This is a genomic window from Aquincola sp. J276 (assembly GCF_024700035.1).
Classification (GTDB): Bacteria; Pseudomonadota; Gammaproteobacteria; order Burkholderiales; family Burkholderiaceae_C; genus Aquincola; species Aquincola tertiaricarbonis.
The window spans coordinates 2991509-3103256 of record NZ_JAJONC010000001.1 but is presented as its reverse complement, the minus strand read 5'-3'; the positions used below and the strand labels follow the sequence as shown (position 1 = coordinate 3103256).

101 protein-coding genes, 5 pseudogenes and 1 riboswitch (1 of these 107 only partly in view) are annotated in these 111748 nt (G+C 70.3%); of the genes and pseudogenes, 33 read left to right on the top strand and 73 right to left on the bottom strand.

Annotated features, from left to right (window positions below; genetic code table 11):
- From LRS14_RS14285 to LRS14_RS14270, 4 genes and pseudogenes are all read right to left on the bottom strand, one after another.
- Positions 1 to 872 carry the 5' portion of an MmgE/PrpD family protein gene (locus LRS14_RS14285; protein WP_046113354.1) on the bottom strand. Its footprint begins 487 nt before the window's first position, so 872 of the gene's 1359 nt are visible here — the first part of the coding sequence; its start codon is at positions 870 to 872; its stop codon lies off the left edge, out of view.
- A 13-nt stretch (positions 873 to 885) separates the two neighbouring features.
- On the bottom strand, positions 886 to 2088 hold the full coding sequence (locus tag LRS14_RS14280; RefSeq protein WP_257799960.1) for a CaiB/BaiF CoA-transferase family protein: 1203 nt from the start codon (positions 2086 to 2088) through the stop codon (positions 886 to 888).
- Positions 2088 to 3253 (bottom strand): annotated as a pseudogene (locus LRS14_RS14275) (acyl-CoA dehydrogenase family protein). The gene LRS14_RS14280 and the pseudogene LRS14_RS14275 overlap by 1 nt, the downstream one beginning before the upstream one ends.
- Positions 3254 to 3264: 11 nt before the next feature.
- Positions 3265 to 4113 carry a MaoC family dehydratase N-terminal domain-containing protein gene (locus LRS14_RS14270; protein WP_257799959.1) on the bottom strand — a complete coding sequence of 283 codons (849 nt, stop codon included), beginning with the start codon at positions 4111 to 4113 and terminating at the stop codon, positions 3265 to 3267.
- A 153-nt stretch (positions 4114 to 4266) separates the two neighbouring features.
- On the opposite strand from LRS14_RS14270, the gene LRS14_RS14265 reads away from it, so the two are divergent.
- Both LRS14_RS14265 and LRS14_RS14260 read left to right on the top strand, forming a co-directional pair.
- On the top strand, positions 4267 to 5226 hold the full coding sequence (locus LRS14_RS14265) for an AEC family transporter (RefSeq protein WP_046113351.1): 960 nt from the start codon (positions 4267 to 4269) through the stop codon (positions 5224 to 5226).
- A gap of 84 nt (positions 5227 to 5310) precedes the next feature.
- On the top strand, positions 5311 to 6570 hold the full coding sequence (locus LRS14_RS14260) for a glycerophosphodiester phosphodiesterase (protein WP_257799958.1): 1260 nt from the start codon (positions 5311 to 5313) through the stop codon (positions 6568 to 6570).
- A 36-nt stretch (positions 6571 to 6606) separates the two neighbouring features.
- Here the strand turns inward: LRS14_RS14260 and LRS14_RS14255 are convergent, their stop codons facing one another.
- From LRS14_RS14255 to LRS14_RS14195, 13 genes and pseudogenes are all read right to left on the bottom strand, one after another.
- A complete protein-coding gene (locus LRS14_RS14255) occupies positions 6607 to 7083 on the bottom strand; it encodes an Ldh family oxidoreductase (protein ID WP_257799957.1) in 477 nt (158 codons plus the stop codon).
- The gene (locus LRS14_RS14250; RefSeq protein WP_257799956.1) at positions 7083 to 7658 is read right to left on the bottom strand and encodes an Ldh family oxidoreductase; all 576 of its coding nucleotides are present in this window, start codon (positions 7656 to 7658) and stop codon (positions 7083 to 7085) included. The genes LRS14_RS14255 and LRS14_RS14250 overlap by 1 nt, the downstream gene beginning before the upstream one ends.
- A complete protein-coding gene (locus LRS14_RS14245) occupies positions 7655 to 9148 on the bottom strand; it encodes a mannitol dehydrogenase family protein (protein WP_257800484.1) in 1494 nt (497 codons plus the stop codon). The genes LRS14_RS14250 and LRS14_RS14245 overlap by 4 nt, the downstream gene beginning before the upstream one ends.
- Before the next feature lie 5 nt (positions 9149 to 9153).
- A complete protein-coding gene (gene manD, locus LRS14_RS14240; RefSeq protein WP_257799955.1) occupies positions 9154 to 10365 on the bottom strand; it encodes a D-mannonate dehydratase ManD in 1212 nt (403 codons plus the stop codon).
- Between the two features lie 7 nt (positions 10366 to 10372).
- A complete protein-coding gene (locus tag LRS14_RS14235) occupies positions 10373 to 11905 on the bottom strand; it encodes a UxaA family hydrolase (protein ID WP_257799954.1) in 1533 nt (510 codons plus the stop codon).
- A gap of 18 nt (positions 11906 to 11923) precedes the next feature.
- Positions 11924 to 12788: pseudogene (locus LRS14_RS14230) on the bottom strand (fumarylacetoacetate hydrolase family protein).
- Between the two features lie 19 nt (positions 12789 to 12807).
- Positions 12808 to 13563: an SDR family oxidoreductase gene (locus tag LRS14_RS14225; RefSeq protein ID WP_257799953.1), complete on the bottom strand. Its 756-nt coding sequence runs from the start codon at positions 13561 to 13563 to the stop codon at positions 12808 to 12810.
- A gap of 19 nt (positions 13564 to 13582) precedes the next feature.
- Positions 13583 to 14686: a mandelate racemase/muconate lactonizing enzyme family protein gene (locus tag LRS14_RS14220; RefSeq protein ID WP_257799952.1), complete on the bottom strand. Its 1104-nt coding sequence runs from the start codon at positions 14684 to 14686 to the stop codon at positions 13583 to 13585.
- Positions 14683 to 16089 carry a TRAP transporter large permease gene (locus LRS14_RS14215; RefSeq protein ID WP_257799951.1) on the bottom strand — a complete coding sequence of 469 codons (1407 nt, stop codon included), beginning with the start codon at positions 16087 to 16089 and terminating at the stop codon, positions 14683 to 14685. Before LRS14_RS14215 ends, LRS14_RS14220 begins: the two co-directional genes overlap by 4 nt.
- Before the next feature lie 16 nt (positions 16090 to 16105).
- Positions 16106 to 16729, bottom strand: coding sequence for a TRAP transporter small permease (locus LRS14_RS14210; protein WP_083440565.1), 624 nt, complete (start codon positions 16727 to 16729; stop codon positions 16106 to 16108).
- Entirely contained in the window at positions 16729 to 17721 is a 993-nt protein-coding gene (locus LRS14_RS14205; protein ID WP_046113343.1) for a sialic acid TRAP transporter substrate-binding protein SiaP, read from the bottom strand. Before LRS14_RS14205 ends, LRS14_RS14210 begins: the two co-directional genes overlap by 1 nt.
- A gap of 49 nt (positions 17722 to 17770) precedes the next feature.
- Positions 17771 to 18853 carry an L-idonate 5-dehydrogenase gene (locus tag LRS14_RS14200; RefSeq protein ID WP_257799950.1) on the bottom strand — a complete coding sequence of 361 codons (1083 nt, stop codon included), beginning with the start codon at positions 18851 to 18853 and terminating at the stop codon, positions 17771 to 17773.
- 37 nt (positions 18854 to 18890) lie between these two features.
- Positions 18891 to 19637 carry a FadR/GntR family transcriptional regulator gene (locus LRS14_RS14195; protein WP_257799949.1) on the bottom strand — a complete coding sequence of 249 codons (747 nt, stop codon included), beginning with the start codon at positions 19635 to 19637 and terminating at the stop codon, positions 18891 to 18893.
- Between the two features lie 184 nt (positions 19638 to 19821).
- On the opposite strand from LRS14_RS14195, the gene LRS14_RS14190 reads away from it, so the two are divergent.
- From LRS14_RS14190 to LRS14_RS14180, 3 genes are read left to right on the top strand one after another with little or no spacing between them, the layout of a single operon-like run.
- Positions 19822 to 20295: a GFA family protein gene (locus LRS14_RS14190; RefSeq protein WP_257799948.1), complete on the top strand. Its 474-nt coding sequence runs from the start codon at positions 19822 to 19824 to the stop codon at positions 20293 to 20295.
- Between the two features lie 58 nt (positions 20296 to 20353).
- On the top strand, positions 20354 to 21154 hold the full coding sequence (locus LRS14_RS14185) for a transporter substrate-binding domain-containing protein (protein ID WP_046113340.1): 801 nt from the start codon (positions 20354 to 20356) through the stop codon (positions 21152 to 21154).
- 10 nt (positions 21155 to 21164) lie between these two features.
- Positions 21165 to 22076, top strand: coding sequence for a ketopantoate reductase family protein (locus LRS14_RS14180; protein WP_046113339.1), 912 nt, complete (start codon positions 21165 to 21167; stop codon positions 22074 to 22076).
- A 4-nt stretch (positions 22077 to 22080) separates the two neighbouring features.
- Here the strand turns inward: LRS14_RS14180 and aspA are convergent, their stop codons facing one another.
- Positions 22081 to 23499 carry an aspartate ammonia-lyase gene (gene aspA, locus LRS14_RS14175; protein WP_257799947.1) on the bottom strand — a complete coding sequence of 473 codons (1419 nt, stop codon included), beginning with the start codon at positions 23497 to 23499 and terminating at the stop codon, positions 22081 to 22083.
- 160 nt (positions 23500 to 23659) lie between these two features.
- On the opposite strand from aspA, the gene LRS14_RS14170 reads away from it, so the two are divergent.
- The 4 genes from LRS14_RS14170 to LRS14_RS14155 all read left to right on the top strand — a co-directional run bounded on the left by LRS14_RS14170 (position 23660) and on the right by LRS14_RS14155 (position 26759).
- The gene (locus LRS14_RS14170; RefSeq protein WP_257799946.1) at positions 23660 to 24568 is read left to right on the top strand and encodes a LysR substrate-binding domain-containing protein; all 909 of its coding nucleotides are present in this window, start codon (positions 23660 to 23662) and stop codon (positions 24566 to 24568) included.
- A 94-nt stretch (positions 24569 to 24662) separates the two neighbouring features.
- On the top strand, positions 24663 to 25319 hold the full coding sequence (locus LRS14_RS14165) for an amino acid ABC transporter permease (protein ID WP_198156936.1): 657 nt from the start codon (positions 24663 to 24665) through the stop codon (positions 25317 to 25319).
- Between the two features lie 23 nt (positions 25320 to 25342).
- Positions 25343 to 25993, top strand: a complete 651-nt coding sequence (locus LRS14_RS14160) for an amino acid ABC transporter permease (RefSeq protein WP_046113335.1) — start codon at positions 25343 to 25345, stop codon at positions 25991 to 25993.
- A 16-nt stretch (positions 25994 to 26009) separates the two neighbouring features.
- The gene (locus tag LRS14_RS14155) at positions 26010 to 26759 is read left to right on the top strand and encodes an amino acid ABC transporter ATP-binding protein (RefSeq protein ID WP_310740832.1); all 750 of its coding nucleotides are present in this window, start codon (positions 26010 to 26012) and stop codon (positions 26757 to 26759) included.
- Positions 26760 to 26767: 8 nt separating this feature from the next.
- Here LRS14_RS14155 and LRS14_RS14150 read toward each other — a convergent pair whose 3' ends face one another.
- A complete protein-coding gene (locus LRS14_RS14150) occupies positions 26768 to 27946 on the bottom strand; it encodes an FAD-binding oxidoreductase (RefSeq protein ID WP_257799945.1) in 1179 nt (392 codons plus the stop codon).
- A gap of 48 nt (positions 27947 to 27994) precedes the next feature.
- On the opposite strand from LRS14_RS14150, the gene LRS14_RS14145 reads away from it, so the two are divergent.
- Positions 27995 to 28330: a hypothetical protein gene (locus LRS14_RS14145; protein WP_198156935.1), complete on the top strand. Its 336-nt coding sequence runs from the start codon at positions 27995 to 27997 to the stop codon at positions 28328 to 28330.
- A gap of 11 nt (positions 28331 to 28341) precedes the next feature.
- Here the strand turns inward: LRS14_RS14145 and LRS14_RS14140 are convergent, their stop codons facing one another.
- The 4 genes from LRS14_RS14140 to LRS14_RS14125 form a co-directional block, all read right to left on the bottom strand.
- Positions 28342 to 28620: a cupin domain-containing protein gene (locus tag LRS14_RS14140; protein WP_046113332.1), complete on the bottom strand. Its 279-nt coding sequence runs from the start codon at positions 28618 to 28620 to the stop codon at positions 28342 to 28344.
- 215 nt (positions 28621 to 28835) lie between these two features.
- Positions 28836 to 30893: a primosomal protein N' gene (locus LRS14_RS14135; RefSeq protein ID WP_404977583.1), complete on the bottom strand. Its 2058-nt coding sequence runs from the start codon at positions 30891 to 30893 to the stop codon at positions 28836 to 28838.
- A 1000-nt stretch (positions 30894 to 31893) separates the two neighbouring features.
- Positions 31894 to 32973 (bottom strand): uroporphyrinogen decarboxylase, encoded by a 1080-nt coding sequence (hemE, locus tag LRS14_RS14130; protein WP_257799943.1) that lies wholly within the window; start codon positions 32971 to 32973, stop codon positions 31894 to 31896.
- 42 nt (positions 32974 to 33015) lie between these two features.
- Positions 33016 to 33813: a hypothetical protein gene (locus LRS14_RS14125; RefSeq protein WP_046113330.1), complete on the bottom strand. Its 798-nt coding sequence runs from the start codon at positions 33811 to 33813 to the stop codon at positions 33016 to 33018.
- Between the two features lie 95 nt (positions 33814 to 33908).
- Here LRS14_RS14125 and LRS14_RS14120 point away from each other — a divergent pair, with 95 nt between their 5' ends.
- From LRS14_RS14120 to LRS14_RS14105, 4 genes are all read left to right on the top strand, one after another.
- Positions 33909 to 34544, top strand: coding sequence for a LemA family protein (locus LRS14_RS14120; protein WP_046113329.1), 636 nt, complete (start codon positions 33909 to 33911; stop codon positions 34542 to 34544).
- Positions 34545 to 34548: 4 nt separating this feature from the next.
- Positions 34549 to 35538, top strand: coding sequence for a TPM domain-containing protein (locus LRS14_RS14115; RefSeq protein WP_310740831.1), 990 nt, complete (start codon positions 34549 to 34551; stop codon positions 35536 to 35538).
- Positions 35538 to 36059 (top strand): TPM domain-containing protein, encoded by a 522-nt coding sequence (locus LRS14_RS14110; RefSeq protein ID WP_257799942.1) that lies wholly within the window; start codon positions 35538 to 35540, stop codon positions 36057 to 36059. Before LRS14_RS14115 ends, LRS14_RS14110 begins: the two co-directional genes overlap by 1 nt.
- A 156-nt stretch (positions 36060 to 36215) precedes the next feature.
- Entirely contained in the window at positions 36216 to 36698 is a 483-nt protein-coding gene (locus tag LRS14_RS14105; RefSeq protein ID WP_083440563.1) for an FxDxF family PEP-CTERM protein, read from the top strand.
- A gap of 107 nt (positions 36699 to 36805) precedes the next feature.
- Here LRS14_RS14105 and LRS14_RS14100 read toward each other — a convergent pair whose 3' ends face one another.
- From LRS14_RS14100 to LRS14_RS14060, 9 genes and pseudogenes are all read right to left on the bottom strand, one after another.
- A complete protein-coding gene (locus LRS14_RS14100) occupies positions 36806 to 37225 on the bottom strand; it encodes a F0F1 ATP synthase subunit epsilon (protein WP_046113327.1) in 420 nt (139 codons plus the stop codon).
- A 19-nt stretch (positions 37226 to 37244) separates the two neighbouring features.
- A pseudogene (gene atpD / locus LRS14_RS14095) lies at positions 37245 to 38648 on the bottom strand (F0F1 ATP synthase subunit beta); the annotation flags it as partial.
- A gap of 23 nt (positions 38649 to 38671) precedes the next feature.
- Positions 38672 to 39550 carry a F0F1 ATP synthase subunit gamma gene (gene atpG / locus LRS14_RS14090; protein ID WP_257799941.1) on the bottom strand — a complete coding sequence of 293 codons (879 nt, stop codon included), beginning with the start codon at positions 39548 to 39550 and terminating at the stop codon, positions 38672 to 38674.
- A 12-nt stretch (positions 39551 to 39562) separates the two neighbouring features.
- The gene (atpA, locus tag LRS14_RS14085; protein ID WP_257799940.1) at positions 39563 to 41116 is read right to left on the bottom strand and encodes a F0F1 ATP synthase subunit alpha; all 1554 of its coding nucleotides are present in this window, start codon (positions 41114 to 41116) and stop codon (positions 39563 to 39565) included.
- Between the two features lie 34 nt (positions 41117 to 41150).
- Positions 41151 to 41675 carry a F0F1 ATP synthase subunit delta gene (locus LRS14_RS14080; RefSeq protein ID WP_046113323.1) on the bottom strand — a complete coding sequence of 175 codons (525 nt, stop codon included), beginning with the start codon at positions 41673 to 41675 and terminating at the stop codon, positions 41151 to 41153.
- A 4-nt stretch (positions 41676 to 41679) separates the two neighbouring features.
- Positions 41680 to 42150, bottom strand: coding sequence for a F0F1 ATP synthase subunit B (locus LRS14_RS14075; protein ID WP_046113322.1), 471 nt, complete (start codon positions 42148 to 42150; stop codon positions 41680 to 41682).
- 40 nt (positions 42151 to 42190) lie between these two features.
- A complete protein-coding gene (gene atpE, locus LRS14_RS14070) occupies positions 42191 to 42442 on the bottom strand; it encodes a F0F1 ATP synthase subunit C (RefSeq protein ID WP_046113321.1) in 252 nt (83 codons plus the stop codon).
- A gap of 58 nt (positions 42443 to 42500) precedes the next feature.
- On the bottom strand, positions 42501 to 43385 hold the full coding sequence (atpB, locus tag LRS14_RS14065; protein ID WP_046113320.1) for a F0F1 ATP synthase subunit A: 885 nt from the start codon (positions 43383 to 43385) through the stop codon (positions 42501 to 42503).
- 28 nt (positions 43386 to 43413) lie between these two features.
- Positions 43414 to 43893 (bottom strand): ATP synthase subunit I, encoded by a 480-nt coding sequence (locus tag LRS14_RS14060; RefSeq protein ID WP_046113319.1) that lies wholly within the window; start codon positions 43891 to 43893, stop codon positions 43414 to 43416.
- Between the two features lie 200 nt (positions 43894 to 44093).
- On the opposite strand from LRS14_RS14060, the gene LRS14_RS14055 reads away from it, so the two are divergent.
- Both LRS14_RS14055 and LRS14_RS14050 read left to right on the top strand, forming a co-directional pair.
- Positions 44094 to 46235: a protein-disulfide reductase DsbD gene (locus tag LRS14_RS14055; protein ID WP_257799939.1), complete on the top strand. Its 2142-nt coding sequence runs from the start codon at positions 44094 to 44096 to the stop codon at positions 46233 to 46235.
- 46 nt (positions 46236 to 46281) lie between these two features.
- Positions 46282 to 46899 (top strand): redoxin domain-containing protein, encoded by a 618-nt coding sequence (locus LRS14_RS14050; RefSeq protein WP_257799938.1) that lies wholly within the window; start codon positions 46282 to 46284, stop codon positions 46897 to 46899.
- Between the two features lie 9 nt (positions 46900 to 46908).
- Here the strand turns inward: LRS14_RS14050 and LRS14_RS14045 are convergent, their stop codons facing one another.
- Genes LRS14_RS14045 through LRS14_RS14030 form a run of 4 tightly spaced genes read right to left on the bottom strand, consistent with a single transcriptional unit; the run spans position 46909 to position 49914 of the window.
- Positions 46909 to 47826 (bottom strand): SMP-30/gluconolactonase/LRE family protein, encoded by a 918-nt coding sequence (locus LRS14_RS14045; protein WP_257799937.1) that lies wholly within the window; start codon positions 47824 to 47826, stop codon positions 46909 to 46911.
- A complete protein-coding gene (locus LRS14_RS14040; protein WP_046113406.1) occupies positions 47823 to 48695 on the bottom strand; it encodes an aldose 1-epimerase in 873 nt (290 codons plus the stop codon). The genes LRS14_RS14045 and LRS14_RS14040 overlap by 4 nt, the downstream gene beginning before the upstream one ends.
- A 33-nt stretch (positions 48696 to 48728) precedes the next feature.
- The gene (locus LRS14_RS14035; RefSeq protein ID WP_257799936.1) at positions 48729 to 49223 is read right to left on the bottom strand and encodes a GNAT family N-acetyltransferase; all 495 of its coding nucleotides are present in this window, start codon (positions 49221 to 49223) and stop codon (positions 48729 to 48731) included.
- A gap of 4 nt (positions 49224 to 49227) precedes the next feature.
- Positions 49228 to 49914, bottom strand: coding sequence for a cytochrome b/b6 domain-containing protein (locus LRS14_RS14030; RefSeq protein ID WP_257799935.1), 687 nt, complete (start codon positions 49912 to 49914; stop codon positions 49228 to 49230).
- 165 nt (positions 49915 to 50079) lie between these two features.
- On the opposite strand from LRS14_RS14030, the gene LRS14_RS14025 reads away from it, so the two are divergent.
- The gene (locus LRS14_RS14025; RefSeq protein WP_046113314.1) at positions 50080 to 50535 is read left to right on the top strand and encodes a cytochrome c; all 456 of its coding nucleotides are present in this window, start codon (positions 50080 to 50082) and stop codon (positions 50533 to 50535) included.
- 24 nt (positions 50536 to 50559) lie between these two features.
- On the top strand, positions 50560 to 51477 hold the full coding sequence (locus LRS14_RS14020; RefSeq protein WP_257799934.1) for a phosphotransferase: 918 nt from the start codon (positions 50560 to 50562) through the stop codon (positions 51475 to 51477).
- A 15-nt stretch (positions 51478 to 51492) separates the two neighbouring features.
- On the opposite strand, the gene LRS14_RS14015 is transcribed toward LRS14_RS14020, so the two are convergent.
- The 6 genes from LRS14_RS14015 to LRS14_RS13990 are packed head-to-tail and all read right to left on the bottom strand — an operon-like array spanning position 51493 to position 56627.
- Positions 51493 to 52209, bottom strand: a complete 717-nt coding sequence (locus tag LRS14_RS14015) for an alanyl-tRNA editing protein (RefSeq protein WP_257799933.1) — start codon at positions 52207 to 52209, stop codon at positions 51493 to 51495.
- A gap of 5 nt (positions 52210 to 52214) precedes the next feature.
- Positions 52215 to 52886 (bottom strand): VOC family protein, encoded by a 672-nt coding sequence (locus LRS14_RS14010; protein WP_046113312.1) that lies wholly within the window; start codon positions 52884 to 52886, stop codon positions 52215 to 52217.
- 18 nt (positions 52887 to 52904) lie between these two features.
- Positions 52905 to 53756, bottom strand: a complete 852-nt coding sequence (locus LRS14_RS14005; RefSeq protein WP_257799932.1) for a PhzF family phenazine biosynthesis protein — start codon at positions 53754 to 53756, stop codon at positions 52905 to 52907.
- Positions 53753 to 54931 (bottom strand): PLP-dependent aminotransferase family protein, encoded by a 1179-nt coding sequence (locus LRS14_RS14000; RefSeq protein ID WP_257799931.1) that lies wholly within the window; start codon positions 54929 to 54931, stop codon positions 53753 to 53755. Before LRS14_RS14000 ends, LRS14_RS14005 begins: the two co-directional genes overlap by 4 nt.
- The gene (locus LRS14_RS13995; RefSeq protein WP_257799930.1) at positions 54928 to 55653 is read right to left on the bottom strand and encodes an aspartate/glutamate racemase family protein; all 726 of its coding nucleotides are present in this window, start codon (positions 55651 to 55653) and stop codon (positions 54928 to 54930) included. Before LRS14_RS13995 ends, LRS14_RS14000 begins: the two co-directional genes overlap by 4 nt.
- Complete coding sequence (locus LRS14_RS13990; RefSeq protein WP_257799929.1) at positions 55650 to 56627, bottom strand: DMT family transporter; 978 nt, start codon at positions 56625 to 56627, stop codon at positions 55650 to 55652. Before LRS14_RS13990 ends, LRS14_RS13995 begins: the two co-directional genes overlap by 4 nt.
- A gap of 133 nt (positions 56628 to 56760) precedes the next feature.
- Between LRS14_RS13990 and LRS14_RS13985 the strand changes: the two genes are divergently transcribed.
- On the top strand, positions 56761 to 58188 hold the full coding sequence (locus tag LRS14_RS13985) for a PLP-dependent aminotransferase family protein (RefSeq protein WP_257799928.1): 1428 nt from the start codon (positions 56761 to 56763) through the stop codon (positions 58186 to 58188).
- Between the two features lie 90 nt (positions 58189 to 58278).
- Positions 58279 to 59010, top strand: a complete 732-nt coding sequence (locus LRS14_RS13980; RefSeq protein WP_232315353.1) for a hypothetical protein — start codon at positions 58279 to 58281, stop codon at positions 59008 to 59010.
- 33 nt (positions 59011 to 59043) lie between these two features.
- Here LRS14_RS13980 and LRS14_RS13975 read toward each other — a convergent pair whose 3' ends face one another.
- The 4 genes and pseudogenes from LRS14_RS13975 to LRS14_RS30695 all read right to left on the bottom strand — a co-directional run.
- Complete coding sequence (locus LRS14_RS13975; protein ID WP_310740851.1) at positions 59044 to 59412, bottom strand: PaaI family thioesterase; 369 nt, start codon at positions 59410 to 59412, stop codon at positions 59044 to 59046.
- 53 nt (positions 59413 to 59465) lie between these two features.
- Positions 59466 to 61361 (bottom strand): ATP-binding cassette domain-containing protein, encoded by a 1896-nt coding sequence (locus LRS14_RS13970; RefSeq protein WP_046113304.1) that lies wholly within the window; start codon positions 61359 to 61361, stop codon positions 59466 to 59468.
- A gap of 76 nt (positions 61362 to 61437) precedes the next feature.
- Positions 61438 to 62067 (bottom strand): 5'-nucleotidase C-terminal domain-containing protein, encoded by a 630-nt coding sequence (locus LRS14_RS13965; protein ID WP_257799927.1) that lies wholly within the window; start codon positions 62065 to 62067, stop codon positions 61438 to 61440.
- A 478-nt stretch (positions 62068 to 62545) separates the two neighbouring features.
- A pseudogene (locus LRS14_RS30695) lies at positions 62546 to 63283 on the bottom strand (metallophosphoesterase); the annotation flags it as partial.
- 156 nt (positions 63284 to 63439) lie between these two features.
- Here LRS14_RS30695 and LRS14_RS13955 point away from each other — a divergent pair.
- Positions 63440 to 64546 (top strand): porin, encoded by a 1107-nt coding sequence (locus LRS14_RS13955; RefSeq protein WP_310740830.1) that lies wholly within the window; start codon positions 63440 to 63442, stop codon positions 64544 to 64546.
- 16 nt (positions 64547 to 64562) lie between these two features.
- On the opposite strand, the gene LRS14_RS13950 is transcribed toward LRS14_RS13955, so the two are convergent.
- On the bottom strand, positions 64563 to 65465 hold the full coding sequence (locus LRS14_RS13950; RefSeq protein WP_046113302.1) for a recombination-associated protein RdgC: 903 nt from the start codon (positions 65463 to 65465) through the stop codon (positions 64563 to 64565).
- 143 nt (positions 65466 to 65608) lie between these two features.
- On the opposite strand from LRS14_RS13950, the gene LRS14_RS13945 reads away from it, so the two are divergent.
- From LRS14_RS13945 to LRS14_RS13930, 3 genes and pseudogenes are all read left to right on the top strand, one after another.
- Positions 65609 to 66625 (top strand): 5'-methylthioadenosine/S-adenosylhomocysteine nucleosidase, encoded by a 1017-nt coding sequence (locus tag LRS14_RS13945; protein ID WP_052736304.1) that lies wholly within the window; start codon positions 65609 to 65611, stop codon positions 66623 to 66625.
- A gap of 17 nt (positions 66626 to 66642) precedes the next feature.
- Positions 66643 to 67679, top strand: a pseudogene (locus LRS14_RS30690) (purine-nucleoside phosphorylase).
- A gap of 94 nt (positions 67680 to 67773) precedes the next feature.
- The gene (locus LRS14_RS13930) at positions 67774 to 69990 is read left to right on the top strand and encodes a TonB-dependent receptor (RefSeq protein WP_257799924.1); all 2217 of its coding nucleotides are present in this window, start codon (positions 67774 to 67776) and stop codon (positions 69988 to 69990) included.
- Here the strand turns inward: LRS14_RS13930 and LRS14_RS13925 are convergent.
- The 9 genes from LRS14_RS13925 to LRS14_RS13885 all read right to left on the bottom strand — a co-directional run bounded on the left by LRS14_RS13925 (position 69987) and on the right by LRS14_RS13885 (position 80127).
- Entirely contained in the window at positions 69987 to 70601 is a 615-nt protein-coding gene (locus tag LRS14_RS13925) for a YigZ family protein (protein ID WP_257799923.1), read from the bottom strand. The genes LRS14_RS13930 and LRS14_RS13925 overlap by 4 nt on opposite strands.
- A gap of 5 nt (positions 70602 to 70606) precedes the next feature.
- Positions 70607 to 71464: an S-formylglutathione hydrolase gene (gene fghA / locus LRS14_RS13920; RefSeq protein WP_257799922.1), complete on the bottom strand. Its 858-nt coding sequence runs from the start codon at positions 71462 to 71464 to the stop codon at positions 70607 to 70609.
- 13 nt (positions 71465 to 71477) lie between these two features.
- Complete coding sequence (locus LRS14_RS13915; RefSeq protein ID WP_046113298.1) at positions 71478 to 72584, bottom strand: S-(hydroxymethyl)glutathione dehydrogenase/class III alcohol dehydrogenase; 1107 nt, start codon at positions 72582 to 72584, stop codon at positions 71478 to 71480.
- 79 nt (positions 72585 to 72663) lie between these two features.
- Positions 72664 to 73623, bottom strand: coding sequence for a glutathione synthase (gene gshB / locus LRS14_RS13910; protein ID WP_257799921.1), 960 nt, complete (start codon positions 73621 to 73623; stop codon positions 72664 to 72666).
- Positions 73624 to 73637: 14 nt separating this feature from the next.
- Positions 73638 to 74807 carry a benzoate/H(+) symporter BenE family transporter gene (locus tag LRS14_RS13905; RefSeq protein WP_257799920.1) on the bottom strand — a complete coding sequence of 390 codons (1170 nt, stop codon included), beginning with the start codon at positions 74805 to 74807 and terminating at the stop codon, positions 73638 to 73640.
- Positions 74808 to 74809: 2 nt separating this feature from the next.
- Positions 74810 to 76648 (bottom strand): potassium transporter Kup, encoded by a 1839-nt coding sequence (locus LRS14_RS13900; protein WP_259376497.1) that lies wholly within the window; start codon positions 76646 to 76648, stop codon positions 74810 to 74812.
- Positions 76649 to 76775: 127 nt separating this feature from the next.
- Positions 76776 to 78068, bottom strand: coding sequence for a glutamate--cysteine ligase (gene gshA, locus LRS14_RS13895; protein WP_046113295.1), 1293 nt, complete (start codon positions 78066 to 78068; stop codon positions 76776 to 76778).
- A gap of 154 nt (positions 78069 to 78222) precedes the next feature.
- Positions 78223 to 79761, bottom strand: a complete 1539-nt coding sequence (gene amt, locus LRS14_RS13890) for an ammonium transporter (RefSeq protein WP_046113294.1) — start codon at positions 79759 to 79761, stop codon at positions 78223 to 78225.
- A gap of 27 nt (positions 79762 to 79788) precedes the next feature.
- Entirely contained in the window at positions 79789 to 80127 is a 339-nt protein-coding gene (locus LRS14_RS13885; RefSeq protein WP_046113293.1) for a P-II family nitrogen regulator, read from the bottom strand.
- A gap of 357 nt (positions 80128 to 80484) precedes the next feature.
- Between LRS14_RS13885 and LRS14_RS13880 the strand changes: the two genes are divergently transcribed.
- On the top strand, positions 80485 to 82011 hold the full coding sequence (locus LRS14_RS13880; RefSeq protein WP_257799919.1) for a YifB family Mg chelatase-like AAA ATPase: 1527 nt from the start codon (positions 80485 to 80487) through the stop codon (positions 82009 to 82011).
- Between the two features lie 11 nt (positions 82012 to 82022).
- Here the strand turns inward: LRS14_RS13880 and LRS14_RS13875 are convergent, their stop codons facing one another.
- The 3 genes from LRS14_RS13875 to metH form a co-directional block, all read right to left on the bottom strand.
- Positions 82023 to 83540, bottom strand: a complete 1518-nt coding sequence (locus LRS14_RS13875) for a DUF1501 domain-containing protein (RefSeq protein ID WP_310740828.1) — start codon at positions 83538 to 83540, stop codon at positions 82023 to 82025.
- A gap of 14 nt (positions 83541 to 83554) precedes the next feature.
- Complete coding sequence (locus LRS14_RS13870) at positions 83555 to 85399, bottom strand: DUF1800 family protein (RefSeq protein ID WP_257799918.1); 1845 nt, start codon at positions 85397 to 85399, stop codon at positions 83555 to 83557.
- A gap of 197 nt (positions 85400 to 85596) precedes the next feature.
- A complete protein-coding gene (gene metH / locus LRS14_RS13865) occupies positions 85597 to 88338 on the bottom strand; it encodes a methionine synthase (RefSeq protein ID WP_257799917.1) in 2742 nt (913 codons plus the stop codon).
- 60 nt (positions 88339 to 88398) lie between these two features.
- Positions 88399 to 88483: riboswitch (S-adenosyl-L-homocysteine riboswitch) on the bottom strand.
- Positions 88484 to 88733: 250 nt separating this feature from the next.
- Between metH and LRS14_RS13860 the strand changes: the two genes are divergently transcribed.
- Positions 88734 to 89234 (top strand): hypothetical protein, encoded by a 501-nt coding sequence (locus LRS14_RS13860; RefSeq protein ID WP_083440558.1) that lies wholly within the window; start codon positions 88734 to 88736, stop codon positions 89232 to 89234.
- A gap of 110 nt (positions 89235 to 89344) precedes the next feature.
- Positions 89345 to 89746, top strand: coding sequence for a hypothetical protein (locus LRS14_RS13855; protein ID WP_257799916.1), 402 nt, complete (start codon positions 89345 to 89347; stop codon positions 89744 to 89746).
- A gap of 134 nt (positions 89747 to 89880) precedes the next feature.
- Here LRS14_RS13855 and LRS14_RS13850 read toward each other — a convergent pair whose 3' ends face one another.
- From LRS14_RS13850 to LRS14_RS13830, 5 genes are all read right to left on the bottom strand, one after another.
- Positions 89881 to 90939 carry a homocysteine S-methyltransferase family protein gene (locus LRS14_RS13850; RefSeq protein WP_046113288.1) on the bottom strand — a complete coding sequence of 353 codons (1059 nt, stop codon included), beginning with the start codon at positions 90937 to 90939 and terminating at the stop codon, positions 89881 to 89883.
- Positions 90936 to 93086 carry a bifunctional diguanylate cyclase/phosphodiesterase gene (locus tag LRS14_RS13845; protein ID WP_257799915.1) on the bottom strand — a complete coding sequence of 717 codons (2151 nt, stop codon included), beginning with the start codon at positions 93084 to 93086 and terminating at the stop codon, positions 90936 to 90938. The genes LRS14_RS13850 and LRS14_RS13845 overlap by 4 nt, the downstream gene beginning before the upstream one ends.
- A gap of 87 nt (positions 93087 to 93173) precedes the next feature.
- On the bottom strand, positions 93174 to 95504 hold the full coding sequence (locus tag LRS14_RS13840) for an ATP-binding protein (RefSeq protein WP_046113286.1): 2331 nt from the start codon (positions 95502 to 95504) through the stop codon (positions 93174 to 93176).
- A 60-nt stretch (positions 95505 to 95564) separates the two neighbouring features.
- Positions 95565 to 95852 (bottom strand): DUF3567 domain-containing protein, encoded by a 288-nt coding sequence (locus tag LRS14_RS13835; RefSeq protein WP_257799914.1) that lies wholly within the window; start codon positions 95850 to 95852, stop codon positions 95565 to 95567.
- 111 nt (positions 95853 to 95963) lie between these two features.
- Positions 95964 to 97067, bottom strand: coding sequence for a DUF3108 domain-containing protein (locus LRS14_RS13830; RefSeq protein ID WP_257799913.1), 1104 nt, complete (start codon positions 97065 to 97067; stop codon positions 95964 to 95966).
- Between the two features lie 92 nt (positions 97068 to 97159).
- On the opposite strand from LRS14_RS13830, the gene LRS14_RS13825 reads away from it, so the two are divergent.
- From LRS14_RS13825 to LRS14_RS13805, 5 genes are read left to right on the top strand one after another with little or no spacing between them, the layout of a single operon-like run.
- The gene (locus LRS14_RS13825; protein ID WP_046113397.1) at positions 97160 to 98149 is read left to right on the top strand and encodes a fumarylacetoacetate hydrolase family protein; all 990 of its coding nucleotides are present in this window, start codon (positions 97160 to 97162) and stop codon (positions 98147 to 98149) included.
- A 14-nt stretch (positions 98150 to 98163) separates the two neighbouring features.
- Complete coding sequence (locus LRS14_RS13820; RefSeq protein WP_046113284.1) at positions 98164 to 98646, top strand: TIGR02281 family clan AA aspartic protease; 483 nt, start codon at positions 98164 to 98166, stop codon at positions 98644 to 98646.
- A gap of 26 nt (positions 98647 to 98672) precedes the next feature.
- Positions 98673 to 99683: a TraB/GumN family protein gene (locus LRS14_RS13815; protein ID WP_257799912.1), complete on the top strand. Its 1011-nt coding sequence runs from the start codon at positions 98673 to 98675 to the stop codon at positions 99681 to 99683.
- Positions 99684 to 99732: 49 nt separating this feature from the next.
- Complete coding sequence (locus LRS14_RS13810) at positions 99733 to 100371, top strand: PhaM family polyhydroxyalkanoate granule multifunctional regulatory protein (protein ID WP_257799911.1); 639 nt, start codon at positions 99733 to 99735, stop codon at positions 100369 to 100371.
- A 46-nt stretch (positions 100372 to 100417) separates the two neighbouring features.
- Positions 100418 to 101620, top strand: a complete 1203-nt coding sequence (locus tag LRS14_RS13805) for an FIST N-terminal domain-containing protein (RefSeq protein WP_257799910.1) — start codon at positions 100418 to 100420, stop codon at positions 101618 to 101620.
- Here the strand turns inward: LRS14_RS13805 and LRS14_RS13800 are convergent.
- Positions 101617 to 102588 carry a DMT family transporter gene (locus LRS14_RS13800; RefSeq protein WP_046113280.1) on the bottom strand — a complete coding sequence of 324 codons (972 nt, stop codon included), beginning with the start codon at positions 102586 to 102588 and terminating at the stop codon, positions 101617 to 101619. The two genes, LRS14_RS13805 and LRS14_RS13800, sit on opposite strands and share 4 nt — an antisense overlap.
- A gap of 67 nt (positions 102589 to 102655) precedes the next feature.
- Positions 102656 to 103501, bottom strand: a complete 846-nt coding sequence (locus LRS14_RS13795) for an AraC family transcriptional regulator (RefSeq protein WP_257799909.1) — start codon at positions 103499 to 103501, stop codon at positions 102656 to 102658.
- 127 nt (positions 103502 to 103628) lie between these two features.
- Here LRS14_RS13795 and LRS14_RS13790 point away from each other — a divergent pair, with 127 nt between their 5' ends.
- The gene (locus tag LRS14_RS13790) at positions 103629 to 103814 is read left to right on the top strand and encodes a CsbD family protein (RefSeq protein WP_046113278.1); all 186 of its coding nucleotides are present in this window, start codon (positions 103629 to 103631) and stop codon (positions 103812 to 103814) included.
- A gap of 131 nt (positions 103815 to 103945) precedes the next feature.
- Here the strand turns inward: LRS14_RS13790 and LRS14_RS13785 are convergent, their stop codons facing one another.
- The 7 genes from LRS14_RS13785 to glpD all read right to left on the bottom strand — a co-directional run bounded on the left by LRS14_RS13785 (position 103946) and on the right by glpD (position 111641).
- Complete coding sequence (locus LRS14_RS13785) at positions 103946 to 105679, bottom strand: ABC transporter substrate-binding protein (protein ID WP_046113277.1); 1734 nt, start codon at positions 105677 to 105679, stop codon at positions 103946 to 103948.
- A 94-nt stretch (positions 105680 to 105773) separates the two neighbouring features.
- Positions 105774 to 106082, bottom strand: a complete 309-nt coding sequence (locus LRS14_RS13780; RefSeq protein WP_046113276.1) for a DUF2160 domain-containing protein — start codon at positions 106080 to 106082, stop codon at positions 105774 to 105776.
- Position 106083: 1 nt separating this feature from the next.
- Positions 106084 to 106896 (bottom strand): carbohydrate ABC transporter permease, encoded by an 813-nt coding sequence (locus tag LRS14_RS13775; RefSeq protein ID WP_046113275.1) that lies wholly within the window; start codon positions 106894 to 106896, stop codon positions 106084 to 106086.
- On the bottom strand, positions 106889 to 107779 hold the full coding sequence (locus tag LRS14_RS13770) for a carbohydrate ABC transporter permease (RefSeq protein WP_046113274.1): 891 nt from the start codon (positions 107777 to 107779) through the stop codon (positions 106889 to 106891). The genes LRS14_RS13775 and LRS14_RS13770 overlap by 8 nt, the downstream gene beginning before the upstream one ends.
- Positions 107776 to 108858: an ABC transporter ATP-binding protein gene (locus LRS14_RS13765; protein ID WP_257799908.1), complete on the bottom strand. Its 1083-nt coding sequence runs from the start codon at positions 108856 to 108858 to the stop codon at positions 107776 to 107778. The genes LRS14_RS13770 and LRS14_RS13765 overlap by 4 nt, the downstream gene beginning before the upstream one ends.
- A 1-nt stretch (position 108859) precedes the next feature.
- Positions 108860 to 109939, bottom strand: a complete 1080-nt coding sequence (locus LRS14_RS13760; RefSeq protein ID WP_257799907.1) for an ABC transporter ATP-binding protein — start codon at positions 109937 to 109939, stop codon at positions 108860 to 108862.
- Positions 109940 to 109952: 13 nt separating this feature from the next.
- Positions 109953 to 111641 (bottom strand): glycerol-3-phosphate dehydrogenase, encoded by a 1689-nt coding sequence (glpD, locus tag LRS14_RS13755; RefSeq protein WP_404977556.1) that lies wholly within the window; start codon positions 111639 to 111641, stop codon positions 109953 to 109955.
- Positions 111642 to 111748: the final 107 nt, after the last annotated feature.

Genomic DNA, 111748 nt, shown 5'->3' with positions numbered 1-111748 from the left:
CGGTGGTCCCGCATCAGCCGCTGCAGCGCGTCCGCCGCCGGGTGGGTGTGGCGGCACGAGGCGTGGAACTTGAAGGAGGTCTCGGCCAGCGCCCAGCGGGTGCCCAGGCCATCGGTGAGCTTGCGTGGATCGGCATCGGTGGACATGCCGGCGGCCATGCCCTGCGCGCCGTCCAGGATGCGCCGCGCGCCGGTGAAGCCGTCGGCCGCCAGGTAGGCCGCGGTGAGCCCGGTGCCGGCGGCATGCGCGGTGTGCAGCTGCTTGCTGTCGGCCGCGTCGCGCAGGAACTCCCACAGGCCCGCGGCCTGGGTGCCGGCCGAACCAAAGGCATGCAGCATCTGCGCGGCATCCAGCCGCAGCAGGTGGCCCACGGTGGCCGCCGCGGCGATCGAGCCCACCGTGCCGGTGGTGTGGAAGATGCGGTAGTGCGAGCGGCCCATGAACTCGCCGATGCGGATGCCCACCTCGTAGCCGGCCACGGCCGCGGTCAGCAGCTCGGCACCGCTGCGGCCCAGCGCCTGGGCCACCGCCAGCGCCGGCGGAAACACCACCGCGGCCGGATGGAAGACGGAGCCGTTGTGCACGTCGTCCTGCTCGGCGAAGTGCGAGGCCGCGGCATTGGCCATCGCCGCGGCCAGCGGGCTGCTGCCGCTGCGGTGCACCAGCACCTCGCTGGGGCCATCGGCCGGACCCATCATCGTGTGGAAGCGCACCAGGCTTTCCACCGGGCGTGCGCCCTTGCCGGCCAGGGTGGAGCCCAGCCAGTCGAGCATCAGGTCCTCCGCCCGGCGCAGCACCGGCGCGGGAATCCGGTCGAAGCGCAGGCCGGCGGCGAAGGCGGCCAGGGCTTGTGTGGGATGGTCGTCGTGCATCAGGAGCTCCGGTTCACACCGCGCGCTCGGCGCGCAGGCGTTGGATGTCGTCGGCGGCGAAGCCCAGCTCGGCCAGCACCGCCTCGGTGTGGGCGCCCAGCGCGGGCACCGGGCCGATGCCGGCGTCCTGCGCATCGCGCACGCCGGGCGGCAGCAGCGTGGGCACCGGGCCGGCCGGCGTGGCCACCTCGGTCCAGCGCTGCCGGGCCTGCAGCTGCGGATGGACCCACACGTCGGACATCGTGTTGACGTTGGCATTCGCGATCTGCGCGTCCTCCAGCCGCTGCACCACCTGCTCGGCGGTGAGGGTCGCGAAGGCCTCGACGATCAGGGCCCGCAGCGCATCGCGCGCGGCCGAGCGCTTGCCATTGCTGGCAAAGCGCTCGTCGTCGGCCAACGCCGGCTGCTGCAGCACCTTGGCGCAGAAGGCCTGCCATTCGCGCTCGTTCTGCAGGCCCAGCATCACGCTCTTGCCGTCGCCGGTCGGGAACGGACCATAGGGGTAGATGGTGGCGTGCGCGGCGCCGGCGCGCGGCGGCGGCGGCGCGCCATCGAAGGCGTAGTACAGCGGGTAGCCCATCCACTCGACCATGCATTCCAGCATCGACACGTCGATGCGCTTGCCCACACCGGTGATGCCGCGCTCGATCAGCGCCGCCAGCACGTTGGAGTAGGCATACATGCCGGCGGCGATGTCGGCGATGGAGCAGCCCGCCTTGGCCGGCTCGTCCGGCGAGCCGGTGATCGACACGAAGCCCGACTCGCTCTGGATCAGCAGGTCGTAGGCCTTCTTGTCGCGGTAGGGGCCGGGGCGCTCCATATCGTCGCCATAACCCGAGATGTCGCACACGATGAGCCTGGGATGCTGCGCATGCAGCGCCTCGAACGACAGGCCCAGCCGCGCCGCGGCGCCGGGCGCCAAGTTCTGCACCAGCACGTCGGCCTGGGCCAGCAGCTTGCCGAGCACCTGCGCCGCCTCCGGGTGCTTGAGATCCAGCGTCACGCTCTCCTTCGAGCGGTTGGTCCACACGAAGTGCGAGGCCAGGCCCTGCACCCGTTCGTCGTAGCCGCGGGCGAAATCACCCACGCCGGGCCGCTCGACCTTGATGACGCGGGCCCCCAGCTCGGCCAGCTGGCGGGTGCAGAAGGGCGCGGCGATGGCATGTTCGAGCGCCACCACGGTGACGCCGGCGAGGGGAAGGCGGGCAGCAGCCATCAGAACGACCTCGGCAGCCCGAGCAGGTGCTCGGCCACGTAGCTCAGGATCAGGTTGGTGGAGATGGGTGCCACCTGGTACAGGCGCGTCTCCCGGAACTTGCGTTCCACGTCGTATTCGTTGGCGAAGCCGAAGCCGCCATGGAACTGGATGCAGGCGTTGGCCGCCTCCCAGCTGGCCTTGGCCGCCAGGTACTTGGCCATGTTGGCCTGCGCGCCGCAGGGCTGCTGCGCATCGAACAGCTCGCAGGCCTTCCAGCGCATCAGGTTGGCGGCTTCCACCTCGATGTAGCTCTCCGCGATGGGGAACTGCACGCCCTGGTTCTGGCCGATGGGGCGGCCGAACACCACGCGGTCCTTCACGTAGGCGCTCACCCGGTCGATGAACCAGTAGCCGTCGCCGATGCATTCGGCCGCGATCAGCGTGCGCTCGGCGTTCAGCCCGTCGAGGATGTACTTGAAGCCCTGGCCTTCCTCGCCGATCAGGTTCTCGGCCGGGATCTCCAGGTTCTCGAAGAACAGCTCGTTGGTCTCGTGGTTGACCATGTTGGGGATCGGCCGCACCACCATGCCAGGCCGATGGCGCTCTTCAGGTCGACCAGGAAGATCGACATGCCCTCGCTCTTCTTCTTCACCTCGGCCAGCGGCGTGGTGCGGGCCAGCAGGATCATCAGGTCGGAGTGCTGGATGCGCGAGATCCACACCTTCTGGCCGTTGACCACGTAGCGGTCGCCGCGGCGTACCGCGGTGGTCTTGATCTTGGTGGTGTCGGTGCCGGTGGTGGGCTCGGTCACGCCCATGCTCTGCAGGCGCAGCTCGCCGGTGGCGATGCGCGGCAGGTAGCGCTGCTTCTGCTCGGCGCTGCCATGGCGCAGCAGCGTGCCCATGTTGTACATCTGGCCGTGGCAGGCGCCGGAGTTGCCGCCCGAGCGGTTGATCTCCTCCATGATCACCGAGGCTTCGGTCAGGCCCAGGCCCGAGCCGCCGTACTCCTGCGGGATCAGCGCGGCCATCCAGCCGGCCTTGGTCAGCGCATCCACGAAGGCCTCGGGGTAGCCGCGCTGCTCGTCGACCTTGCGGTGGTACTCGTCCGGAAACTCCGCGCACAGCGCGCGCACCGCATCGCGGATGTCCTGGTAGGCGTCGGGGGTGTGGTGGTTTTGCATGACAGGGTTCCTCAGGCCAGCTCGGCGGTGGCCTGCATCGCCAGGTGGCCCTGGTGGTCGCGGGCCCACAGCGTGAAGCGTCCACCCTCGTCGGGCCGGCCGCAGACGTGGAAGCGGTGGATGTCGAAGATCGGCCGCACCGCCTTGAAGGCGAAGCGGCGCACGGTGGCCTCGGGATGCTGGCGGCGCAGGTTGTCCAGCAGCAGCGTGGCAATCAACGGGCCGTGCACGATCAGGCCCGGATAGCCCTCGACGCCGGTGACATAGGGCTGGTCGTAGTGGATGCGGTGGCCGTTGAAGGTGAGCGCCGAGTAGCGGAACAGCAGCACCGGGTCGGGCACGATCTCGCGCTCGAAAGTCGCGTCCGCCGGCGCGGGCTGCGGCGGCACTTCCGGCGCGCCGGGCTGCGGCGGGTCGCGGTAGACGATGTCGTGCTCCTCGGTCAGCGCCAGGCCGTTGGCGCCGGACAGCTCATGCCGCACGGTGACGAAGACCAGCGCGCCGCTGCGGCCCGACTTGGTCGACACGCTGCGGATGGTGGAAGTGCGCACGCCCTCCTCGCCCACGCGCAGCGGCTGCAGGAACTCGAGCCGGCCGCCGGCCCACATGCGGCGCGGCAGCGCCACCGGGGGCAGGAAGCCGCCGCGCTTCGGATGGCCGTCGGGCCCGATCTCGCGCGCCGGCACCTGCGGATTGAAGTAGATCCAGTGCCACAGCGGCGGCACCGGCGTGCCGGCGGTGGGCGGCGGGTCGTCGCGGTCCAGCGTGGCGGCCAGGCCGGCCAGGGGCGCGGCGGCGATCAGGTCGTGGCGGGTCTCGCTGCGCCCGACCCAGGCGCTGTAGTCATGGTGCTCTGTCATGGGCGCAGCATCGCGCGGCCGGCGGCCGGCCGCCATTCGCATTTGCCGAAGCGAGGGTTTTGCGCCGCGAAAGCCCGTCGGGCCGGCGCCTGCCGCACCGCTGGCACACTCGGGCTCCAGCCCGCACGGGCCGCCCGGCGCCCCGCCCGTGCCATGCAGCAGATCTTTGCAGTAACGATCCCCTTCTTCGCCTTGGTGTTGTCCGGTTGGCTGGCGGCCCGCCAGCGCGTGCTGCCGGACACCGCCATCCCCGGCCTCAACGCCTTCGTCCTGTACTTCGCGCTGCCGGCGATGCTGTTCCGCTTCGGCCGCACCACGCCGCTGGGCGAGCTGCTGAACCCGGTGGTGCTGGGCGTGTATGCGCTGGCGGCGCTGGTCATCGTGTTCGGCACCGTGTGGTTCACCCGCTCGGCACGGGTGCACCTGAAGGATGCTGCGTTCGGCGCGCTGGTGGCGGCGTTCCCCAATTCGGGCTTCATGGGCGTGCCGCTGCTGGCCACCCTGCTGGGCCAGGCGGCGGCCGGGCCGGTGATCAGCACCATGCTGACCGACATGGTGCTGACCTCGTCGCTGTGCATCGCGCTGGCGCAGGCGCACGAGGCCAGCGGCCAGGGCTCGCGGGCGGCGGCGCTGAAGGCGCTGCGCGGCGCCGCTTCCAATCCGCTGCCGTGGTCGATCGCGGCCGGCGCGGCGGTGGGCGGCATCGGCCTCGAGTTCCCGCGGCCGGTGGACGTCATCATCCGCATGCTGGCCGACGCGGCCACGCCGGTGGCGCTGTTCACCATCGGCGCGGTGCTGTGGCGGGCCGGCCAGCATGCGCACACCCGCACGCCGGTGGCGCTGTACCTGCCGGTGGCACTGATCAAGCTGCTGCTGCATCCGGCGCTGGTCTACGGCCTGGGCCGCGCGGCGCAGGCCGCCGGCCTGCCGCTGAGCGGCGGCCAGCTCACGGCGCTCACCCTGGCCGCCGCGCTGCCCAGCGCCAGCAACGTCTCGATGCTGGCCGAGCGCTACGGCGCCGACGACGGCCGCGTGGCCCGCATCATCATGAGCAGCACGCTGCTGGCGTTCGGCACCTTCAGCCTGGCCGCCTGGTGGATGGGGGCGGGGTAACTCCTGTCATCGCGCTGCCAAACATTCGGCTCATGATGGCTGACCGGCCGCGCACAGGCCGGCATGCCAAGAGGAGTCGAGGACATGAGTACCACTTCGCTGCCGCTTGCGCGGCTGACCCTGGCCGCTGCCTGCGCGGCGGCCTGCCTCCCCGCCGGGGCGGTGACCTGGAACACGCTGAACGGCCAGGCGCCGATCATCATCGGCCACCGCGGCGCCTCGGGCTACGTGCCCGAGCACACGCTGGCCAGCTATGCCAAGGCCATCCAGCAGGGCGCGCACTACATCGAGCCCGACCTGGTGCTCACGCGCGACGGGCACCTCATCGCCCGCCATGAGCCGGTGCTGGACGGCACCACCGACGTGTCGGCCAAGTTCGGCGCCGACCGGCGCAGCACCCGCATGGTGGACGGCGTGAGCACCACCGCCTACTTCGCCGACACCTTCACGCTGGCCGAGATCAAGACGCTGCGCGCCATCCAGCCGACCGCCAGCCGCGACCAGAGTCTGAACGGCCTGTACGAGATCCCGACGCTGGACGAGGTGATCAACCTGGCCAAGACGCAGAGCGCGGCCACCGGACGCACGATCGGCATCTACCCGGAGCTGAAGCACAGCACCTACATGAAGCAGCAGTCGCTGGCGGCCGGCCGCTCGGCCACCTACTTCGAGGACACGCTGGTCAGCAAGCTGCACGCGGCCTACGGCAACACGCAGAACGCGCCGGTGTTCATCCAGTCCTTCGAGTCGGCCAACTTGCAGTACCTGAACGGCCAGACCGACATCAAGCTGGTGCAGCTGGTCGACGCCAACGATGTGCGGGCCGACGGTTCCATGGACCTGACGCCGCCCTACGACCGCCCCTACGATTTCACCGTGGCCGGCGACCCGCGCACCTTTGCCGACCTGCTGACGCCGCAGGGCCTGGCCTTCGTGGCCACCTATGCCGACGGCGTGGGCCCGTGGAAGCCCTACCTGGTGAAGACGGTGGACGACGGCGTGGACCGCGACGGCGACGGCAAGCTGACGGTGAAGGACCGCCGCGTGGACGGCAGCACCGGCATCATCGAAGCCGCCCACGAGGCCGGCCTGCAGGTGCATGCGTACACCTTCCGCAACGACTCCGGCGGCTACGGCTTCGCCGACCCGCAGGCCGAGATGGAGTACTACCTGCGCCTGGGCGTGGACGGCGTGTTCACCGACTTCCCCGACACCGGTGTGGCCGCCCTGGCCGCCGCCGCGGTGCCGGAGCCGGAGACCTATGCGCTGATGTTCGGGGGACTGGCGGTGGTGGGGTGGGTGGCGAGGCGACGCGCAACGACCCCTGCGAACAGCAAGCGCTGACCGTTTCGCCAACGTCGGCGCGGCTACGGCGCCTGTCTAGACAGGCGCCGCCACCCCCAGCCGCTCGCTCCATGCCCTGAACTCCGCCTGCAGCCCCGGCTCCACCGGGATGCCCTGCTGCAGCCGCACCGCCTGCTTCTCCAGCTCCGGGTCGCCGGGCATGCGGGGCGAGCCGGGCTCGGCGGCCAGGGTCTGGGCCATGTGGGCGACGGTGGCGGCCAGCATCGGGCCGCCGGCGAAGCGCATCGGGTCGATGGCGAGGAAGAAGGCGCCCAGTTCGCGCGGCTGGTCGAGCTGCTCGTACATCGGCGTGATGAACGGGCCGTACGGATTGCCGTTGAGCGGGCCGCACAGCAGCTCGATCACCAGCGCCAGGCCGTAGCCCTTGTGGCCGTAGTCGGTGCCGCCCAGCGGCCGTAGCGCGCGGATCTGATGCGGGTCGGTGCTGGGCCGGCCCTGTTCGTCCACCGCCACGTCGGGTGCCACCGGGTGGCCCTCGCGGCGCGCATTCATCACCCGGTTCCAGGGATGGAGGTGGTGGCCATGTCCAGGCACACCGGCTCGCCGCCGGCCCGTGGGAAGGCCACCGAGATCGGGTTGGTGCCGAAGAACGGCTGGTGGCCGCCCTGCGGCGCGGCGATGCGGTCGGCGTGGGTGAAGGCGATGCCGACCAGGCCGGCCTGCGCCGCCTCCCGCGTGTACAGGCCGATGGCGCCGCAGTGCGACGAATCGGCCACGCCCACCGCGCCGATGCCGCTTTCGCGTGCCAGCCGCATCGCCAGCCGGTTGGCATGGTGGGCCACCACGATGCCCAGGCCGCGATCGCCGGCCACCTGGGCGGTGCCCGGGCCGGTGAGGGTGTCGCGCATCGCGGGCCGTGCGCGGATCGATCCGTGGTGCAGCCGGTTGAGGTAGTGCGGCAGCCGCGCGATGCCATGGGAATCGATGCCCCAGAGGCTGGTCTGCACCAGGCTGTCGGCCACGGTGCGGGCGTCGTCGGCCGGCACGCCGGCGGCCTGCAGGCAGCGCCGGCCCCAGTCGCGCAACGCGGTGTGGGGCAGGTGAACGATGGTGGTGTCTCTCGTCATGCGGTGGCTCCCTTCCGCCCGCCCAGCGCCTGCTGCAGCGTGGCGCGCACGCCGGCCTGCTGCAGCGACTGCAGCCAGCGCAGCACCGGGCGGCTGAAGGCCGCTTGCCCGGCCAGGTCGCCGAACACCGGCGCATGGGCCAGTACCGCGGCGGCACCGCCTTGCGCGCGCAGTGCGGCCAGCGTGCCGGCCAGCGGATCGTCGACGGCATGCGCCTCGCCGGCCTCGTCCACGCCGCTCAGGTGGTGCAGCCAGCCGGCCACGGCAAGGGCCAGCAGCTCGATGCCCGCGCCCTGCTGCAGCCGGTGGCGCACCGTGCCCAGCAGCCGCTGCGGCAGCTTCTGGCTGCCGTCCATCGCGATCTGCCGCAGCCGGTGCTGCAGCGCCGGGTTGGCATAGCGGCCGACGATGCGCGCGCTGTAGGCCGCCAGGTCGAAGCCCGGCGTGGCGGGCAGGGTGGGAATGATCTCCGTGGCCATCAGGGTCTCGATCAGTTGCCGGAACAGCGGCTCGCGCACCGCTTGGTCCACGGTGCGCAGGCCGGCCATGGCGCCCAGGTAGGCCAGCGTGGAATGGGTGCCGTTGAGCAGCCGCAGCTTGGCCAGCTCGAAGGGCGCGACGTCTGCCACGAAGCGGGCACCGCCCTGCTCCCAGGCCGGGCGGCCGGCGGCGAAGCGGTCTTCGATCACCCAGTCGAGGAAGGGCTCGCCGATGACCGGCCAGGCGTCTTCCGCCCCCAGCGCCGCACTCACCTGCGCGCGATCGGCCTCGGTGGTGCGCGGCACGATGCGGTCGACCATGCAGGCCGGAAAGCTGCAGGCCGTGCCGATCCAGTCGGCCAGTGCCGCGTCCACCTGCCGCGCCATCGCCAGCACCAGGCCTTGCAGCAGGTGGCCGTTGGCGGGCAGGTTGTCGCAGCTCAGCAGCGTGAGCGGCGGCCACCCCCGTGCGCGCCGCAACGCCAGCCCATGCACGATGAAGCCCAGCGCAGTGCGCGGCGATGCGGGGCGCACCAGGTCGTGCTGCACGTCGGCGTCGTCGATCCGTAGCGCGCCGCTGGCGGGGTCGTGGTGGTAGCCCTTCTCGGTCACCGTCAGGCTCACGATCCGCGTGCGCGGCGCGGCGATGCGCTCCAGCACCGCCTGCGGATCCTCGGGCGCCACCAGCAGCTCGATCAGGCTGCCCACCACCTGCAGCCGCTGCCGCGGCCGGCCCTGTTCATCCGCATCGCGCAGCGCCAGCGTGTACAGGCCCTGCTGCGGCGCCAGCGCATCGCGGGTGTCGGGCTGCCGCAGCGAGACACCGCAAAGGCCCCAACCCCCGTCGCCGGTGGCTTCGATCGCCGCATCGTTCACCACCGCCTGGTGAGCGCGGTGAAAGGCTCCCAGGCCCAGGTGCACGATGCCGACCGACAGCGCGGCACGGTCGAACGCCGGCCGCTGCACGGCGGCCGGCAGCCTGGCCAGCCCGTCAGCCTGCAGCCGCGGCATGCCGCTCACCAGCTCCACAGCGTGCCGTCGTGCTGCTGGCGGTTCACCGGCAGGTAGGCGCGCTGGTAGGGGTAGCGGGCGGCCATCGCCTCGTCGATGTCCACGCCGTGGCCCGGTGCTTCGCCCGGGTGCATGAAGCCGCGGTCGAAGCTGTAGGCATGCGGGAACACCGCGTCCGTCTCGTCGGTGTGGCGCATGTATTCCTGCACGCCGAAGTTGGGCACCCAGAGGTCGAAGTGCAGCGCCGCGCCCATGCACACCGGCGACAGGTCGGTGGCGCCATGGCAGCCGGTGCGCACCTGGTACATCGCGGCGAAGTCGGCGATGCGCCGCAGGTGCGTGATGCCGCCGGCATGCACCACGGTCGCGCGGATGTAGTCGATCAGTTGCTGGCTGATCAGGTCCTTGCAGTCCCAGATCGTGTTGAAGATCTCGCCCACCGCCAGCGGCGTGACGGTGTGCTGGCGGATGAGCCGGAAGGCCTCCTGGTTCTCGGCGGGCGTGGCGTCTTCCATCCAGAACAGGCGGTAAGGCTCCAGCGACTTGCCCAGCCGCGCCGCCTCGATCGGCGTGAGCCGGTGATGCACGTCGTGCAGCAGGTGGTGGTCCCAGCCGATGGCGCTGCGCACCGCGTCGAACAGCTTGGGCGTGTGGTCCAGGTACTTCTCGGTGCTCCAGTCGTGCTCGCTGGGCAGGTCGGCGTCGGCGGGCTCGTAGAACAGCCGGCCGCGGCCCACGCCGTACACCTTGTCCAGCCCCGGCACGCCGCTCTGCGCGCGGATGGCCTTGTAGCCCAGCTCGGCGTAGCGCAGCACCTCGTCGGTGGTCTCGGCGATGTCGCGGCCGTTGGCATGGCCGTACACCATCACGCCGGTGCGGCTGGCACCGCCCAGCAGCTGGTACAGCGGCAGGCCGGCGGCCTTGGCCTTGATGTCCCACAGCGCGATGTCCACCGCGGCGATGGCACTCATCGTCACCGGCCCGCGGCGCCAGTAGGCGCCCTTGTAGAGGAACTGCCAGATGTCCTCGATCTGGTGCGCGTCGCGGCCGATCAGGCAGGGAATGACATGGTCGGTGAGGTAGCTGGCCACCGACAGCTCGCGGCCGTTGAGCGTGGCGTCGCCGATGCCGGTCAGGCCCTCGTCGGTCTCGATCTTCAGGGTGACGAAGTTGCGCCCGGGCGAGCAGACGATGACGCGTGCGTTGGTGATCTTCATGGCGGGGTTACATCACGGCGCCCAGCTGCCAGGGCACGAACTCCTGCTGGCCGTAGCCATGGCGTTCGCTCTTGGTGCGGGTGCCCGAGGCGGTGGCCAGCATCAGCTGGAAGATGCGCTCGCCCAGCTCGTCCACCGTGGCTTCGCCTTCGACGATGGCGCCGCAGTCGATGTCGATGTCGTCCTGCTGGCGCAGCCACAGCGCGGTGTTGGTGGACAGCTTGAGCGAAGGCGATGGCGCGCAGCCATAGGCCGAGCCGCGGCCGGTGGTGAAGCAGATGAGGTTGGCGCCGCCCGCCACCTGGCCGGTGGCCGACACCGGGTCGTAGCCCGGCGTGTCCATGTACAGCAGGCCGCGGCGGCGCACGGGCTCGGCGTATTCCAGCACCGCCTCCAGCCGCGTGGTGCCGCTCTTGGCGATGGCGCCGAGCGACTTCTCCAGGATGGTGGTGAGGCCACCCGCCTTGTTGCCGGCCGAGGGGTTGTTGTCCATCTCGGCGTCGTTGCGCTCGCAGTAGCGCTCCCACCAGCGCAGGCGCTCGATCAGCTTCTGCGCCACCGCAGGCGAGGCGGCACGCCGCGTGAGCAGGTGTTCGCCGCCATAGATCTCCGGCGTTTCCGACAGGATGGCCGCGCCACCGTGGCGCACCAGACGGTCCACCGCCGCGCCCAGCGCCGGGTTGGCGCTGATGCCCGAATAACCGTCGGAGCCGCCGCACTGCAGCCCCACCGTCAGGTGGCTGGCCGGCACCGGCACGCGCTGCACGCGGTTGGCGTCTGGCAGCAGGGCGCGGATCAGCTCGACGCCGCGTTCCACGCTGGCCGCGGTGCCGCCGCTGTCCTGGATGTTGAAGCTGTGCAGCATGGCCGAAGGCGCCAGCCCTTCCTGCTGCATCAGCCCGGCGATCTGGTTGGTTTCGCAGCCCAGGCCCACCACGATGATGGCCGCGAAGTTGGGATGCCTGGCATAGCCGCCCAGCGTGCGGCGCAGCAGCTGCAGCGGCTCGCCGGCGCTGTCGGTGGCGCAGCCGGCGCCGTGCGTCAGCGCCACCACGCCGTCCACGTTCGGGTAGTCGCGCAGCAGGTCGTGCTCGGGCGGCAACCGCGGGTCGGGCCGGAAGCGCTCGGCAATCGCCCGCGCCACCGTGGCCGAGCAGTTCACCGAGGTAAGGATGCCGATGTAGTTGCGCGTGGCCACGCGGCCATCGGACCGCACGATGCCCTGGAAGGTGGCCGGCTGCGCCACGTACTGCGTGGGCTGGGCGTCCTGGCCGACGGCGTAGTCGCGCTCGAAGTGGCTGAAGGCCAGGTTGTGGCTGTGCACATGCTGGCCGGCGGCGATGGGCCGGGTGGCGGTGCCGATGATCTGGTTGTAGCGCCGCACCGGCTGGCCGGCCGCGATGGCACGCACCGCCACCTTGTGGCCGGCGGGGATCAGCCCGCTGACCGTCACGCCCTCGCCTTCCAGCACGGTGCCCGAGATCAGCTGCCGGCGGGCGATGACCACATCGTCGTTGGCATGGATGCGTATGTGGCTCATGGCGTGCTCAACCGTCGCTCAGTTGTCGATCAAGGCGGGGTCCCATGCATGCACCTTCTGGTGCTGCTCGCCCAGGCCCTCGATGCCCAGGCGCATCTCGTCGCCGGGCTTCAGGTAGGTGGGCGGCTTCCGGCCCATGCCCACGCCGGGCGGCGTGCCGGTGCTGATGAGGTCGCCGGGCTGCAGCGTCATGAAGCGGCTGACGTAGCTCACCAGCGTGGCCACGTTGAACACCATCGTGCGGGTGCTGCCGTTCTGCACGCGCTGGCCGTTGACCTCCAGCCACAGGCCCAGCTGCTGCGGGTCGGGCACCTCGTCGGCCGTCACCAGCCACGGGCCCACCGGGCCGAAGGTGTCGCAGCCCTTGCCCTTGTCCCAGGTGCCGCCGCGCTCGATCTGGTATTCCCGCTCCGACAGGTCGTTGACCACGCAGTAGCCGGCCACGTGCTTCAGCGCATCCGCCTCGCTCACGTAGCGCGCGGTGCTGCCGATCACCACGCCCAGCTCCACTTCCCAGTCGCTCTTGACCGAGCCTTGCGGCAGCATCCACCGCGTCGTTGGGGCCCATCAGCGCGGTGATGGCCTTCATGAAGATCACCGGCTCCGCCGGCACCGGCAGGTTGCTCTCGGCCGCATGGTCGGCGTAGTTCAGGCCGATGCAGATGAACTTGCGCATGCCCGACCACGGCGTGCCGATGCGGCCGGGCTTGTCCAGCACCGGCAGCGTGGCGGTGTTCAGCTCGCGCAGCCGGGCCAGGCCGGCCGGCGTCAGCGTGTGGGCGGTGATGTCGGACAGCTCGCCCGACAGGTCGCGCAGCACGCCCTGGGCGTCGATCAGGGCGGGGCGTTCATGGCCCTTGGGGCCGACTCTCAGCAGTTTCATGCGTTGCTTCTTTCGTGTGTCAGTTGGACCAGCCGCCATCGATGACCTGGGCGGTGCCGGTGGTGAAGGCGGATTCATCGCTGGCCAGGTAGACGGCCAGCGCGGCGATCTCCTCGGTGCGGCCCAGCCGGCCCATCGGCTGGCGGGCCACGAAGGCGGCTTCCACCTCGGCAATCGACTTGCCGCTGGCGCGGGCCTGCGCATCGATGCGCTGGCGCAGCGAGGGTGATTCCACCGTGCCCGGGCAGATGGCATTGCAGCGGATGCCTTCGGCCACGAAGTCGGCCGCGACCGACTTGGTCAGGCCGATCACCGCCGCCTTGGTGGTGCCGTAGACGAAGCGCCCCGGCGCGCCCTTGATGCTGCCGGCCACCGAGGCCATGTTGACGATGGCGCCGCCGCGCTGCGCCCGCATGCCCGGCAGCACCGCGCGGATCAGCCTGTACATCGAGCGCACGTTCAGCTCGAAGGAGAAGTCCCAGGCCGCGTCGTCGCACTCCAGGATGCTGCCCGCGTGCACATAGCCCGCACCGTTGAACAGCACGTCGATGCGTCCGGCCTCGGCCACCGTGGCGGCGATGGCGGCGGCGTCGGTCACGTCCAGCCGGCGGGTGGTGATGCCGGGCGTGCCGCCCAGCTCGGCCAGCAGCCGGTCGTCGATGTCGGTGGCGATCACCGTGGCGCCTTCGCGGGCGAAGGCCAGCGCGGTGGCGCGGCCGATGCCCTGCCCCGCGGCGGTGACGAGGCAGCGCTTGCCTTGCAGTCGGTCGGTCATGCGTTGAGCTTTCAGCGGATCAGGAAACGGTGTGGAAGGCCACGCGCCGGCGCTCGATCTCCGGCCAGTGCCAGGCGATGCCCAGTCCCGGCACATCGGGCGCCACCGCCTGGCCATCGGCAATCAGCAGCCGGCTGGTGGTCACCGCATCCAGCTGCGGGATGTATTCCACCCACTGCGCGGCCGGCACCGCGGCGCACAGCGACACCTGCAGCTCCATCAGGAAGTGCGGCGCCACCATCAGGTTGTGCGCCTCGGCCAGGTGCGCCGTCTTCAGCCACGGCGTGATGCCGCCGATGCGGGCCACGTCGGCCTGCACGATGTGGCACGCGCCCTGCTGCACATAGGCCGCGAACTGCCCCGGCGAGTACAGCGATTCGCCCACCGCGATGGGCAGCGTGGCGGCGGCCGCCAGGCGTGCATGGCCGGCGATGTCCTCGCTGGGCAGCGGCTCCTCGAACCAGGCGATGCCCAGCTCCGCATACCGCGGCGCGCGGCGCAGCGCCTCGCCCAGGTTGAACACCTGGTTGGCGTCCACCATCAGCTCGAAGCCCGGGCCCACCGCCTCGCGCACCGCGCGCAGGCGGTCCAGGTCCTCGCTCAGGTGCGGCTTGCCCACCTTGACCTTCGCGCCGCGGAAGCCCTGCTCCTTTGCCAGCACCGCCTCGCGCACCAGGGTGTCGGTGGCCAGGTGCAGCCAGCCGCCTTCGGTTGTATAGACAGGTATGCGCTGGCGGGCACCGCCGGCCGCCAGCCACAGCGGCTGGCCGTCGCGCAGGCAGCGCCAGTCCCACAGCGCGGTGTCGATGGCCGCCAGCGCCAGGCTGGTGATGGCGCCCACCGAAGTGGCATGCGTGGCGAACAGCAGGTCGCGCCAGATGCTTTCGATGCGCGCTGGGTCGCGGCCCAGCAGCCGCGGCGCCAGGTGGTCGCGCAGCAGCGCCACCACCGAGGAGCCGCCGCTGCCGATGGTGTAGCTGTAGCCCACGCCCTCGGAGCCGTCGTCGCAGCGGATGCGCACCAGCGGCGTCTCCTGCGTCACGAAGGTCTGGATTGCATCGCCGCGCGGCACCGGCGGCGGCAGGTCCACCTGCGAAATCTCGACGCTGCGGATGCGGGTCACTTCAGCAGCCCCAGCTGCTGCGGCAGCCACAGCGTGAGCGCCGGCACGTAGGTGATGGCGATGAGCGCGCCCACCAGCGGCACCAGCCAGGGCAGGATGGCCATGGTGGTGCGCTCGACCGACAGCCGCGAGATGCGCGCCAGCACGAACAGCACCATGCCCAGCGGCGGATGCAGCAGCCCCACCATCAGGTTGAGCACGATGATCAGCCCGAAGTGCACCGGGTCGATGCCCATCTTCAGCACGATGGGCAGCAGGATGGGCACGAGGATGGTGATCGCCGCGATGGTGTCGATGAAGCAGCCGACGAACAGGATCAGCAGGTTCGCCAGCAGCAGGAAGACCCACGGGCTCTGCGTCACGCTGAAGATCCAGTCGGTGAGCATCTGCGCCGCCTGGGTGGTGGTGAGCAGCCAGGCGAAGATGGACGCGGCGGTGACGATGAACAGCACCGAGGCCGTGGTCTCGATGGTGTCCAGCGTGGCCTTGGCCAGCGTGCGCAGCGTCATCGAGCGGTAGCGCACCAGGCCCAGGAACAGCGCCCAGATCACCGCCGCCACCGCCGCCTCGGTGGGCGTGAACCAGCCCATGGTCATGCCGCCGATCAGGATCACCGGCGCCATCAGCGCCATCACCGCGCTGAAGTTGAACTTCCAGTCCAGCAGCAGCAGCGCCACGAAGCCGATGCCCGCCGCCATGTTGGGCGACACGCCGGCCAGCGTCAGCAGCCACACCGCCATCGGGAAGGCCAGCACCACCAGGATCTCGATGCTGGCGCCGCCCAGCTGCTTCCAGCTGAAGGGCGTGTCGCTGCCCCAGCCGTTGCGCCGCGCGAACCAGGCCACCGTCACCATCATCAGCAGCGTCATGAACACGCCGGGCAGGATGCCCGCGACAAACAGCGCGCCGATGGAGACGTTGGCCATCATCCCGTAGATGACGAAGGGCAGGCTGGGCGGAATGATGGGGCCGAGCGTGGCCGAGGCGGCGGTGACGCCCACCGCGAACTCGGTGGAATAGCCGTGGTCCTTCATCGCCTTGATCTCGATGCTGCCCAGGCCGGCCGCGTCGGCGATGGCGGTGCCGCTCATGCCCGAGAAGATCACCGAGCCGATGATGTTCACCTGCCCCAGGCCGCCCTTCATCCAGCCCACCAGGGCCACGGCGAAGTTGTAGATGCGGCCGGTGATGCCGGCGATGTTCATCAGGTTGCCGGCCAGGATGAAGAACGGCACCGCCAGCAGCGGGAAGCTCTCGATGCCCGCGATCATGCGCTGCGCGATCACGATGTCGGGCACGCTGCCCGAGACGGTGATGTACAGCAACGAGGCGCCGGCCATCGCCACCGCCACCGGCATGCCGATCACCATCAGCAGCAGGAAAGAACCGATCAGGATGGCCATGCGGTCGCCCCTTGCGTCACTCGATGTCCTCGAACGCCTCGGGGCGCTCGAGATTGGAATAGCCGCGGCGCCAGTTCTCCCAGCTCACCTGGATGCTGCGCAGGCCCATGGCGGCGAAGCCGGCGAAGGCCAGCCAGTACACATGGCTCTTGTTCCAGTCGATGGTGGTCATCGGCTCGTTGTTGACCGCCAGCGCATAGCGCGCCACCAGCCACGCGGCATAGAGGAAGAAGCCGGTGCGCAGCAGGTCCACCGCGGTGGAAGCCGCGCGGCCCACGGCCGGCGGCAGGTAGCGGTAGAGGAAGTTCACCTGGATGTGCCGGCTGCGCCGCACGCAGGCCGATGCGCCGATGAACACGATCGGCATCAGGCAGTACACCGCCAGCTCCTCCGTCCATGCGAACGAATCGTTCATCACGTAGCGGGTGAAGAACTGCAGGAACACCAGTGCCGCCATCACCCAGAAGAAGCCGACGCAGATCCAGTCCTCCACCGTGTAGCCGGCCAGGCTCACGCGGTGCTGGTCGGCTTCGGCAAAGCTGCCGGCCAGCTCGGCCGCACTGGCCTGCACCGGGGCCGAGGGGTCGGCCTTGGGCGAGTAGCCGCCGCCCTCGGGCAGCGTCGGGTTGGCGGCAGCCATCACTTGATCGCCTGGATGCGGTCCCAGTCGGCCTTCTGGTAGCCGTACTGCTCGAAGGGCACGCCCTTGAGCACCGTGCTGCGGAAGTCCTCGATGTCCACCTGCTGCACGTTGATGCCCTTGCCCTTGAAGATGCCCACCAGCTCCTTCTCGCGCTCGGCCACCTCGGCCGAGGCCTTGGCCGCCGCCTCCTGGGCGACGTCGGTGAACAGCTTCTTGTCGGCGTCGCTGAGCTTCTTCCACAGGCCGCCGGCCACCACGGTGTTGAGGTGGTCGACGATGTGGCCGGTGAGCACGATGTTCTTCTGCACCTCGAAGAACTTCTTCGCCTCGATGGTGGGCAGCGGGTTCTCCTGCGCGTCCACGGTGCCGTTCTGCAGCGCCAGGTACACCTCGGCAAAGGCGATGGGCGTGGTGTTGGCGCCGCAGGCGCGCGGCATGGCCAGGTAGGCCGGCACATCGGGCACGCGCATCTTCAGGCCCTTCATGTCGGCGCACTTGGCGATGGGCTTGTTGCTGGTGGTGTGCCGCACGCCGTAGTACGTGGTGGCGATGATCTGGTTGCCGCTGCTCTTGTCGGCATAGCCCGCGGCCATCTCCTTGTAGAGGTCGCTCTTGGTGTAGGCCAGCAGGTGGTCCACGCCGCGGAAGGTGTAGGGGTAGTAGGTGACGCCGATGCGCGGATAGCTCTTGGCCGCGAAGCTGGAGCCGCTGATGATGATGTCCACCGTGCCCAGGGCCAGGCCCTGGTTGATGTCGTTCTCCTTGCCCAGCTGAGAGGCGGGGTACACGTCCACCGCGTAGCGGCCGTTGGTGCGCTTCTTGATCTCCTCGCCGGCCCAGACGGACCACTTGTGGAAGGGCTCCGAGGTCTCGTACACATGGGCCCACTTGAGCTTGGTCTGGGCCTGGGCCGGGCTCATGGCGCCGGCCGCAGCCAGCAGGGCGGCCAGCGTGACGGCGGCCTTCAGGAAGGAGCGGGTCGTGGTCATCGGTGTCTCCAACGGGTGGTTGTTCTGGGGTCGGCGATCCGCGGGTGGATCACTCCATCACGAGCTGCACCTTGGTGCTGCGGCTGCGGTCGGCGGCCAGTGCGAAGGCTTCGGCCGCACGGGCCAGCGGCAGCTGCGCGCTCAGCAGCGGCCGCACGTCCACGCGCCGCTGCGCGATGGCGTCCACCGCCCACGCGAACTCGTGGTTGGCGCGGAAGGCACCCACCACGTCGATCTCGCGGGCCATGATCTGGTTGGCGTTGAAGCCGACGTCCTGCGCCAGCGTGCCCACCTGCACCACCCGCCCGCCGCGGCGCACCGCCTGCAGGCAGGTGTGCCACGCGGCCGGGCTGCCGGCGGCCTCGATGGCGACGTGGAAGCGGTCGGTCAGCTCGGCCGCATCGGCCTGGTCGCTGCGCAGCACCGCATCGGCACCGACGGTGCGGGCGATCTCCAGCGGCCGGTCGGCCACGTCGGCCACCGTCACGTGGGCCGCGCCGGCCAGCCGGGCCGACATCGCGCACATCAGGCCGATGGTGCCGCCGCCGGTCACCAGCACGCGCTTGCCCATCAGCGGGCCGGCGCGGTGGGCCGCATGCAGGCCGATGGACAACGGCTCGGCGCAGGCGATCTCGCCCAGGCTCACCGACAGGTCGGCCACCGGCGTGAGCTGGCGCTCGTGCATGGTGAAGCGCTCGCGGAAGAGGCCCTGCGCATGCGGCTGCACGCTGGCGCTGCCCAGGAAGAACATGTGCCGGCACAGGTTGAGCCGGCCTTCGCGGCAGTAGTCGCACTGGCCGCAGGCATGCGAGGGATCGATGGCCACGCGGTCGCCGGGCTTCACGCGGCTGACCGAAGCGCCCACCGCCTCCACCACGCCGGAGGCCTCGTGGCCCGGCACCAGCGGCTCGCGGATGACGAAGGCGCCGGCGCGGCCGTGCTGCCAATAGTGCAGGTCGCTGCCGCAGATGCCGCCAGCGCCCAGGCGCAACAGCACCTCGTGCTCGCCCAGCGTGCCGGTGGCTGCGCCGGAAACGCCGCCGCGCACGTCGCCCCGCACGCCGGCCGGTTCGAGCCGCAGGTCCTGCGCACCGTGGATGCGGCAGGCGGCGACGGTTTCTTGCAGGGTCATGGGTACTTCCTCGGAACGGCGGTGAGGGGAGCGGCGGCTAGCGGCGCGGCGCCTCGGCTGGCGGCACCAGGGCCGGCGCGGTGGAGGGCCAGTTGGCGATGAAGCGGTCGTGCGACAGCTGCAGGTGGGCGCGCATCGCCTCGCGGGCGGCCGCGGCGTCGCCGGCGGCAATGGCCTCCACCACGCGGCGGTGCTCCTCCACCGCGGCGCGCCAGTTGGCTTCGTTCTCGAAGTGGCTGCCCAGGCGCTCGAACAGCGGCTTGTTGCGCTCGTCGAACAGCTCGGTCACCACGCGCAGCAGCGGCGAGTTTTCGCTGGCCTCGGCCACCCGCAGGTGGAACAGGCGGTCGCCGCGCAGCGGCATCACGCCGGCGTCGATGTCGGCTTCCATCAGCGCGACGGCCTCGCGCAGGCCGGCCACCAGCGCGGCGTCGCGGCCGGCGGCGACGGCGGCCGCGGCGGCCAGCTCGCCTTCCACCAGCTGCCGGGCGCGGATGGTTTCCAGCGGCCCTTCGCCCTCCACGCCAGCGGCCGGCGCGGCGGCCATCGCCTCCCGCGGCCGCACGTAGATGCCCGAGCCCATGCGCACCTCGATCACGCCCTCGACCTCCAGCGCGATCAGCGCCTCGCGCACCGAAGGCCGCGACACGCCCAGCTGCACCGCCAACTCCCGCTCGGCCGGCAGCCGGCTGCCGGGCGCGAACTCGCCGGCCTCGATCAGGCCGCGCAGCTGGTCGGCAATCTGGCGGTACAGGCGGCGGGGTTCGATGCTTTGCAGCGGCATGGATGGGTTGGCATTGGCAACTGGACAACTGGCCTGACCAGTTGGCCGCGATTCTTGGTCGCCCGCCCCAGCGATGACACCGGAGATTCCCGATCCGGGTCTGCCCTGAGTCGTCTTGCCGCGCGGGCACCGCCCTTGCCGCCCGGTCCGGCCCCTTCCCTCCCCCCGACCAGAAAGGCTGTCCATGCAACTCGAAGGTTCCTGCCACTGCAAGGCGGTGCGCTTCTCGGTGGTGTCCCACGAGCCGGTGCCCTTCATGCGCTGCTACTGCAGCATCTGCCGCAAGACGGCCGGCACCGGCGGCTTCGCCATCAACCTGGGCGCCGACCACACCACGCTGCAGGTGCAGGGCGAGGAGAACCTGAGCGTGTACCGCGCGAAGATGGACGACGGCAGCACCAGCGGCGGCCAGCGCCACTTCTGCAGGCAGTGCGGCAGCGCGCTGTGGCTGTACGACCCCGAGTACCCCGATCTGGTGCATCCGCATGCCGGCGCCATCGACACGCCGCTGCCCGCGCCGCCTTCGGTCACGCACATGATGCTGGGCAGCAAGCCCGAGTGGGTGGCGGTGGTGGTGGACCGCGAGGACCAGATCTTCGATACCTATCCCCAGGAATCCTTGGCAGACTGGCATCGCCGTCACCATCTCACCCGCTAGCGCCGGTCTCCTGCCGCCGCGGCGACCCACCACCGACGACGGCACTGGAGCTTCGAAGATGACCGTTCCGTTCGCCGCCCGCGCCACCGCCGCTGCCGTGATGGCGCTGGGCTGCCTGCTGCCCGCCATGGCCCAGACGGCCGCCGCGGGCGAATCCACGCTCGACCGGGTGATGAAGAGCGGCGTGCTGCGCGCCTGCGCCCCGGGCGACTACAAGCCCTTCGGCTTCCTGAAGCCGGACGGCAGCTTCGAGGGCATGGACATCGACCTCGGCCAATCGCTGGCCGCGGCCATGGGCGCAAAGCTGCAGCCGGTGAAGACCACCTGGGCCAACCTGCTGGCCGACTTCACCGGCGGCCAGTGCGACATCGCGCTGGGCGGCATCTCGGTCACGCTGGAGCGGCAGAAGCGCGTGTTCTTCAGTGCGCCGTACATGGTCAATGGCAAGACGCCGATCGTGCGCTGCGAGGACGTGGCCCGCTACCAGAGCGTGGCCGACATCGACAAGCCGGAGGTGCGCGCCATCGCCAACCCCGGCGGCAGCAACGAGCGCTTTGCCAAGGCCAACTACAAGCAGGCCCGGCTGACGATCCACACCGACAACCTCACCATCTTCGACGAGCTGGCCCAACGCCGCGCCGACGTGTTCGTGACCGAGGCGGCCGAGGCGCTGGTACAGCAGAAGCTGCACCCCGGCGTGCTGTGCGCGGTGAACCCGGACAAGCCGCTGCAGTACGCCGAGAACGCCATCATGCTGCCGCGCGGCGACGTGGCCATGAAGGCCTTCGTCGACCAGTGGCTGCACCTGGCCAAGGCCGGCGGCGAGTACCAGCGCATCGAAGCGAAATGGACACGATGAAAGGCCGGCCATGAACATCGCCGTGATGGGCGCTGGCGCCGTGGGTTGCTACTACGGTGCATTGCTGGCCGCGGCCGGCCATGCGGTGACGATGGTGGGCCGCGTGCAGCATGTGGAAGCGATGCAGCGCGACGGCCTGCGCCTGTCGGCCGCCGACGGCACCGAATTCGTGGTCCCCGTGCAGGCCAGCACCGAGACCGCCGCGGTGCAGGGCGCCGAGCTGGTGCTGGTGTGCGTGAAGTCCACCGACACCGATGCGGCAGCCGCCGCGATGGCGCCGTACCTTTCGCCCGACGCGGTGCTGCTCAGCCTGCAGAACGGCGTGGACAACGCCGAGCGGCTGCAGGCCGCGCTGGGGCGGCCGGTGCTGCCGGCGGTGGTGTACGTGGCCACCTCCATGGCCGGGCCCGGGCATGTGAAGCACCATGGCCGGGGCGAGCTGGTGGTCGGCCCTTCGGCCGACAGCGAGCGCGTGGCCGGGGTGCTGCGCGCGGCCGGCATTCCGGTGGAGGTGTCGGACCATGCGCTGGCCGCGCTGTGGACCAAGCTGATCCTCAACTGCGCCTACAACGCGCTGTCGGCGCTGACCGAGCTGCCCTATGGCCGGCTGGCCCAGGTCACCGGCATGCTGCCGGCGATGCGCGAGGTGGTTGACGAATGCCTGAAGGTGGCGCATGCCGCCGGCGTCACCACGCTGGAGGACGAGGTGGTGTGGCAAGCGGTGCTGCGCATCGCGCAGACCATGCCGGCGCAGCGCTCCTCCACCGCGCAGGACCTGTCGCGCGCCAAGCCCACCGAGATCGACCACCTGAACGGCTTCGTGGTGCGCACCGGCGACCGCCTGGGCGTGCCGGCGCCGGCCAACCGCCTGCTGTGGGTGGCGGTGAAGGGCCGCGAGGCGGCGCTGGCCCCGCCGGCCTGAAGCCTCAGCGCCCCACGTGGATGGGCTGCGGCGTGGTCAGCATCTCCGGCCGCAGCAGCTCGTCCAGCTTGGCCTTGGAGAGCAGGCCGCGCTCCAGCACGATCTGGTACACGCTGCCGCCGGTGGCATGGGCCTCCTGGGCCACCGCGGTGGCATTGGCATAGCCGATGTACGGATTGAGCGCGGTGACGATGCCGATGGAGTTCTCCACCGCCGCGCGGGTGCGCTCCGGGTTGGCGGTGATGCCCTTGACGCACTTGTCGGCCAGCGTGATGCAGCCGTTGCGCAGGTGCTTGACGCTCTTGAACAGGCTGTGCGCGATGATGGGCTCGAAGGCATTGAGCTGCAGCTGCCCGGCCTCGGCCGCGAAGGTGACCGTCAGGTCGTTGCCGATCACCTCGTAGGCGATCTGGTTCACCACCTCCGGGATCACCGGGTTCACCTTGCCGGGCATGATGCTGCTGCCGGCCTGCATCGGCGGCAGGTTGATCTCGCCGAAGCCGGCGCGCGGCCCGCTGGACAGCAGCCGCATGTCGTTGCAGGTCTTGGACAGCTTGACCGCCACCCGCTTGAGCACGCCCGACAGCTGCACGAAGCCGCCGCAGTCCTGCGTGGCCTCCACCAGGTTGGCTGCGGTGACCAGCGGCATGCCGGTGATCTGCACCAGCTTCTTCATCACCAGCGGCGCGTACTGCGGATGCACGGTGATGCCGGTGCCGATGGCGGTGGCGCCCAGGTTCAGCTCGCACAGCAGCGAGACGGCCTCGCGCAGGCGCTGCTCGTCCTCGCCCAGCATCACCGCATAGGTGCTGAATTCCTGGCCCAGCGTCATCGGCACCGCATCCTGCAGCTGGGTGCGGCCCATCTTCAGCACGCCGGCGAACTCATCGGCCTTGGCTTCGAAGGCACGGCGCAGGTAGGCCATGGCGTCGATCAGGCTGAAGATGCCGGTGTACGTGGCCACCTTGAGCGCCGACGGATAGACGTCGTTGGTGCTCTGGCCGATGTTCACGTGCTCGTTCGGGTGCAGGTGCTGGTACTCGCCCTTGCGGTGGCCCATCAGCTCCAGCGCGCGGTTGGCGATCACCTCGTTGGCGTTCATGTTGGTCGAGGTGCCGGCACCGCCCTGGATCACGTCCACCACGAACTGGTCGTGCAGGTTGCCGTCGCGCAGCTCCTGGCAGGCGGCCACGATGGCATCGCAGCGCGGGCCGTCGAGCAGCCCCAGCTCATGGTTGGCCAGGGCTGCGGCCTGCTTGATGCTGGCCAGCGCCTGGATCAGCTCGGGGTAGATCGAGATCGGCATGCCGGTGATCGGGAAGTTCTCGACCGCACGCAGCGTGTGCACGCCGAAATAGGCTTCGATCGGCACCTCGCGGTCGCCGAGCAGGTCGTGTTCGCTGCGGGTGGTTTGGGCAGTCATCGGGTCTCCTCCAGTCGCCTTCGGAATCGGGCGTGCCCGCCAGCGTAGCGAAGCTGCCGCCTTGCCGCGATGGTTATGCGGTTTCGGACTGAGTCTTTGCCGTTTTGCGCAAGCAGCGTGCTATCTTGGCCGGGTCACCCTTGAGACCCGACCCGTTCCGATGGAAGCGAAATGGCTGGAAGACTTCTTGAGTCTGGCCGAATCCCGCAGCTTTTCCCGTGCCGCCCAGCAGCGGCACCTCACCCAGTCGGCGCTCAGCCGCCGCATCAAGGCCCTGGAGGGCTGGCTGGGCGTGACCCTGGTGGACCGCAGCACCAGCCCCGCCAAGCTCACGCCGGTAGGGTGGCTGTTCCACAGCCTGGCGGCCGACATCCTGCATGGCATCTATGCCGCGCGCACGCTGGTCAATGGCCGTGAGCAGCTCTCCGGCGACCCCGGCACCGTGACCTTCGCGGTGGCGCACACGCTGGTGTTCACCTTCTTTCCTGGCTGGCTCAAGCGGCTCAACGAACACTTCGGCGAGGTGGCCGCGCATGTGATGGCGGTCAACGTGCCCGAAGGCGTGCAGCGGCTCATGGAAGGCGAATGCGACATGCTGCTGGGCTACCACCATGCGCAGCTGCCACTGCTGCTGGATGCGTCGCGCTATCCCTCCGTCACGCTGGGCGTGGAGGAGATCCTGCCCTTCTCGGTGGCCGACGAGCGCGGCCGCCCGGTGTTCGCGCTGCCCGGCGTGCCCAAGCGGCCGCTGCCCTTCATGGCGTATTCGTCCGGCGCCTTCCTGGGCAACGTGGTGGAGATGCTGCTGCTCAACGCACCACAGCCCTGCGCGCTGCAGACCCGCTTCGAGACCCACATGGCCGAGGCCCTGAAGGCCATGGTGGTGGCCGGCCATGGCGTGGGCTGGCTGCCCGCCAGCTGCGTGGCCAAGGAGCTGAAGGAAGGCACGCTGGTGGCAGCCGGCCCGCGCCAGTGGGGCACGCCGCTGGAGATCCGGCTGCACTGCGCCGTGGAGCGCCAGCGCCCGGCCACCGCGGCCTTGTGGCGCGCGCTGCAGGCCCGGCGCTAGGAGCCTGACGGTGCCGGGCGGGCCGCCCGGTGGCACACCTCTTGCGAACCACCCGGCTGCTCCTGCCCACCCCGCGCCCGCCGGCGCCGTGCCCATGTCCTTCGACTTCCTCGTCGTGCTCACCGAATGGCCGCTGCTGCTGCGCGGGCTGCTGGTCACCATCGGCCTCACCGTGGCTGCTGCGCTCATCGGCACGGTGGTAGGCATCGGCTGCGCCTGGGCGCGCGCCGAGGGTCCGGGCTGGCTGCAGTGGGTGGTGGGTGCCTATGTGGAGCTGATCCGCAACACGCCTTTCATCATCCAGCTGTTCTTCGTGTTCTTCGGCCTGCCCTCGCTGGGCGTGCGCATGTCGCCGGAGGTGGCCAGCGTGCTGGCCATGGTGCTGAACCTGGGCGGCTATGCCTGCGAGATCATCCGCGCCGGCATCGAGAACACCGGCCGCGGCCAGATCGAGGCCGCGCAAAGCCTGGCCATGGACCGCTGGCAGATCTTCTCGCGCGTGGTGCTGCCGCCCGCGCTGCGGCGCGTGTGGCCGGCGCTGGTCAGCCAGATCATCATCGTGATGCTGGGCTCCGCGGTGTGCAGCCAGATCTCCACCCAGGAGGCCTCCTATGCGGCCAACCTGATCTCCAGCCGCACCTTCCGCAGCTTCGAGGCCTACATCGTCGTCACCGCGATGTACCTCGGCCTGGCGGTGCTGCTGCGCAGCCTGCTCAACTGGGCCGGGCCGCGCTTCATCTTCCACCGCTGAGGCGGGCGCAAAGGCAAGACGACATGGTCGAGTTCTCGACGTGGGACATCGTGCGCCACCTGCTGCTGGCGCTGCGCTGGACGGTGGGGCTGTCGCTCATCGCCTTCGCAGGCGGCATCGCGCTGGGGCTGCTGATGCTGGTCATCCGCATCGCCAGGCTGCCCGGCGCGCAACGCGGGGTCGGCTTGTATGTACAAGTGTTCCAGGGCACGCCGCTGCTGATGCAGATGTTCCTGGCGTACTTCGGGCTGGCGCTGCTGGGCGTGAAGACCTCGGCGCTGATGGCGGCCTCGGTATGCCTCACGCTGTATGCCGGCGCCTACCTCACCGAGATATGGCGCGGCTGCGTGGAAGCCATTCCGCGCGGCCAGTGGGAGGCTTCCTCCAGCCTGGCGATGAACCTGCGCGAGCAGCTGCGCCACGTCATCCTGCCGCAGGCGCTTCGCATCGCCATCGCGCCCACGGTGGGCTTCCTGGTGCAGGTGGTCAAGGGCACGGCGCTGGCCTCGGTCATCGGCTTCATCGAGGTGACCAAGGCCGGCCAGATGATCGCCAACGCCACGTTCCAGCCCTTCATCGCCTACGGTTTCGTCGGCCTCATGTACTTCGCGCTGTGCTTCCCGCTGTCCTGGTGGAGCCGCCGGCTGGAGCGCCGGCTGCGCATCGCCCGCTGACCTCCTGAAAGCCCCCATGAAAGACAACACCGCACCGCTGGTCGACATCCAGGGCCTGCGCAAGCGCTTCGGCACGAACGAGGTGCTCAAGGGCATCGACCTCCAGGTCACCCGCGGCGAGGTGATCGCGCTCATCGGCAAGAGCGGCTCGGGCAAGAGCACGCTGCTTCGCTGCATCAACGGGCTGGAGCAGTTCCAGGAAGGCACGCTGGTGGTGGGCGGCCAGCCGCTCAGGCATGGCGACCCGCAGGCCATGCGCGCGCTGCGGCAGAACGTGGGCATGATCTTCCAGAGCTTCAACCTCTTTCCGCACCTGAACGCCGGGCAGAACGTGATGCTGGCGCCCACGCTGGTCAAGGGCCTGCCCAAGGCCCAGGCACGCGAGCGCGCGGCGCAGCTGCTGCAGCGCGTGGGCCTGGCCGACAAGTTCGGCAGCTACCCCGACCAGCTGTCGGGCGGCCAGCAGCAGCGCGTGGCCATCGCCCGTGCGCTGGCGATGAACCCCGAGGTGCTGCTGTGCGACGAGATCACCTCCGCGCTCGACCCCGAGCTGGTGGGCGAGGTGCTGCAGGTGGTGGAAAGCCTGGCCGAGCAGGGCATGACGCTGATCATGGTCACGCACGAGATGGCCTTCGCCCGCAAGGTGAGCGACCGCCTGGCATTCATGCACCAGGGCCGCATCCACGAGCTGGGCGCGCCCGAGGCGCTGTTCGCCGAGCCGGCCACGCCGGAGCTGCGCAGCTTCCTCGCGTCGTCGCGCCACTAGGCGCGGACTCAGATCACGTTGTGCTCCACCACGCGCCGGCCGTCGAGCAGGCGCTGCGGCGACAGCACTTCCAGTGACGGTGCATCGCTGCGGCCGCCGGCCATCAGCGCGGCCATCGCGCTGCCCACCGCAGGTGCGTGCTGCATGCCATGGCCCGAGAAGCCGCAGGCCGTGAACACGTTGCGCCATCCCGGCAGCGCGCCGGCCAGGCCGTTGTGGTCGAAGGCGTTCATCTCGTAGTAGCCGGCCCAGGCCGATCTCACCCGCAAAGCCTCGAAGGCCGGCACGCGTGCGGCCATCAGCGGCCACAGCTGCTCGTCGAACTGCGCATGGTCGATCTGGTGCAGCGGCAGGAAGTCGGCATCCTCGCCGCGCGGCGGCGCGCCGGCAATGAAGCCGCGGCCCTCCGGCCGGAACCAGAAGCCGCTAGGGTCGATCACCAGCGGGCAGCCGGCCAGCGGCGCAGCCGGGCAGTCCAGCACGAACACGTCACGCTTCTTGCCGCTGACCGGCAGCACCACGCCCAGCTGTGCGGCCAGCGGCGCGGACCAGGCGCCCGCGGAGAGCAGCACGCCGTGCGTGGCGCCGATGCGCAGGCCATCGGCGCACCGCACCGCCTGCACGCGGCCGGCCCCGTCGTGCTCGAAGCCCACTGCTTCGGCCTGCAGGAAGCGCACGCCGCAGGCCATGGCCTTGCGCCGGAAGGCCTGGTGCAGCGCGGGGCCGTCGAACCAGCCTTCACCGCGCAGGCCGAGCGCGCCGAGCGCGATGCCTTCGGTGCTGAGCCACGGAAAGCGCTGCTCCAGCTCATGCGGCTGCAGCAGCTGCACCTGGGCGCCTGCACGCGCCTGCAGCGCCTGGTGGGCCCGCATCGCCGCGGCACCGGCCGGGCTGGCCAGGTACAGGTAGCCGGCTTCGGTCAGCCCGATCTGCGGCGCGGGCTCGCCGGGCACGGCCAGCTCGTCGCCCAGCCGGCGCAGGAAGGCAATGCTCCACTGGGACAGCGCGATGTTCAGCGGCGTGCTGAACTGCTGCCGGATGGAGCTGGCCGACAGCGCGCTGGAGGCCTGCGCATGCAGCGGGTCACGCTCGATGACGATGGCGGACAGACCCTGGTCGCGCGCCAGGAAGCAGGCGGTGGCCGCGCCCATGACGCCACCACCCACGATCACGATCGGTGCTTGCATGCCGCGCAGTCTAGGATGGGCCCGACACCGAAGTACCAGGAGACGGCGATGCGATGGATGCTGTGCAGCGGGCTTGCGATCCTGGCCGGCCTTGCCCTGCCCGCGGCGGCGGCCGACGACACCTCCGCGGCCGGCTACGTGCAGTTCGTGGAGGACTTTGCCGCCACCTGCGTGCAGCGCAACGGCGTGCAGATCCAGGTGCGCAACACCCACCCCAGCCGCACCATCCGCATCTGGCTGGACCGGGTGCAGATGGGCGTGGGCACCGGCGACCGTTCGCGCAGCGAGTTGCCGCCGAAGGCCGAGCCCGAACCGCTGGGCTGCTCACGCACCCTCACCGGCACCCAGGAGTGGAAGCTGGTGCGGGCGCAGTTCGTGGACTGAGCGGCGGCGGCTCACTCCCGCCGTGCTGCCCAGTAGGTGGCACCGGTGGCGCCATAGCGCTCGGCATGCGGCTCGTCGCGGTCCAGCTCGAAGCGATCACCGGCCTGCAGATGTCGGGTGGCGCCGCCCACGGTGAGCCACATCTCGCCCTGCACCACCAGCGCCTGCACCGCGAAGGGATGGCTGTGGTCCTCGACCACGGCATCGGCCGGCCAGCTGCGCTCCAGCACCTGCGGATAGCCGCGGCTGCGGGCTTCGTCGGCGAAGCTGTCGAAGGTGGGCATGGTCATCGGGCGGCTCCTGCGTACGGCATGTCGGCCGCCATTCTGCGCGGGCGCACCGGCCTCGGAACCTGTGAATGAACCAGTCGCGACCGAGCGGCGAGACATGGCGGCCTGGATCAGGCGCAAAGCGCAGCCATGGCTCGGGCCATGGCGAGCATTTGCAACGACGAGCCGGGTCGTGAGGGCGCGTCGAGCGGGCGTGAGTGGTCCGTTCACAGGTTTCAGATGGCCAGCGGATCGACGTCCACCGCCCAGCGCAGCACGCCCTTGTGCACGGTCCGCAGACCATGCAGCTGCGGCAACCAGTCGGCCAGCAGCCGCTGCAGCGCCACCCGGGAGGGCGACTCCACCAGCATCTGCATGCGGTCCACGTCGGCCACCCGCGCCACCGGCGGCGGCACTGGCGGATAGATCGTCACGCCGGCCTCGTCGGCCGCCGCCTGTGCCTGCGCGGCGGCCTCCCGCAGGAAGGCCTGGGCGATGCTGGCCTCGCGCGCCTCGGCCCGCAGCAGCGCCAGGCTGCTGAAGGGCGGCAGGCCGGCGGCTTGGCGTTCCTCCAGTTGCGTGGCGGCAAAGGCTTCGTAATCGTGCTTGCGCAGCGCGGCATACAGGCCATGCTGCGGATGCCAGCTCTGCACCCACATCTCGCTGCGGGCCGCATGCTCGGCATCGCGGCCGGCGCGGCCGGCGGCCTGCATCAGCAGCGAGAAGAGGCGCTCCGGCGCGCGGAAGTCGCTGGCGAACAGCGCGCTGTCCGGGTTCACCGCGGCCACCAGCGTGATGCGGCGGAAATCATGGCCTTTGGCAATCATCTGGGTGCCCACCAGCACGTCCACGTCGCCCGCATGCACCGCGCCCAGCTGCGCTTCCAGCGAGCCCTTGAGCCGCGTGGTGTCGGCGTCGATGCGGGCCACGCGGGCGCCGGGCAGCAGCTCGGCGATCTGCTCCTCCAGCCGCTCGGTGCCGCGGCCCAGCGGCGCGATGTCGAGGTTGCCGCAGTCGGGGCAGGCGCGCGGCACGCGCTCGCTGAAGCCGCAGTGATGGCAGCGCAGGCTGCGATCGCCCTTGTGGAACACGCGCCAGGCGCTGCAATGCGGGCAGCCGCTCTTCCACCCGCAGGCGGTGCAATGCAGCACCGGGGCATAGCCGCGGCGGTTGAGGAACAGCAGGCTCTGCTCGCCGCGCTCGATGCGCTCGGCCACCGCGTCCACGATCATCGGCGCCAGGGCCGGCGCAGCGGCACCACGCTGGCGGGGCAGCGTGTTCATGTCGAACAGCCGCACCCGCGGCAGCACGCCGCCGCCGATGCGCTGCGACAGCGCCAGCCGGGTGTAGCGCCCTTCCTGCACCCGCTGCCAGGTTTCCAGGGAGGGGGTGGCCGAGCCCAGCACCACCGGCACGCCTTCCAGATGGCCGCGGTACACCGCCAGGTCGCGCGCCGAGTAGCGGGCGCCCTCCTGCTGCTTGAAGGAGGGGTCGTGTTCCTCGTCGGCCACGATCAGCCCCAGCCGCGGCAACGAGGCGAACACTGCCAGCCGCGTGCCGAGCACCAGGTCGGCCTCGCCCAGGTGCGCCAGCAGCCAGTGCTTGAGCCGCTGCGCTGGCGTGAGCGCGCTGTGCAGCGACACCAGCCGCCGGCCGGCGAAGCGCTCCGCAAAGCGGGCCTCGAGCTGAGGCGTGAGGTTGATCTCCGGGACCATGACCAGCACCTGGCGGCCGGCCGCCAGTGCCGCCTCCGCCGCATGCAGGTACACCTCGGTCTTGCCGCTGCCGGTGACACCGTGCAGCAGGTAGGTGCCCGCTGCCGCGCCGATGGCCTGCACGGCCATCTGCTGCTCGTCGTTCAGCGGCGGGCGGCTGGGCGGCAGGTCCGCCGGCGGTACTTCGTCAGCCCGCGCGGCACCGATGTCCGCGGCGGCGCGCTCGACGACACGCGGTGCAGCCGGGCCGACGACGGGCGCCGTCGCCTTGCGCAGCCGCGACACCCGCCGGGCCAGCTGCACATCGTCCAGCTTGCGCAGCTCAGGCGGCAGCACGGCCAAGGCCAGCTCCCCCAGCCCACGCTGGTAATACGCCGCCGCGAAGGCCACCAGCTGCCGCCAGTGCGCGCCCAGCGGCGGCAGGGCCGACACCACCTCGCGCACCGGGCGCAAATCGGGCGGCGCCTCGGCCTGGGGCGGCCGCTGCCAGACGATGCCTGGCACGTCGCGACGCCCCAGCGGCACCCGCACCAAGGTACCGGGCGGCAGCGGTTGCGGGCTGGCGTAGTCCAGCGGCATGCCCAGACCGCTGTGCTGCGGCGTTTCCACCGCCACGGACACGGTGACTGCATGCTCAACTTGCACACCGAAGCTCGGTTCTGCCTGAGGGATGACGTCTAAGTGCTTGATGGCAAACGGCTTTCGGAACTTGCTCAGATTTTCTGTGGATAACTTTGTGCAAAACCTGGAGGTAGACGCGCTAACTGCTTGATCCGCCGGGCATCAGCGTTGGTTTGCCCAAGCTTGCAGCATGTGCCTGCGCGAACAAAATCAAGCACTTAGCACGGTTTTGGGTCATTCTGCCGCCCCTGGCCCTACCCGCGATCCCCTGCCAGCGCAAAGCCGTTTTTTGGGGATAAGTCAAGCGGACTCGCACGATGTTGGCAACTCCGCTGGGCGTGTCATTGAAGCGCGAGCCAAAGGCAAGGCAGCCATCCGAATAGCACTCGTTTGCATTCTGTCAATCGAAAACTTGCCCAGTTTTTCTGTGGATAACTTTGTGCAGAAGCTGGAGGCAGATGCGCTAAGCCCTTGATTGGCAAGGCAAGCCGCTTAGGCTGCCTCTTCCTGAGGCAACGAAAGAAATCATAAAAATCAAAGACTTAGCGTATGACAGTTGAAGTGAGGAACCATCCACTCGCCGCCAAGGTTGCCGTCGCCGAAGTTCGTGGAAGTGGGGATAAGTCAAGCCCCCGCGCGATATTTTTGGAAGGCTGTTGCACCGGCTGCGACGGCCTGCGGCATCCCTAGGTTGGCGAGCGTTCCGGGTTTGCCCGAGTTGCCCCGAATTTCTGTGGATATCTTTGTGCAGAAGCTGATGGCAGACGCGCTAAATGCTTGATTCGCCGGGCAGGCATGACAGGTTGCCCACAAAAGCGGCAGAGCCGCATCGCCAAGAAAATCAAGCACTTAGAACAAGGCCCCCAGCGCTGGCAGCCGGCCTGGAAATCTGCAAAAGGCGCCATGCGAGAACGCCGATCTGGGGATAAGTCAAGCTTTCCAGCGCTCGGCCGGTGGCTTACGCGCCCTGCCGCAGGGCGCGTGAATGCCGGTGCACTTCATCTACCAACGCGCTGACGGCGTCCGGCGGCGTGTGCTGCGAGATGCCGTGCCCCAGGTTGAATACATGGCCGCCACCGGCCGGCGGGCCGAAGCGGTCCAGCACCCTGCGCGCTTCGGCCCGCACGGCCTGCTCGCCGGCAAACAGCACCATCGGATCGAGGTTGCCCTGCAGGGCCACGCGGTCGCCCACGCGGGCACGGGCGGCGCGAAGGTCAGTCGTCCAGTCGAGGCCGATCACGTCGGGGCCCAGCGCGGCCACCTGCTCCAGCCACTGGCCGCCGCCCTTGGTGAAGACGATGCACGGCACGGGTTGGCCGTCGGCGTCCTGGCGCTTCAGCGCCGCCAGGACGCGGGCCGTGTAGGCCAGGCTGAATGCCTGGAAGGCGCCATCGGCCAGCACGCCACCCCAGCTGTCGAACAGCATGACCGCCTGGGCGCCGGCGTCGATCTGCGCATTGAGGTACTGCGCCACCGCCTCCGCATTGATGGCCAGGATGCGATGCAGCAGGTCGGGCCTGGCGTACAGCATCGTCTTGATGCGGCGGTAGTCGTCGCTGCCCGCGCCTTCCACCATGTAGCAGGCCAGGGTGAATGGGCTGCCGGAAAAGCCGATCAGCGGCACCCGCCCGTTCAGCGCCTGGCGGATGGAGCGCACCGCATCGAAGACGTAGCGCAGCTTGTCCATGTCGGGCACGGCCAGCGCGTCCACCGCCGCCTCGTCGCGCACTGGAGTGGCGAATCGCGGGCCTTCGCCGATGGCGAAGCTTAGGCCCAGGCCCATGGCGTCGGGCACCGTGAGGATGTCGGAGAACAGGATGGCCGCATCCAGCGGAAAGCGCTCTAGCGGCTGCAGCGTCACCTCGGTGGCATAGGCCGGGCTGGTGGCCAGGCCCATGAAGCTGCCTGCACGCGCGCGGGTGGCGTTGTACTCCGGCAGGTAGCGCCCGGCCTGGCGCATGAGCCAGATGGGCGTGTGGTCTGTGGGCTGGCGCAGGCAGGCGCGCAGGAAGCTGTCGTTTTGCAGAGGGGCTGGCATCGGCGGATTATCGGCGCCGGCCGCCTTGGCGTGGCGCGGCAGCTACATGCGGCGGGCGCGCTCGTGGGCCGGGGGCAGCGCCTCGCCGGCCAGCCAGGCACGTGCGAGTGCGGCCGCATCGGCCTGCTGGGCCGCCTGCCACACCAGTTCCGCCGGCACCACCCGGGTGCCGCCTGGCGCATCGGCCAGACCGCGGGCCAGCTCCGCCGCGAACTCGGCCACCTTGGCCGCGCGCACCGGCAGGTCGCGCTGCGGCACCATGAAACGCAGCTGCGACAGCATCAGCTCGGCCACGCGGGCCAGTGCACCGCCAGCGGCCTGGCGCTGCGGTGCGCGCGCCGGCCGCATGAACACCACGTGCCGGAAGCCCAGGGCCGCCACGGCCTGCTCGTCCAGCGTGGCCAGGCCCGCCTTCAGCGCTTCGGGCGCCCGGGCGGCGTCGTGCGGCAGCACCACCAGCAGGTCCTGGATGCCGGCGTCGTGCATCCATGCAGCCAGCGCCGGCAGGTCTTGCGGCATGGGCCGGTGCATGGCCGCCTCGCGGCCGTTGGCATGCCGGGGAGCGTCCAGCACCACCACGCCCGTGGCGGCACCGAAGGCCGACAGCGTGGCGACGTCCGCCGGCCAGGGCAGCGTGCACATGCCGCGCAACGTGGGTTGCAGCGGCTGCACCGTGGTGATGGCCACCTGGGCAAAGCCACCGCGGCCGAGGAGCTGTTCGAGCACCGCGGCACCCAGCGCGCCGGCGGCGCCGGCCACGACGGCGCGGCGCACGGCGGGGGCGGTACTCGGGGCGGGTTGGCGGGCGCCACGCAGGGCATCGTGCAGGGAGGTGGTCATGTGGGCCCAGTATGTGCCCTGCGCTTGAAAGCGCGCCGTGACGCGCGCACCTAGAGCAGCGGGGTAGCATGCCCCGAAACAGGAGGAAACCCCCGATGCGCACTCCCCGAACCGCCGCCCGCAGCGTCCTGGCGGCCACCGTGCTGAGCACTGCCGCCCTGTTGTCCGGCTGCGGCTACAACGACTTCCAGCGCCTGGACGAAGAGACCAAGGCCAGCTGGAGCGAGGTGCTGAACCAGTACCAGCGCCGCGCCGACCTCATCCCCAACATCGTGAACACGGTGAAGGGCGAGGCGGCCTTTGAACAGGAGACGCTCACCCGCGTCATCGAGGCGCGTTCGCGTGCCACCTCGATCCAGGCCACGCCCGAGCTGATCGAGAACCCCGAGGCATTCCAGAGATTCCAGGCCGCACAGGGCGAGCTAAGCAGCGCCCTGAGCCGGCTGCTGGTGGTGTCCGAGCAGTACCCCAACCTGAAGGCCAACCAGGGCTTCCAGGACCTGCGGGTGCAGCTGGAAGGCACCGAGAACCGCATCACCGTGGCCCGCAACCGCTACATCAAGACGGTGGCCGACTACAACGTGCTGGCTCGCAGCTTCCCCACCAACCTCACGGCCAAGATCTTCAGCTACGAGGTCAAGCCCAGCTTCACCGTGCAGAACGAGGCGCAGATCTCCACGCCGCCGACGGTGGACTTCGGCAAGCCGGCCGCGCCCGCGGCATCGAGGTAAGCGCATGCGCGCCGCGCTGGCGCTCTTCCATCCCTCGCTTGCACCGGCCCGGGCCCGGCTGCGGTGGCTGGCTGGCTGCCTGCCCCTGCTGGCGATGACGCTGGCGCTGCTGTGGCCGGCCGTCGCCCTGCACGCCCAGCCCGCGCTGGTGCCGGTGCCTGCGCTCAGCGGCCGGGTGATCGACCAGACCGGCACCGTCACCCCCGAACAGGCCGCCGCGCTGGACGCCAAGCTGGCCGGCTTCGAGGCCCAGCAGGGGCCCCAGATCGTGGTCGTCATCGTGCCCACGACACAACCGGAGGACATCACCGACTTCACGCAGCGTCTGGGCGACGCCTGGAAGATCGGCCGCCGCGAGGTGGGCGACGGCCTGCTGCTGGTGGTGGCCAAGAACGATCGCAAGGTGCGCATCGCACCGGCCAAGGCGCTGGAGGGCGCAGTGCCGGACCTGGCCGCGCGCCAGATCATCGAGCGCACCATCGTGCCGGCCTTCCGGGCGAACGACTATGCGGGCGGCCTGCAGGCCGCCGTGGACGCACTGATTGCCCGCATCCGCGGCGAGAACCTCCCCGCGCCGGAGGCGGCGCCCGCCAGCAGCGGCGACGCGCAACCCGGCCCGCAGTGGGAAGAGTTGATGTTGTTCTTCTTCGTCGGCGTGCCGGTCGTGGGCGCAGTGCTCACCGGCGTGCTTGGGCGCAAGCTGGGCTCGGTGGTGACGGCGGGCGCCGCCGGTGGCCTGGGATGGCTGCTGTCGGCCAGCCTGCTGATGGGCGGCGCGGTGGCGGTGGTGTCCCTGGTGCTGGTCGGGTTGCTGGGCGTGGGTAGCGCCGGGCGCCGCGCTGGCGGCCTGCGGCGCGGTGGCCGGGCGGGCATTCCACCCATCATCTTCGGCGGCGGCGGCTTTGGCGGGGGTAGCGGCGGCTTTGGCGGCGGCGGGTTCTCTTCCGGCGGTGGCGGCGATTTTGGCGGCGGCGGCGCCTCGGGGGACTGGTGATGGCACGGCAACATCGCTCCCGCTGGCTGAGGCTGCTGCGGCACCGCCTGCTCGACGAATCCGACGTCAGCCGCGCACTGGACGCCGAGGCGATGGCTCGGCTAGAGGCTCGCGTGGAAGCCAGTGAGCGCCGCCATACCGGCGAGATCCGCTTGGCGGTGGAGGCCGGACTGCCCCTGTCCTATCTGTGGAACGACCTCAGCGCGCGTGACCGCGCGGTCACGCTCTTCGGCAAGCTGCGGGTATGGGACACCGAGCAGAACAACGGCGTGCTCATCTACCTGCTGATGGCCGACCACGCCATCGAGATCGTGGCGGACCGGGGACTGTCACGCGCGGTGGACTCGACGCAATGGCAGTCGATCCTGCACGGCATGCGCGAGGCGTTCCGTGCCGGCCGGTTCGAGCAGGGCCTGAACCAGGCCATCGACGCGGTGGACGCGCTGCTCACGGCCCGTTTTCCGGCCGGTGACAGTGACGTTCCGCACAATGAACTGCCGGATACCCCATGGACACCTTGACACAAACTTTCGGGAACCCTGCCCCCGTTCAGGGGGAAACCCGAACATTGGCGCTCTTCTTGCTGCACTGCAACCGGCGTGATGCCGTTGCTGCACCGTATTTCGGCCTGATGGGCAGGCCGGGGGTTCAGTGGCACATCAGGAGGAGCCATCTTCATGAAGCAAGTTCTCAAGCAATCGGCCGTACTGGCTGCAGTCGTTCTGGCCTGCGCACAGGCCAATGCGGCCTCGACGACCGTGTTCACCACCTTCGGTGACTCCATCACCTCGGGCGCTGACCACGCTTTCGCCGTCGTGGCTGGTTCGTTCGTGGACACGTTCTCGTTCACCCTGACGGGCGAGAGCACCATCGAAGCCGGCCTGACCGCCGTGCTGCCCTCGTCGTTCTCGGCGGGTTTCTTCGAACTGTCGAGCTTCACGTCGCCGGGCTCCATCGCCAGCGGCTCGATTGGCTCCACCTTTACGGCAAATCTTGCCGCTGGTGACTATTTCTACACGGTCAAGGGTGTCGGCACCCCGGGCAGCACCTACGCCCTGAAGTCGGTCGTGGCCGCCGTTCCGGAACCCGAAACGTACGCCCTGTTCCTGGCTGGCCTGGGCGCCATCGGCTTCATGGCCGCTCGTCGCCGCTCGAACTGAGCGTAGGCAACTGCCTCGCCTTGCCGCCCTCACCGGCGGCAGGCAAAGAAAAAGCGGGCCTCGGCCCGCTTTTTTGTGCCCGACGGCGCCGTCGCGCCGCGGGTGACTTACTTGTTGCCGCGGAATTTGCGCAGCGCCGCGAGCTGGGCCGCCATGGCGGCGAACTCGCTCTGTGCCGCCGCGAAGTCGATGTCGGTCTTGGCGTTCTTCATCGCCTCCTCGGCCGCCTTCTTGGCCTCGGCCGCCTTGGCCTCGTCCAGGTCATGGCCGCGGATGGCGGTGTCAGCAAGCACCGTCACGGTGCCAGGCTGCACCTCGAGGATGCCACCCGCCACGAACACGAACTCTTCCTCGCCGTTGTCGGCGCGCTCGATGCGCACCGCGCCGGGCTTGATCCGGGTGATCAGCGGCGTGTGGCGGGGCAGGATGCCCAGCTCGCCGTTTTCGCCCGGCAGTGCGACGAACTTCGCCTCGCCCGAGAAGATGAGCTCCTCGGCCGAAACGACATCCACGTGTAGGGTGGCCATGTCGATGCTCCGCGCTTACTGCAGCTTCTTGGCTTTTTTCGACGGCTTCTTCGATCGTGCCGACCATGTAGAAGGCCTGCTCGGGAAGGTGGTCGTATTCGCCGGCCACGATGGCCTTGAAGCCCTTGATCGTGTCCTTCAGCGACACGTACTTGCCAGGCGAGCCGGTGAACACCTCGGCCACGTGGAACGGCTGCGACAGGAAACGCTGGATCTTCCGGGCACGTGCCACGGCCAGCTTGTCTTCCGGCGAGAGCTCGTCCATGCCCAGGATCGCGATGATGTCGCGCAGTTCCTTGTAGCGCTGCAGGATGCCCTGCACGGCGCGGGTGGTGTTGTAGTGCTCTTCACCCACCACGTTCGGGTCGACCTGGCGAGAGGTCGAGTCGAGCGGGTCCACGGCGGGGTAGATGCCCAGCGCGGCGATGTCACGCGACAGCACGACGGTGGCGTCCAGGTGGGCGAAGGTGGTGGCAGGCGACGGGTCGGTCAGGTCGTCCGCAGGCACGTACACGGCCTGGATCGAGGTGATCGAGCCGACCTTGGTCGACGTGATCCGCTCCTGCAGGCGGCCCATTTCCTCGGCCAGCGTCGGCTGGTAGCCCACGGCGGAAGGCATGCGGCCCAGCAGTGCCGACACTTCGGTACCGGCCAGGGTGTAGCGGTAGATGTTGTCCACGAAGAAAAGCACGTCACGGCCTTCGTCGCGGAACGACTCGGCGATGGTCAGGCCGGTCAGGGCCACGCGCAGGCGGTTGCCCGGCGGCTCGTTCATCTGGCCGTAGACCATGGCCACCTTCGAGTCCGGCAGGCTCTCGAGGTTGACGACGCCCGAGTCGGCCATCTCGTGATAGAAGTCGTTGCCCTCGCGGGTACGCTCGCCCACACCGGCAAACACCGACAGGCCGCTGTGCGCCTTGGCGATGTTGTTGATGAGCTCCATCATGTTCACGGTCTTGCCGACGCCGGCGCCACCGAACAGACCCACCTTGCCGCCCTTGGCGAACGGGCAGATCAGGTCGATCACCTTGATGCCGGTTTCCAGCAGCTCGGTCGACGGCGACAGCTCGTCGTACGTCGGGGCCTTGCGGTGGATGGACGCGGTGAGTTCCTGGCTCACGGGGCCGCGCTCGTCGATCGGCGAGCCCAGCACGTCCATGATGCGGCCCAGGGTGGCCTTGCCGACCGGCACCGAGATGGCGGCGCCGGTGTTGTAGACCATGGTGCCGCGGCGCAGGCCGTCGGACGACCCCAGCGCAATGGTGCGCACCACGCCGTCGCCCAGCTGCTGCTGCACTTCCAGCGTCAGCGCCGAGCCTTCCATCTTGAGCGCGTCGTACACGCGCGGCATGTTCTCGCGGGGGAATTCAACGTCCACCACCGCGCCGATGCATTGGACGATCTTGCCTTGGGCTTGCGTCATGTCAGTTCCTTTAATCTTTTCCGTCACACTGCAGCGGCGCCGCTGACGATCTCGGAGAGTTCCTTCGTGATCGCTGCCTGGCGGGTCTTGTTGTAGACCAGCTTCAGCTCACCGATCAGGTTGCCGGCGTTGTCGGTGGCGGCCTTCATGGCAACCATCCGGGCCGACTGCTCCGACGCCATGTTCTCGGCGACAGCCTGGTACACCAGCGCCTCGATGTAGCGGGTGAGCAGGTCGTCGATCACCGTGGCGGCATCGGGCTCGTAGATGTAATCCCAGCCGTAGGCCTGCTTCTCTTCCGCGGTCTGCGCCAGGCGCGAGCTGTCGAGCGGCAGCAGCTGCTCGATCACCGGCTCCTGCCGCATCGTGTTGATGAAGCGGGTGTAGCAGAGGTAGACCTTGTCGACCTTGCCCTCGACGAACGCATCGAGCATCACCTTGACGGGGCCGATCAGCTTGTCGAGCACCGGCGCATCGCCGAGCTGCACCGCGTGGCTCACCACCGGTGCGCCCATGCGGTTCAGGAAGCCGTAGCCCTTGTTGCCAATGGCCACGGCCTGCGCCTTGAAGCCGGCGGCCTGGTCCTCACGCATGCGGGCCGTGACGGCACGCAGCACGTTGGTGTTCAGGCCACCGCACAGGCCCTTGTCGGTCGTGACGACGACATAGCCCGCGACCTTCGACGTGCCGTCGGTCCGCATGTAGGCCGACTGGTACTCGGGGTTCGCGTTCGACAGGTTGGCCGTGATGTTGCGGATCTTGTCGCTGTACGGACGCGCGCCGCGCATCCGCTCCTGCGCCTTGCGCATCTTGGAAGCGGCGACCATTTCCATGGCCTTGGTGATCTTCTTGGTGTTTTCCACCGATTTGATCTTGCCGCGTATTTCCTTGCCGACAGCCATCTCGGGCTCCTGTTAGGCGAACGACTTCTTGAACGAAGCGACCGCGTCCGTCAGCTTGGCCTCGGAATCCTTGCTCAGCGCCTTTTCGGTTTCCAGCGTCTGCAGCAGGGCCGCGTGGCTGGTCTTCAGGTGCTGGTGCAGGCCGTGTTCGAAGGCCAGGATCTTCTTGACCTCGACGTCGTCCATGTAGCCCTTGTTCACCGCGAACAGCGTGGCAGCCATCAGGCTGATGGGCAGCGGCGAGTACTGGGCCTGCTTCAGCAGCTCGGTCACGCGGGCACCGCGGTCCAGCTGCTTGCGGGTGGCGGCGTCCAGGTCGGAGGCGAACTGCGCGAAGGCGGCCAGCTCACGGTACTGCGCCAGGTCGGTACGGATACCGCCGGACAGGCCCTTGATCAGCTTGGTCTGGGCGGCACCACCGACGCGCGACACCGAGATACCGGCGTTGATGGCGGGGCGGATACCGGCGTTGAACAGGCTGGTTTCCAGGAAGATCTGGCCGTCGGTGATCGAGATCACGTTGGTCGGCACGAAGGCGGACACGTCGCCGGCCTGCGTTTCGATGATCGGCAGCGCCGTCAGCGAACCCGTCTTGCCCTTGACTTCACCCTTGGTGAAGGCTTCGACGTAGTCGGCGTTCACGCGGGCGGCACGCTCCAGCAGGCGGCTGTGGAGATAGAACACGTCGCCGGGGAAGGCTTCGCGGCCCGGCGGGCGGCGCAGCAGCAGCGAGACCTGGCGGTAGGCCACGGCCTGCTTGGACAGGTCGTCGTACACGATCAGCGCGTCCTGGCCGCGATCGCGGAAGTACTCGCCCATCGTGCAGCCCGAGTAGGCCGACACGTACTGCATGGCAGCGGATTCAGAAGCCGAGGCGGCCACGACGATGGTGTAGTCCATCGCGCCGGCTTGCTCCAGCGCGCGCACCACGTTCTTGATCGACGAAGCCTTCTGGCCGATCGCAACGTAGATGCAGGTCATGTTCTGACCCTTCTGGCTGATGATCGCGTCGATCGCCACGGCGCTCTTGCCGGTCTGGCGGTCGCCGATGATCAGCTCGCGCTGGCCACGGCCGATGGGCACCATCGAGTCGATCGACTTCAGGCCGGTCTGCACCGGCTGGTCCACCGACTTGCGGGCGATCACGCCCGGGGCGACCTTCTCGATCACGTCGGTCAGCTTGGCGTTGATCGGGCCCTTGCCGTCGATCGGCTGGCCGAGCGCGTTGACCACGCGGCCGATCAGCTCGGGGCCGACCGGCACTTCCAGGATGCGGCCGGTGCACTTGACCGTGTCGCCTTCGGAGATGTGCTCGTACTCGCCCAGGATCACCGAGCCGACCGAGTCGCGCTCGAGGTTCAGTGCCAGGCCGTACGAGGGCTGGCCGTCCTTGCCGGCCGGGAACTCGAGCATCTCGCCCTGCATCACGTCCGACAGGCCGTGCACACGCACGATGCCGTCGGTGACCGACACGACGGTACCCTGGTTGCGGATGTCCGACGAGGCTTGCAGGCCCTCGATGCGGCTCTTGATCAGTTCGGAAATTTCAGCGGGATTCAGTTGCATAGCTTTCTCCGGTCGGCCGCGGGGCCGAGGACACTCAGGCGGTGAGCGCGACCTTCATCTGTTCGAGACGTGCCTTCACCGAGGTGTCGAGCACTTCGTCGCCCACGACGACGCGGACGCCGCCGATCAGCGCCGGATCGATCCAGACGGTGGGATTGAGCTTGCGCCCGAAGCGCCTTTCGAGCGCAGCCACCATCTCGGCCAGAGCGGTGTCGTCGATCGGGAAGGCGCTGTAGATGGCTGCGTCGGAAATGCCCGAACGGGCATTGACCAGCGCATGGAACTGGGCAGCGATCTCGGGCAGCGCGGCGAGCCGGCCGTTGTCGATCACGGTGCGCAGGAAGTTCTGCAGCGCCGGCGACAGCGGCTGGTTGGCCACCGACGTGATCAGGTCATAGACCTGGTCGGGCTGGGCCTTCGGGTTGTCGGCGAACTGCTGCAACCGGGCATCGGCCGCCACGGCGGCCAGTGCGTTCAGTTGCTGTGCGGTCTGCGCGTCGCCGCCGGCCTTGAACAGCGCCTCGGCATAGGGCCTCGCGATGGTTGCAAGCTCGGCCATGGCGTCAGAGTTCCGTCTTCAGGCGCTGCAGCAGATCGGCATGCACGCTGGCATTGACCTCGCGACGCAGGATCTGCTCGGCACCCTTGACGGCCAGCGCAGCCACCTGCTCGCGCAGGGCTTCGCGGGCCTGGACGATGGCCTGGTCGGCCTCGGCCTTGGCGGCGGCGACGATCTTGGCACCTTCGTCGTTGGCGCGTTGCTTGGCTTCCTCGACGATGGACTGGGCCAGGCGCTCGGCGTCGGCCAGGCGCTTGCCGGCGTCGTCGCGCGCAGCGCTCAGCTGCTGCTCGACGCGCTGGTTGGCTTGCGCCAGCTCGGACTTGGCCTTGTCGGCCGCAGCCAGGCCATCGGCGATCTTGCGGGCCCGCTCATCCAGCGCCTTGGTGATCGGCGGCCAGATATAGCGCATCGAGAACCAGACGAGGATCGCAAAGACAACCGCCTGCAGGAACAGGGTCGAATTGATGTTCACGGCACGATCCTTTCGCTCGTGAAAGGGTCAGGGCGGGAAATCAGGCGGCCAGCTGGAACGGATTCGCGAAGGCGAACAGCAGCGCGATGGCGACGCCGATCAGGAACGCAGCGTCGATCAGGCCGGCCAGGATGAACATCTTGGTTTGCAGGTCGTTCATCAGCTCAGGCTGGCGAGCCGACGATTCCAGGAACTTGCCACCCATCAGGGCAATGCCGATCGATGCACCGATGGCGCCGAGACCGACGATCAGACCGCAGGCGAGGGCGACGAGGCCGAGGATGTTTTCCATGTTGTGCTCCTAAGGAGAGTTTTGGTGAGAAAGGAAGGAAACGAGAGAAAGAACGGGATCAGTGCGCGTCGTGCGCCTGACCGACATAGATCAGCGTGAGCATCATGAAAATGAACGCCTGCAGCGTGATCACCAGAATGTGGAACAGGGTCCAGACGGTCCCGGCCACCACATGCCCGACGCCCAGCCAGAAGCCGCCGGACAAGGGGTTGAATTGCCACGCCCACACGCCACCCATCAGCGCGATCAGCATGAACACGAGTTCACCGGCAAACATGTTGCCGAACAGCCGCATGCCGTGCGAGACGGTCTTGGCCAGGAACTCAATCATCTGCATCAGGAAGTTGACCGGGTACAGGAACCACTTGTCGCCGAACGGCGCCGCGATCAGCTCATGCGACCAGCCGCCCAGGCCCTTGATCTTGATGTTGTAGAAGATGCAGACCAGCAGCACGCTGCACGACAGGCCCAGCGTGGTAGACAGGTCGGCGGTGGGCACCACGCGCATGTAGTCGGCCTGGCCCATGGCGGGGCCGACGTTGTGCCAGATGCTGGGCAGCAGGTCGACCGGCAGCATGTCCATGAAGTTCATCAGGAAGATCCAGACGAACACCGTGAGTGCCAGCGGTGACACCAGCTTGCGGCTGTTGGCGTTGTGGATCACGCCCTTGGCCTGGTTGTCCACCATCTCGACCATGATCTCCAGCGCGGCCTGGAAGCGGCCCGGCACGCCCGAGGTGGCAGCGCGCGCGGCACGCCACAGCACGAAGCAGCCCAGGATGCCCAGGAGCACCGAGTAGACCAGCGAATCGAGGTTGAACACGCCGAAGTCCACGATCGAGGTCTGCTTGGCAGGCTCGAACGACAGGGTCTTCTGCAGGTGCTGGAGGTGGTGGACGATGTACTCGCCGGCGGTGGGCGCGTGTCCTTCTGCTGCTGCCATCTCTGTTTGAACCTGTAGTCTTATCGTTTCACCGTCCGCGCCACAACAGCGCGACCCAGTACGTTTTCAAGCACAGCACCAGGGCGACCAGCAAAGCCGGCCAGCTCAGATGCGGCAAAAGCTTTGGTGCCAGCACAAGCAGCGACACCGAAACCAGCAACTTCACCAACTCCCAGATCATGAAGCTCACGGCTCCGGACCCGGGGGCTGTGGCACTCAGCCTGCTGGTGATTCCGCGCGCCATCACGGCACCCGGCAACACCACCACACCGGCACCGTACAACGCCGACCAGAACGCGCTCGACTCCCGTGTCACAGCCCACGTCACGAGGGCGATGACCACGCCCACCAGGGCCTGGAACCTCACCACCCGCCACGGCGAAATCGCCGGGTGCCGCTCGCGCCAAGCCTGGGCCTCTTCGGGCGACAGGCTCTTGGCCTGCTGCTCGTCGACCTCATCTTGTCCGGTATCGGCCCACGTGTCCGAGCGGTGCGTCCGTTCTGACATCGTGCTGCTCTCTCTTACCGGCCAGTGGCAAAGCGGCGGGAGTATACGGTCAAACCCGTGCTTTTCCCGGCATCCCACCCTCTTGCTGCGGATTGACCTCCGAACGTGTCTTCACGTAAGGCAGCGTTGCTCGGCCCAGCGTGCTGAAATGATCGGCCCCGAGATCCGGAACCGCCGCCGCCCGCGGCCTTCCAATGCGCATGCTGCTCCCACGTGTCCTGCTGTCCCTGGCATTCGTCGTGCCGTGTAGCGCGCATGCCGTGCTGTTCGGCGGCTCGCCCGCGGTGGTCAAGACCGACCAGGTGCGTGCGGAGCTGGTGGCGCATGCGCCCGATGGCGTGCAGGCCGGCAAGCCCGTGTGGCTGGGCCTGAAGATCACCCACGAGCCGCACTGGCACACCTACTGGAAGAACCCGGGCGATTCCGGCCTGCCCACCACGCTGCAGTGGACGCTGCCGACCGGCCTGCAGGCCGGCGAGGTGGCCTGGCCGACGCCCAAGAAGCTGCCCGTCGGCCCGCTGGTGAACTACGGCTACGAGGACACGCTGCTGCTGCCGGTGCCGCTGACGGTGCCGGCCGGTTTCGCCGCGCCCACGGTGGAGGTGAAGCTGCATGCGGAGTGGCTGGTGTGCAAGGAGGTGTGCATCCCGCAGTCCGGCGACTTCACGCTGGCGCTGCCAGCGCAGGCCGCCACGGCGGCGAATGCGGCCGACTTCGACGCGGCGCAGCGCCGCATGCCGGCGCCTCTGCCGCAGGCCCGCGCCACCGCCACGCTGAGCGACACCGCGCTGCAGCTGCGCATCGCCGGCCTGCCGGCCGCATGGCAGGGCCGCGCCGTCGAGTTCTTCCCCGAGACCGCGGGCGTGGTCGACAACGCCGCGCGCATCACCGCGCAGTGGCAGGGCGATGCCTGGCAGGCCGCGGTGCCGCTGTCGGCCCAGCGCAGCGAGAGCCCCGCCCGCATGGCCGCGGTGCTGGTGGCCGCGGGGGTGCCGGCCGGTGTGCAGGTGGCCTTCGACGTGCCCGGGCCCTGGCCCGACCCGGCGCTCGCCGCCGCGGCGCCGCCGGCGCCGGCCCACGAGGCAGGCGCTCAGTCCACGCCGTCCGGCACGTCGCTGGGCTGGGCCGGTGCGCTGCTGCTGGCGCTGGGCGGCGGCATGCTGCTCAACCTGATGCCCTGCGTGTTCCCGGTGCTGTCGCTCAAGGTGCTGGGCTTTGCCAGCCATGCGCACGACGGGCGCGCCCGCGTGGGCGGCGGCCTGGCCTACACCGCGGGCGTGGTGCTGTCGTTCCTGGCGCTGGCCGGCGTGCTGCTGGCGCTGCGCGCCGGCGGCGAGCAGCTGGGCTGGGGCTTCCAGCTGCAATCGCCTTCGGTGGTGGCGGCGCTGGCCGCGCTGTTCACCCTGATCGGGCTGAACCTGGCGGGCGTGTTCGAGTTCGGCTCCGTGCTGCCGGGCAACCTGGCCAGCCTGCGCGCACGCCACCCGATGGCCGACTCGTTCCTCACCGGCGTGCTGGCGGTGGCGGTGGCCTCGCCCTGCACCGCGCCCTTCATGGGGGCTTCGCTGGGCCTGGCCGTCACGCTACCGGCGGCGCAGGCGCTGGCCGTCTTCGGCGCGCTGGCCCTGGGCATGGCCCTGCCCTACCTGGCCGCCAGCCTGTGGCCCGCGGCGGCGCGCGCCCTGCCGCGCCCGGGGGTGTGGATGCTGCGCTTCAAGGTGCTGATGGCCTTCCCGATGTTCGCCACGGTGGTGTGGCTGGTCTGGGTGCTGGGCCAGCAGGCCGGCATCGATGCGGTGGCGGCCCTGCTGGGCCTGCTGCTGGCACTGGCCTTCGCGGCCTGGGCCTGGGGCGGCCCGGGCTCCGGCCGCACCGCGCGCCTGAGCTTCGGCGGCGTGAGCGCCCTGCTGCTGGCGGCGGCGCTGGCCTGGGCGCTGCCGGCGCTGCGCGAGCCGCCGGCCGATGCACCGGTGGCCGCCGCCGGCATCGCCACCGGCGCGTGGGAGCCCTGGAGCGCCGCCCGGGTGGCGGAGCTCACCGCGCAGGGCCGGCCGGTGTTCGTGGACTTCACCGCCGCCTGGTGTGTGACCTGCCAGTTCAACAAGCGCGGCACGCTGGCCGATGCGCAGGTGATGGCCGACTTCCAGGCCCGCGACGTGGCGCTGCTGCGGGCCGACTGGACCCGGCGCGACGCCGCCATCGGCGCCGAGCTGACGCGACTGGGCCGCAGCGGCGTGCCGGTGTATGCGCTGTACCGGCCCGGTGCCGGCGGCGGCGCGCCACAGTTGCTGCCCGAGATCCTCACTGCCCAGGCCGTGCGCGAAGCACTCGGCCGGCTGTAGCTCTGCCTGCCCGCGGCGTTGCGGGTGTTGTCTGATGGAGTACCGCATGAACACAGTCACCGCCTGGGCCTGCACCGCACTGCTGGCCATGGCTGCCGGCACCGCAGCGGCCGCCGCATCGGTGGGCGCGCCCGCGCCCGCCTTCACCGCGACGGATGCACAGGGCAGGCCGGTCTCGCTGGCCGACTTCAAGGGCAAGCACGTGGTGCTGGAGTGGGTGAACCCAGGCTGCCCCTTCGTCCAGAAGCACTACAACGCCGGCAACCTGCCCGCCACCCAGAAGGCCGCAGTGGCCAAGGGCGTGGTGTGGCTGGCGGTGAGCTCCACCGCGCGCGAAGCCAGCGACTACAAGGCACCGGCCGAGCTGCAGCAGTGGATGCAATCGAAGCAGGCGGCCGCCACCGCCACGCTGATGGATGACGACGGCCGGATCGGCCGTGCCTACGGCGCCCGCACCACGCCGCACATGTACATCATCGACCCCAAGGGCACGCTGGTGTATGCGGGTGCCATCGACAGCAAGCCCACCGCCAACCCGGCCGACATCGCCACCGCCACCAACCATGTGACCGCCGCCCTGGCCGAATCGCTGGCCGGCAAGCCGGTGTCGCAGCCGCGCACGCAGGCCTACGGCTGCTCCATCAAGTACGCCGCCGGCGCCTGAACGGCGCGGTCAGGGCCGCGCGAAGTTGGCCGGCAGGCCGGGCACGTCCACCTGCAGCGTGAGCACCGCGCCGGCCCAGGGCGTGCGGGCCAGCTCGTCGGCCGGTCGGTTCTCGCGGCCGGTGGTGATGTAGAGCGTCTTCAGGTCGGGGCCGCCGAAGCAGGGCATGGTGGGGCAGCGCACCGGCAGCCTGACCTCGCGCAGCACCTCGCCGCGTGGCGACAGGCGCAGCACGCGCGCACCTTCGAACATCGCCACCCAGTAGCAGCCTTCGGTGTCGACGCTGGCACCGTCGGGGCGGCCGCCGTAGTCGGCCAGGTCCATGCCGGGCTGCTTGACCGGGAACTGCACCCACACGCGCTTGCCCGACAAGGTGCCCTGCGAGGGGTCGAAGTCGAAGGCGTAGATGGTGTGGGCCTTGGTGTCGCTCCAGTAGGCGGTGCGGCCGTCGGGACTCCAGGCCAGGCCGTTGGCGGTGGTCACGCCCTCGGCCTGCCGGGTGAGCTTGCCGGCCGACCAGCGGTACAGCGCGGCGGCCGGCCGGTCCTTGGGCTCATACAGCGTGCCGGCCCACATGCGGCCCTGCGGATCGGCCTTGCCGTCGTTGAAGCGCTCCACCGCCGGGTCATAGGGCGGCTTGGCCAGCGGGCGGCTCTTGCCGGTGCGGGGATCGAAGTTCACCAGCCCGCTGCGCAGCGCCAGCAGCAGCTCGCCGCCCAGCACCGGCGCGCAGCAGGCCACGTCGGTGTCGAAGGCCCATTCGTCGTGCCGGCCGCTGGCGGGGTCGAAGCGGTTGAGCTTGTGGCCGGGGATGTCGCACCAGTAGAGGCACTGCTCGCCGGGATGCCACATCGGCGATTCGCCGAGCAGCGAAGGGGCCACCGGGATCACGCCCACCGCGTCGGCGGCGGCTTGCAGCTCGTTCATCGCACCGCCTCCACGTCCAGCTTCATCCAGCCCTGCAGCGTCTGCCCCGGTGGCAGCGACACCAGCCCATGCGCCAGCGGGTCCGCCATCTGGATGGCATTGCTGAGGTGGCTGACCGGCTCCACGCAGTAGTAGTCCTTGGTCTGCGGCGTGAAGACCACCAGGTAGGGCATGGCCGAGGTGAGGCGCAGCGACAGCAGTTCGTCGCGGATCAGCGCGGTGCCCGTCCAGCCCTGGAAGCAGTTGTCGAAGCGCAGCTCGCGCACCGGCGCGTCGATGGCAGGCTGGGGCACGGCCTGGCGAGGCAGCTCGTCGGCGGGGTCGGAATCCCAGCGCTGCGCCGCCTGGATCTGCAGGTGGCTGCGTTCGCGCTTGGGAAAGTATGGATGCCAGCCCAGGCCCACCGGCTGCGGCTGGTCGGCCTGGTTGGTGACGGCCATGCGCACCTCCAGGCCAGCGGGGTTGAGCACGAAGGTCTGCGTGGCCTCGAAGGCAAAGGGCCAGTGGTCGTCGGCCGCATGCACGTAGCGCAGCACGGCCTCGGTGTCGGTGTGCGAGACCACCGCCCAGGGCCGCTTCCAGCCCACGCCATGGACCGAGTGCGGGCTCTGGTCGAAGTTGGGCTGGGTGGTGTGGGCCTGCCCCAGCCAGTTGAACCGGCGGAAGCCGATGCGGTTGGAATACGGCACCAGCGGGTAGCAACCCGAAGGCCGCGAGGCCTGCAGCTCGGCCGGCTCGGTGCTGCGAAGCACCGCCACGTCGCCCCGCCACAGGCCGGCGATGCAGCCGCCCAGGTCGGGGCGCAGGGCCAGGCGCAGCGGTCCGGCGCGCAGTTCGAGGATGTGCGGGGAAGGCGTTGGATCGTTCATGCGGGCCATCGTACCGTCGGCCCGCGCGCGGCCTCAGCCCAGCTGCACGCGCAGGTAGTGCGATCCCGGCAGGGGATTGAAGTAGTAGGGCGGGATCTCTTCGAAACCCAGCGAGCTGTACAGGCCGCGGGCGGCCTCCATGTCGTCCAGCGTGTCCAGCAGCATCGACGAATAGCCGGCCTGCAACGCGCGGTCCATCAGCGCCTGCGCCAGCAGCCGGCCGAGGCCGAAGCGACGGAAGGCGCGGCGCACGTACAGCCGCTTCATCTCGCAGGCGTTGGGGTAGTCGGACTCGGGCAGCGGGCGGAAGCCGCCGCAGCCGGCCAGTTCGTCGTCGACGAACACCAGCAGCAGCGCGCCGGCCGGCGGCGCATAGTCCCCGGGCAGGCTGGCCAGCTCGGCATCGAAGTTCTGGAAGCACAGGTCCACGCCCAGCTGCTCGGCGTATTCGCGGAAGATGCCGCGGGTGGCTTCCAGCAGGGCCGGCGTCGCGGCGTCCACCAGCTCGATGCGGGGCGATTCGCTCATCGCCTCATCCCCCGAGCGAAGCCACCCAGGCCGCGCCGCCGGCGCACAGCGCCAGCAGCAGCGCGGCCAGCGCGCGGGTGGCCGCACGGTCGGCCGAGGCGGGCGTGCCCGCGGGCAGGGCCTTGTCGCCCGACAGCATCGGGCCCACCAGGTTGCGACGCTTGACCACGCGGTAGAACACGATGGCCAGCACATGCAGCACCACCAGGCCGATGATGAGCCACTGCCCGTAGCCTGAATGCCAGCCGGTGGCGGCGGCCGAGGTGTCGCCCGAGACGAGTGCATACAGCGGGCCCTGGTTGGCGATCTCGTCGTCGGCCACCAGCCCGGTGGCCACCTGCGCCACCAACACGCCCAGCAGCGCGAACACCGACAGTGCGCCCACCGGGCTGTGGCCCACTTCGAAGCGGCCGTCGGGTCCGCGGTGGCCGCGCAGGTAGGCGAAGGTGCTGCCCGGGCCGTAGATGAAGTTGGCAAAGCGCGACCAATGGCCGCCCACCAGGCCCCATAGCAGGCGGAAGGCCAGCAGCGCCATCACCAGGTAGCCCAGGCGGAAGTGCCAGGTCATCGCGTTGCCGCCGACCTTGGCGGTGACCACCACCGCGATCACCGCGGCCGCCAGCAGCCAATGGAACACCCGTGTGGGCAGGTCCCACACACGCACGCGCTGCAGCGGCGCATCCCCGTTCATTCCCAGCTCCGAAAGCCTGTCATGGGCTGGAAGATAACCGCTGCGGGCCGGCGCTTCCAGCCGCTGCGGGCGCCAGGGAATGAAAGCGATGGTGCGTCCGTACACTCATCGGGCCTCGCGCCGCGAGGTCTTGCCAGCCCCAGCTTTCCGCCCGGAGACCCCCGCATGAAGAAAACGTTGCCGACCGTTCTTGCCACGCTGATGACCGCCGTCGCCTTCCCGGCCGCCGCCCAGTTCCAGAAGACCGAAGACACCATCGAGTACCGGCAAGGCGCCTTCTTCGTGATGGGCCAGCACTTCGGCCGCATCGGCGCCATGGCCAACGGCAAGGCGCCCTTCGATGCCAAGGCCGCGGCCGACAATGCCGAGATCGTGAACACCCTGGCCAAGCTGCCCTGGGCCGCCTTCGGCGAGGGCACCGACAAGGGCCACAACACCAAGGCCAAGCCCGAGGTCTGGAAGGAACAGGACAAGTTCAAGTCTGCCGCCGCGAAGATGCAGGACGAGACCGGCAAGCTGCTGGTGGCCGCCAAGACCGGCGACCTGGCGCAGCTGAAGACCGCGTTCGGTTCCACCGCGCAGACCTGCAAGGCCTGCCACGACGACTTCCGCGCCAAGTAGGCCGCGGCCCCGCCCGCTGCGCCCATGACCGCGGCGTTGCAGCTGCCTGCCAACCCGGGTGTCGCCGAGTTCGACGCCCTGCAGGAGGACCCCGCGCGCTGGATCGGCGTGATGGCCGCACTGGGCGCGCGCTACACCGCCGCGCCGGCGGTGCCGGCCGGCGAGGGCACGGTGTTGGTGGCCCTGCTGGGCCACGGCTTGGTGCTCAAGCTGTACCCGCCCTTCCTGCGCGACCACTTCGCCTTCGAACGAGCGATGCTGGCGCAGCTGCACGGCCGGCTGGCGCTGCCCACGCCGCGCCTGGTGGACAGCGCCGAGCATGATGGCTGGCCTTACCTGGTGATGACGCAGCTGCCAGGCACGCCGCTCGACCGCGTCTGGCCCATGCTGCCGCCGCCGCAGCGGCAGGCCGTGCTGCAGCAGATCGGCCGCCTCGCGGCGCAGGTGCATGCATTGCCGGCGGGCGAGCTGCCCGCGCTGGCGCCGCGCTGGGCCGACTTCCTGCAGGGCCAACGGCAACGCTGCCACCCGCGCCAGCAGCGCACCGGCCTGCCGGCGCACCTGCTGGCGCAGCTCGACACCTTCCTGCACGGCCCGGTACCCGAAGGCCCCGAGGTGCTGCTGACGGGCGAGTACACGCCCTTCAACCTGCTGCACCGCGGCCAGGCGCTGAGCGGCATGTTCGATTTCGGCGATGGCCTGGTGGGTCCGCGCGAATACGACTGGCTGGGGCCGATGTGCTTCCTCGCCGCCGGGGATGCGTCGCTGCTGGACGCCTTCTTCGACGGCTATCACGGCCGGCCCTTCGACCGCCGCCAGCGCGAGGCGCTGCTGCGCCTGCTGCTGCTGCACCGCTACAGCCACCTGCCGGCGCAGATCGCGCTGGCGGGCTGGCAGGACGCGCCGGACTTCACGGCCCTGGCCGCGCTCGTCTGGCCCTGAGACGCGCCGCCCGCCCTAGTCGGCCAGGCCCAGCACCACGCGCCGCGTGCGGGCCGACTTCTTCTCGATCTTGCTGACGAACACCGCGCCGATCTCGGCGGTGTTGGCCACATGGGTGCCGCCACAGGGCTGCAGGTCGACGCCCTGCACCTCCAGCAGCCGGATGCGGCCATGGCCGCGCGGCGGCTGCACGCTCATGCTGCGCACCAGGCCCGGGTTGGCGTCCAGCTCCTCCTCGGCGATCCAGCGGTGGCGCACCGGATGGGCCGCGGCCACCAGCCGGGCCAGGCCGGCGTTCAGCACGTCCTTGTCCAGCGGCTCGGTCATGTGAAAGTCCAGCCGCGCCGATTCGGCGGTGATGGAGCAGCCATCCACCGGATGCGGCACCAGGGCGCACAGCAGGTGGGTGGCGGTGTGGAAGCGCCGGTGCCGTGCACGGCGCGCCTGGTCGATGCAGGCCTGCACCGCCATGCCGGGCTGCAGCGCGGCCAGCAGCGCCTGCTGGTCGGGCGCGGGCACATGCAGCACGCCGGCTTCGCCCTTGCGGGTGTCGGCGATCCGCAGCACTTGGCCATCGGGCAGCCGCAGCTCGCCGCGGTCGCCGGCCTGGCCGCCGCCCAGCGGATAGAACACGGTGCGGTCCAGCACCACGCCTTCCGCGCCGGCCTGCACGACGCGGGCCTCGCAGTCGGCCAGCTCGGCGTCTTCGCGGAACAGCTCTTCGGTGGACATCGGCATCACACCATGAAGGGCGAGGACAGGATGACCGGCCCCCGCGGACTGAGAAACCGCGCACACAGCACCGGGCCGGCATCCTGCGGCCGCTGGATGCCGGCAGGCTGCAGCACCTCCGCCGCGACGTTCGGCAGGCCGCGCACTGCCAGCGCCTGCAGCTGCAGGCCGCTGTCGGGCACGCTGTCGGTGGGATGCGCGCCGGCCCATTCGATCAGCGTGGGCAGCGCGCCCGCGCAGCGCGGCAGGCCATCGTCGGCCACCACGATGCGCCAGCGCAGCAGGCCGGCCGGCGTGGCCCGTTCGGCCGCCAGCACGCGACCGGTGTCGTGGCCCGCATCGGCCAGCCGCCGGTGCTGCTCCGCTAGCGCGCTGCTGCGCGCCACCCAGTGCAGCAGCTGCGGTCCGCGGGCCAGCGCAGCCTGCACCGGCGGCGTGTCCAGCCCGAACCAGCGCGCCCGGCCAGGCGGCGCGGCCGCCGGGTCGATCGCGATGATCTCCAGGTAGGCCTGCGCAAACGCATCGCCGCCCTGCAGCCGAAGCAGCCGGTTGTGCGTGCCCATCAACGGATGCTGGCCGCCCGGGCCGGGCACGATGCCGAAGGTGGCTTCGCACCAGGCCGCGCCTTCTTCCAGGCTGCGCGCGCCCACCACCAGGTGATCGAGTTCGACGTGCATCGGATGCAGCCTTCGGGCCTACAGGCGCACCTGGCCTTCGATGCAGCCGGCCACCTCGCCGCCCACCCACACGTCGCTGCCGTCATGCTCGAGGAACACACGGCCGGCGCGGCCCATGGCCGTGCCCTGCGCAGCCACGTAGCGCGCCGGTGCCAGGCCGGCGCCGATCAGCCACTGCGCCACGGCTGCGTTCAGGCTGCCGGTCACCGGGTCCTCGTAGTCGCCGTCGCCGATGAAGGCACGCAGCTCGAACTGCGCATCGTGCCCGGCCGCATGCGGCCCCACCACGCCGAGCTTCAGGTCGCCCAGGGCCGCGTAGTCGCACTGCAGCGCCAGCACCTGCCCGGCCGAACCCAGCATCACGCCGGCCCAGCCGGGGCCGTTGTCGCACCACTCGTGGTGGCGGATGGCATCGCGCGGCAGGCCCAGCGCCGCGGTGATGCGGGCCAGCAGGTCGTCCGGCAGCGGGCCGGTACGCCGGCGCGGCGGGGCGGCGAAGGCCAGGCGCTGCACATCGCCTTCCGCCTGGCGGCGCACGCGCACCAGGCCCACCTCGCATTGCTGCACCACATGGTCGCCCCTGGCCTGGCCGCCGGCCTGCAGCCAGGCGTGGCAGCTGCCCAGCGTGGGATGGCCGGCAAACGGCAGCTCGCCGGTGGGGGTGAAGATGCGCACCCGGTAATCGGCCTGCGGGTCGGTGGGCGGCAGCAGGAAGGTGGTCTCCGACAGGTTGGTCCAGCGGGCGAAGGCGGCCATGCGCTCGTCGCTCAGGCCTTCGGCGTCATGCACCACGGCCAGCGGGTTGCCGTACAACGCACGGCCGGTGAACACGTCGAGCTGGGTGAAGCGGCGGGTCTTGTCCTGGCTCATGGCTGCACCTCCTGCGAAGCCTTCAGCACCCGGCCAAGGGCGGCAATGCCCTGCTCGATCAACTCCGGGGCCACGGTGACGAAGCTCAGCCGCAGCGTGTTCATGCGCGGCTCGCTGGCATAGAAGGCGGCGCCGGGCACGTAGGCCACGCCGGCATCCACCGCCCGCGGCAGCAGCGCCAGGGTGTCGAAGCCTTCGGGCAGCGTCACCCAGAAGAACATGCCGCCGGCGGGCAGCTGCCACTGGCAGCCGGCCGGCAGATGGCGCTCCAGCGCGGCACGCATCGCATCGCGCTGGGCCTTATAGCGGGCGCGGATGGTGGGCACGTGCTGGTCGAGGAAGCCGTTCTTGATGACCTCGTGCACCACGCGCTGGTTGAAACCCGGCGTGTGCAGGTCGGCCGCCTGCTTGGCCTGCAGCAGCTTGGGGTACAGCAGGCGCGGCGCCACCATGTAGCCCAGGCGCAGGCCGGGCGCCAGCACCTTGGAGAAGGAGCCCAGGTACAGCACTTCGTCGGGCGCATGCGCGGCCAGCGGGGCGGCGGGCGGCTGGTCGAACCAGAGGTCGCCATAGGGGTTGTCCTCCACCACCGGCAGGCCCAGGCGCAGGCATTCGGCCATCAGCGCGTCGCGGCGGGCCGCGCCCATGCAGCGACCGCTCGGGTTCTGGAAGTTGGGCAGCATGTACAGGAAGCGCGCGCCCTTTGCCGCCTTGAGCGCGGCCGGCAGCGGGCCCTGCTCGTCGCAATCGACGGCCAGGAACTCGGGCTCGTAGGGCGCGAAGGCCTGCAGCGCGCCCAGGTAGGTGGGCGACTCCACCGCCACCGTGCTGCCTGGGTCCAGCAGCACCTTGCCGGCCAGGTCCAGGCCCTGCTGCGAGCCGGTGGTGATCAGCACCTGGTCGGCGTCGCACTTCATGCCCTGCGTGGCCAGCTGCGCGGCCACCCATTCGCGCAGCGGGGCGAAGCCTTCGCTGGCCGCGTACTGCAGGGCTTCCTTGGGGTGGTCGGCCAGCACCCGGGCGGTGGCCTCGCGCATGGCCTGCACCGGAAAGCCCTCGGCCGCGGGCAGGCCGCCGGCCAGCGAGACGATGCCCGGGCGCTCGGTGACCTTTAGGATCTCTCGGATGATCGACGGATTGAGCCGCTCGGCGCGGCGTGCCATGTTCCAGGTCATGAGGGCTTTCGTTCAGGGTGGGACGGTTCTTCCAGCATCCAGCCAACGGCCGCGGCGGCATGCAGCCCGGTGCTGTCGAACAGGGGAAACGGATGCTTCTCGGGGTCGAGCAGCAGCGAGATCTCGGTGCAGCCGAGGATGACGCCCTGCGCACCGCGCGCGGCCAGGCGATCGATCACGCCGAGGAACACCTGCCGCGAGGCATCGCTGACGACACCGCGACACAGCTCATCGTAGATGGTGGCATGCACCTTGGCGCGGTCGGCGGCCGGCGGCACCAGCACCTCCACGCCGCTGCGCTGGCGCAGGCGGTCGATCAGGATGGAGTCGTCCTCCATCGTGAAGCGGGTGCCCAGCAGGCCCACCTGGGTGAGGCCGGCCGCGCGGATGGCGGCGCCGGTCGCATCGGCGATGTGCAGCAGCGGCAGGCCAGCCGCGGCCTCGATGGCATCGGCCACCTTGTGCATGGTGTTGGTGGCCAGCACCAGGCCCTGTGCACCGGCGCGCCACAGGCCCGAGCCCAGTGCGCCCAGGTGCTGCGCCGCGGCGGCCCACTGGCCGTCGGACTGCCACTGCGCCACCGGCGCGAAATCGACGCTGGCGATGCGCAGCGGCGCGCTGTGCAGGCCGCCCAGCCGGCGGGCCACGCCCTGGTTGAGCAGGCGGTAGTAGACGGCGGTGGATTCCCAGCTCATGCCGCCGAGCAGGCCGAGGGTTCTCATCGCGAAGGCTCCGGTGAAGTGGAGGGGGCCACGGGCACGCGCTTGCCCACCAGCACGGTGGCGATCACCGCCAGCGCGAACAGCACGGTGACGCCGTCCAGCCGCTCTCCCAGCAGCGGCACCGCCACCAGCATCGAGGCGAAGGGCTGCACCAGTTGTACCTGGCTCACGCGCAGCGTGCCACCCAGCGCCAGCCCGCGGTACCAGGCGAAGAAGCCCAGCCACATCGACACCAGCGACACATAGGCGAAGCCGCCCCATGCCGCAGGCCGGGCCGCGGCCAGGGCTTCCGGATGGCGCAGGCCGATGGCCAGCGCCCAGGGCAGCGTGAGCGGCAGGCACAGCACCAGCATCCAGCAGATGACGTGCTCGCCGCGCATGCCCTGCGCCGCCAGCCGGGCGCCGCCTACGTAGCCCACCGCGCCGCTGGCCACCGCGGCCAGCAGCAGCCCGTCGGCCGCCTGCAGCCGGCCGCCGCCCTGCACCACCGCAAAGGCCAGCACCAGGCCGCAGCCCAGCAACGCGCACAGCCAGAAGGCCGGCGCCGGCCGCTGGCGCAGCCACAGCGCACCTACCACCGCGGTGGCCAGTGGCAGGAAGCCGTTGATCACCGAGGCGTGGATGGCCTCCACATGGCGCACGGCGAAGCCGCTGAACCACGGGAAGCCGAACACCACCCCGGCCGCGCTGACGGCCAGCAGGCCCCACTGTGCGCCGCGCGGGCGTGGCGCGCCGGTGGCGGCCAGGTACAGCACCGACAGCAGGCCGGCCACCGCTGCGCGACCGATGGCCACGAAATCCGGCGGCAGCTGCGGCTGTGCGGCATCGCCGCCGGCAAGGCGCGTCATCGGGATGCTGAGCGCGAACATCAGCACGCCGGCCAGGCCCAGCCACCAGCCGCGACGGGCCGCCCGGGTGGCCGCGGCGCCGGTGATCGGGGTCGGGCGGGGCAGGATCGGCAGCGCGGTGCTCATGGCGTCTCTCTCACAGGAGGTCGGCTGCCCAGTCTAGGGGCCAGCACCAGCACAGTATCAGTACACTTCGGCACACTGCAGCCTGATCTGTGCTGCTGCCACTGCCAGCACAGCCACAGCGCACCACCTGCCAATGAACGCCGCCACGCCCCTGCCTTCCACCGCCCTCTCCCGCGACGGGGAGGCCACGCTGGCCGCCCAGCTGGCCGCCCGCTATGCCGAGCGCATCGAGCAGCAGCTGCTGGCGCCCGGCGCGCGCCTGCCCTCGGTGCGCGAATGCGCACGCCGCCACACGGTGAGCCCCAGCACCGTGGTGGCCGCCTACGACCAGCTGGCGGCGCAGGGCCTGGTGGAGGCGCGCCCGCAGCGCGGTTTCTTCGTGCGCGGTCCGCAATCGCTGCGGCGGCCGGCACAGAAGCCCCCCGCGGCCACCGGCAGCGCGCCGCGCATCCGCCCCACCGACGCGGCGGCGATGATCCGCGGCATGTTCCACGGCGTGGGCACGCCCGGCCCCGGCATGGGCACGCTGCCGCCGGACTGGCTGGACCTGCCGCTGCTCAACGGTGCCATGCGCCGCGCGATGGCGGACGACGACAGCGCGCTGCGCTATGGCGAGCCGGCCGGCGACCTGCGCTTCCGCACCGCCTTCGTCCAGCGGCTGGCCGACATCGGCATCGCCGCCACCCCCGCGCAGCTGCTCACCACCATGGGCGCCACCCAGGCGCTGGACGTGGTGTCGCGCACCCTCACCCAACCCGGCGATGCGGTGCTGGTGGACGAGCCCGGCTGGCCGATCGAATTCGCGCGCCTCGCCCGCCTCGGCCTGCGGGTGCTGCCGGTGCCGCGCGGCGCGCAGGGCCCCGACCTGGAGGTGATGCGTGCGCTGGCCCAGGCGCACCGGCCGCGCCTGTACATCACGGTCTCGGTGCTGCACAACCCCACCGGCGCCATGCTGTCGCTGGCCGCCGCACACCAGGTGCTGAAGCTGGCCGAGGCCTTCGACTTCACCATCGTGGAGGACGACACCTATGCCTACATGGCCCCGGTGCATGCGCCGCGCCTGTCGGCGCTGGACAACCTGCAGCGCAGCGTCTACCTCACCGGCTTCTCCAAGATCCTCACGCCCAACTGGCGCGTGGGCTGCATCGCCGCCGCGCCGGCGCTGACGGAGCGGCTGATCGACACCCGGCTGCTGGGCATGCTCAGCACGCCCACCGCGCCCGAGCGCGCGCTGGCCGTCACGCTGGAGCAGGGCTCGCTGCGCCGCCATGCGGAGCGGGTGACCGCCCGGCTGGAGGCCGCGCGCATGCGCACGCAGCGGCTGGCGCAGGAAGCGGGCTTCCACTTCGCCGCGCCGCCGCAGGGCCTGTTCGGCTGGGTGGACACGCAGGTCGACACCGAGCGCCTGACAGAAGCCATGCTCGACCGCGGCTGGCTGCTGGCGCCGGGCACGCTGTTCCATGCCACGCCACGGCCCACCACGCTGATGCGGGTGAACTTCGCCACCGCGCAGAACGCGGCGCTGTGGCAAACGCTGGGCGAGGTGCGACGGAGCCTGTAGAGCCTGCGCGGCGAAACGCCGGCCGGACCGGCGGTTGCAGCGCTTAACATGGGCGGGCGTATGCCCCCCTTTTCCGGCGCGGCACCCAACGTGAATTTCGAATCCACCCTGCCCTTTGGCACACCCGACCTCATGCGGGTGAGTGACTTCCAGCGGTACCTCGATGAGCTCGTGCTCACCGAGCGCAGCGAAGGCGTGCCCGGATTCCTGGCCTCTCTCAGCCCGTCGCTGATGATGGACCTGCAGCGGGTGGAACAGAGCGGCCAGCCGGCCGACGTGCTGGTGGTCATCGCCGCCAGCCTGCGCCATGGCCATGCGCTGGCGGTGCACCTGCAAAGCGGCGACAAGGTGCTGCCGTTGACGGTGTTTCCCGCGCAGCAGCTGGCGCACTGCCCGGTGCCGCTGGAGGAACTGCTGGGCGGGCGGCTGTCCGACCTGCGGGTGATGCATGTGGAACCCGCGGTGCTGCGGCCGCCGGGCGATGCGCAGGCCTCGCTGGTGGGCGACACCCACCTGTACCACCCCTTGCCGCAGCTCACCTGGGACATGGCGATGCGCGGCGCGCGCGACGAGCTGCTGCCCGAGATCGCCGGCCAGGCGGCCTACCGCATTTCACCCGGCACCGACCTTCGCAACCTCGGCCTGAGCGGCACGCTGCTGGCGGCGGTGCAGCGGCTGCAGCGACAGTCGATCAACCTGCGCGACCTGGCCGAGTGGCCCGGCTTCGACCGCGTGCGCGCGGCACGGCTGCTCAACGGCCTGTACCTGCAGGCGGGCCTGATCGTCAGCCGCACCCATCCCGCGGCAACAGGCGGTCGATAGGACGGAGCCGCCGCCAGGCGGGTTGCGCGGTCTTCAGCGCTCCATCAGCTTGAAGCTGCCGGTGGCCAGCGCGACCAGGGTGCCTTCGGCGTCGTGCGCCTCGCCGCGGGCGAAGCTGATCGAGCGGCCACGGCGTTCGCAGCGGGCGGTGCACACCACGTCGCCGTGGGCGGCGGCCACGAAGTGGATGCTCAGGTCGATGGTGGCCACGCCGAACTGCACCGGCGCATGCGAGCGCACCGCCGCGGCCAGGCCGCAGTCGAACAGCACCGACAGGGCGCCGCCATGCACGTCGCCGCGGCTGTTGGCATAGGCAGGATTGAAGGGCAGGCGCACACGGGCCTGGTCGTCGCCCACGGCTTCGCCCTGCAGGCCGAAGGTGGTGGCCAGCGGGATGCTCAGGCCGAATAGCGTGTCGGGGGAAAGGAACTGCTCATGCCCCCGATCATGCCGGCTCAGCGCGCGCCCAGCTGCTCCCAGCGCTCCAGGGCCGACAGCAGCTCGTCGTCGATGGCGGCGTAGCGCGCCTGCAGCTCGGCCACCTTCTGGTGGGTTTCGCGGGTGTAAATGTCGGGGTCGGCCAGCTGCTCGCCGAGCTTCTTCTGCTCGGTCTCCAGCGCCTCGATCTTTGCGGGCAGCGCGTCCAGCTCGCGCTGTTCCTTGTAGCTGAGCTTGCGCGTGGCCGCGGCCGGCTTGGCGGCCGCGGTGCCGCCGGCCGCGGGCGATGGCGCTGATGCCGGGGCCGCGGCAGCCGCAGCCGCCACCACGGCGCGCGAGCGGTCGCGCTGCTGCAGCCAGTCCTCGATGCCGCCTTCGTATTCGCGCCACAGGCCGGGCTGGGCGTCGCCCTCCCAGGCGATGGTGCTGGTGACCACGTTGTCGACGAAACGCCGGTCGTGGCTCACCAGGAACACGGTGCCGCTGTAGCTCTGCAGCAGTTCTTCCAGCAGCTCCAGCGTGTCGATGTCGAGGTCGTTGGTGGGCTCGTCCAGCACCAGCACGTTGGCCGGCAGCGCGAACAGCCGGGCCAGCTGCACCCGGTTGCGCTCACCGCCCGAGAGGGTGCGCACAGGGCTGTTGGCGCGCTCGGGCGAGAACAGGAAGTCGGTCAGGTAGCTCTTGACGTGCTTGCGCTGGCCGCCGATCTCCACCCATTCGCTGCCGGGGCTGATGGTGTCCACCAGCGTGGCGTCGAGGTTGAGGCCGGCACGCATCTGGTCGAAGTAGGCCACCTGCAGGTTGCTGCCGCGGCGCACCGTGCCCTGCGTGGGCTCCAGCTCGCCGAGGATGAGCTTGAGCAGCGTGGTCTTGCCACTGCCGTTGGGGCCCACCAGGCCCACCTTGTCGCCACGCAGGATGGTGGCGCTGAAATGGTCGATCAGCGTGCGGTCGCCGAAGCGCTGGCTCACGTCGCGCAGCTCGGCCACGATCTTGCCGCTGGGCGCGCCCGAGTCCACTTCCAGCCGCACCTGGCCCAGCGAATCGCGGCGGCGCGCACGCTGCTCGCGCAGCGCCTGCAGCCGCTGCACCCGGCCCACGCTGCGGGTGCGGCGCGCTTCCACGCCCTTGCGCACCCACACCTCTTCCTGGGCCAGCAGCTTGTCGGCGCGGGCGTTGGCCAGCGCCTCGTCCTCCAGCTCGCGGGCCTTGGTGGCCTCGTAGGCGGTGAAGTGGCCGGGGTAGCTGCGCAGCGTGCCGCGGTCCAGCTCCACGATGCGGGTGGCCACGGCGTCGATGAAGGCGCGGTCGTGCGAGATGAGCAGCAGCGCGCCCGTCCACTCGTTGAGCAGCGTCTGCAGCCAGACGATGGCGTCCAGGTCCAGGTGGTTGGTGGGCTCGTCCAGCAGCAGCACGTCGGGGTGGGCGGCCAGGGCCTGCGCCAGCGCCACGCGCTTCTTGGTGCCGCCGGACAGCGCATCCACCACGGCCGTGGGGTCCAGGTGCAGGCGCTGCAGCGTCTCATCCACCCGGCGTTCCCAGTTCCAGCCGTCGAGTGCCTCGATGCGGGTCTGGATGGCGTCCAGGTCGTCGCCGGGCTCATGCGCTTCGTAGCGCGCGCGCAGGGCCTTGGCCTCGGCCACGCCTTCGCTCACCACGTCGAACACGGTGGCGCCGGCCGGGAAGTCGGGCTCCTGCGGCACATAGAAGCGGCGCACGTTCTGCTGCGCCTGCAGCAGGCCGTCGTCCAGCTTCTCGGTGCCGGCCAGCACCTTCAGCAGCGAGGACTTGCCGGCGCCGTTGCGGCCGATGAGGGCCACGCGCTCGCCGGCTTCGAGCGAGAAGCCCGCGCCATCGAGCAGCGGGACGTGGCCGAACGCGAGGTGGGCATTGGAGAGGGACAGCAGGGCCATGGGATGCAAGCAGCGTTCAGGCGCGGTGCAGCGGTACGCCGCACGCAACGGGGGAGCATACCTGCCGGCCCCTGCCTCAGCGGGCGGAGGGCGGTAGGCGGTGCGAATACTCGTCGGGCGGCACCGGCCGCAGCGCGCCGCGGGCGCGGATGAAGTCGACGAAGGTCTGGGTGTAGTACAGGCCCGTGTCCACCCAGCGCGTGGGGTCGGCATGCACCCGGCCCAGCGTGGCATAGCCGTCCTTGCCGCCGGCGATGTAGTCGTTGGTCATCACCACGTAGCGGCCTTCGGGCTGCAGCGGCAGCCAGCGTCCGGTGGCCCGGTCGCGCACTTCCAGCGCGGTGAAGCGGCGGCCGCGCGGCTGGTTCAGGTCGAGCGACCAGCGCAGCCCGGCGGCGTAGGGATGCGAGCCGTCGGAGCCGCGAACGCCGTTGACCGGGTCGCGGTGGAAGGACACCGCGTCTTCCAGCAGGGCAGCCACTTCCGCGCCGGTGAGTTCCATCTCCACCAGCGTGTTGGCGAAAGGCAGCACGCGGTAGGCGGTGTCGTAGCTGAGCGTGCCCGGCGCAATGGACGTGCGCACACCACCGGCGTTCTGCAGCGCGAAGTGCGCGCGGCGCGACGCCTGCAGGAAGGCCTGGGCCACCACCTGGGCGGTGTCGCTGCCCTGCGGCCCGCAGCCCGAACCGGGCGTGCCGCCCGGCACCCGCTCGTGGCACAGGCCGGCCGGCGCCTCGCCAAGCCGCTCGCGCAGGCGTTCCCCCCAGCTGCCGGACGTAGCCGGCCACCACGGCCTCGGCGGCTGGGTCGGGCGGCAACACCTGCCATTCGGGTGAGCGGGCCAGGATGTCGCGCACCGCGCGGGCCTCGGGCGCCGGCAGGGCGGCCCAGCGGCCGGCCGCGTCTTGCCGCTGCACGGTCTCGCCGATCGGCAGCACCAGGCGGCCACCGCAGGCGGTGACGCGGCCCGTGGCGTCGAAGGTGACGTCCAGCGCGCCGACCGCCTTGGCGTATTCCCACGCCTGCACCACGCACACCGGCGCGCCGTCGGCGTTGGTGGCCTGGAGCGGATAGGGACCGGCGGGCTTCAGGCCGGACTCGGCCAGGCCCGGTGAGGCCAGCAGCGTGTGCGAGTCGCCGCCCACCACCACGTCGACCTCCGGCAGCCGGCGCACCAGCGCCAGGTCGTTCTGCAGGCCGAGGTGCGTTGCCAGCACGATGTGGCGCACACCCTGCGCACGCAGCGCCGCCACGGCCTCGGCCGCGGCGTCCACTTCCTCCAGGAAGACGGTGCTGGGCAGCGGCTGCGACGAAGCGAGCGTCTTGCCCTTGATCGTCAGCCCGACGATGCCCACGCGCACGCCGCCAACGGAGCGCACCACGTATGGCTGCAGCAAGGCCGGCCCGCCCCCGGGCGCCAGCGGGGTGCCGGCTGCCGGCCGCACGTTGGCCGACAGCACCGCCGTGCCGCAGCGGCCGTCGGCGCGCAGGGCGTCGAGGAAGCGGCGCAGCGCCGCATCGCCTTCGTCGAACTCATGGTTGCCGAGCGTGAACGTGTCGAAGCAGCCGAGGTTCATCACCTGCGCATCGGCCGCGCCGCCGAACACCGTATGGAACAGCGTGCCGGTGAGCGCGTCGCCGGCATGGATCTTCAGCAGCGGCCGGCCGTCGTCCAGCTGCCGCATTGCGGACACCACGCGCGGCATGCCGCCGAGTTCCACCCGCGTGAGCAGGCCCTCCACCGTGAGGTCGAAGCCGCGCTGCGGCTCGAGGTTCGCATGGTGGTCGTTGATGTGGACGATGCGCAGCTTGAATGGCTCGGCAGGGGGCAACGTCGCGCATCCCGCGAGCAGCGTGAACAGGGCGGCGACGACAGGCCGGGCCAGGCGGCGCAACAGGGGGCTGGGAAGAAGGTCGGTCACGGTCGGGCACCAAGCAGTGGGTCCGGCGGCGCAGCAAGATTGATGCAAGCCGCAAGCATCAGCGCCTCGGTGTCATTTCCATCATTGATGGAACGCTTCTTGCGCAGTTGAAGGCTCGCGGCAGTTCTCCTCCCCACCCTTCTCCTCCTGTCCACGATGCGCTTCGAGCAACGAATCCTCCGGTTCCTGGCCGGCATGCTGACCTGCGCGGCCGCCCTGCCGGTCGTCGCCCAACAGATGACGATTTCCGGCCGCATCGACCTGGCGCTGCGCCAGGTCGACAACGGCCCCGACACCACCCGCCTGATGCAGCGCGAGGGCGCGCGCAGCAGCAAGCTGTCGGTCCAAGGCAGCGACGACCTGGGCAACGGCTGGAAGGCGGGCTTCGTGCTGGAGAGCCAGCTCCGTGCCGACACCGGCACTTCCGCCTCCACCTTCTGGGAGCGGCAGAGCATCGTGCGCCTGTGGGGCCCGGTCGGCGAGCTGCGCCTGGGCCGCGACTTCGCGCTGCAGAACTCGATCGGCGGCGACTTCGACGCACTCAACGGCAAGGGCGTGGGTAACGTGATGAACCTGGCCACCCCGTTCAACTTCTCCAATGCCGCCACCTACACCCGCGTGAACAACGCGGTGTCGTACATCACGCCGGCCTGGCAGGGCCTGCATGCGCAGCTCCAGGCCGCACCCTCCGAAGGCAGCAGCGGCCACCGGCATGTGGCAGCGGGCCTGTTCTACCGGCAACCTGCCACCGAGGCGCGCCTGACCTGGGGTCGCACGACGGTGGACCGGGTGGCGCGGGTCGATCCGCTGTCCGGTGCCAGCCGCAAGGTGGCGGCGAAGGGCCACTTCGACTATGGCGCGCTGGGCCTGTCGCACGACTTCGGGCCGGTGCGGCTGCTCGGCTCGGTGATGTACTGGCGCAGCGCGCAGGAGGTCTCCAGCGGGCAGCACCGCACGCAGCGCAACCTGAACCTGGGCGCGATGGTGCCGGTGGGTCCGGCCGGCAGCCTCAACGTCGCGTGGACGGCGGCCGACCGCTCGGGGATGGGCAGCGACGACCAGGGCGCCCGGCAGCTGGGCCTGCAGTACGTGCACAAGCTCTCCAGGCACACGCTGCTGTACGGCAGCGTTGCGCGGCTGACGCAATCGGCATTGGCGGCGGCGGACACCGCCCCGGACGGCGCCCGCTACAACATCGACGGCACCACCGTCCTCAGCCGCCGCGGTGGCGGCTTCGACCTGGGCGTGGTGCACGCCTTTTGAGCGCGCCCGCGGCGCTTCAGAGCGCCATGGTGTGCTCGCCGCCCAGCGCTTCCAGCAGGTCGGGGATCAGCTGGCGCAGTTCGCCGGTGGCGATGGCGGCGTCGGCCTCGAAGGCCTCGTCCTTCTCGGCCTTGGGCAGGCCTTCGAACACGCCGTCCAGGAAGGCGATCTTGCGGATCTGGCCGGTATCGCTCAGCACGAAAGACACGCGGCCCTGCCAGGTGAGCGCCAGCCGCGTCGGCAGCTTGCCGCCGGCGATGTGCTGGCGCACCTCGTCGATGTCCAGCGCGTGGCGGGCATAGCGCACCACCGACTTCATCTCGTCGGGCGACTTCAGCTCGCATTCGCGGTCGATGCTGAAGCTGGCCGGCGGCTCGGTGCCGGCCAGCCAGGCCGACATCACCGCGGCGGGCGTCTCGGCGGTCTGCAGCAGCGTCACGCCCAGGCCTTCGGCGGCCTTGACCAGCTGCGTCACCACCTCGTCGGCGCGGTTGGCGCTGCCGCTGTCCACGGCCATCAGCCGCTGCTCGGGGTCGATCCACACCTGCACCGCGGCCCGCTTGGCGAAGGCCTGCGGCAGCAGCTCATGCAGCGCGTCCTCCTTCAGCTCCTTCATCTGCTTCTTGCCGGGCTTGCGGCCGGTCTGCTGCTCGATCTGCGCGGCCATGTCCTCGGCGCGGCGGCGCACCACCGCGCCCGGCACGGCCTTCTGCTCCACCTGCAGCTTGAGCAGCCAGTGGCCGTCCACCACCTCCAGCAGCGGCGCATGGGCCACGCCGCGCGGCTCCACCCAGCCGGCCGACATCGGTTGCGTGGGCGTGCAGGGCACGAAACGCATCTTGTCCAGCGCCGCTTCCAGCTGCACGGGGTCGGCCGCCCATTCGGGCGCGATGCGATAGACGATCAGGTTCTTGAACACGTGGGAAAGGGCAAGGCGAAAAACCGCGGATTGTCCGCTGGCCGCACTCCGCGGCCAGCGCGGTGCAATGGCATCAATATTGCTGATTTGCGCATCCCCGCCGAACACCGCCGACCCTTCACCACCACCGCCCGGAGACCTTCTTGCGCCGCCTTCCCACCCTGCTTCTCGCGCTGCTGGCCAGCGCCTTCACCGCCCCGGCCCAGGCCGCTGCCCCGGCCCGCTGCCTGACCGAATGCACGCCGCGCATCGGCATCGTCTCGGCCTTCGGTGCGGAGGCCGACATCCTGGTGGCCCAGACCACCGGCAAGCGCACGCACACCATCAACGGCAACCGCTTCACCACCGGCACGCTGCGCGGCAACCGCGTCGTCATCGTGCTCAGCGGCGTGAGCATGATCAATTCGACGATGGTCACGCAGCTGATGCTCGACCACTTCCGGGTGCAGCGGCTGATCATGAGCGGCATCGCCGGCGGCGTGAACCCGGCCCACCATGTGGGGGACGTGACGGTGCCCGACCGCTGGGTGATGCCGATGGAAGTGTTCTGGAATGCGAACGACCAGGTGCCCGCCGCCTGCGGTGCACCGGGCGACGTGTCCTGCCTCGGCCTGTCGCTGGCGAAGAAGCCCGATGGCCAGCCGATGCCCGCCTACCAGGGCTGGTTCCTGCGCGAGAACTTCGTGATGAACGCCATCAGCGCGCCCAAGGGCGAGTTCCGATTCGACTATCCCGTCGACCCCGACATGCTGGCCGTGGCGCAGTCCCTGAAGCCCTCGCTGCAGCGCTGCGGCCCCAAGGCCGCCGCCGGCGGCACCGTGGACGAGAAGCAGTGCGTGCGCCAGCAGCCCAAGCTGGTGGTGGGCGGCACCGGCGTTTCGGGCACCGCCTTCCTGGCCAATGCGTCCTACCGCCGCTACCTGTTCGACAACCTGAACGCCCAGGTGGTCGAGATGGAGACGGCCGCGCTGGCCCACGTGGCCTATGCCAACCGCGTGCCCTACATCGCCATGCGCAGCGTGAGCGACCTGGCGGGCGCGGAGGAATTCAATGCCGACGTGGCTGCGCTGTTCTCCAGCGGCCTGGCCGAAGCCAATGAAGCCGCCGTCACCCTGTCCTTCCTCGAAGCCTGGGCGGCCCGCCGCAAGGCCGCCCGCTGACCGCACCGCACCTGCCCATGAAGACACTGCCCAAGCTCACCCTCCTGGCCGCGGCCCTCACGCTGGCCACGCCGCTGCTGGCCCAGACCGCGGCGGCACCGCGGCCGATCAAGGCCGTGGTCATCACCATGTTCGCACCCGAGGCCGAAGGCTGGGTGAAGCCGTTCAAGCTGGACGAGCGCATCCCGGTGCCGGGCCTGTTTCCCGACTACCCGGCCATCCAGTGCAACACCGACGACGTGTGCCTGCTGACCACCGGCATGGGCCATGCCAATGCCGCGGCCTCCACGCTGGCGCTGACGCTGGACCCGCGCTTTGACTTCACCCGCACCTGGTTCCTCATCGCCGGCATTGCCGGCATCGACCCGCAGCAGGGCACGCTGGGCACCGCGGCCTGGGCGCGCTGGCTGATCGACTTCGGCATCGCGCACGAGATCGATGCACGCGAGATGCCCAGGGCTGGTCCACCGGCTACTACGGCCTGCTCACCAAGGGCCCCGGCGAGAAGCCCAAGTTCGAGTACCGCACCGAGGCTGCCCGGCTGGACGAAGCCCTGCTGCAGAAGGCCCTGGCCTTGACCCGCGGCCTGCCGCTGGCCGACAGCCCCGAGGCCGCGGCCTACCGCGCCAAGTACAAGGAGCCTGCCGCGCGGGCCAAGCCGCAGGTGACGCAGTGCGACACGCTGGGCGGCGACACCTGGTGGCACGGCCACCGGCTGGGCACGCACGCACGCGACTGGAGCAAGCTGCTCAGCGACGGCCAGGCCACCTACTGCACCACGCAACAGGAGGACAACGCCACCTACAACGCGCTGGAGCGTGCGGCCGCCGCAGGCAAGGTGGACCTCAAGCGGCTGGCGGTGCTGCGCGCCGGCTCCAACTTCGACCGCCCGCACCCGGGGCAGACGGCGCATGCCTCGCTCACCGCGTCCCATTCGGGCCAGACCGGCGGCTTCATGCCCGCGCTGCAGAACCTGCAGACGGTGGGCGGCACGCTGGTGCGCGACATCGTGGCGAACTGGCCGCAGTGGCGCGAGGGCGTGCCCAAGCCTTGAGCGGTGCACAGGGTGCTGCCGCACCCTGTTTTGAGGCACGCCGACAGGCATGGGCCTTGCGGTTCCCACGGGCAAACCATCCCTGGAGGAACCCTTGCCCACTGCCCGCCGTATCGCCAGCCGCCGCACCGGCTTCCAGTTCGCCCCCCTGTCCGCCGCGCTGCTGCTGGCCTTGCCGGCGCTGGCGCAGGAGGCCCCCAAGCTGGAATCGGTGACCGTCACCGCCGAGCGCCGGGCCGAGAACATCAAGGACGTGCCCAGCTCGGTATCCACGATCTCGGGCGAGGTGCTGGACGTGCTCAATTCCAGCGGCCAGGACGTGCGTGTGCTGTCGGGCCGCGTGCCCAGCCTGAACATCGAGTCGTCCTTCGGCCGGGCCTTTCCGCGCTTCTACATCCGCGGCTACGGCAACACCGACTTTCGGCTGAATGCCTCGCAGCCGGTCTCGCTCATCTACGACGACGTGGTGCAGGAGAACCCGATCCTGAAGGGCTTCCCCGCCTTCGACCTGGAACGCATCGAGGTGCTGGCCGGGCCGCAGGGCACGCTGTTCGGCCGCAACACGCCGGCCGGCGTGGTGAAGTTCAATTCGGTGCGTCCTTCGCAGAAGCAGGAGGGCTACTTCAGCGGCAGTGTGGGCAGCGACAGCGCGGTGAACCTGGAAGGTGCGTTCAACCTGCCGCTGACCGGCGCCTGGTCGGCGCGGGTGTCGGCCCTGGCGCAGCGCCGCGACGACTGGGTGAGCAACACCCAGTCCACCGGCACGCAGGACCTCGAGGGCTACCGCGACCGTGCGGTGCGGCTGCAGGCGCTGTATGAGCCCAGCAAGGACTTCAGCGCGCTGTTCAACGTGCACAACCGCGACCTCTCGGGCAGCGCGCGGCTGTTCCGCGCCAACATCATCCGGCCCGGCAGCAACGGCCTGGTCGATGGCTTCGACCCGGACAAGGTGAGCATCGACGGCATCAACGAGCAGACCCTGTCCAACACCGGCGGCAGCGTGCGGCTGAAGTTCGGCCTGCCGGGCATGGCGCTGTACTCCATCACCGGCTACGAGACGCTGAGCAGCTTCAGCCGCGGCGACGTGGACGGTGGCTTCGGCGCCGGTCCGGCGGCCGAGCCGGCGCCGATCCCCTTCCCGTCCGAGACGGCCGACGCGCTGCGCGACCACCGGCAGGTGTCGCAGGAGTTCCGGCTGGAATCGGCCACCGACGCGCCGCTGCAATGGCAGACCGGCCTGTACTTCTTCAACGAGAAGTACCGCATGCTGAGCTCGGGCTACGACTCCACCGCCGCCGGCAACCCCAAGATCAGCCAGACCGAGACCACGCAGGAAAACAAGGCCTGGGCGGCCTTCGGCTCCCTGAGCTACGCGGTGAGCCCGCGGCTGAAGCTGCGCGGCGGCCTGCGCTACACCCATGACAAGAAGGAGTTGGGCACCGCGCCGGATGCGTCGCTGAACACCGCCAACGGCCTGGCGATGGACACCAGCGACTCCAAGACCAACTGGGACGCCAGCGCCACCTATGCCCTCACGCCCGACGTGAACGTGTATGCCCGCGTGGCCACCGGGTTCCGCGGCGCCAGCATCCAGCCGGCCTCGGCCTTCGCGCCGATGTCCTCGGCCGCGCCGGAGACCAACACCTCATACGAAGCCGGGGTCAAGGCCGACCTGTTCGACCGCCGCGCGCGCCTGTCGGCCAGCGTGTTCCGCTACACGGTGAAGGACCAGCAGCTCACCGCGGTGGGCGGCACCGACAACGCCAACATCCTGGTGAGTGCCAAGAAGTCGCAGGGCCAGGGCGTGGAGATGAACCTCACCGCCTACCTCACCGACAACCTGCTGCTGGGCCTGTCGGGCAGCTACAACCACACCAAGATCAAGGACGGCAACCTGCAGGTGTTCGGCTGCGGCGGCGGCTGCACCGTCACCGACCCGGCGGGCACCGTGGCCGGCTCGTACAACATCGACGGCAACCCGCTGCCCAACGCGCCCAAGTGGATCGGCAACATCAACCTGCGCTACAGCGTGCCTACCGCCACCGGCGAGTGGTATGTGTTCACCGACTGGTCGTACCGCAGCAAGGTCAACTTCTTCCTGTACGAATCGAAGGAGTTCACCGGCAAGTCGCTGCTGGAAGGCGGCGTGCGCCTGGGCTACATCTGGGGCAACGGCAAGTACGAAGCCGCGGTGTTCGGCCGCAACATCACCGACAAGGTGGTGGCCACGGGCGCGATCGACTTCAACAACCTCACCGGCTTCATCAACGAGCCGCGCACCTGGGGTGCGTCGTTCAAGGCGACGTTCTAGGCCGTGTCGTGAGCACCGCCAGGGCCGGGCTGCGCCCATCGCACCCGGCCCTGGGTCAGGTCTTCGATGCGCTGCCGAAGCGCCTGCACGGCCGGCTCGGTGACGGTGAAGGCCAGCGTCACCTCCATGCCGGGGGACACCTCGCCCAGCGTGGCCTGGGCCGCTTCCAGCTCGCGCCGCAGCGCGCCTTCCATCGCATAAGGCACGGTGCATTGCAGGGCGGCCAGGCGCTCCAGCCGCACACGCTGGGCCGACAGCAGCGCCTGCGCCACCGCATCGGTATAGGCGCGCACGAGCCCGCCGGCGCCGAGCTTCACGCCGCCGAAGTAGCGCACCACGGTGGCCAGCACGCCTTCCAGCTCCTGGTGGCGCAACACCTCCAGCATCGGGCGGCCGGCGGTGCCGCCGGGCTCGCCGTCGTCGTTGGCCGCCGAGTCGCCGCCGGCCAGCAGCGCCCAGCACACATGGGCGGCGGCGGGATGCATCGCGCGCAGTTCAGCCACCCGCTGCAGGGCGCCGGGCCGGTCGCGCATCGGCTCCACGCAGCCGATGAAGCGGCTCTTCTTGATGACCAGCTCGCTTGAAACCGGTGCAGCCAGCGTGAAGGCCACGGCCTTCAGGCGGGGGCGTTGAGCACCGCCGCGTGATGGGCCAGGTGATCGGCGATGAAGCTGCTGATGAAGTAGTAGCCGTGGTCGTAGCCCGCATGCCGGCGCAGCGTCAGCGGCTGGCCGGCGGCCTGGCAGGCGGCCTCGAAGGCCTCGGGGTACAACTGCTCCGCCAGGAATTTGTCGGCCAGGCCCTGGTCGATCAGGATGCCCTGCGGGAACGCGGCCACCGTGCGCTGGGACATCAACACGCTGGCGTCATGCGCCTGCCAGGTGCTGCGGTCAGCGCCCAGGTAGCCGGTGAAGGCCTTGTGGCCCCAGGGGCAGCGCGTGGGCGCGGCGATGGGCGCAAAGGCCGACACCGACTTGAAGCGCCCCGGATGGCGCAGCGCCAGCGTCAGCGCCCCGTGCCCGCCCATCGAGTGGCCGAACAGGCCGGCACGCTGCGCATCGAGCCCGAACGCGGCCGCAGTCTCGGGCAGCAGCTCCTGCATCAGGTAGCTTTCCATGCGCCAGTGGGCGGACCACGGCGCCTCGGTCGCATCGAGGTAGAAGCCGGCGCCGACGCCGAAGTCCCAGGCGTCGGACTCGCCCGGCACGTTGGCGCCCCGCGGGCTGGTGTCGGGCATCAGCAGCGCGATGCCGTGCTGCGCCGCGAAGCGCTGGGCGCCGGCCTTGATGGCGAAGGTTTCTTCGTTGCAGGTGAGGCCGGCGAGATACGTCAACACCGGCACCGTACCCTGCGCGGCCTGCGGCGGCAGGTACAGGCCGAAGCGCATCGGCAGGCCGATCTCGCCCGAATCGTGCCTGTAGAAGCGCTGTTCACCGCCGAAGCAGCCATGCGCGCTGAGCAGTTCGAAGGCCATGCGCTGCTCCCGTTCAGTAGACGACCACCGAGCGAATGGACTCGCCGCGCTTCATCAGGTCGAAGCCTTCGTTGATCTGGTCCAGCTTCAGCGTGTGGGTGATCAGGTCGTCGATGTTGATCTTGCCTTCCATGTACCAGTCGACGATCTTCGGCACGTCGGTGCGGCCGCGGGCGCCGCCGAAGGCGCTGCCCTTCCACACCCGGCCGGTGACCAGCTGGAACGGCCGCGTGCTGATCTCCTGCCCCGCCGCGGCCACGCCGATGATCACGCTCTGGCCCCAGCCGCGGTGGCAGCACTCCAGCGCCTGGCGCATGGTGGTGGTGTTGCCGATGCACTCGAAGCTGTAGTCGGCGCCGCCGTCGGTCAGCTGCACGATCGCGTCCACCACGTTGGGCACGTCCTTCGGGTTGACGAAGTGCGTCATGCCGAACTGGCGCGCCATGGCCTCGCGCTCGGGGTTCAGGTCGACGCCGATGATCTTGTCGGCGCCCACCATCCTGGCGCCCTGGATCACGTTCAGGCCGATGCCGCCCAGGCCGAACACCACCACGCTGGCGCCGGCCTCCACCTTGGCCGTCCACAGCACCGCGCCGATGCCGGTGGTAACGCCGCAGCCGATGTAGCAGACCTTGTCGAACGGCGCGTCCTCGCGGATCTTGGCCAGTGCGATGGCCGGGGCCACGATGTGGTTGGCGAAGGTGCTGGTGCCCATGTAGTGGAACAGCGGCTTGCCGTCGATCGAGAAGCGCGAGGTGCCGTCCGGCATCAGGCCCTTGCCTTGCGTGCCGCGGATGGCGGTGCACAGGTTGGTCTTGCGCGACAGGCAGCTCTTGCACTGCCGGCACTCCGGCGTGTAGAGCGGGATCACGTGGTCGCCGGGCTTGAGCGAGGTGACGCCCGGGCCCACGTCCACCACCACGCCCGCGCCTTCATGGCCGAGGATGGCCGGGAAGATGCCTTCGGGGTCGGCGCCCGACAGCGTGTAGTAGTCGGTGTGGCAGATGCCGGTGGCCTTGATCTCCACCAGCACCTCGCCTTCGCGCGGGCCGTCCAGCGTCACTTCTTCGATGGTGAGCGGGGCTCCGGCCTTCCAGGCAACGGCGGCTTTGGTCTTCATCGGTGGGTCTCCTGCTTCTGCAAACGGAACCGGCCGCTGAAGACGGCCGGCAGGGGTGGGGTGGGCGGCGGGTGCCGCGTCAGGTGCGGGGCGCGGCCACCGCGGCTTCCAGCGCATCGACGAAGCGGGCCGCCACGTCGAAGCCGGTCTGCTGGGTGATCTCCTGGAAGCCGGTGGGGCTGGTGACGTTGATCTCGGTGACGCAGTCGCCGATCACGTCCAGGCCGACGAACAGCAGGCCGCGCGCGGCCAGCACCGGGCCGATGGCCTCGGCGATCTCGCGGTCGCGCGCCGACAGCGGCTGGGCCACGCCCTTGCCGCCCACGGCCATGTTGCCGCGGATCTCGCTGCCCTGCGGAATGCGCGCCAGTGCATGCGGGATGGGCTGGCCGTCGATCAGGATGATGCGCTTGTCGCCCTGCACGATCTCGGGCAGGTACTTCTGCACCATCACCGTGGTGTGGCCGTGCTGGTTCAGCGTCTCGATGATGGAGCCGAGGTTCAGGCCGTCGGCACCCACGCGGAAGATGCCCATGCCGCCCATGCCGTCCAGCGGCTTCAGGATGATGTCCTGGTGCTCCGCATGGAAGTCGCGGATGGCCTGCGCATCACGCGTGACCAGCGTGGGGCCGATCACGTCGGGAAACTCCAGGATGGCCAGCTTCTCGGGATGGTCGCGCAGCGCCCGCGGGCTGTTGAGCACCCGCGCGCCCTCGCGCTCGGCCTGCTCCAGCAGGTGGGTGGCGTAGAAGTACTCGCTGTCGAAGGGCGGGTCCTTGCGCATCAGCACCGCATCCACCGCAGCCAGTTCCACGGTGGCCTGCTCGGCCACCTGGAACCAGGCATAGGCATCGCCGGTGAGCGTGATGCGGCGAGCACCGCGGGCCACCACCCTGGCACCGCGCTGCCAGGCCAGGCCGCGCTGCTCGCAGGCCCAGATCGCATGGCCGCGGCGGGCGGCCTCGCGCATCATCGCGAAGGTGGTGTCCTTGGCGGTCTTGAAGACCTCCAGCGGGTCGGCAACGAACAGCAGATCCATGGGGCGCAGACGGGTCAGCGGGCGGGGCGCCAGTGTTGCACAGCCAGCGCCAGGCCGCCGGCCACCACGCCCCAGAAGGCCGATGCCACGCCGAACAGGCTGAGCCCGCTGGCCGTCACCAGGAAGGTGATGAGCGCGGCCTCGCGGCTGGCGTCGTCCTTCATCGCCACCGACAGCCCGCTGCCAATGGTGCCCAGCAGCGCGAAGCCGGCCACGGCCAGCACCAGTTCCTTCGGGAAGGCGGCGATCAGGCCCACCACCGCGCCGCCCAGCAGGCCGATGGCGATGTAGAAGCCCCCGGCCGCCACCGCGGCCATGTAGCGCCGGCGCGGGTCCTCATGCGCCTCGCGCCCCATGCAGATGGCCGCGGTGATGGCCGCCAGGTTGAAGGCGAAGCCGCCGAACGGTGCCAGCAGCAGGCTGGCCAGGCCGGTGACGGCGATCACCGGCGACACCGGCGTGTCGTAGCCCGCGGCCCGCTGCGCCGCCACGCCGGGCAGGTTCTGCGAGGCCATGGTCACCACGAACAGCGGCAGCGCGATGCCCACCAGCCCGCCAAGGCTGAACGCCGGCGCGGTGAACACCGGCATCGCCGGCGCCCAGGAGATGCCCTCCAGGTGCAGCAGCCCGCGCCAGGCCGCCACCGCGATGCCCACCGCCAGCACGCCGGGCACCGCATAGCGCGGCCAGCCGCGGCGGCCGGCCAGGTAGGCCAGCAGCATGCACAGCACCAGCGTGAACTCGGTGCGCAGCGACAGGAAGGCATCGAATGCAAAGCGCGCCAGCACCCCGGCCAGCAGCGCCGCGGCCAGCGCCTGCGGAATGCGGTCCATCGCCCGGCGGAAGGCGCCGGTGGCACCGGCCAGCGCGATGAGCAGCCCGCACAGCATGAAGGCACCCACCGCTTCGCCCATCGAGCGGCCCGCGCCAGCGGTGACCAGCAGCGCCGCGCCCGGCGTGGACCAGGCGGTGAGCACCGGCTGCCGGTACCACAGCGACAGGCCGGCGCTGGTCAGGCCCATGCCCAGGCCCAGCGCCCACATCCACGACGTGAGCTGCGCCGGCGTGGCGCCCAGGCTGGCGGCCGCCTGGAACACGATCACCACCGAGCTGGTGAAGCCCACCAGCACCGCCACGAAGCCGGCGACCGTCGCGCTCAGCGACGCGTCACGCAGAAAGCGCATGCTCAAATTTCGACCTTGGAGCCAAGCTCCACGATGCGGTTGGCCGGCAGGTGCAGGAAGTCGGCCGCGGCCGCGGCATTGCGGTGCATGTTGGCGAACAGCTTCTCGCGCCACATCGCCATGCCCTGGCCGATGCTGGGCACCACGATGTCGCGGCTGAGGAAGTAGCTGGTCTCCATCTCGTCCAGCGGCACCCCGCGGCCGGCCAGCAGCTTCAGCGCCTCGGGCACGTCGGGGTCGTTCTTGAAGCCGAAGTGCAGCAGCACCGACCAGCAGTCGTGGCCCAGCGGCGTCATCTCCAGCCGGCGGCCGAAGCCGATCCACGGCACCTCGTGGTTCTGCACCGACACGAACAGGTTGTACTCGTGCAGCACCTTGTTGTGCTTGAGGTTGTGCATCAGCGCATTGGGCACGATGGTGGGGTCGGCCGCCAGGAACACGGCCGTGCCCTGCACCCGCGTGGGCGGGCTGATGAACACCGACTCGAGGAAGCTCTTGAGGTCGATGGCGTCGTCGCGCAGGCGCTCCGCCACCAGCTGGCGGCCGCGCATCCAGGTCGTCATCAGCGTGAACATGCCCAGGCCGATGACGATCGGGAACCAGCCGCCGGAGAAGAATTTCAGCAGGTTGGACGCGAAGAAGGTGACGTCGATGATGAAGAAGAAGCCGGTGGCCAGCAGGCACAGCGGCAGCGAGTACTTCCAGCCGTAGCGGATGACGTAGAAGGTCATCACGGTGGTGATGGTCATGTCCAGCGTGACCGCGATGCCGTAGGCATGCGCCAGGTTGGACGAGCTGCCGAACAGACCCACCGCCAGCACGATGAGCGCGTACAGCCCCCAGTTGACGAAGGGCACGTAGATCTGCCCCGTGTCGCGCACCGAGGTGTGCTTGATGTACATGCGCGGCAGCAGGCCCATCTGGATGGCCTGCCGCGTGACCGAGAAGGCCGCGGTGATCAGCGCCTGCGAGGCGATGATGGTGGCGCAGGTGGCCAGGCCCACCAGCGGCAGCGCCGCCCACTGCGGCGCCAGCAGGTAGAAGGGGCTGGCCGCCGCCTCGGGCTGCTCCAGCAGCAGCGCGCCCTGGCCGAAGTAGTTCACCACCAGCGCCGGCATCACGAAGCTGTACCAGGCGATGCGGATCGGCTGCTTGCCGAAGTGGCCGAGGTCGGCATACAGCGCCTCGCCGCCGGTGATGCACAGCACCACGGCCCCCAGCGCGATGAAGGCGGTGGTCGGATGCTCGGCGATGAAGCCCATCGCGAACACCGGATTGAGCGCCAGCAGCACATGCGGGTTGCGCAGGATGTGCGGCAGCCCCAGCGCCACCAGCACGATGAACCACACCAGCATCACCGGCCCGAAGAAGCGACCGATGCCGCGCGTGCCGAAGCGCTGCACCGCGAACAGCACGGTGATGAGCAGCAGCGTGACCGGCACCACCACGCCGTGCAGCGCCGGCGCGGCCACCTCCAGGCCCTCCACCGCCGACAGCACCGAGATGGCCGGCGTGATGACGCCGTCGCCGTAGAAGATCGCGGTGCCGAACATGCCCACCAGCAGCAGCGTCTGCCGCAGCGCGGGCCGTTCCTTCACCGCGGTGGTGGCCAGCGCCAGCATGGCGATCAGGCCGCCCTCGCCGTTGTTGTCCGCGCGCAGGATCAGCAGCACGTACTTCAGCGAGACGACGATGGTCATCGTCCAGAAGATCATCGACAGCACGCCCAGCACGTTGTCGTGCGTGACGGGCACGCGCCCTTCGGCGAACACTTCCTTCAGGGCATACAGCGGGCTGGTGCCGATGTCGCCGTAGACGATGCCCAGGGCGGCGAGCGTCAAGGCGGCCAGGGCGGCCGGGGAGCGGTTGGCGTTGTGAGAACCCACGAAGCGGCACCCCACCGGCGGGGGTCGGTCATCGAAACACGGCTATTGTGCTCGCCGGCCGTGCTGCACTGCAGCGCAAACCCTACTCGTAGACCTCGGCGTCCGGGTCGGTGGCTTCCAGCTCGTAGCTGGCGGCCAACATCGCCAGGCGGCCGATCACGCCGTACATGTAGAAGCGGTTGGGCGCGCTGGCCCCCGGCTTGGCGCCGGGCTTGGGCAGCTGGTTGTGCTCGGCGAAGGCCAGCGGCACATAGGAGGCGCCCGGGGTGTTCAGGTTCTCGTCGGTGCCGCGCTCGGCATGCACGCGGTAGAAGCCGCCCACCACGTAGCGGTCGATCATGTAGACCACCGGCTCGGCCACCGCGTCGTGCATGCGCTCGTAGGTGGGCACGCCTTCCTGGATCAGCACCTGCGACACGTGCTGGCCGTCCTTCACCTCGCTGAGCTTGCTGCGCGCGCGGCGGCTCAGCTCGGCCAGTTCCTTGGCGTCGCGCACCATCAGGATGCCCATGCCGTCGGTGCCGTTGTCGGCCTTCACGGCCACGAACGGCTTCTCGTTGATGCCGTATTCCTTGTACTTGCGCCGCACTTTGGCCAGCATGGCGTCGGCCTGCGTCTGCACGCACTCCAGGCCCTCGCCCTCGGTGAAATCGACCTGGCCGCACTGCGCGAACATCGGATTGATCAGCCACGGGTCCATGCCCATCAGCTTGGAGAACTTCTTGGCCACTTCCTCGTAGCTCTGGAAGTGGTTGCTCTTGCGGCGCACCGCCCAGCCCGCATGCAGCGGCGGCAGCAGGTACTGCTCGTGCAGGTTCTCCAGCACATGCGGCAGGCCGGCCGAGAGGTCGTTGTTCAGCAGCACGGTGCAGGGGTCGAAGTCCTTCAGACCGACGCGGCCACGGATGCGCTGCAGCGGCTCCACCGTCAGGTCGCTGCCGTCGGGCAGGGTGATGGTGGTGGGGCCGGTCAGGCTCTCGTCCAGCGAGCCCAGGCGCACGTTCAGCCCGGCCTGGTGGAAGATGTTCTTCAGCCGCTGCACGTTGGCCAGGTAGAAGCTGCCGGTGTGCCGCTCGGGCACCAGCAGCAGGTTCTTGGCCTCGGGGCAGATCTTCTCGATGGCCGCCATCGCGGCCTGCACCGCCAGCGGCAGCATCTCGGGGGTCAGGTTGTGCCAGCCGCCCGGGAACAGGTTGGTGTCCACCGGCGCCAGCTTGAACCCGGCATTGCGCAGGTCCACCGAGGTGTAGAACGGCGGCGTGTGCTCCATCCATTCCAGCCGGAACCAGCGCTCGATGGCGGGCATCGATTCGAGGATGCGCTGCTCGAGTTCGTTGATCGGCCCGGTGAGGGCGGTGATGAGATGCGGAACCATGCTGATCGCCCGTCTGCGCAGAGTGATGATCGATTCTAGGAGTGCGGCAGGTGGGGCCGGCCGGCCGGAACGCCAGGGGCCCCTTCCGCCACGGGCAAAAAAGGGCCGCCCGAAGGCGGCCCAATCGCTCTGTCGATCTGTCTGGCGCAGCGGCTTACTTGCTGTAGGCCGTCTCGCCGTGCGAGGTGATGTCCAGGCCTTCGCGCTCGTCTTCTTCCGGCACGCGCAGGCCGATGGTCAGGTCGACGATCTTGTAGGCGATCACCGAGACCACGCCCGACCACACGATGGTCAGCAGCACCGCCTTGGCCTGCGTCCACACCTGGCCGGCGATGGTGTAGGCGTCCGGGGCGATCATCGCCACCGTGGTCCAGTCGGCCACGGCGCTGGGGCCGCCCAGGTTGGGCGAATTGAACACGCCGGTCAGCAGCGCGCCGACGATGCCGCCCACGCCGTGCACGCCGAACACGTCCAGCGAGTCGTCCGCGCCCAGCATCTTCTTCAGGCCGTTGACGCCCCACAGGCAGGCGAAGCCGGCGATGAAGCCGATGATCAGGCCGCCGGCGATGCCGACGTTGCCGGCCGCCGGCGTGATGGCCACCAGGCCCGCCACGGCGCCCGAGGCGGCACCCAGCATGGACGCCTTGCCGCGCATCAGCGCTTCACCGATGCACCAGGCCAGCACGGCGGCGGCGGTGGCGAACAGCGTGTTGATGAAGGCCAGCGCGGCAAAGCCGTTGGCTTCCAGCGCGGAGCCGGCGTTGAAGCCGAACCAGCCCACCCACAGCAGCGAGGCACCGACCATGGTCAGCGTCAGGCTGTGCGGCGCCATGGATTCACGCCCGTAGCCGATGCGCTTGCCCACCATGTAGGCACCCACCAGGCCGGCGACCGCCGCGTTGATGTGCACCACGGTGCCGCCGGCGAAGTCCAGCGCGCCCCATTGCCAGATCAGGCCGGCCTTGGCGGTCATCGCGTCGGCCACGTCGGCGCCGCTGTAGGCGTCCGGGCCCATCCAGAACCACACCATGTGCGCGATGGGCGTGTAGCTGAAGGTGAACCAGATGGCGGTGAACAGCAGCACGGCCGAGAACTTGATGCGCTCGGCGAAGGCACCGACGATCAGCGCGCAGGTGATGCCGGCGAACGTGGCCTGGAAGGCGGCGAACACGATCTCCGGGATGACCACGCCCTTGCTGAAGGTGGCTGCGTTGGCGAAGGTGCCGGCGGTGTTGTCCCACACGCCCTTCATCATCAGGCGGTCGAAGCCGCCGATGAAGGCATTGCCCTCGGTGAAGGCGAGGCTGTAGCCGTAGATGGCCCACAGCACGACGATCATCGCGAACGTGACCATCACCTGCATCAGCACCGACAGCATGTTCTTGCTGCGCACCAGGCCGCCGTAGAACAGGGCCAGGCCGGGCACGGCCATCATGATGACCAGCAGCGTGGACAGCATCATCCACGAGACGTCGCCCTTGTTGGGAACGGGTGCGGCAGCCGCGGCTTCGGCCGGGGCCGAGGCTGCATCGGCAGCCGGAGCGGCCGCGGCCGGTGCGGCGGCGGCGTCAGAGGCAGCTTCGGCCGGTGCCGTCGCCGCCGGTGCCGAGGCGGCATCAGGCTGCGCCGCGGCCATCCCTCCGATGCCCAGGAGCGACAAGCCCAGGGCCAACGAGACAATCAGTTTTTTCATGGGTGCTTCTTTTAGTGTTGGGCGTCGTCAGAGCGCGTCCTTGCCGGTCTCGCCGGTGCGGATGCGCACCACCTGCTCCAGCGGCGACACGAAGATCTTCCCGTCGCCGATCTTGCCGGTGCGCGCCGAGGCCTCGATGGCCTCGATCACCCGGTCGACGATGGCGTCATCCACCGCCGCCTCGATCTTCACCTTGGGCAGGAAGTCGACGACGTACTCGGCACCCCGATAGAGCTCGGTGTGGCCCTTCTGGCGGCCGAAGCCCTTGACTTCCGTCACCGTGATGCCCTGAACGCCAATGCCGCTCAAGGCCTCACGCACTTCGTCGAGCTTGAACGGCTTGACGATGGCGGTCACCATCTTCATGGTTGCTTTCTCCCGTTGGATCAAAAGGTGTGCCGAACGCCGATGACGACGCCGGTCGAGCAGGACAACTCGCCGCAGACCGGCGATGAAGAGAGCCCCGACCGGTGACGGCCGAGCGACTGAGCAACTTTTTGCAGCTTTTGTGCCAACAAGCCGTTTCGCCCCCCGCGCCCCAGCGCAGGGCACCCGCCGGCACACCGCACCACCAGCCAGCGCCGGCCGCACCAGACGGGTGAATGCGCCGAAAGTGCACCGTTGCGGTGCCAGTTGTTCTGGCGTTTGAGGGCCGGCGGACCATTGGAGAATGGCCGCGTCGCCGTTCGGACACCTGTTGCAACCCCGCCAAGGAGGTCCGGCATGACGCTGGCCATCGTTGCGAGCCGTGCGCTCGACGGGCTCGACGCCCCCGCCGTGCAGGTGGAAGTGCACCTGGCCAATGGCCTGCCGGCCCTCACGCTGGTGGGCCTGGCCGACACCGAGGTGAAGGAGGCGCGCGAGCGGGTGCGCGCCGCCCTGGCGCACAGCGGACTGGGCTTTCCGCATAACAAGCGCATCACGGTCAGCCTGGCGCCGGCCGACCTGCCGAAGGAGTCCGGCCGTTTCGACCTGCCGATCGCACTGGGCATCCTGGCGGCCAACGAGCAGATCGACGCTGCCCGGCTGGCGCGCTACGAGTTCGCCGGCGAGCTGTCGCTGGCCGGCGAGCTGCGGCCGGTGCGTGGCGCCATCGCGCTGGCCTTCGCCGCCCGCCGGGCCGGCGCGCAGCGGGCGCTGGTGCTGCCCTGGGAGAGCGCGCAGCAGGCGGCGCTGGTGGACGGCGTGGTGCTGCATGGCGCACGCCACCTGATGGACGTCGTGGGCGCGTTGCAGCCCGGTGACGAGGCCCAGCCGCTGCCACGCGCCGAACGCAGCCCGCCGGGCCCCGCGTCGCCCGGGCCCGACCTGCGCGACGTGCGTGGGCAGGCGGCGGCCAAACGGGTGCTGGAGGTGGCGGCCGCCGGCGGCCACAGCCTGTTGATGATCGGCGCGCCGGGCACCGGCAAGTCGATGCTGGCGCAGCGGCTGCCCGGCCTGCTGCCGCCGATGGACGAGGACGAGGCGCTGGCCAGCGCGGCGATCGCCAGCCTGGGCAGCAAGGGTTTCGACCTGGCGCGCTGGCGGGTGCGGCCGGTGCGTGCGCCGCACCATTCGGCCAGTGCGGCGGCCCTGGTGGGCGGCGGATCACCACCGCGGCCAGGAGAGATTTCGCTGGCGCACGGGGGCGTGCTGTTCCTGGATGAACTGCCGGAGTTCCCGCGCCTGGCGCTGGAAGCGTTGCGCGAGCCGCTGGAAACCGGCCGTATCACCCTGTCGCGCGCGGCGCGGCAGGCTACCTACCCCGCCCGGTTCCAACTGGTGGCGGCGATGAACCCCTGCCCCTGCGGCTTTCTCGGCACGCCGGCGGGGCAGCTGCGGCAGTGCCGCTGCACGCCCGACCAGGTGGCGCGCTACCAGGGCCGGCTGTCCGGCCCGCTGCTGGACCGCATCGACCTGCAGGTGGAGGTACCCACCATGGCGCCGGCCGAGCTGATGCGCGCGCCGGAGGGCGAGCCCAGCGCCGCCGTGGCCGCGCGGGTCGCGCTGGCGCGCGAGCGGCAGCTGCGCCGGCAGGGACGCATCAACGCCGAGCTGGAAGCCGCCGACGTGCCGCTGCACTGCCAGCCCGACGCCGCCGCAGCCGCGCTGCTGCAGCGCGCCGCCGAGCGCCTGGGCTGGTCCGGCCGCGGCCTGCACCGCAGCCTGCGCGTGGCCCGCACGCTGGCCGACCTGGCAGGGGCCGACGCGATCGGCGTGGCGGAGATGGCCGAGGCGCTGCAGTACCGGACGTCGGTGGTGGGGCGCTGAGCCCGTGGCCGTCAGGCCATGAAACCCAGGTTGCGCTTGCTGGCGTCGAAGTTCGCCAGGTTGGGGAACACGTCCATCAGCTGACCGTCCGACAGGCCGAACCAGCGGCCCAGGGTGCCGCCGAGCTGCTCCACCGACGTGGTGGGCAGCAGGGCGCCGTTGGCGATCTGGTCGGGGCTGTTGAAGCCGCCCCGGCCGTCGGGCAGGCCCAGCTGCGGGAAGGTGCCGTACAGGTCGCGGCCGCGCACCGCACCGCCGAGCACGAAGTGGTGCGCGCCCCAGCCATGGTCGGTGCCGTCGCCATTGCTGGTGAAGCTGCGGCCGAAGTCGCTGGCGGTGAAGGTGGTGACGCTCTCGCGCAGGCCCATCGCGCCGAGCACGCCGTCGAAGTACGCCAGCGCGTGCGACAGCCGCGCCATCAGGTCACCATGGACACGGTTCTGCGCATCGTGGGTGTCGAAGCCGCCCAGGTTGACGAAGAACACCTGGCGGCGCACGCCCAGCGTGTCGCGCGCCGCCATCAGGCGGGCCACCACCTGCAGCTGCTGCGCCAGCGGGTTGAGCGCGCGGCTGCCGTTCACCGTGTCGTACCAGAGCTGCGAGGTCGCCACGCCGGCGGTCGCACCCGGTGCGTCGTACGGCGCCTGGTTGGCGGCCGGCAGCGCGGCGGAGACCAGCTGCTCGGCATCGATCGAGCGGCCGACGATGGCCGCATGGTCACGGGCCAGCAGGTCGCTGGTGCGGGCGTTGCGCATCACGTTGCGCATGCCGTTCATCGCCACCGCGCTGCCGAACAGCGTGGTGGCGCCCTGCCCGCCGATGCGCATGGCGCCGCTGCCGGCCGACACCTGGTACTGCAGCACGCTGCGGCCGGCCAGCCACACGGCGCTGCCGGCGGCGGAGATGGAGGTGAAGGTGGCGCCGCTGTTGGCGGACATCAGCAGGTCGCCCATGCGGCCGCCCCAGCCCGCGGTGCTGCCTTCGGCGCCCAGCGTCTGCCATGCGGCCTGCTGGTCGTTGTGCGAGAACAGGCTGGCCGGCCGCGGGAACGAGGCGGTGTTGTAGTCGGCGCGCGTGGTCGGGCGCACCAGCGGGCCGATGTTGGGCAGCACCGCCAGCCGGCCGGCGGCGAACAGGTCGCGCGCGCCGGTCATCAGCGGATGCAGCGCGAAGCTGCGGCCTTGTGCGTTCACCGGGTCGAGCGCCAGCACGCCGCCCAGCCGGTCGGGCGAGCCGATGGCGGCGGTGGCCACCGGCGCGGTGCCGGCCGCGCGCAGGTTGATCGGGTCGGGCGCCTGGTTGCGCACCGTGGTGTACGCCTGCCAGGAAGCGGCGTCGGTGGGCAGCACCATGTTGAAGGCGTCGTTGCCGCCGTTGAGGAAGACGCACACCAGCGCCTTGTAGTCGCCGGCGGTCTGCGCGCTGGCAGTGCCCATCGCGGCCAGGTTGAGCGCCAGCGGCGTGGCGGCGGCACCCAGGGAGGAGAGCGCGGCCGCCCGTTGCAGGAAGGCGCGGCGGGAAGCGTTCACGGAGCGGTCCATGGTCATTTCTGCACGAGGAATTCGGGGGACACCAGCACCAGGAAGGTGGCGATGAGCGCGCGGTTGCGTCGGGCGTTGGCGATCTGGGTGGCATTGCTGCCGTCGGCGCGGGCGGCGGGGATGGCCACCGACTGCACGGCGGTCAGCAGCTCGCCGCGCAGGGCGGCGGGCGCGGCGGCGCCCATCAGGCGGGTGGCCACGCGGTCGACCAGTTCATCGGGGCGGTCGGCCACGGCCTCCTCGCCGCTGAGGTCCACCTGCACGTCGCGGCGGGCGGCCTTGCCGTCCAGGCCCTGCATGCCCCAGCCCGACTGCACGCCACCGCGCATGTAGTTGGCGTAGCCGGCCACCGACGATTCATGGGTGAGCTGCAGTTCCGGCGTGGTCATGCCGGCGGCGCCGGACAGCGTGCCCGGCGCCACATAGCCCGGACGGAAGAAGTTGAAGACCGACGGCGAGCGCAGCGGCGTCTGGCCCAGCGCGGTGGCGGCGTCGTCGGTGTTGCTGATGAGCCAGCTGCCCGAATCGGAGGTGGCGCCCAGCGCACGCAGCGTGGCCGTCAGGCGCAGCACCGGCTCGCGCAGCTTGCCGAAGGCGGGATCGGCCAGCGCCGCGCTGCCGCGGGCCTCGCTGTCCAGCAGGATGGCCTTGACGGTCGCCTTCAGGTCGCCGCCCGAGCCGGTGAACGCCGCCGACACGCGGCCCACGTAGGCCGGGCTGGGATGGCTGGTCACCAGGCGCTGGATGAGCTGGCGGCCGATGAAGGGGCCGACATTGGGGTGCGCGGCCAGCGTGTCCAGCGCCGCCTTCAGGCTGGCGGCCGGCTGCGCCGTGCCCTGGGCCGGCACCACGGCGCCGAGGAAGCGCTTCTCGCTCACCGAATGGAACTGCGGATAGCCCTGCATCGGCTTCCACAGGCGGTCGGGGTCCTGGTAACCAGTCGCGCCCCAGAAGCGGTTGTTGTGGGTGTCCGGGCCGGCGTAGCTGAAACCGGTGAACACCTTGGCCAGGCCGGCGATGTCGTCGTGGGTGTAGGTGGCGATCGGCGCGCCGTTGCCGTCGAGCTTGCGGCTGCCGTCGGCGTTGAGCTGGTGCAGGCCGATGGAGAACAGCTGCATCACCTCGCGCGCGAAGTTCTCGTCGGGCACGCGACCCGCCGCGACGTTCTCCTTCTGGTTGCGCAGGTGCGAGAGGTACAGCCCCATCGCCGGATGCAGCGCCACGCCTTCCAGCACCTGGCGGTAGCTGCCGAAGGCGTTGCCGCGCAGCATGTCCATGTAGGCCGCGACGGCGCGGGTGTTGTTGGTGACGGCGTCGTTCTGGAACGAGACGACGAAGATCTCCGACAGCGCGAAGGCCACGCGCATGCGCAGCTGGGCGTCGGTGGTCACCGCCTCGCGGTAGAAGGCGTCCAGCACCTCGCGCTGGCCGGCCGACTTGGTGGCATCGGCCGCCTGGATGGCGGCGTGGGCGGCGTCCCAGCTGCTGCGCAGCGAGCCGCCTGGGCGGGCGAACTGCTCGTCCAGCCAACCCTGGTAGCCCAGGGCCAGCACACGCTCGATGTCGGCCGGCGTGGCCCCGAAGGTGGCCTGGGTCAGGAAGCGCACCGCATCGGCACGCGTGGGCGTGCCAGACGGGGTGGAGGCCTCCAGGGAAGGTCCGGTCGGTGCCGGCGCAGCCACGCCGCCGCCGGTGGCGGGCGCATTGCCGGCGGGCGGGCCGCTGTCGGCCCCCACGGCGGGCGAGGCGCCCGAACCGACGGCCGTCTCGCCGCCGCCGGAGCCGCCACCGCCGCCACCGCAAGCCGCCACCAAGCCGGCGGTTGCCGCCACTGCCACCCACCGCATGCCGCGTTGGAACCACGGACGGCGCAGCGCCGTCGTCGATACCTCGTTCACCATCGCCCCTGAGCAGGCACTGGCCTGCGTGTCTCAGAGGCTTATCGGCAGGGCTGGCAAGGCGCCGAAGCGGGCTGAACGCCGGAAGCGCCGGGGCTTCGGCGGAGTTGCAACAGAACGCGTCGGAAGGCCGGAGTAGCCGGCCGCTACCCCAGCAGCGGCGCCAGCGCCCGGCGGGCGTCGCGCTCGTCCAGCGCGTTGCGGGCCTGCCAGTCGGCCAGCTGGTCGTCGCCGATCTTGCCGACGTTGAAGTACGTGGCCTGCGGATGCGCCAGGTAGAAGCCGCTGACGCTGGCCGCCGGCTTCATCGCCAGGCTCTCGGTCAGCTCCATGCCGACGTCGGCCGCGTCCAGCACGCGGAACATGTCGCGCTTGGGCAGGTGGTCGGGGCAGGCCGGGTAGCCCGGCGCGGGGCGGATGCCGCGGTACTTCTCGGCGATCAGCTCCTCGTTGCTCAGCGCCTCGTCGGCCGCATAGCCCCAGAAGTCGGTGCGCACCCGCTGGTGCAGCCGCTCGGCGAAGGCCTCGGCAAAGCGGTCGGCCAGCGCCTTGAGCATGATGGCCGAGTAGTCGTCGTGGTCGTCGAGGAACTGCTTCTCCTTCTTCTCCACGCCCTGCGCGCTCACCGCGAACAGGCCGACGTAGTCCGGCTTCGTGCCCTTGGGCGCCACGTAGTCGGCCAGGCAGCGGTTGGGCCGCTTCACGCCGTCGACCACCGGCCGCACGCTCTGCATGCGCAGCCCGCGCCAGGTCATCAGCACCTCGGTGCGCGATTCGTCGGCGTAGATCTCGATGTCGTCGTCGTTCACCGTGTTGGCCGGATACAGGCCGATCACGCCATGGCACTGCAGCCAGCGGCCCTCGATCAGCCGCTGCAGCATGCGCTTGCCGTCGCTGAACACCCGCGTGGCCGAGTCGCCCACCACCTCGTCGCGCAGGATCTCGGGGAAGCGGCCGGCCAGGTCCCAGGTCTGGAAGAAGGGCGTCCAGTCGATGCAGGCGGCCAGCTCGGCCAGGTCGTAGTTGCGGAACACGCGGCGGCCGATGAAGCGCGGCTTGACCGGCGTGAAGCCGGCCCAGTCCACCGGCGTCTTGTTGGCGCGCGCCTCGGCCAGCGTCACCAGCGGCGTGGCCTTCTTGTTGGCGTGCTGCTCGCGCACCTTGGCGTAGTCGGCGGTGATGTCGTCGATGAACTTGGCGGCGCGCTCGTCCGACAGCAGCTCCGAGCACACGCCCACGCTGCGCGAGGCATCGGGCACGTACACCACCGGGCCTTCGTAGTGCGGCGCGATCTTCACCGCGGTGTGCACGCGGCTGGTGGTGGCGCCGCCGATCAGCAGCGGCACCTTCTTGCTGCGGAAGAAGTCGTCGCGCTGCATCTCGGCGGCCACGTACTGCATCTCCTCCAGGCTGGGCGTGATGAGGCCGGACAGGCCGATGATGTCGGCGCCCTCCTCGCGGGCCTTCGCCAGGATCTCCTGGCAAGGCACCATCACGCCCATGTTCACCACCTCGTAGTTGTTGCACTGGAGCACCACGGTGACGATGTTCTTGCCGATGTCATGCACGTCGCCCTTGACGGTGGCGATGACGATCTTGCCCTTGGGCTTGGCGTCGCCGCCCGCTTCCACCAGCAGGCGCTTTTCTTCCTCGATGTAGGGCAGCAGGTGGGCCACGGCCTGCTTCATCACCCGCGCGCTCTTGACCACCTGCGGCAGGAACATCTTGCCGGCGCCGAACAGGTCGCCCACCACGTTCATGCCGGCCATCAGCGGGCCTTCGATCACGTGCAGCGGCCGGCCGCCGTCGGCGCGGATCTGCTGCCACACCTCCTCGGTGTCGTCGACGATGAACTCGGTGATGCCGTGCACCAGCGCATGCGACAGCCGCTCGGCCACCGGCAGCGTGCGCCAGGCCAGGCGGGCGGAGTCGTCCTTGGCCGCGCCCTTGGCCGATTCGGCGATCTCCACCAGCCGCTCGCCCGCATCGGGCCGGCGGTTCAGCACCACGTCTTCCACGCGCTCTCGCAGCACCGGCTCCAGGTCGTCGTACACGCCCACCATGCCGGCGTTGACGATGCCCATGTCCATGCCCGCCTGGATGGCGTGGTACAGGAACACGGTGTGGATGGCCTCGCGCACCGGGTCGTTGCCGCGGAAGCTGAAGCTCACGTTGCTGACGCCGCCCGACACCTTCGCGCCCGGCAGGTTCTGCTTGATCCAGCGGGTGGCGTTGATGAAGTCGACCGCGTAGTTGTCGTGTTCCTCGATGCCGGTGGCGATGGCGAAGATGTTGGGGTCGAAGATGATGTCCTCGGGCGGGAAGCCCACCTCGTCCACCAGCATGCGGTAGGCGCGCTCGCAGATCTCGATCTTCCGCTGGTAGGTGTCGGCCTGGCCCTTCTCGTCGAAGGCCATCACCACCGCGGCCGCGCCGTAGCGGCGCACCAGGTTGGCCTGCCGCTTGAACTCCGTCTCGCCTTCCTTCAACGAGATGCTGTTGACGATGCCCTTGCCCTGGATGCACTGCAGCCCGGCCTCGATCACCGACCACTTGGACGAATCGACCATGATCGGCACCCGTGCGATCTCGGGCTCGCTGGCGATCAGGTGCAGGAAGCGCACCATCGCCGCCTGCGAATCGAGCATCGCCTCGTCCATGTTCACGTCGATCACCTGGGCGCCGTTTTCCACCTGCTGGCGGGCCACGGCCAGGGCGTCCTCGAACTGCCCGTTGAGGATCATGCGGGCGAAGGCCTTGGAGCCCGTGACGTTGGTGCGCTCGCCGATGTTCACGAACAACGAGCCTGCGCCGATGGTCACGGGCTCGAGGCCGGCCAGGCGCAGCGGGGCGGGTTGGGGGCGGTGGGGCAGGCTAGCGTCGGACATGGCGGAATCCAGGAATCCGGCACGGCGAGTCGGCTGCGGCCCACCCGCAACGTCGTCCGTGCCGGGTGAGCGTGGTTGCACACGGCGGAAGGGCCGGTGTCCGAGCCTGGCAGCCGGTGTGGCCGTCGCAACGCTCCTCGGACAGGGGCGCGATTTTAGCGACCCGGCCTGCCCCGCCTGCACAATGGTCCAAGCACATGAACTTCAGCAGGAGATGACGCGATGCAGTGGTGGAATCGATCAACCCCGGTCGGTATGGCGCTGCTGGCAGCCGCCGTGCTGGCAGGCTGCGGCACCCGGGTGCCGCTGGACCAGCCCACGCCCCGCATGACGGTGCCGCCGCCGCCGCTGCCCGAGCCCCCGCCGCCCCTGCCCTTGCCCCCGCGGCCACGCCGATGCCGGTGGCGCCTTCGGCCGAGGCCGCGCTGCCGCCGGCCCCGCCGGCATCGGAAGCCGCACCGCCTTCCACCACCACCCAGACGCAGCCGGGCGTGCCGCTGCTGCCGCCCGAAAACGGGCCGCTGATGACCGAACAGCGCTGGCTGCAGCAGTGGTTCGAGGGCACGCCGGTGGTGATCGCGCCGCAGGGCGACGGCACGCTGCTGGTGGAAGTGCCGGCCGAGTTCTGCTTCGACGTGGGCGCCTCGGCCGTCAAGCCGCCGCTGGCCGCGGTGCTCACCCGCGTGCGCAGCAGCCTGGAGCGCCAGCCCAGCCTGCAGATGCGCATCGAGGCGCCGGCCGAATCGGGCGGCCCCGGCTCGCTGGCGCGTGAGCGCAGCACCCGCGTGCGCGAGCACTTCTACAGCGCCGCCATCTCGCCCACCCGCATCACCGAGGCCGATGGCCTGCCCGGCGCGCCGGTGCGGCTGGTGATCAACGGCGGCACCGGCGGCTGACGGCGCGGTTCACCGCCCGCAACACCGCTTACATGGCGCAGCGCGTCCGGGCCCGCGGGCCGCGCTGCAATCGGGCGATGACCACGATGTTCACGCACTCCCCTCGCCCCATGTCCCGCCGCACCGCGGCTGCCGCCTGCGTGGCCGCCGCGCTGCTGGCGTCCGGCTGCGCCACCGGTCCGCAAGGTGGCAGCGCCGGCAGCACGCCTGCCGGCAGCGAGGCCGACCGCCGAGCCGCCGCACCGGCGGCCCTGATGGCCGAGCAGCAATGGCTGCAGCAATGGTTCAGCGGCACGCCGGTGGCGATTGCGCAGGAGCGCAGCGGCGCGCTGCGGGTGGACGTGCCGGATGCCTTTGCCTTCGATGCCGGCCAGGCGGCCGTCAAACCGGCGCTGGCCGCGGTGCTGGACCGGGTGGCGGAAAGCATGCGCCGGCGCGACCTGCTGGTGCTGACGGTGGCGCCTCCCGCGGGGGCGAGGCCGGGCTGGGACGGCGCCGGGTGGAGTCGATGACGCGCCACCTGACCGGCCGCGGCGTGGACGCCGGCCGCATCGCGCCCGCGGCGGCCGATGGGCCGGTGGTCGGCCTGCGGCTGCGCGTCAATCCGGCCGCCGGCGCCTGAGCCCGGCCGGCCGGCCGATGCGGATCAGGCGGCTTCGGCCGCCTCGGCTTGCACCAGGCCGCTGAACAGCGGATCGCGCCGGCTGCGCGGCCGGTAGGCCGACACCCGCTGCGCGATGGCGGCGATGTGGTCGGGCGTGGTGCCGCAGCAGCCGCCCACGATGTTCAGGAAGCCGCTCCTTGCGAACTCTTCCATCAACCCGCCGGTGACGTCGGGCGTCTCGTCGAAGCCGGTGTCGCTCATCGGATTGGGCAGGCCGGCGTTCGGGTAGCAGGAGATGGCGGTGTCCGGCGCCGCCTTGCCCAGTTCCTCGATGTAGGGGCGCATCAGCGCCGCGCCCAGCGCGCAGTTCAGGCCCACCGCCAGCGGCTTGGCATGCCGCACCGAGTGCCAGAAGGCCGTGACCGTCTGGCCCGACAGGATGCGGCCGGAGGCGTCGGTGACGGTGCCGCTGATGATCACCGGCAGCCGCTCGCCGGTGGCTTCCATCAGCTCGTCCAGCGCGAAGATCGCCGCCTTGGCGTTCAGCGTGTCGAAGATGGTCTCGACCAGGAACAGGTCGCAGCCGCCGTCCAGCAGGCCCTGGGCCTGCTCGTAGTAGGCCGCGCGCAGGGCTTCGAAGGTGACGTTGCGCGCCGCCGGGTCGTTGACGTCGGGGCTGATGCTGGCGGTGCGCGGCGTGGGGCCCAGCGCGCCGGCCACGAAGCGCGGCTTGTCGGGCGTGCTGGCCGCGTCGCAGGCTTCGCGAGCGATGCGGGCGGCGGCCACGTTCATCTCGTACGCCAGGTCCTGCAGGCCGTAGTCCTCCTGCGCGATGGAAGTGGCGCCGAAGGTGTTGGTCTCGATCAGGTCGGCCCCGGCCGCCAGGTACTGGTCGTGGATCTCGCGGATCACGTCGGGCCGCGTCAGCACCAGCAGGTCGTTGTTGCCCTTCAGGTCCTTCGGATGGTCCTTCAGTCGCTCGCCGCGGAAGTCGGCTTCCGTCAGCTTGTACCGCTGGATCATCGTGCCCATGGCACCGTCGATGACGACGATGCGTTGCTTCAGCAGCTCGGGCAGTTCGGCGGCGCGGGTGTAGTTCATGCGCCCGATTCTAGGGACGGCGCTTCATCCACGGCGACGTAGGCGGAATCGCCGAAGGTGAGCGACTCGGGCCGGCCCACGCCGTCGGCCCACAGCGCCATCAGGTGCGGCAGCATCGGCTTGGCGAACAGGAAGCCCTGCAGCTCGTCGCAGCCCAGCGCATGCAGAACGTCGCGCTGGCCCGGGGTTTCCACGCCTTCGGCCACCACGTTCAGGCCCAGCGCATGGGCCAGTCGCACCACCGCTTCCACGATGGCGCGGGCATCGGCGCTGGTCTCCAGGTCGCGCACGAAGGCGCGGTCGATCTTGAGCTGCCGCGCCTGCAGCCTGCGCAGGTAGGACAGGCTGGAATAACCCGTGCCGAAGTCGTCGATCGACATCTGCACGCCGATGCAGGCCAGGCGCTCGAAGGTGCGCAGGGTGCTCTCGGCGTCTTCCATCGCCACCGACTCGGTGATCTCGAAGGTGAGCAGCGTGGCATCGATGCGGTGCTCGTCGATGGCACGCTGTACCCGATCCACCAGGTCGTCCTGCCGCAGCTGATAGACCGACAGGTTGATGGCCACGCGCACACGCAGGCCTTCGTCCAGCCACTGGCGCACCTGGCGGCAGGCGCGCTCGATCACCCAGTCGCCCAGCGCGCCGATGAGGCCGAAGCGCTCGGCCACCGGGATGAACACCGCCGGGCTCACCAGCCCGCGCCGCGGATGGCGCCAGCGTGCCAGCGCCTCGGCACCGGTGATCACGCTGCCGTCGCCCGACACCTTGGGCTGGTAGTGCAGCTCCAGCTCGCCGCGCTCCAGCGCCAGGCGCAGGTCGCGCTGCAGCTCCACCTGCTCGCGCACATGGGCGTCCATGTGCGGCTCGAAGAAGGCATAGCCGCGGCCACCGGCGCGCTTGGCGGCGTACATCGCGGCATCGGCATTGGCCATGAGCTTGCCGCGTTCGCCACCGCTGCCATGCACCGCGATGCCCACCGAGCACGACAGCGCCACCTCGCGTTCCTGCACCGTCACCGGCCGCGACAGCGCGTCGATGATGCGCTGCGCCGCCTGGGCCACCGCGGCCTCGTTGCGCACGCCCTGCAGCAGCAGCACGAACTCGTCGCCCCCCACGCGGGCCACGGTGTCGCTGGCGCGGGCCTCGGCGGCCAGGCGCTGCGCCATCTCGCGCAGCACCAGGTCGCCGAAGGCATGGCCGAAGGAATCGTTGATCGGCTTGAAGCCGTCGAGGTCGACGAACAGCACCGCCAGCGTGCTGCCGTCGCGGCCGGTGCGCTGCACAGCCTGCGCCACGCGGTCGTCGAACAGCAGGCGGTTGGGCAGGCCGGTGAGCGCGTCGCGGAAGGCCAGCTGGTGCAGCTCGTCGTTGGCCGCCTGCAGCGATTGCGCCAGCAGCTGTGCCCGGCCCTGCAGCCGCGCATCCAGCAAGGAAGTGAACAGCGTCAGCAGCAGCAGCGTCACCGCGGCCACCGACACCAGCATGCCCAGGCTGTCGCCGCGCAGGCCGTTGGCGCTCAGGCATACCGAGCCCTCGGCGAAGGACGCGGCGGCCATGCCGGTGTAGTGCATGCCGCAGATGGCCGCGCCCATCACCAGGGCGGCCAGCGTCTGGCCGGCGCGCGCGGCCGAGCCGCTCAGCCGGCGCAGCCAGAAGAAGATGAGCAGCGCCGCGGCCGAGGCAGCCACCGCCACCGCGGCGGAAGCGGCCACCGTGGGCCAGTGCCACTGGATGCCCGGCGCCATCTGCAGCGCCGACATGCCGGTGTAGTGCATGGCGCAGATGCCCAGCCCGATGGCCAGCGCGCCGCCGGCCAGGGTGGACCAGCGCAGTTCCGCCCGCGAGGCGATGCCCAGCGCCATGGCCGACGAAGCCACCGCGGCAACCCAGGACAGCAGCGTGCGGCCCACTTCGTAGCCGATCTCGATCGGCATCTGCACCGCCAGCATGCCCACGAAGTGCATGGACCAGATGCCGCAGCCCATGGCCAGCGATCCGCCGATCCACCAGCTGGCCGCCATCAACCGGTCTTCGGCGCGCACGCGGTGGGCCAGGTTCAGCGCCACGAAGGACGCCAGGGTGGCGATCAGGTAGGACAGCGCGACGACGAGCGGGTCGTAGCGCAGGGCCATCGATGTAACTTCCATGCGGGGTACTGTGGCTGGTCGAGTGGAGCCGCCACCCGTGACCTTCCGTTGTCGGCCATTGCTGCCGACGCTTGAGCTATCGGGCCGCTACCGCACGAAGCCCATGCCGCGGCGCTGGCGCACCAGCGGCTTGGCGCGGTGCTCGCCTTCCAGCTGGGCCAGGAAGCCGTCGGCATCGAACACGTCGCCCAGCACCTCGGCCTGGCGCTGCACCGCGGCGAAGTCGCCGGGCGTAAGCTGGTCCAGCTGCAGCAGCCGCTGCCGGTGCTCCGGCTGCAGCGCCGCCTCCTCGCCGCCCAGCGCCTCGGCCGCGAACATGCGCAGCCGCTGCGCCGGCGTCAGCGGGTTGAAGCGGATCTTGAAGGTGAAGCGGCGCAGCGCGGCTTCGTCCAGCTCGTCGAACAGGTTGGTGGTGCAGATGAAGATCTCGGCGAAACGCTCCATGCACTGCAGCATCTCGTTGACCTCGGTCACCTCGTAGGTGCGCTCGGCGCGCTGGCGGCTGCGCAGGAAGCTGTCGGCCTCGTCCAGCAGCAGCACCGCGCCCTCGGCGGTGGCTTCCTCGAACATGCGGGCCATGTTCTGCTCGGTCTCGCCGACGAACTTGCTCACCAGGTCGCTGGCCTGGCGCACCATCAGCGGCCGCTGCAGCGATTGGGCGATGTGCTCGGCCAGCGCCGTCTTGCCGGTGCCCGGCGCACCGTGGAAGCACAGCGTGCCGTGGCCGCGGCGGCCGAGCGATTCGATGATGCGCGGCAGCTCGAAGCGGGTTTCCACGTTCAGCAGCGACAGGTCGTACTGCGTGACCACCGGCCGCGCCGGCCGCTGGCTGCCGCTCTGGCCCAGCGCCTTGTCGGCATTGCCCAGCTGGCGCTCGATCAGGCTCTCGATGGCCGCGCCGTCCGCATCGGGCGCCTGCGCCAGCCGCGCGAAGCGCACCGCGGTGCGGATCTGCGCCGGCGTGAGGCCGCGGCGCTCGGCCAGCCGCGCCGCGAAGCCCGCGCGCACCGGCACCTCGGCCAGCGCGCGGGTGACCAGCGCCTCGCGCGCGCCGGGCGGCGGCGACTTCAGCTCCAGGTGGTACTGGAAGCGGCGGCGGAAGGCGGGGTCGATCTGCTCGATGCGGTTGGTGACCCAGATCACCGGCACCGGATTGGTCTCGAGGATCTGGTTGACCCAGGCCTTGCCGCTGACGCTGCCGCTGGGCGCGTCGCTGCTGTCCAGCCGGGCCATCAGCTGCGCGGTGTCGGTGGACAGCGGCGGGAACACGTCCTCCACCTCGTCGAACAGCAAGGCCACCTGCGGGCTGGTCTTGAGGAACACCTGGCTGATCTGCAGCGAGCGGTAGCGGTCGCGGCCCGACAGCGAGTTGCCGTCGCGGTCGGCGTACTCCACCTCGTACAGCGTGAGGCCGGCCGACTGCGCGGCCACCTTGGCCAGCTCCGTCTTGCCGGTGCCGGGCGGGCCGTACAGCAGCACGTTGACGCCGGGCGCCTTGCGCTGCACCGCATTGCGCAGCAGGCCGGCCAGCACGGCCAGGTCGTCGCCGACGAACTGGAAGTCGGCCGGCTGCAGCTCGCTGGCATGCGCCGGGCGGGTGAACACGGCCATCAGGTCGTTGGGGCCGGGGTACTCGCGCATCAGCACCGGCGGCAGCTGGTCGCTGACCTTCATCAGGTCGGCCAGGTCGGTGATGTTGTGCTCGGAGATGAGGTTCTCCACCATGCCGATGCGCTCGAGCCGCGATCCGGCGCGCAGGGCCTCGGCCACGTCGCGCTGGTCCACGCCGGCCACGTCGGCAATGGCGGCATAGGCCTCCTGCGCGCTGGACACCTTGAACTCCACCAGCAGGCCGCGCAGGTCGCGCTGGTAGCGGGCCAGCGTGCCGTACAGCAGCAGCGCGCGCTCGGCCGCATTGAGCTGCAGCAGGCCGGCCAGCGCGTCGATGTTCTTCTCGACGAGGGTCAGCTCCTTCTTCAGGCTGCGCTCCAGCCACTGCGAGGTGGCAGCCAGCACCGTCAGCAAGTCCTTCGGCGCGTCCTTGATGTATTCGTCGATGTAGAAGAAGACCGTGCCTTCCTCATACGGCCCGCGCCAGTGGCCGTGGCGCTGCAGGAAGGCGTCGTCGCCCAGGGCCTCGTGGCCACGCCAGTGCTCGTTGTTCTGGCAGCGCTGGGCGAGGAAGGCGCGCAGCCGGCGCAGGACCGGCTCGGGCCAGGCCAGGTGGCGGCCGGTAAGCGACAGCAGGCTGTTCCAGTCGCGCCGCAGGTTGAAGCGGCCCGCGTTGCGCATCGTGAGCGCCAGCACGAAGCGCGAGCACATGCGGTCCATCACGGGCGCATCGCGCAGGTCGGGCGACAGGTGGAGCGGGACGTCGGCGGTGGGATTCACGGCACGCAGCGGGGTTGTGCGCTGCATGTTCGCCCAGCCGCCGGGCCTGGGCAAGCCCTGCCGGTGGCAGGGCCTTGGCGGGGCGGATCAGTGCAGCACGACGGGGTGCTGGGCCAGCTGGGTGAAGCGGGCGATGTAGTCGTCCAGCTCGTCCTCCGACGGGCTGGTCTGGATGAGCGCTTCCACGCCCTCCTTGAAGCTTTCCGCCATCGCACCTTCCAGGAAGATTTCCTTGCGGGCGAACTTGTCGACGATTTCGTAGCCGCCACGAGTGAGCGGTGCGTCCTGTGCCGGGCTGGCCTGGGCCGGCGTGGCGTCGGTAGGCAGGTCGAACTGCACCACCGCAAAACTGTCCGAGTTGTAGAGCATCAACATGGAGTTCTCTCCTTGCAGGCCAGTTGGCGCCGTGATCGCAAGTTTCAAGCCATGCACGGCATTCATGACCGCTGCGGAGCAATCGGGCGGCCCGGGCCGCGGGCGCCCGGTTCAGTCGGCCAGCCTCAGCTCCAACGCGTCGTCGTTGCCGGCCGTGGACAGGCGGGCCAGCACGGGGCGGTGTTCACGGGCCGGGTCCAGCCAGACCTCCACGTGCGTGTCGTAGGCCTTGCGCGGCTCGCGCACCAGCTTCAAGGCCAGGGTGTCCCGGCCGCCGCCGCCCGGTACGTTCTCGAGCCCGACCACGCTGAACTGCCACAGGTCGGCGTCGCCCCGCGCGCCGGAGACGAAGAACGACAGCCGCGAGCCCACGCCGAAGCGCTTGGGCGATGCGTTGAGCACGCCCCCGAGCTGCAGCATCCAGCTCAGGCGGTCCTGCGCGCCGGTCGGCAAGTCGTACTGCACCGACGGGCCGGAATAGGTGATCTTGCCCGCGCCGCGCTGGAAGTTGGCGGCCTGCGCATCGCGGCCGCGGCGGCGCACGAGGAAGCGCTCGGGTGCCACGCCGGCACGGTCGATGGCGCCGGTGCTGGTCCAGTCCAGCACGTTGAAGCCGGCCACGCTGCCGTCCAGCCGCGCTTCGTAGCGCCGGCCGTCGGCCGATGGCGCCCAGCGCAGGGTGCCGGTGCCGCCGAGCATGCCGCGCTGCAGCCGGTAGCGCGCGCTGAAAGCGGCGGCCAGCCGGGTGGGGTAGACGGGCACTTCCACCGTTTCCGCCCGCGCGGCGGCGGGGGCCACGGCGGTGGCGGCGGCGGCCATCACCAGGGGCAGGTCGGCGGGCTCGGGGGCGGCGGGGTCGGGGCCGGGGTCAGTCTGTGCCACCGTCGGTTCGGGCGCGGGCAGTTCGGCATGCGTGTCGGCGGCCGGGGCTTCCTCGGGCGCGGGCGGGTCGTCCTCCACCGGGGCCCGGGCCGCGTCTTCGGCCGGCTGGCCGGGCGCGGGCGCCGGCTGGGGCATGGCCTGCAGCGCCGCGGTGGGCCGGGGCGTCTTGCCGGCCTGGGCCGCCGGCATGGGCGGGGTGGCGGGTTGCGGGGCGGCGGCGGCCGGCTGCGCTGGCACGTCCACCGCCGCCAGCGTGCGCACGGTGAAGGCACCGGGGCGGCCCGGCAGCTCGCCATCGGCCTGTGTGGCCAGCCCCAGGTGCTGCAGCCCCACGCCAGGGCCAGCACGATGGCGGCGGCCACGCCGCCCAGCACCAGCCGGCGGCGCCAACGGCCGGGCGCGGGGGAGCCATCACAATCGCTTTCATGAAACTCGCTACGTACAAGGATGGATCGCGGGACGGCCAGCTGGTGGTGGTGTCGCGCGACCTGGCCACCGCCCATTTTGCGACCGGCACCGCCACCCGCCTGCAGCAGGTGCTGGACGACTGGAACTTCCTCAGCCCGCAGCTGGAAGACCTGTACCAGACCCTGAACCACGGCAAGGCCCGGCATGCGTTCGCCTTCGAGCCGCAGAAATGCATGGCGCCGCTGCCGCGCGCCTGCCAGTGGGCCGACGGTTCAGCCTACCTCAACCATGTGGAGCTGGTGCGTCGCGCCCGCAAAGCGGAAGTGCCCGAGAGTTTCTACAGCGACCCACTGATGTACCAGGGCGGCAGTGACGACTTCCTGGGCCCGTGCGACGAAGCGGTGTTCGGGGACGAGGCCTGGGGCATCGACTTCGAGGCCGAGCTGGCGGTGGTCACCGGCGACATCCCCATGGGCTGCGCCCCCGACCGTGCGCTGGAAGGCATCCGCCTGCTGATGCTGGTCAACGACTGGAGCCTGCGCAACCTCGTGCCCGCCGAGCTGGCCAAGGGCTTCGGCTTCTTCCAGAGCAAGCCGGCCACCGCCTTCAGCCCCGTTGCGGTGACACCCGACGAACTGGGCGACGCCTGGAAAGGTGGCCGCCTGCACCTGACGCTGCACAGCGCCTGGAACGGCCGCACCGTGGGCCTGACCGAGGCCGGGCCGGAGATGACCTTCCACTTCGGCCAGCTCATCGCCCACATGGCCAGGACACGCCGCGTGCGTGCCGGCAGCATCGTGGGCAGCGGAACCGTGAGCAACCAGGACTGGTCCCATGGCTATGCCTGCATTGCCGAAAAACGCGCCATCGAGACCATCGAAAGCGGTGAGCCCAAGACCGGCTTCATGCGCGACGGCGACACCATCCGCATCGAGATGAAGGGCAGCGACGGCCAGAGCGTGTTCGGCGCCATCGAGCAGCGCGTGGTGGTGGAGGCCGCCCGCTGAGCGCGGGCCGCGGCATGGGCGAGCTGTCCCGCACCTTCAAGCTGGCGACGCTGTGGCTGCTGATCGGCGCGGCCGTGTTCCTGGGCGTGCAGTGGTGGCAGGCGCAGCAGCGGCAGACCCGCTTCAGCGCCGAAGGCGGCGTGGTGGAGCTGCGCCGCGCACCCGACGGGCATTTCCACTGGCCGGGCCAGGTCAACGGCGTGGCGGTGGACTTCCTGGTGGACACCGGCGCCACCAGCACTGCGCTGCCCCAGTGGCTGGCCGACCGCGCGGGCCTGACGGTGGAAGGCAGCATCACCTCCAGCACCGCGAACGGCACGGTGCGCGGCGGCCTGGCGCGGGCCGACGTGGCGCTGCAGGGCGGCATCCGCGCCGAGCGCCTGCGGGTGACGGTGCTGCCCGCGCTGGAGGCGCCGCTGCTGGGCATGGACGTGCTGTCGCGCATGCACTTCAGCCAGCGCGGCGGCGTGCTGCGCTTCGAGCCGGCCGGCCCCTGACCTTCGATGCGCCTTCCGGAGACCGCATGACCTTCGCCCCAACCGTTCGCCGGACCCTTCGCCAGCGCCTGGCTGCGCTGCTGCTGTGCGGCCTGGCGGGCCTCGTCGCCCCCGGCGCACGGGCCGCCGACACGCCGGCCGCGCCGCCGGTCGATTGCCCGCCGGTGGCCACCGCGCCCACCGAGGCGCAGATGCGCAGCGCCGTCGCCCAGGCGCGCGACCGCGGCCTGCTCTGGCGCATCGAGCGCGACGGCCAGGCCAGCCACCTCTACGGCACGGTGCACATCGGCAAGCTGGCCTGGACGGTGCCCGGGCCCCGCGTGCGACAGGCGCTGATGGCCGCCGACACGCTGGCGCTGGAGCTGGACTTCACCGACCCCGCGATGGCGCGCAAGCTGGCCGCGATGGTGGCCGCGCCGGACGGCGGCCACGGCGTGCCGCTGCCGCCGGCGCTGCAGGCGCGGCTGGCCCGCCTGGTCGAAGCCGCCTGCCTGCCGCCGGACAGCCTGCAGGGCCAGCATCCGGTGATGCAGGCGCTGTCGCTCACCCTGATGTCCGCCCGCCGCGAGGGCCTGGACCCGGCCTTCGCCCAGGAGTTCTCGCTCGCCGGCTTCATGCGGGCGCTGCAGCGCAACGTGGTGTCGCTGGAAACGCCGGAGCTGCAGATGGCGGCCCTGGTGCCCGCCGACCCCGCGCAATCGCTGCGCATGGTGCAGCAGATGGTGGAGCAGCTGGAGGCGCAGCGCGCCCAGGCCCTGCTGCTGCGCCTGGCCGACGTGTGGGAGCGCGGCGACCTGGCGCAGATCGAGCGCTACGAGGCCTGGTGCGATTGCGTGGAGACCGAAGACGATCGCCAGCAGATGCAGCGGCTGAACGATGCGCGCAACCCGGGCCTGGCCGACCGCATCGAGGCGCTGCACCGCGAAGGCCGCCAGCTTTTCGTCGCGGTGGGCGCGCTGCACATGACCGGCCCGCAGGCGCTGCCGCGGCTGCTGGCCCAGCGCGGCTTCCGCGTGGAGCGCGTGCCGCTGCGCTGACCCACAATCGGCTGCAGCAGTCCACCGAACCCCCACCAGGAGACTCACCATGGCCGACAGCGCCTCCCCCTTCAAATCCCTCGTGCCCGGCTTCGACTTTCTGCAGAACCTGGTCAAGGGCGCCGGCACCGCGATGCCCTCGATCGGCCAGTGGGTGGCGCCCACGCTGGACCCTGCCGAACTCACCAAGCGCATCGACGAGCTGAAGACGGTGCAGTTCTGGCTGGAGCAGAACGCACGCATGCTGGCCGCCACCATCCAGGCGCTGGAGGTGCAGCGCATGACGCTGTCCACGCTGAAGACGATGAACGTGCAGGTGCAGGACCTGCAGGAGGCAATGAAGATCAAGATGCCCGAGCCCGCGGCCGCCCCGGCGCCCGCCAAGGCGGCGGCACCGGCCGAGCCCGCGGCCACCGACGAGCCCGCGGCCGCGCCCGCGCCGGCCGGCGTGGTGGACCCGATGCAGTGGTGGGGCGCGCTGACCAAGCAGTTCACCGAGCTGGCCACCGAGGCCATCAAGGAAGGCAGCGCCCAGGCCGCGCAGGTGGCGCAGATGGCCAAGCTCAAGCCCGGGCCGGTGGCCGCGGCACCGGACGAGGCCGCGGCCGATGCACCCGCGGCCGCGCCGGCCCGCAAGGCGCGGCCGGCCGCCAAGACCGCGGCGCGCAAGCGCGGCACCGGCAGCTGAGGCCGCCACCGGAGGCCGGCTGGCGCGGCGGGTGCACACTGGGCCCATGATCCCGTTCATCCACGCCCACGCCACCCATCCCGACTGGCGCATGGCCCTGGCCCTCGTGGCCGCCCAGGTCGATGCGCAACGGGCCGCCCAGGCCCGAGCCACCGAGGCCGCCGGCCGGCCCTTCACGCTGGGCTTCGTCTATTTCAGCGACCACTACACCGCGCACGCCGACGCCCTGCTGGACGACCTGCGCAGCCGCTGGCCGGGCGTGCAGTGGGTGGGCTCGGTGGGCGTGGGCGTGGCCGCCAGCGGCGTGGAATACATCGACGAGCCGGCGCTGGCGCTGATGCTGGCCGCGCTGCCGCCCGAGACCTTCCAGGTGTTCTCCGGCGCCCGGCCGCTGGGCAGCACCGAGCCTTTCGCCGCGCTGGTGCATGCCGACCCCGGCACGCCCGAGCTGGCGGAGCTGATCGGCGAGCTGAGCGGGCGCACCGCTTCCGGCTACCTGTTCGGCGGCCTGGCCGCCGGCCGCCAGGGTGCGGTGCACCTGGCCGACGCGGTGTGCCGCGGCGGCCTCTCGGGCGTGGGCTTCACGCAGGCCGTGCCGCTGCTGTCGCGCGTCACCCAGGGTTGCCAGCCGGTCGGCCCGGTGCGGCGCGTGACGGCCGCGCAGCGCAACGTGGTCACCGCACTCGATGGCGAGCCCGCGCTGGACTGCCTGCTGGCCGACCTGGGCGTGGCGCTGGACGACCCGCATGCGGCGCTGCCCAAGCTGCGCGCCACGCTGGTGGGCCTGTCGGACGGCCGCAGCGACGTCCTCACCCGGCCCGGCCAGTTCGGCACCGACACCCGCGTGCGCCACCTGGTGGGCCTGGACCCGGCCGCCCGCGGCATCGCCGTGGCCGACGTGGTGGAGCCCGGCATGCAGCTGGCCTTCTGCGCACGCGACGTGCAGGCCGCCCGGCGCGACCTGGTGCGCATCTGCAGCGAGATCCGCGAGGAGCTCGAGCCCGATGCCGGCAGCTCCACCGGCCCTGGCGATCCGCTGCAGCGGGTGGCCGGTGCGCTGTACATCAGCTGCGCCGGCCGCGGCGGGCCGCACTTCGGCGCACCGTCGGCCGAGATGCAGATCCTGCAGCATGCGCTGGGCGACGTGCCGCTGATCGGCTTCTTCGCCGGCGGCGAGATCGCGCACCACCACCTCTACGGCTACACCGGCGTGCTCACGGTGTTCCTGGAGCCCGCGGCGGCCTCCTAACCAGCGTGCGCCTGCACCGCCGCCACCGGCTCCGGCCGCACGCGCAGCGCCCAGGCCACGCCGGCCACCAGCAGCACGATGCCCAGCAGCGTGACCGGCTCCGGCCAGCGCCCGCGCAGCATGAAGGCATAGGCCAGCGCGGCCAGCGTCTCGAACACGATGAGCTGGCCCACCAGGGTGGTGGGCAGGCGCTGGCTGGCCTCGTTCCAGCACAGCGTGCCCAGCCAGGAGGCCAGCAGGCCGATGGCCACCATCAGGCCGATGAAGCGCGCCGGCGTGGGGCCGAAGGGCATGGCCAGCGGCTGCGCGGTGGCGGTGGCCCAGGCCCAGAGGCCGGCAAAGCCCAGCATCGCCATCGGCAGCGTGGCGATGCCCTGCGCCGTGGCCCAGCTGCGCGGACTGCGGTCGGCATGGTGGCGCAGCCAGTCGGCATTGCGGATCGGGTACCAGGTCCAGCAGGCCACCGCCGCCAGCGCCAGCAGCGCGCCGCTGGCGTAACGGCCCACGTCGGCAGCGGGGTCGGCGCGCAGGTGCTGGATCTCCACCTGGTTGACGCAGCCGATGCCCGCCGCGATGAGCGCCAGCGAAGGCGCCAGCTTCAGCCACGGCAGCCGGCCATCGCGCGCGGCATCGCGCAGGTTGGAGCAGATGGCGATCACCACCGGCAGCGTGCCGATGATCATGGTGGGCAGCGGCCCGCCCGCGCGCTGGATGGCCGCGGCCAGGCACAGGTAGTACAGCAGGTTGCCGACGAGCGAAAGCTTGGCCGCCTCCAGCCAGTCGGCGCGGGTGAACTGCGCCATGCGCCGGCGGTCCAGCCACAGCAGCGGCAGCGCGATGAGGCCGAAGGCCAGGTAGCGGCCGAAGGACAGCATGGCCGCCGGATAACCCGGCAGCAGCGTGGGCGCGATGAAGACGAGGCCCCACATCAGGCCGGCGGCCAGGGCGAACAAGGTACCGATGAGCATGGCCGCAGTGTCGGCCAGCCGACGGGCCCGGGTCTTGTACCGGATTGCGCTGCCGCGCGCGGCGGCCTCAGCCCACCTGCCGCGCGTAGCGTGCGGGCGTGACGCCGTAGCGGCGGCTGAAGGCACGGGTGAGGTGCGCCTGGTCGGCCAGCCCCACCGCCGCAGCCACCGACGCCGGCGGCTGGCCGGCCGCCAGCCGGCGCTTGGCCTGCAGCAGCCGCAGGGCCATCAGCATCTGGTGCGGCGTGGCGCCATGGGCGGCCTTGAAGCTGCGCTGGAAATGGAACGGGCTCAGGTCCGCCACCGCGGCCAGTTCCGCCAGGGTCAGCGGCTCGGCCAGGCGGTCGTGCATGCAGTCGATCACTGCGCCGAAGCGCAGGGCGGACGCCGGCTGCAGCGGCCGGCCGATGCGCGCGGCGGGCCGCAGCAACTGCAGCAGATCGAGCAGCGCGCCGTCCACCGCCAGCGCATCGGTGGCCTGCCACAGCCGGTGGAGCTGCTGCTGCAGCCGCGCGGCCAGCAGCGCGTCATGCTGCACCGCGCCGTCGAACCACCAGCCGGCATCCCCGGTCAGCGCCTGCAGCAGCTCGGCGTCAAGGTACAGCATGCGGTAGCTCCAGCCCTGCGCGGTCTCGGCGCGGCCGGTGTGCAGCTCATCGGGATTCATCAGCACCACCGAGCCGGCGGGCGCCAGGTGCTCGGTGCCGCGGTAGCGGAAACGCTCCACCCCGCTGACGATGGCGCCGATGCCGAAGGCCTGGTGGGTATGCGGCTCGAAGGCATGGCGAACGATATGCGCCCGGTACAGCTCCATGCCCGCGCGGTGCGCAGGCCGGCGGAACTCGGCCCGGTCGGCCGGGTGGTCGAACTGGTCGGGTACGCCCTGCATGCGGCCGATGATGGCATGCGGCATCGCCCTACATGCAACCGCGCCCGGGGCCGACGGTTACGGGTGTGACCACGCGGCACAGTAGCTTCACCGCTGAACGCCAGCGGCCGGCAGCGGCAACGCCGCCTCAACCCCCTACGAAGGACTCAGCATGAACAACGACCAAGTCAAGGGCCGCGTCGACGACGCCAAGGGCCATGTGAAGGAAGCCGTGGGCAAGGCCGTGGGCAACGACCGTCTGGCCGCCGAAGGCGTGGCCGACCAGGTCAAGGGCACCACGCAGAAGAACTACGGCGATGCCAAGGAAGACATCAAGGATGTCGTGAAGGGCCGCTGAAGCAGCCCTCCCCAGGCGCCGGGCAGGCGCCACCACCGACCCAGCGGGCCCTCGAGAGGGCCCGTTTGGCCTTGTGCGTGCCGCGCCCGCCCGGGGGCGGCTTCATGGACTCATGAAGCCGGTTGCCCCGCTCACCGTGCCTTGCCGGCCTTCCACGCGTTCAGCAGGCTGTCGTAGGCGATGGTCTCGCCCTTGGGCTTCTCGTTGGGCAGCTTGGCCCACGGCGCCTGCTTGTCGCTCAGCCACTTCTTCGCGTCTTCACGCTTGTTGAGCTTGGGCGCGCACTTGGCCATGCCGGCACGTTCCAGCCGGGCCATCACGTCGTCCATCTCCTTGGCCAGCGTGTCCATCGCGGCCTGCGGCGTCTTCTCGCCGGTCACGGCCTGGGCCACGTTCTTCCACCACAGCTGGGCCAGCTTGGGGTAGTCGGGCACGTTGGTGCCGGTCGGGCTCCAGGCCACGCGCGCCGGGCTGCGGTAGAACTCCACCAGGCCACCCAGCTTGGGCGCCATGTCGGTCATGGCCTTGCTCTGGATGTCGCTCTCGCGGATTGGCGTCAGGCCGACGATGGTCTTCTTCAGGCTGGTGGTCTTGGCAGTCACGAACTGCGCATACAGCCAGGCGGCGGCCGTCTTGTCGGCGTTGTGGTCCTTGAAGAAGGTCCAGCTGCCAACGTCCTGGTAGCCGTTCTGCATGCCCTGCTTCCAGTACGGGCCGTTGGGGCCCGGCGCCATGCGCCACTTGGGCGTGCCGTCGGCATTGACCACCGGCAGGCCCGGCTTGGTCATGTCGGCGGTGAAGGCCGTGTACCAGAAGATCTGCTGCGCGATCTGGCCCTGCGCCGGCACCGGGCCGGCCTCGCCGAAGGTCATGCCGGTGGCTTCCTTGGGCGCGTACTTCTTCATCCAGTCGACGTACTTGGTCAGCGCGTAGACGGCAGCCGGCGAGTTGGTGGCACCGCCACGCTCCACGGCGGCGCCCACCGGCGTGCACTTGTCGTCGGCCACGCGGATGCCCCACTCGTCGATCGGCAGCCCGTTGGGCGCGCCGATGTCGGCGGTGCCGGCCATCGACAGCCAGGCGTCGGTGAAGCGCCAGCCCAGCGACGGGTCCTTCTTGCCGTAGTCCATGTGGCCGTAGATGGCCTTGCCGTCCACCGTCTTCACGTCGTTGGTGAAGAACTCGGCGATGTCCTCGTAGGCGCTCCAGTTCAGCGGCACGCCCAGGTCGTAGCCGTACTTGGCCTTGAACTTGTCCTTCAGGTCCTGGCGCGCGAACAGGTCGGCGCGGAACCAGTAGAGGTTGGCGAACTGCTGGTCGGGCAGCTGGTACAGCTTGCCGTCGGGCGCGGTGGTGAACTTGGTGCCGATGAAGTCCTTCAGGTCCAGGCCGGGGTTGGTGTACTCCTTGCCGGCGCCGGTCATGTAGTCCGTCAGGTTGAGCACCTTGCCGTAGCGGTAGTGGGTGCCGATCAGGTCGGAGTCGCTGATCCAGCCGTCGTAGATGCTCTTGCCCGACTGCATCGAGGTCTGCAGCTTCTCGACCACGTCGCCTTCCTGGATCAGGTCGTGCTTGACGGTGATGCCGGTGATCTCGCTGAAGGCCTTGGCCAGGGTCTTGGCCTCATATTCATGCGTGGTGATGGTCTCGGAGACCACGGAGATCTCCTTCACGCCCTTGGCCTGCAGCTTCTTGGCGGCTTCGATGAACCACTTCATCTCCGCCATCTGCTGGTCCTTGTTCAGCGTGGACGGCTGGAACTCGCTGTCCACCCACTTCTTGGCCTCGGCCTCGCCCGCTTGCGCGGTGTGCCCGGCCACGGCCAGCAGGGCCGCCAGGGCGAGTGCGCTGTATCGCAAATTCATGTCTGTCTCCTCGGTGTGCTTCCCCGCTACTGCGGCTTGGGTGACCACGGCCCCGGGGAAGCACCGGGCCGGATTCCCTTTGTCATTGCGGGCGCTAGCCCTTCTTCATGATCACGGCCAGCACGGCCATCGACAGCACGAAGCTGATCCACACGCTGGGCTCGTTCTCCAGCGAGAACCACTGCGCCAGGTGCTCCCCCAGGCCGACGAAGGCCAGGTTGATGTAGGCCGCGGTGAGCAGGCCGATGAAGAGCCTGTCCCCGCGCGTGGTGGCCATCGGCAGCCAGCCCTTGCGCAGCACGGTGGGACTGCGGAGTTCCCACACGGTCATGCCCGCGAGCATCAGCGCGATGCAGATGAAGAAGATCGCGACCGGCGTGGTCCAGACCATCCAGGTGAACATCTCAAACTCTCCCCATGGCAAAGCCCTTGGCGATGTAGTGGCGCACGAACCAGATGACGATGGCGCCCGGCACGATGGTGAGCACGCCGGCCGCGGCCAGCGTGGCCCAGTCCATGCCCGATGCGCTCACCGTGCGGGTCATCGTCGCGACGATGGGCTTGGCGTTCACGCTGGTGAGCGTGCGCGCCAGCAGCAGCTCCACCCAGCTGAACATGAAGCAGAAGAACGCCGCCACGCCCACGCCCGCCTTGATCAGCGGCAGGAAGATGGTGAGGAAGAAACGCGGGAAGCTGTAGCCGTCGATGTAGGCCGTCTCGTCGATCTCGCGCGGGATGCCGCTCATGAAGCCTTCCAGGATCCACACCGCCAGCGGCACGTTGAACACCAGGTGCGCCAGCGCCACGGCCAGGTGCGTGTCCATCAGCCCCACGGTGGTGTAGAGCTGGAAGAACGGCAGCAGGAACACCGCCGGCGGCGTCATGCGGTTGGTCAGCAGCCAGAAGAACACATGCTTGTCGCCCAGGAAGCTGTAGCGGCTGAAGGCATAGGCCGCCGGCAGCGCCACGCTGATGCTGATGACGGTGTTGATGGCCACGTAGATCAGGCTGTTGATGTAGCCCGAGTACCAGCTCTCGTCGGTGAAGATGCGGTGGTAGTTGTCCCAGGTGAACTCCTGCGGCCACAGGCTGAAGCTCGACAGGATCTCCTGGTTCGTCTTGAACGACATCATCGTCATCCAGTAGATTGGCAGGATGGCGAAGACGAGGTAGAGGATGAGGAACAGCGTCCTCTTCTGGAAGCCGGTCTTATTCACCTGCGTGCTCCTTGTCGGCCGTGCCCACGCGCTGCATCCAGTTGTAGAGGATGAAGCACAGCAGCAGGATGATGAAGAAATAGATCAGCGAGAACGCCGCCGCCGGGCCCAGGTCGAACTGGCCGACCGCCTTCTGCGTGAGGTACTGGCTGAGGAAGGTGGTGGCATTGCCCGGGCCGCCGCCGGTGAGCACGAAGGGCTCGGTGTAGATCATGAAGCTGTCCATGAAGCGCAGCAGCACCGCGATCATCAGCACGCCGCGCATCTTGGGCAGCTGGATGTAGCGGAACACCGCGAACTTGCTGGCACCGTCGATGCGCGCGGCCTGGTAGTACGCATCGGGGATGCTGCGCAGGCCGGCATAACAAAGCAGCGCCACCAGCGGCGTCCAGTGCCACACGTCCATCACCAGCACCGTGAGCCAGGCATGCGTGGCATTGCCGGTGTAGCTGTAGTCGAAGCCCAGCTGCTCCAGCGTGTGGCCGAGCAGGCCGATGTCGGCGCGGCCGTAGATCTGCCAGATGGTGCCCACCACATTCCACGGGATCAGCAGCGACAGCGCCACCAGCACCAGCACGGCCGAGGCCTTCCAGCCCTGGGCCGGCATGGCCAGGGCCAGCATGATGCCCAGCGGGATCTCCACCGCCAGCACCGACAGCGAATAGACAATCTGCCGCAGCAGCGCGCCGTGCAGTTCCTCGTCGCGCATCACGCTGGCGAACCATTCGGTGCCGACGAACACGCGCCGCTCGGGGCTGATGATGTCCTGCACCGAGTAGTTCACCACCGTCATCAACGGCAGGATGGCCGAGAAGGCCACGCAGATGAAGACCGGCAGCACGAGCAGCCAGGCCTTCTGGTTGACGGGTTTGATCGCGCTCATGCGATGAGCTCCTCGTTCTTGTAGAAGCAGGTGTGCGGGCCCACCACCGCCAGCCAGGCGGTGCTGCCTTCGCCGGGCACCGGCGTGCCGGGGGCCAGCCGGGCCTTCAGCAGCACCTCGCCCACGCGGGCGGTGAGCAGCTGGTAGGTGCCCACGTCCTGCAGCCGCGTGACGGTGGCCGGCAGAGCGCCCTCGTCGCCTTCGCGGGCCAGGGCCACGTACTCGGGCCGCACGCCCAGGGTGAATTCGCCGGCCTGGCCCAGCCCGGGCAGCGCCGGCACGCCAGGCATCGGCCGGCCGGCCACGCTGAGCAGGCGGCCGTCCCATTGCGCGGGCAGGAAGTTCATGCCCGGCGAGCCGATGAAGTGGCCGACGAAGGTGTGGCGCGGCCGCTCGAACAGGTCGCTGGCGCTGCCCACCTGCACCGCGCGGCCACGGGTCATCACCACCACCTGGTCGGCGAAGGTGAGTGCCTCCACCTGGTCGTGGGTGACGTAGATCAGCGTGAGCTTGAGCTCATGGTGGATCTGCTTGAGCTTGCGGCGCAGCTGCCACTTCAGGTGCGGGTCGATGACGGTCAGCGGCTCGTCGAACAGCACGGCGCTGACGTCCTCGCGCACCAGGCCGCGGCCCAGCGAGATTTTCTGCTTGGCGTCGGCCGCCAGGCCGGAGGCGCGCATGTCGAGCTGGCCGCTCATCTCCAGCATCTCGGCGATGCGGCCCACGCGCTCCTTGATGCGCGCCGGCGCCACGCCGCGGTTCTTCAGCGGGAAGGCCAGGTTCTCGCCCACGGTCATCGTGTCGTAGATCACCGGGAACTGGAACACCTGCGCGATGTTGCGTTCCTGCGGCGAAGCGCGTGTGACGTCGCGGTCGTCGAACTTCACCGTGCCGTGCGATGGCTGCACCAGGCCCGAGATGATGTTGAGCATGGTGGTCTTGCCGCAGCCCGAGGGGCCCAGCAGCGCATAGGCACCGCCATCCACGAAGCTCATCTTCAGCGGCAGCAGCGCGTAGTCGCTGTCCTGCTGCGGGTCGGGGCGGTAGCTGTGCGCCAGGTCGAGGTCGATGCGTGCCATGTCAGTTCAATCCCGCCGGGGCCACGAGCAGGTCGCCGGCCGCGTCGAACACGTACACCTGCGCCGGGTCCAGATACAGCGTCACCTGGCTGGCCAGGTCCAGCACATGCACGCCGGTGAGCTGCGCCACCACCTCGCCCACCGCGGTGGCCACGTGCACGAAGGTGTCGGAGCCGCTGATCTCGGCCAACTCCACCTGGCCGGGCAGGGCCAGGTCGCCGGGCCGGCCCACCACGCGGAAGGCCGGTGCGCGCACGCCCACCGTCAGCGCGCCGGGCGCCGTGGAGCCCGGCAGCAACAGGGCCAGCAACGGGCCGCCGGCCAGCTGCACGCCGCCGGGCGCGGCGGTGGCCGGCAGCAGGTTCATCGGCGGATCGCTGAAGGCACGTGCCACGCGGATGGACTGCGGCCGGTGGAACACCTGCGAGGTGGGGCCGTATTGCAGCAGCTCGCCCGCATCCATTACCGCGGTATAGCCACCCAGCAGCAGGGCCTCGGTGGGCTCGGTGGTGGCGTACACCACGGTGGAATCGCCACCGGCGAACAGGCCGACCAGTTCCTCGCGCAGCTCTTCGCGCAGCTTGTAGTCCAGGTTGACCAGCGGCTCGTCCAGCAGCAGCAGCGGAGCGCCCTTGGCCAGCGCGCGGGCCATGGCCACGCGCTGCTGCTGGCCGCCGGACAGCTCCGACGGCAGGCGCTGCAGGAAGGGATCGATGTGCAGCCGCTCGGCCAGGGCCAGCACCTGGCGGTCGATGGCGGCGCGGTCCAGCTTGCCCTGCAGCTTCAGCGGCGAGGCGATGTTCTCGGCCACCGTCATCGACGGATAGTTGATGAACTGCTGGTAGACCATGGCCACGTTGCGCTCGCGCACCGGCACGCCGGTGACGTCGCGGCCATCCACCAGCACCTTGCCGTGCGAAGGCGTGTCCAGCCCGGCCATCAGGCGCATCAGCGATGTCTTGCCGGCCTGGGTGGCGCCCAGCAGCACGGTCACCGCACGCGGCTGCAGCCGCAGGTCGATCGGGTACAGGTGGGCTTCGGCGCCCACCTGCTTGTCGACGCGTTCCAACGAGAGTTCCATCTTGTCCAGTCTTCTAGGAAGCGGTGCGGGCGGTTGCGGCCCGGCTTGGCGGCAGGCCGGCCATGGTCTGGTCGGCGGGGTCGTTCTCGCCTGGGAAACGGGCGGCCCACCACGCGGCCACGGCGGCGCGCTGGGCCTCGGCCATGTGCAGGCCGAGCTTGGTGCGGCGCCACAGCACGTCGTCGGCGCTGCGGGCCCATTCGTGCTCGTGCAGGTAGAGCAGCTCGGCCTCGAAGAGCTGCGGCGCCACCTGGGCGCCCAGCGCCTCCAGCGCGGCGGCTTCCGGCGGCAGGATCAGCGCGACGCGGCTGCCATAGCTGCGGGCCCAGCGCGCACGCAGCGGGGCGGGCAGCCAGGCGTGGCTGCGGCCCAGCGCGGCCTCGAAGCGCGGGATCGCGTCCGCATCGGCCACCGGCGTGGGCGCGGCACGGCGGCGCGCGGCGGCGGGTGCGGACAGGCTGGGCAGCGCCACCTCGGGCCAGGCCGCGATGTCGCCGCCGGGCATCACCGCGCCGGCCGTCCAGGCGCCCTGGGCCAGGCCCAGCGGGGCCTGCAGCATGTCGGCCGCTTCCTCGGCCAGCTTGCGGAAGGTGGTGATCTTGCCGCCCCATACGCTCAGCAGGGGCGCCGCGCCGGTGTCCAGCTCCAGCACGTAGTCGCGCGTGACGGCCGAGGCGTCGCTCGATTCATCGTCCAGCAGCGGGCGCACGCCGCTGTAGGTCCACACCACGTCGGCCGGCCGCACCGCGCGGGCGAAGTAGCGGCTGGCCTGCTCGCACAGGTAGCGGATCTCGGCCTCGTCGATGCGCGCGGTGCCGATGGCGCCGTGGTGCTCGATGTCGGTGGTGCCGATCAGCGTGAAGTCGCCTTCGTACGGGATGGCGAAGATGATGCGCTTGTCGGGGTTCTGGAAGATGTAGGCATGGTCGTGGTCGAACATCTTCGGCACCACGATGTGCGAGCCCTTGACCAGCCGCAGGCTCTTGGTGCCCTGCAGGTTGGCCTGCTGCTTGAGGAACTGCGCCGTCCATGGTCCGGCCGCATTCACCAGCGAGCGGGCCTGCACCGGCTGCAGCGTGCCATCGGCATGGCGCAGCGTGGCCTTCCAGCCTTGCGGGCCGCGCTCGGCCTGGGTGCACGCAGTGCGGGTGAAGATGCGGGCGCCGTGCGCCTGCGCATCCAGCGCATTCAGCAGCACCAGCCGGGCATCGTCCACCCAGCCGTCGGAATACACGAAGCCCTTGGTGAAGCCCGGCTTCAGCGGCTGGCCGGCCGGATGGCGGCGCAGGTCGACGGTGGTGCTGCCGGGCAGCACCTCGCGCTTGGCCAGGTGGTCGTACAGGAACAGGCCGGCGCGGATCATCCACGCGGGCCGCAGGAAGTTGGCCTTGGGATCGTGCGGCATCACGAAGCGCAGCGGCCACATGATGTGCGGCGCCGCCTTGATCAGCACCTCGCGCTCGGCCAGCGCCTTGCGCACCAGCGAGAACTCGTAGTACTCCAGGTATCGCAGGCCGCCGTGGATCAGCTTGGTGGAGGAGGAGGACGTGTGCTGCGCCAGGTCGTGCTGCTCGCACAGCACCACCTTGGCGCCGCGGCCGGCGAGGTCGCGGGCGATGCCGGCGCCATTGATGCCGCCGCCGACGACGAGCACGTCGCACGACAAGGTGTTGTCGCCGGTGGGCAGCGGGTTCAAGGGCATGTCTCCTGGTCAGCGGCCGGCGTCCCGGCGTTCGTTTGAAGTTCGTTTCGCGTTCGTTATCGCGCTTCTTTTTTCGTTTTAGCCGCTTCAGCGAGCCTTGGCAAGTA

Excerpts from the sequence above, each read along its gene's own strand:
- LRS14_RS14280 (WP_257799960.1), bottom strand. The coding sequence starts at position 2,088 with ATGGCTGCTGCCCGCCTTCCCCTCGCCGGCGTCACCGTGGTGGCGCTC.
- LRS14_RS14270 (WP_257799959.1), bottom strand. The coding sequence starts at position 4,113 with ATGACAGAGCACCATGACTACAGCGCCTGGGTCGGGCGCAGCGAGACC.
- LRS14_RS14265 (WP_046113351.1), top strand. The coding sequence starts at position 4,267 with ATGCAGCAGATCTTTGCAGTAACGATCCCCTTCTTCGCCTTGGTGTTG.
- LRS14_RS14260 (WP_257799958.1), top strand. The coding sequence starts at position 5,311 with ATGAGTACCACTTCGCTGCCGCTTGCGCGGCTGACCCTGGCCGCTGCC.
- LRS14_RS14255 (WP_257799957.1), bottom strand. The coding sequence starts at position 7,083 with ATGAATGCGCGCCGCGAGGGCCACCCGGTGGCACCCGACGTGGCGGTG.
- LRS14_RS14250 (WP_257799956.1), bottom strand. The coding sequence starts at position 7,658 with ATGACGAGAGACACCACCATCGTTCACCTGCCCCACACCGCGTTGCGC.
- LRS14_RS14245 (WP_257800484.1), bottom strand. The coding sequence starts at position 9,148 with ATGCCGCGGCTGCAGGCTGACGGGCTGGCCAGGCTGCCGGCCGCCGTG.
- manD (WP_257799955.1), bottom strand. The coding sequence starts at position 10,365 with ATGAAGATCACCAACGCACGCGTCATCGTCTGCTCGCCCGGGCGCAAC.
- LRS14_RS14235 (WP_257799954.1), bottom strand. The coding sequence starts at position 11,905 with ATGAGCCACATACGCATCCATGCCAACGACGATGTGGTCATCGCCCGC.
- LRS14_RS14225 (WP_257799953.1), bottom strand. The coding sequence starts at position 13,563 with ATGACCGACCGACTGCAAGGCAAGCGCTGCCTCGTCACCGCCGCGGGG.
- LRS14_RS14215 (WP_257799951.1), bottom strand. The coding sequence starts at position 16,089 with ATGGCCATCCTGATCGGTTCTTTCCTGCTGCTGATGGTGATCGGCATG.
- LRS14_RS14210 (WP_083440565.1), bottom strand. The coding sequence starts at position 16,729 with ATGGCTGCCGCCAACCCGACGCTGCCCGAGGGCGGCGGCTACTCGCCC.
- LRS14_RS14205 (WP_046113343.1), bottom strand. The coding sequence starts at position 17,721 with ATGACCACGACCCGCTCCTTCCTGAAGGCCGCCGTCACGCTGGCCGCC.
- LRS14_RS14200 (WP_257799950.1), bottom strand. The coding sequence starts at position 18,853 with ATGACCCTGCAAGAAACCGTCGCCGCCTGCCGCATCCACGGTGCGCAG.
- LRS14_RS14195 (WP_257799949.1), bottom strand. The coding sequence starts at position 19,637 with ATGCCGCTGCAAAGCATCGAACCCCGCCGCCTGTACCGCCAGATTGCC.
- LRS14_RS14190 (WP_257799948.1), top strand. The coding sequence starts at position 19,822 with ATGCAACTCGAAGGTTCCTGCCACTGCAAGGCGGTGCGCTTCTCGGTG.
- LRS14_RS14185 (WP_046113340.1), top strand. The coding sequence starts at position 20,354 with ATGACCGTTCCGTTCGCCGCCCGCGCCACCGCCGCTGCCGTGATGGCG.
- LRS14_RS14180 (WP_046113339.1), top strand. The coding sequence starts at position 21,165 with ATGAACATCGCCGTGATGGGCGCTGGCGCCGTGGGTTGCTACTACGGT.
- aspA (WP_257799947.1), bottom strand. The coding sequence starts at position 23,499 with ATGACTGCCCAAACCACCCGCAGCGAACACGACCTGCTCGGCGACCGC.
- LRS14_RS14170 (WP_257799946.1), top strand. The coding sequence starts at position 23,660 with ATGGAAGCGAAATGGCTGGAAGACTTCTTGAGTCTGGCCGAATCCCGC.
- LRS14_RS14165 (WP_198156936.1), top strand. The coding sequence starts at position 24,663 with ATGTCCTTCGACTTCCTCGTCGTGCTCACCGAATGGCCGCTGCTGCTG.
- LRS14_RS14160 (WP_046113335.1), top strand. The coding sequence starts at position 25,343 with ATGGTCGAGTTCTCGACGTGGGACATCGTGCGCCACCTGCTGCTGGCG.
- LRS14_RS14155 (WP_310740832.1), top strand. The coding sequence starts at position 26,010 with ATGAAAGACAACACCGCACCGCTGGTCGACATCCAGGGCCTGCGCAAG.
- LRS14_RS14150 (WP_257799945.1), bottom strand. The coding sequence starts at position 27,946 with ATGCAAGCACCGATCGTGATCGTGGGTGGTGGCGTCATGGGCGCGGCC.
- LRS14_RS14145 (WP_198156935.1), top strand. The coding sequence starts at position 27,995 with ATGCGATGGATGCTGTGCAGCGGGCTTGCGATCCTGGCCGGCCTTGCC.
- LRS14_RS14140 (WP_046113332.1), bottom strand. The coding sequence starts at position 28,620 with ATGACCATGCCCACCTTCGACAGCTTCGCCGACGAAGCCCGCAGCCGC.
- LRS14_RS14135 (WP_404977583.1), bottom strand. The coding sequence starts at position 30,893 with ATGCCGCTGGACTACGCCAGCCCGCAACCGCTGCCGCCCGGTACCTTG.
- hemE (WP_257799943.1), bottom strand. The coding sequence starts at position 32,973 with ATGCCAGCCCCTCTGCAAAACGACAGCTTCCTGCGCGCCTGCCTGCGC.
- LRS14_RS14125 (WP_046113330.1), bottom strand. The coding sequence starts at position 33,813 with ATGACCACCTCCCTGCACGATGCCCTGCGTGGCGCCCGCCAACCCGCC.
- LRS14_RS14120 (WP_046113329.1), top strand. The coding sequence starts at position 33,909 with ATGCGCACTCCCCGAACCGCCGCCCGCAGCGTCCTGGCGGCCACCGTG.
- LRS14_RS14115 (WP_310740831.1), top strand. The coding sequence starts at position 34,549 with ATGCGCGCCGCGCTGGCGCTCTTCCATCCCTCGCTTGCACCGGCCCGG.
- LRS14_RS14110 (WP_257799942.1), top strand. The coding sequence starts at position 35,538 with ATGGCACGGCAACATCGCTCCCGCTGGCTGAGGCTGCTGCGGCACCGC.
- LRS14_RS14105 (WP_083440563.1), top strand. The coding sequence starts at position 36,216 with ATGAAGCAAGTTCTCAAGCAATCGGCCGTACTGGCTGCAGTCGTTCTG.
- LRS14_RS14100 (WP_046113327.1), bottom strand. The coding sequence starts at position 37,225 with ATGGCCACCCTACACGTGGATGTCGTTTCGGCCGAGGAGCTCATCTTC.
- atpG (WP_257799941.1), bottom strand. The coding sequence starts at position 39,550 with ATGGCTGTCGGCAAGGAAATACGCGGCAAGATCAAATCGGTGGAAAAC.
- atpA (WP_257799940.1), bottom strand. The coding sequence starts at position 41,116 with ATGCAACTGAATCCCGCTGAAATTTCCGAACTGATCAAGAGCCGCATC.
- LRS14_RS14080 (WP_046113323.1), bottom strand. The coding sequence starts at position 41,675 with ATGGCCGAGCTTGCAACCATCGCGAGGCCCTATGCCGAGGCGCTGTTC.
- atpE (WP_046113321.1), bottom strand. The coding sequence starts at position 42,442 with ATGGAAAACATCCTCGGCCTCGTCGCCCTCGCCTGCGGTCTGATCGTC.
- atpB (WP_046113320.1), bottom strand. The coding sequence starts at position 43,385 with ATGGCAGCAGCAGAAGGACACGCGCCCACCGCCGGCGAGTACATCGTC.
- LRS14_RS14060 (WP_046113319.1), bottom strand. The coding sequence starts at position 43,893 with ATGTCAGAACGGACGCACCGCTCGGACACGTGGGCCGATACCGGACAA.
- LRS14_RS14055 (WP_257799939.1), top strand. The coding sequence starts at position 44,094 with ATGCTGCTCCCACGTGTCCTGCTGTCCCTGGCATTCGTCGTGCCGTGT.
- LRS14_RS14050 (WP_257799938.1), top strand. The coding sequence starts at position 46,282 with ATGAACACAGTCACCGCCTGGGCCTGCACCGCACTGCTGGCCATGGCT.
- LRS14_RS14045 (WP_257799937.1), bottom strand. The coding sequence starts at position 47,826 with ATGAACGAGCTGCAAGCCGCCGCCGACGCGGTGGGCGTGATCCCGGTG.
- LRS14_RS14040 (WP_046113406.1), bottom strand. The coding sequence starts at position 48,695 with ATGAACGATCCAACGCCTTCCCCGCACATCCTCGAACTGCGCGCCGGA.
- LRS14_RS14035 (WP_257799936.1), bottom strand. The coding sequence starts at position 49,223 with ATGAGCGAATCGCCCCGCATCGAGCTGGTGGACGCCGCGACGCCGGCC.
- LRS14_RS14030 (WP_257799935.1), bottom strand. The coding sequence starts at position 49,914 with ATGAACGGGGATGCGCCGCTGCAGCGCGTGCGTGTGTGGGACCTGCCC.
- LRS14_RS14025 (WP_046113314.1), top strand. The coding sequence starts at position 50,080 with ATGAAGAAAACGTTGCCGACCGTTCTTGCCACGCTGATGACCGCCGTC.
- LRS14_RS14020 (WP_257799934.1), top strand. The coding sequence starts at position 50,560 with ATGACCGCGGCGTTGCAGCTGCCTGCCAACCCGGGTGTCGCCGAGTTC.
- LRS14_RS14015 (WP_257799933.1), bottom strand. The coding sequence starts at position 52,209 with ATGTCCACCGAAGAGCTGTTCCGCGAAGACGCCGAGCTGGCCGACTGC.
- LRS14_RS14010 (WP_046113312.1), bottom strand. The coding sequence starts at position 52,886 with ATGCACGTCGAACTCGATCACCTGGTGGTGGGCGCGCGCAGCCTGGAA.
- LRS14_RS14005 (WP_257799932.1), bottom strand. The coding sequence starts at position 53,756 with ATGAGCCAGGACAAGACCCGCCGCTTCACCCAGCTCGACGTGTTCACC.
- LRS14_RS14000 (WP_257799931.1), bottom strand. The coding sequence starts at position 54,931 with ATGACCTGGAACATGGCACGCCGCGCCGAGCGGCTCAATCCGTCGATC.
- LRS14_RS13995 (WP_257799930.1), bottom strand. The coding sequence starts at position 55,653 with ATGAGAACCCTCGGCCTGCTCGGCGGCATGAGCTGGGAATCCACCGCC.
- LRS14_RS13990 (WP_257799929.1), bottom strand. The coding sequence starts at position 56,627 with ATGAGCACCGCGCTGCCGATCCTGCCCCGCCCGACCCCGATCACCGGC.
- LRS14_RS13985 (WP_257799928.1), top strand. The coding sequence starts at position 56,761 with ATGAACGCCGCCACGCCCCTGCCTTCCACCGCCCTCTCCCGCGACGGG.
- LRS14_RS13970 (WP_046113304.1), bottom strand. The coding sequence starts at position 61,361 with ATGGCCCTGCTGTCCCTCTCCAATGCCCACCTCGCGTTCGGCCACGTC.
- LRS14_RS13955 (WP_310740830.1), top strand. The coding sequence starts at position 63,440 with ATGCGCTTCGAGCAACGAATCCTCCGGTTCCTGGCCGGCATGCTGACC.
- fghA (WP_257799922.1), bottom strand. The coding sequence starts at position 71,464 with ATGGCCTTCGAACTGCTCAGCGCGCATGGCTGCTTCGGCGGTGAACAG.
- LRS14_RS13915 (WP_046113298.1), bottom strand. The coding sequence starts at position 72,584 with ATGAAGACCAAAGCCGCCGTTGCCTGGAAGGCCGGAGCCCCGCTCACC.
- gshB (WP_257799921.1), bottom strand. The coding sequence starts at position 73,623 with ATGGATCTGCTGTTCGTTGCCGACCCGCTGGAGGTCTTCAAGACCGCC.
- LRS14_RS13905 (WP_257799920.1), bottom strand. The coding sequence starts at position 74,807 with ATGCGCTTTCTGCGTGACGCGTCGCTGAGCGCGACGGTCGCCGGCTTC.
- gshA (WP_046113295.1), bottom strand. The coding sequence starts at position 78,068 with ATGGTTCCGCATCTCATCACCGCCCTCACCGGGCCGATCAACGAACTC.
- amt (WP_046113294.1), bottom strand. The coding sequence starts at position 79,761 with ATGAAAAAACTGATTGTCTCGTTGGCCCTGGGCTTGTCGCTCCTGGGC.
- LRS14_RS13885 (WP_046113293.1), bottom strand. The coding sequence starts at position 80,127 with ATGAAGATGGTGACCGCCATCGTCAAGCCGTTCAAGCTCGACGAAGTG.
- LRS14_RS13880 (WP_257799919.1), top strand. The coding sequence starts at position 80,485 with ATGACGCTGGCCATCGTTGCGAGCCGTGCGCTCGACGGGCTCGACGCC.
- LRS14_RS13870 (WP_257799918.1), bottom strand. The coding sequence starts at position 85,399 with ATGCGGTGGGTGGCAGTGGCGGCAACCGCCGGCTTGGTGGCGGCTTGC.
- metH (WP_257799917.1), bottom strand. The coding sequence starts at position 88,338 with ATGTCCGACGCTAGCCTGCCCCACCGCCCCCAACCCGCCCCGCTGCGC.
- LRS14_RS13860 (WP_083440558.1), top strand. The coding sequence starts at position 88,734 with ATGCCGGTGGCGCCTTCGGCCGAGGCCGCGCTGCCGCCGGCCCCGCCG.
- LRS14_RS13855 (WP_257799916.1), top strand. The coding sequence starts at position 89,345 with ATGTCCCGCCGCACCGCGGCTGCCGCCTGCGTGGCCGCCGCGCTGCTG.
- LRS14_RS13850 (WP_046113288.1), bottom strand. The coding sequence starts at position 90,939 with ATGAACTACACCCGCGCCGCCGAACTGCCCGAGCTGCTGAAGCAACGC.
- LRS14_RS13845 (WP_257799915.1), bottom strand. The coding sequence starts at position 93,086 with ATGGAAGTTACATCGATGGCCCTGCGCTACGACCCGCTCGTCGTCGCG.
- LRS14_RS13840 (WP_046113286.1), bottom strand. The coding sequence starts at position 95,504 with ATGCAGCGCACAACCCCGCTGCGTGCCGTGAATCCCACCGCCGACGTC.
- LRS14_RS13835 (WP_257799914.1), bottom strand. The coding sequence starts at position 95,852 with ATGTTGATGCTCTACAACTCGGACAGTTTTGCGGTGGTGCAGTTCGAC.
- LRS14_RS13825 (WP_046113397.1), top strand. The coding sequence starts at position 97,160 with ATGAAACTCGCTACGTACAAGGATGGATCGCGGGACGGCCAGCTGGTG.
- LRS14_RS13820 (WP_046113284.1), top strand. The coding sequence starts at position 98,164 with ATGGGCGAGCTGTCCCGCACCTTCAAGCTGGCGACGCTGTGGCTGCTG.
- LRS14_RS13815 (WP_257799912.1), top strand. The coding sequence starts at position 98,673 with ATGACCTTCGCCCCAACCGTTCGCCGGACCCTTCGCCAGCGCCTGGCT.
- LRS14_RS13810 (WP_257799911.1), top strand. The coding sequence starts at position 99,733 with ATGGCCGACAGCGCCTCCCCCTTCAAATCCCTCGTGCCCGGCTTCGAC.
- LRS14_RS13805 (WP_257799910.1), top strand. The coding sequence starts at position 100,418 with ATGATCCCGTTCATCCACGCCCACGCCACCCATCCCGACTGGCGCATG.
- LRS14_RS13800 (WP_046113280.1), bottom strand. The coding sequence starts at position 102,588 with ATGCTCATCGGTACCTTGTTCGCCCTGGCCGCCGGCCTGATGTGGGGC.
- LRS14_RS13795 (WP_257799909.1), bottom strand. The coding sequence starts at position 103,501 with ATGCCGCATGCCATCATCGGCCGCATGCAGGGCGTACCCGACCAGTTC.
- LRS14_RS13790 (WP_046113278.1), top strand. The coding sequence starts at position 103,629 with ATGAACAACGACCAAGTCAAGGGCCGCGTCGACGACGCCAAGGGCCAT.
- LRS14_RS13785 (WP_046113277.1), bottom strand. The coding sequence starts at position 105,679 with ATGAATTTGCGATACAGCGCACTCGCCCTGGCGGCCCTGCTGGCCGTG.
- LRS14_RS13780 (WP_046113276.1), bottom strand. The coding sequence starts at position 106,082 with ATGTTCACCTGGATGGTCTGGACCACGCCGGTCGCGATCTTCTTCATC.
- LRS14_RS13770 (WP_046113274.1), bottom strand. The coding sequence starts at position 107,779 with ATGAGCGCGATCAAACCCGTCAACCAGAAGGCCTGGCTGCTCGTGCTG.
- LRS14_RS13765 (WP_257799908.1), bottom strand. The coding sequence starts at position 108,858 with ATGGCACGCATCGACCTCGACCTGGCGCACAGCTACCGCCCCGACCCG.
- LRS14_RS13760 (WP_257799907.1), bottom strand. The coding sequence starts at position 109,939 with ATGGAACTCTCGTTGGAACGCGTCGACAAGCAGGTGGGCGCCGAAGCC.
- glpD (WP_404977556.1), bottom strand. The coding sequence starts at position 111,641 with ATGCCCTTGAACCCGCTGCCCACCGGCGACAACACCTTGTCGTGCGAC.